This window comes from Nonomuraea sp. NPDC050547 (assembly GCF_044457345.1).
GTDB lineage: Bacteria > Actinomycetota > Actinomycetes > Streptosporangiales > Streptosporangiaceae > Nonomuraea.
Genome location: NZ_JBITGW010000004.1, coordinates 509550 through 621919 on the forward strand (window position 1 = coordinate 509550; position 112370 = coordinate 621919).

General features: G+C 70.0%; 106 protein-coding genes (2 of these 106 cut by a window edge). 67 read left to right on the forward strand and 39 right to left on the reverse strand.

What is annotated here, in order from left to right:
• Together ACIBHY_RS13130 and ACIBHY_RS13135 are read right to left on the reverse strand one after the other, a co-directional pair.
• A protein-coding gene (locus ACIBHY_RS13130; protein WP_397253741.1) for a roadblock/LC7 domain-containing protein crosses the window boundary here: on the reverse strand, window positions 1-356 show its 5' portion. 58 nt of this gene lie to the left of the window's left edge; 356 of the gene's 414 nt are visible here — the first part of the coding sequence; its start codon is at window positions 354-356; its stop codon lies beyond the left edge, outside the window.
• A 5-nt stretch (window positions 357-361) separates the two neighbouring features.
• The gene (locus ACIBHY_RS13135; protein ID WP_397306757.1) at window positions 362-3181 is read right to left on the reverse strand and encodes a nitrate- and nitrite sensing domain-containing protein; all 2820 of its coding nucleotides are present in this window, start codon (window positions 3179-3181) and stop codon (window positions 362-364) included.
• A gap of 344 nt (window positions 3182-3525) precedes the next feature.
• On the opposite strand from ACIBHY_RS13135, the gene ACIBHY_RS13140 reads away from it, so the two are divergent.
• The 6 genes from ACIBHY_RS13140 (at window position 3526) to ACIBHY_RS13165 (ending at window position 10579) form a co-directional block, all read left to right on the forward strand.
• Window positions 3526-4584: a glycine betaine/L-proline ABC transporter ATP-binding protein gene (locus ACIBHY_RS13140; protein ID WP_397095207.1), complete on the forward strand. Its 1059-nt coding sequence runs from the start codon at window positions 3526-3528 to the stop codon at window positions 4582-4584.
• Complete coding sequence (locus ACIBHY_RS13145; protein WP_397253517.1) at window positions 4581-6494, forward strand: ABC transporter permease; 1914 nt, start codon at window positions 4581-4583, stop codon at window positions 6492-6494. Before ACIBHY_RS13140 ends, ACIBHY_RS13145 begins: the two co-directional genes overlap by 4 nt.
• 65 nt (window positions 6495-6559) lie before the next feature.
• Window positions 6560-7471 carry an ABC transporter substrate-binding protein gene (locus tag ACIBHY_RS13150; RefSeq protein WP_397253519.1) on the forward strand — a complete coding sequence of 304 codons (912 nt, stop codon included), beginning with the start codon at window positions 6560-6562 and terminating at the stop codon, window positions 7469-7471.
• Between the two features lie 49 nt (window positions 7472-7520).
• Window positions 7521-8456, forward strand: a complete 936-nt coding sequence (locus ACIBHY_RS13155) for an ABC transporter substrate-binding protein (RefSeq protein WP_397253520.1) — start codon at window positions 7521-7523, stop codon at window positions 8454-8456.
• Entirely contained in the window at window positions 8453-10084 is a 1632-nt protein-coding gene (gene betA / locus ACIBHY_RS13160) for a choline dehydrogenase (RefSeq protein WP_397253522.1), read from the forward strand. The genes ACIBHY_RS13155 and betA overlap by 4 nt, the downstream gene beginning before the upstream one ends.
• Before the next feature lie 21 nt (window positions 10085-10105).
• A complete protein-coding gene (locus ACIBHY_RS13165) occupies window positions 10106-10579 on the forward strand; it encodes a nucleoside deaminase (RefSeq protein ID WP_397306758.1) in 474 nt (157 codons plus the stop codon).
• Between the two features lie 87 nt (window positions 10580-10666).
• Here the strand turns inward: ACIBHY_RS13165 and ACIBHY_RS13170 are convergent, their stop codons facing one another.
• Window positions 10667-11620 carry an SIS domain-containing protein gene (locus tag ACIBHY_RS13170; protein WP_397253526.1) on the reverse strand — a complete coding sequence of 318 codons (954 nt, stop codon included), beginning with the start codon at window positions 11618-11620 and terminating at the stop codon, window positions 10667-10669.
• Window positions 11617-12759 carry a hypothetical protein gene (locus ACIBHY_RS13175; protein WP_397306759.1) on the reverse strand — a complete coding sequence of 381 codons (1143 nt, stop codon included), beginning with the start codon at window positions 12757-12759 and terminating at the stop codon, window positions 11617-11619. The genes ACIBHY_RS13170 and ACIBHY_RS13175 overlap by 4 nt, the downstream gene beginning before the upstream one ends.
• A gap of 175 nt (window positions 12760-12934) precedes the next feature.
• Here ACIBHY_RS13175 and ACIBHY_RS13180 point away from each other — a divergent pair, with 175 nt between their 5' ends.
• The 4 genes from ACIBHY_RS13180 (at window position 12935) to ACIBHY_RS13195 (ending at window position 16722) form a co-directional block, all read left to right on the forward strand.
• A complete protein-coding gene (locus ACIBHY_RS13180) occupies window positions 12935-14065 on the forward strand; it encodes a spermidine/putrescine ABC transporter substrate-binding protein (protein ID WP_397253530.1) in 1131 nt (376 codons plus the stop codon).
• Window positions 14066-14137: 72 nt separating this feature from the next.
• Entirely contained in the window at window positions 14138-14923 is a 786-nt protein-coding gene (locus ACIBHY_RS13185) for an ABC transporter permease (protein ID WP_397306760.1), read from the forward strand.
• A complete protein-coding gene (locus tag ACIBHY_RS13190) occupies window positions 14916-15695 on the forward strand; it encodes an ABC transporter permease (RefSeq protein WP_397253534.1) in 780 nt (259 codons plus the stop codon). The genes ACIBHY_RS13185 and ACIBHY_RS13190 overlap by 8 nt, the downstream gene beginning before the upstream one ends.
• Window positions 15682-16722 carry an ABC transporter ATP-binding protein gene (locus ACIBHY_RS13195; RefSeq protein ID WP_397306761.1) on the forward strand — a complete coding sequence of 347 codons (1041 nt, stop codon included), beginning with the start codon at window positions 15682-15684 and terminating at the stop codon, window positions 16720-16722. The genes ACIBHY_RS13190 and ACIBHY_RS13195 overlap by 14 nt, the downstream gene beginning before the upstream one ends.
• On the opposite strand, the gene ACIBHY_RS13200 is transcribed toward ACIBHY_RS13195, so the two are convergent.
• The gene (locus ACIBHY_RS13200; protein WP_397095231.1) at window positions 16716-17351 is read right to left on the reverse strand and encodes a TetR/AcrR family transcriptional regulator; all 636 of its coding nucleotides are present in this window, start codon (window positions 17349-17351) and stop codon (window positions 16716-16718) included. The genes ACIBHY_RS13195 and ACIBHY_RS13200 overlap by 7 nt on opposite strands.
• A 91-nt stretch (window positions 17352-17442) precedes the next feature.
• Here ACIBHY_RS13200 and ACIBHY_RS13205 point away from each other — a divergent pair, with 91 nt between their 5' ends.
• The 6 genes from ACIBHY_RS13205 to ACIBHY_RS13230 all read left to right on the forward strand — a co-directional run bounded on the left by ACIBHY_RS13205 (window position 17443) and on the right by ACIBHY_RS13230 (window position 25505).
• Window positions 17443-18717 (forward strand): glycosyltransferase, encoded by a 1275-nt coding sequence (locus ACIBHY_RS13205; protein WP_397306762.1) that lies wholly within the window; start codon window positions 17443-17445, stop codon window positions 18715-18717.
• A 40-nt stretch (window positions 18718-18757) separates the two neighbouring features.
• Window positions 18758-20173 (forward strand): aminobutyraldehyde dehydrogenase, encoded by a 1416-nt coding sequence (locus tag ACIBHY_RS13210; RefSeq protein ID WP_397253743.1) that lies wholly within the window; start codon window positions 18758-18760, stop codon window positions 20171-20173.
• 293 nt (window positions 20174-20466) lie between these two features.
• Window positions 20467-24105: a nitrate- and nitrite sensing domain-containing protein gene (locus ACIBHY_RS13215; RefSeq protein ID WP_397306763.1), complete on the forward strand. Its 3639-nt coding sequence runs from the start codon at window positions 20467-20469 to the stop codon at window positions 24103-24105.
• Window positions 24102-24524, forward strand: coding sequence for a roadblock/LC7 domain-containing protein (locus ACIBHY_RS13220; RefSeq protein ID WP_157250067.1), 423 nt, complete (start codon window positions 24102-24104; stop codon window positions 24522-24524). Before ACIBHY_RS13215 ends, ACIBHY_RS13220 begins: the two co-directional genes overlap by 4 nt.
• 20 nt (window positions 24525-24544) lie before the next feature.
• Entirely contained in the window at window positions 24545-24949 is a 405-nt protein-coding gene (locus tag ACIBHY_RS13225; protein ID WP_214641576.1) for a DUF742 domain-containing protein, read from the forward strand.
• Entirely contained in the window at window positions 24930-25505 is a 576-nt protein-coding gene (locus ACIBHY_RS13230; protein WP_397253539.1) for a GTP-binding protein, read from the forward strand. Before ACIBHY_RS13225 ends, ACIBHY_RS13230 begins: the two co-directional genes overlap by 20 nt.
• A gap of 412 nt (window positions 25506-25917) precedes the next feature.
• Here the strand turns inward: ACIBHY_RS13230 and ACIBHY_RS13235 are convergent, their stop codons facing one another.
• Window positions 25918-26694 (reverse strand): ABC transporter ATP-binding protein, encoded by a 777-nt coding sequence (locus ACIBHY_RS13235; RefSeq protein ID WP_397253541.1) that lies wholly within the window; start codon window positions 26692-26694, stop codon window positions 25918-25920.
• 211 nt (window positions 26695-26905) lie between these two features.
• On the opposite strand from ACIBHY_RS13235, the gene ACIBHY_RS13240 reads away from it, so the two are divergent.
• Genes ACIBHY_RS13240 through ACIBHY_RS13265 form a run of 6 tightly spaced genes read left to right on the forward strand, consistent with a single transcriptional unit; the run spans window position 26906 to window position 31878 of the window.
• Entirely contained in the window at window positions 26906-27862 is a 957-nt protein-coding gene (locus ACIBHY_RS13240) for an ABC transporter substrate-binding protein (protein ID WP_397306764.1), read from the forward strand.
• Window positions 27859-28629 carry an ABC transporter permease gene (locus ACIBHY_RS13245; protein ID WP_397306765.1) on the forward strand — a complete coding sequence of 257 codons (771 nt, stop codon included), beginning with the start codon at window positions 27859-27861 and terminating at the stop codon, window positions 28627-28629. Before ACIBHY_RS13240 ends, ACIBHY_RS13245 begins: the two co-directional genes overlap by 4 nt.
• The gene (locus ACIBHY_RS13250) at window positions 28626-29390 is read left to right on the forward strand and encodes an ABC transporter permease (RefSeq protein ID WP_397306766.1); all 765 of its coding nucleotides are present in this window, start codon (window positions 28626-28628) and stop codon (window positions 29388-29390) included. Before ACIBHY_RS13245 ends, ACIBHY_RS13250 begins: the two co-directional genes overlap by 4 nt.
• Before the next feature lie 21 nt (window positions 29391-29411).
• Window positions 29412-30389 (forward strand): ABC transporter substrate-binding protein, encoded by a 978-nt coding sequence (locus ACIBHY_RS13255; RefSeq protein ID WP_397253548.1) that lies wholly within the window; start codon window positions 29412-29414, stop codon window positions 30387-30389.
• A complete protein-coding gene (locus tag ACIBHY_RS13260; protein WP_397306767.1) occupies window positions 30386-31132 on the forward strand; it encodes an ABC transporter permease in 747 nt (248 codons plus the stop codon). Before ACIBHY_RS13255 ends, ACIBHY_RS13260 begins: the two co-directional genes overlap by 4 nt.
• Complete coding sequence (locus ACIBHY_RS13265) at window positions 31117-31878, forward strand: ABC transporter permease (RefSeq protein WP_397306768.1); 762 nt, start codon at window positions 31117-31119, stop codon at window positions 31876-31878. Before ACIBHY_RS13260 ends, ACIBHY_RS13265 begins: the two co-directional genes overlap by 16 nt.
• Here ACIBHY_RS13265 and ACIBHY_RS13270 read toward each other — a convergent pair.
• Genes ACIBHY_RS13270 through ACIBHY_RS13290 form a run of 5 tightly spaced genes read right to left on the reverse strand, consistent with a single transcriptional unit; the run spans window position 31875 to window position 36276 of the window.
• Window positions 31875-32282: a pyridoxamine 5'-phosphate oxidase family protein gene (locus ACIBHY_RS13270; protein WP_397253553.1), complete on the reverse strand. Its 408-nt coding sequence runs from the start codon at window positions 32280-32282 to the stop codon at window positions 31875-31877. The two genes, ACIBHY_RS13265 and ACIBHY_RS13270, sit on opposite strands and share 4 nt — an antisense overlap.
• A complete protein-coding gene (locus ACIBHY_RS13275) occupies window positions 32272-33726 on the reverse strand; it encodes a dihydroorotase family protein (protein WP_397253555.1) in 1455 nt (484 codons plus the stop codon). The genes ACIBHY_RS13270 and ACIBHY_RS13275 overlap by 11 nt, the downstream gene beginning before the upstream one ends.
• Window positions 33723-34478 (reverse strand): ABC transporter permease, encoded by a 756-nt coding sequence (locus tag ACIBHY_RS13280; RefSeq protein ID WP_397306769.1) that lies wholly within the window; start codon window positions 34476-34478, stop codon window positions 33723-33725. The genes ACIBHY_RS13275 and ACIBHY_RS13280 overlap by 4 nt, the downstream gene beginning before the upstream one ends.
• The gene (locus ACIBHY_RS13285) at window positions 34475-35284 is read right to left on the reverse strand and encodes an ABC transporter permease (protein ID WP_397306770.1); all 810 of its coding nucleotides are present in this window, start codon (window positions 35282-35284) and stop codon (window positions 34475-34477) included. Before ACIBHY_RS13285 ends, ACIBHY_RS13280 begins: the two co-directional genes overlap by 4 nt.
• Entirely contained in the window at window positions 35281-36276 is a 996-nt protein-coding gene (locus tag ACIBHY_RS13290) for an ABC transporter substrate-binding protein (protein ID WP_379620330.1), read from the reverse strand. The genes ACIBHY_RS13285 and ACIBHY_RS13290 overlap by 4 nt, the downstream gene beginning before the upstream one ends.
• A 241-nt stretch (window positions 36277-36517) precedes the next feature.
• On the opposite strand from ACIBHY_RS13290, the gene ACIBHY_RS13295 reads away from it, so the two are divergent.
• From ACIBHY_RS13295 to ACIBHY_RS13315, 5 genes are all read left to right on the forward strand, one after another.
• Window positions 36518-37315, forward strand: a complete 798-nt coding sequence (locus tag ACIBHY_RS13295; RefSeq protein ID WP_397306771.1) for an SAM-dependent methyltransferase — start codon at window positions 36518-36520, stop codon at window positions 37313-37315.
• 23 nt (window positions 37316-37338) lie between these two features.
• Window positions 37339-37782, forward strand: a complete 444-nt coding sequence (locus ACIBHY_RS13300) for a DUF3598 family protein (protein WP_379620334.1) — start codon at window positions 37339-37341, stop codon at window positions 37780-37782.
• 128 nt (window positions 37783-37910) lie between these two features.
• Window positions 37911-38891 (forward strand): DUF1838 family protein, encoded by a 981-nt coding sequence (locus ACIBHY_RS13305; protein ID WP_397253564.1) that lies wholly within the window; start codon window positions 37911-37913, stop codon window positions 38889-38891.
• Between the two features lie 2 nt (window positions 38892-38893).
• Window positions 38894-40267 (forward strand): aldehyde dehydrogenase family protein, encoded by a 1374-nt coding sequence (locus ACIBHY_RS13310; protein ID WP_397306772.1) that lies wholly within the window; start codon window positions 38894-38896, stop codon window positions 40265-40267.
• On the forward strand, window positions 40264-41265 hold the full coding sequence (locus ACIBHY_RS13315) for a nitrilase-related carbon-nitrogen hydrolase (protein WP_397253567.1): 1002 nt from the start codon (window positions 40264-40266) through the stop codon (window positions 41263-41265). The genes ACIBHY_RS13310 and ACIBHY_RS13315 overlap by 4 nt, the downstream gene beginning before the upstream one ends.
• 43 nt (window positions 41266-41308) lie before the next feature.
• On the opposite strand, the gene ACIBHY_RS13320 is transcribed toward ACIBHY_RS13315, so the two are convergent.
• The 4 genes from ACIBHY_RS13320 to ACIBHY_RS13335 are packed head-to-tail and all read right to left on the reverse strand — an operon-like array spanning window position 41309 to window position 44946.
• Window positions 41309-42091: an ABC transporter permease gene (locus ACIBHY_RS13320; RefSeq protein ID WP_397253569.1), complete on the reverse strand. Its 783-nt coding sequence runs from the start codon at window positions 42089-42091 to the stop codon at window positions 41309-41311.
• Window positions 42088-42861 carry an ABC transporter permease gene (locus ACIBHY_RS13325; protein WP_397253571.1) on the reverse strand — a complete coding sequence of 258 codons (774 nt, stop codon included), beginning with the start codon at window positions 42859-42861 and terminating at the stop codon, window positions 42088-42090. Before ACIBHY_RS13325 ends, ACIBHY_RS13320 begins: the two co-directional genes overlap by 4 nt.
• Entirely contained in the window at window positions 42858-43841 is a 984-nt protein-coding gene (locus tag ACIBHY_RS13330) for an ABC transporter substrate-binding protein (protein WP_397253573.1), read from the reverse strand. The genes ACIBHY_RS13325 and ACIBHY_RS13330 overlap by 4 nt, the downstream gene beginning before the upstream one ends.
• 13 nt (window positions 43842-43854) lie before the next feature.
• Window positions 43855-44946, reverse strand: coding sequence for an ABC transporter substrate-binding protein (locus ACIBHY_RS13335; protein WP_397253575.1), 1092 nt, complete (start codon window positions 44944-44946; stop codon window positions 43855-43857).
• 350 nt (window positions 44947-45296) lie between these two features.
• Between ACIBHY_RS13335 and ACIBHY_RS13340 the strand changes: the two genes are divergently transcribed.
• The 14 genes from ACIBHY_RS13340 (at window position 45297) to ACIBHY_RS13405 (ending at window position 56866) form a co-directional block, all read left to right on the forward strand.
• Complete coding sequence (locus ACIBHY_RS13340; RefSeq protein WP_397306773.1) at window positions 45297-48038, forward strand: nitrate- and nitrite sensing domain-containing protein; 2742 nt, start codon at window positions 45297-45299, stop codon at window positions 48036-48038.
• Window positions 48035-48457, forward strand: coding sequence for a roadblock/LC7 domain-containing protein (locus tag ACIBHY_RS13345; protein ID WP_184965570.1), 423 nt, complete (start codon window positions 48035-48037; stop codon window positions 48455-48457). Before ACIBHY_RS13340 ends, ACIBHY_RS13345 begins: the two co-directional genes overlap by 4 nt.
• Window positions 48458-48494: 37 nt before the next feature.
• Window positions 48495-48896 (forward strand): DUF742 domain-containing protein, encoded by a 402-nt coding sequence (locus tag ACIBHY_RS13350; protein ID WP_376773507.1) that lies wholly within the window; start codon window positions 48495-48497, stop codon window positions 48894-48896.
• A complete protein-coding gene (locus ACIBHY_RS13355) occupies window positions 48877-49464 on the forward strand; it encodes a GTP-binding protein (protein ID WP_397253579.1) in 588 nt (195 codons plus the stop codon). The genes ACIBHY_RS13350 and ACIBHY_RS13355 overlap by 20 nt, the downstream gene beginning before the upstream one ends.
• A 58-nt stretch (window positions 49465-49522) precedes the next feature.
• Entirely contained in the window at window positions 49523-51088 is a 1566-nt protein-coding gene (gene ffh / locus ACIBHY_RS13360) for a signal recognition particle protein (protein ID WP_397306774.1), read from the forward strand.
• Between the two features lie 213 nt (window positions 51089-51301).
• Entirely contained in the window at window positions 51302-51769 is a 468-nt protein-coding gene (rpsP, locus tag ACIBHY_RS13365; RefSeq protein ID WP_397253582.1) for a 30S ribosomal protein S16, read from the forward strand.
• A 1-nt stretch (window position 51770) separates the two neighbouring features.
• Window positions 51771-52016 carry an RNA-binding protein gene (locus tag ACIBHY_RS13370; RefSeq protein WP_379620357.1) on the forward strand — a complete coding sequence of 82 codons (246 nt, stop codon included), beginning with the start codon at window positions 51771-51773 and terminating at the stop codon, window positions 52014-52016.
• An 85-nt stretch (window positions 52017-52101) separates the two neighbouring features.
• On the forward strand, window positions 52102-52605 hold the full coding sequence (gene rimM, locus ACIBHY_RS13375) for a ribosome maturation factor RimM (RefSeq protein WP_397306775.1): 504 nt from the start codon (window positions 52102-52104) through the stop codon (window positions 52603-52605).
• A gap of 4 nt (window positions 52606-52609) precedes the next feature.
• The gene (gene trmD / locus ACIBHY_RS13380) at window positions 52610-53374 is read left to right on the forward strand and encodes a tRNA (guanosine(37)-N1)-methyltransferase TrmD (protein WP_397253745.1); all 765 of its coding nucleotides are present in this window, start codon (window positions 52610-52612) and stop codon (window positions 53372-53374) included.
• A 479-nt stretch (window positions 53375-53853) separates the two neighbouring features.
• Window positions 53854-54216: a 50S ribosomal protein L19 gene (rplS, locus tag ACIBHY_RS13385; RefSeq protein ID WP_397253586.1), complete on the forward strand. Its 363-nt coding sequence runs from the start codon at window positions 53854-53856 to the stop codon at window positions 54214-54216.
• A 125-nt stretch (window positions 54217-54341) separates the two neighbouring features.
• Window positions 54342-55205 carry a signal peptidase I gene (lepB, locus tag ACIBHY_RS13390; protein ID WP_397253588.1) on the forward strand — a complete coding sequence of 288 codons (864 nt, stop codon included), beginning with the start codon at window positions 54342-54344 and terminating at the stop codon, window positions 55203-55205.
• On the forward strand, window positions 55205-55798 hold the full coding sequence (gene lepB, locus ACIBHY_RS13395) for a signal peptidase I (RefSeq protein WP_397253590.1): 594 nt from the start codon (window positions 55205-55207) through the stop codon (window positions 55796-55798). Before lepB (ACIBHY_RS13390) ends, lepB (ACIBHY_RS13395) begins: the two co-directional genes overlap by 1 nt.
• A gap of 51 nt (window positions 55799-55849) precedes the next feature.
• Window positions 55850-56518 carry a ribonuclease HII gene (locus ACIBHY_RS13400; protein WP_379633856.1) on the forward strand — a complete coding sequence of 223 codons (669 nt, stop codon included), beginning with the start codon at window positions 55850-55852 and terminating at the stop codon, window positions 56516-56518.
• A gap of 24 nt (window positions 56519-56542) precedes the next feature.
• Window positions 56543-56866 carry a DUF2469 domain-containing protein gene (locus ACIBHY_RS13405; protein WP_184965553.1) on the forward strand — a complete coding sequence of 108 codons (324 nt, stop codon included), beginning with the start codon at window positions 56543-56545 and terminating at the stop codon, window positions 56864-56866.
• Window positions 56867-57475: 609 nt separating this feature from the next.
• Here the strand turns inward: ACIBHY_RS13405 and dprA are convergent.
• The 6 genes from dprA to ACIBHY_RS13435 form a co-directional block, all read right to left on the reverse strand.
• Entirely contained in the window at window positions 57476-58795 is a 1320-nt protein-coding gene (gene dprA, locus ACIBHY_RS13410; RefSeq protein ID WP_397306776.1) for a DNA-processing protein DprA, read from the reverse strand.
• A 437-nt stretch (window positions 58796-59232) separates the two neighbouring features.
• The gene (locus tag ACIBHY_RS13415; RefSeq protein ID WP_397306777.1) at window positions 59233-60768 is read right to left on the reverse strand and encodes a YifB family Mg chelatase-like AAA ATPase; all 1536 of its coding nucleotides are present in this window, start codon (window positions 60766-60768) and stop codon (window positions 59233-59235) included.
• Window positions 60769-61122, reverse strand: a complete 354-nt coding sequence (locus ACIBHY_RS13420; protein ID WP_397306778.1) for a YraN family protein — start codon at window positions 61120-61122, stop codon at window positions 60769-60771.
• 320 nt (window positions 61123-61442) lie between these two features.
• Window positions 61443-62372 carry a tyrosine recombinase XerC gene (locus ACIBHY_RS13425; RefSeq protein WP_397306779.1) on the reverse strand — a complete coding sequence of 310 codons (930 nt, stop codon included), beginning with the start codon at window positions 62370-62372 and terminating at the stop codon, window positions 61443-61445.
• Window positions 62373-62405: 33 nt separating this feature from the next.
• Complete coding sequence (locus ACIBHY_RS13430) at window positions 62406-62870, reverse strand: murein hydrolase activator EnvC family protein (RefSeq protein WP_397253600.1); 465 nt, start codon at window positions 62868-62870, stop codon at window positions 62406-62408.
• Between the two features lie 380 nt (window positions 62871-63250).
• On the reverse strand, window positions 63251-64702 hold the full coding sequence (locus ACIBHY_RS13435; protein WP_397306780.1) for an MFS transporter: 1452 nt from the start codon (window positions 64700-64702) through the stop codon (window positions 63251-63253).
• A 103-nt stretch (window positions 64703-64805) separates the two neighbouring features.
• Between ACIBHY_RS13435 and ACIBHY_RS13440 the strand changes: the two genes are divergently transcribed.
• The 6 genes from ACIBHY_RS13440 (at window position 64806) to ACIBHY_RS13465 (ending at window position 70086) form a co-directional block, all read left to right on the forward strand.
• Complete coding sequence (locus ACIBHY_RS13440; protein ID WP_397253604.1) at window positions 64806-65405, forward strand: ArsR/SmtB family transcription factor; 600 nt, start codon at window positions 64806-64808, stop codon at window positions 65403-65405.
• 205 nt (window positions 65406-65610) lie between these two features.
• Entirely contained in the window at window positions 65611-66606 is a 996-nt protein-coding gene (gene rpsB, locus ACIBHY_RS13445) for a 30S ribosomal protein S2 (protein ID WP_397253606.1), read from the forward strand.
• Window positions 66607-66870: 264 nt separating this feature from the next.
• Complete coding sequence (gene tsf / locus ACIBHY_RS13450; RefSeq protein WP_397253608.1) at window positions 66871-67704, forward strand: translation elongation factor Ts; 834 nt, start codon at window positions 66871-66873, stop codon at window positions 67702-67704.
• 108 nt (window positions 67705-67812) lie between these two features.
• Window positions 67813-68511 (forward strand): UMP kinase, encoded by a 699-nt coding sequence (gene pyrH / locus ACIBHY_RS13455; protein WP_379620386.1) that lies wholly within the window; start codon window positions 67813-67815, stop codon window positions 68509-68511.
• A gap of 84 nt (window positions 68512-68595) precedes the next feature.
• Window positions 68596-69153 (forward strand): ribosome recycling factor, encoded by a 558-nt coding sequence (frr, locus tag ACIBHY_RS13460; protein ID WP_397253610.1) that lies wholly within the window; start codon window positions 68596-68598, stop codon window positions 69151-69153.
• A 93-nt stretch (window positions 69154-69246) separates the two neighbouring features.
• Entirely contained in the window at window positions 69247-70086 is an 840-nt protein-coding gene (locus ACIBHY_RS13465) for a phosphatidate cytidylyltransferase (RefSeq protein WP_397095304.1), read from the forward strand.
• On the opposite strand, the gene ACIBHY_RS13470 is transcribed toward ACIBHY_RS13465, so the two are convergent.
• Entirely contained in the window at window positions 70066-71097 is a 1032-nt protein-coding gene (locus tag ACIBHY_RS13470; RefSeq protein ID WP_397253612.1) for a suppressor of fused domain protein, read from the reverse strand. The two genes, ACIBHY_RS13465 and ACIBHY_RS13470, sit on opposite strands and share 21 nt — an antisense overlap.
• 111 nt (window positions 71098-71208) lie before the next feature.
• Here ACIBHY_RS13470 and rlmN point away from each other — a divergent pair, with 111 nt between their 5' ends.
• The gene (rlmN, locus tag ACIBHY_RS13475) at window positions 71209-72309 is read left to right on the forward strand and encodes a 23S rRNA (adenine(2503)-C(2))-methyltransferase RlmN (RefSeq protein ID WP_397253614.1); all 1101 of its coding nucleotides are present in this window, start codon (window positions 71209-71211) and stop codon (window positions 72307-72309) included.
• Between the two features lie 355 nt (window positions 72310-72664).
• On the opposite strand, the gene ACIBHY_RS13480 is transcribed toward rlmN, so the two are convergent.
• Together ACIBHY_RS13480 and ACIBHY_RS13485 are read right to left on the reverse strand one after the other, a co-directional pair.
• Entirely contained in the window at window positions 72665-73327 is a 663-nt protein-coding gene (locus ACIBHY_RS13480) for a hypothetical protein (RefSeq protein WP_397306781.1), read from the reverse strand.
• A 5-nt stretch (window positions 73328-73332) separates the two neighbouring features.
• Window positions 73333-74370 (reverse strand): ATP-binding cassette domain-containing protein, encoded by a 1038-nt coding sequence (locus tag ACIBHY_RS13485; RefSeq protein ID WP_397306782.1) that lies wholly within the window; start codon window positions 74368-74370, stop codon window positions 73333-73335.
• Between the two features lie 119 nt (window positions 74371-74489).
• On the opposite strand from ACIBHY_RS13485, the gene ACIBHY_RS13490 reads away from it, so the two are divergent.
• Window positions 74490-75011, forward strand: coding sequence for a DivIVA domain-containing protein (locus ACIBHY_RS13490; RefSeq protein WP_397253619.1), 522 nt, complete (start codon window positions 74490-74492; stop codon window positions 75009-75011).
• Window positions 75012-75166: 155 nt separating this feature from the next.
• On the opposite strand, the gene ACIBHY_RS13495 is transcribed toward ACIBHY_RS13490, so the two are convergent.
• Window positions 75167-75808, reverse strand: coding sequence for an HAD-IA family hydrolase (locus ACIBHY_RS13495; RefSeq protein ID WP_397306783.1), 642 nt, complete (start codon window positions 75806-75808; stop codon window positions 75167-75169).
• Between the two features lie 20 nt (window positions 75809-75828).
• Between ACIBHY_RS13495 and ACIBHY_RS13500 the strand changes: the two genes are divergently transcribed.
• Entirely contained in the window at window positions 75829-76323 is a 495-nt protein-coding gene (locus ACIBHY_RS13500; RefSeq protein WP_397253623.1) for a GNAT family N-acetyltransferase, read from the forward strand.
• On the opposite strand, the gene ACIBHY_RS13505 is transcribed toward ACIBHY_RS13500, so the two are convergent.
• The 5 genes from ACIBHY_RS13505 to iolC are packed head-to-tail and all read right to left on the reverse strand — an operon-like array spanning window position 76283 to window position 81826.
• A complete protein-coding gene (locus tag ACIBHY_RS13505; RefSeq protein WP_397253625.1) occupies window positions 76283-77293 on the reverse strand; it encodes an AI-2E family transporter in 1011 nt (336 codons plus the stop codon). The genes ACIBHY_RS13500 and ACIBHY_RS13505 overlap by 41 nt on opposite strands.
• A gap of 33 nt (window positions 77294-77326) precedes the next feature.
• The gene (gene iolD / locus ACIBHY_RS13510) at window positions 77327-79147 is read right to left on the reverse strand and encodes a 3D-(3,5/4)-trihydroxycyclohexane-1,2-dione acylhydrolase (decyclizing) (RefSeq protein ID WP_397306784.1); all 1821 of its coding nucleotides are present in this window, start codon (window positions 79145-79147) and stop codon (window positions 77327-77329) included.
• Window positions 79144-79995, reverse strand: a complete 852-nt coding sequence (iolB, locus tag ACIBHY_RS13515) for a 5-deoxy-glucuronate isomerase (RefSeq protein WP_397253629.1) — start codon at window positions 79993-79995, stop codon at window positions 79144-79146. Before iolB ends, iolD begins: the two co-directional genes overlap by 4 nt.
• A complete protein-coding gene (locus ACIBHY_RS13520) occupies window positions 79992-80897 on the reverse strand; it encodes a deoxyribose-phosphate aldolase (protein WP_397253631.1) in 906 nt (301 codons plus the stop codon). The genes iolB and ACIBHY_RS13520 overlap by 4 nt, the downstream gene beginning before the upstream one ends.
• Window positions 80894-81826: a 5-dehydro-2-deoxygluconokinase gene (gene iolC, locus ACIBHY_RS13525; protein ID WP_397253633.1), complete on the reverse strand. Its 933-nt coding sequence runs from the start codon at window positions 81824-81826 to the stop codon at window positions 80894-80896. Before iolC ends, ACIBHY_RS13520 begins: the two co-directional genes overlap by 4 nt.
• Window positions 81827-81952: 126 nt before the next feature.
• Here iolC and ACIBHY_RS13530 point away from each other — a divergent pair, with 126 nt between their 5' ends.
• The 8 genes from ACIBHY_RS13530 to ACIBHY_RS13565 are packed head-to-tail and all read left to right on the forward strand — an operon-like array spanning window position 81953 to window position 92042.
• Window positions 81953-83326 carry an extracellular solute-binding protein gene (locus tag ACIBHY_RS13530; RefSeq protein WP_397306785.1) on the forward strand — a complete coding sequence of 458 codons (1374 nt, stop codon included), beginning with the start codon at window positions 81953-81955 and terminating at the stop codon, window positions 83324-83326.
• Window positions 83301-84227, forward strand: coding sequence for a carbohydrate ABC transporter permease (locus tag ACIBHY_RS13535; RefSeq protein WP_379620417.1), 927 nt, complete (start codon window positions 83301-83303; stop codon window positions 84225-84227). The genes ACIBHY_RS13530 and ACIBHY_RS13535 overlap by 26 nt, the downstream gene beginning before the upstream one ends.
• On the forward strand, window positions 84224-85048 hold the full coding sequence (locus ACIBHY_RS13540; RefSeq protein ID WP_379620419.1) for a carbohydrate ABC transporter permease: 825 nt from the start codon (window positions 84224-84226) through the stop codon (window positions 85046-85048). The genes ACIBHY_RS13535 and ACIBHY_RS13540 overlap by 4 nt, the downstream gene beginning before the upstream one ends.
• On the forward strand, window positions 85048-86145 hold the full coding sequence (locus ACIBHY_RS13545; protein WP_397253637.1) for an ABC transporter ATP-binding protein: 1098 nt from the start codon (window positions 85048-85050) through the stop codon (window positions 86143-86145). The genes ACIBHY_RS13540 and ACIBHY_RS13545 overlap by 1 nt, the downstream gene beginning before the upstream one ends.
• Window positions 86142-87341 carry a CehA/McbA family metallohydrolase gene (locus tag ACIBHY_RS13550; protein ID WP_397306786.1) on the forward strand — a complete coding sequence of 400 codons (1200 nt, stop codon included), beginning with the start codon at window positions 86142-86144 and terminating at the stop codon, window positions 87339-87341. The genes ACIBHY_RS13545 and ACIBHY_RS13550 overlap by 4 nt, the downstream gene beginning before the upstream one ends.
• A gap of 16 nt (window positions 87342-87357) precedes the next feature.
• Window positions 87358-88257, forward strand: coding sequence for a sugar phosphate isomerase/epimerase family protein (locus ACIBHY_RS13555; RefSeq protein ID WP_397306787.1), 900 nt, complete (start codon window positions 87358-87360; stop codon window positions 88255-88257).
• 25 nt (window positions 88258-88282) lie between these two features.
• A complete protein-coding gene (locus ACIBHY_RS13560; RefSeq protein ID WP_397306788.1) occupies window positions 88283-89365 on the forward strand; it encodes a Gfo/Idh/MocA family protein in 1083 nt (360 codons plus the stop codon).
• Window positions 89355-92042, forward strand: coding sequence for an alpha-mannosidase (locus tag ACIBHY_RS13565; protein WP_397306789.1), 2688 nt, complete (start codon window positions 89355-89357; stop codon window positions 92040-92042). The genes ACIBHY_RS13560 and ACIBHY_RS13565 overlap by 11 nt, the downstream gene beginning before the upstream one ends.
• 50 nt (window positions 92043-92092) lie before the next feature.
• On the opposite strand, the gene ACIBHY_RS13570 is transcribed toward ACIBHY_RS13565, so the two are convergent.
• Together ACIBHY_RS13570 and ACIBHY_RS13575 are read right to left on the reverse strand one after the other, a co-directional pair.
• Window positions 92093-92953 (reverse strand): hypothetical protein, encoded by an 861-nt coding sequence (locus ACIBHY_RS13570; RefSeq protein WP_397306790.1) that lies wholly within the window; start codon window positions 92951-92953, stop codon window positions 92093-92095.
• A 56-nt stretch (window positions 92954-93009) separates the two neighbouring features.
• Complete coding sequence (locus ACIBHY_RS13575; protein ID WP_397095337.1) at window positions 93010-93504, reverse strand: Lrp/AsnC family transcriptional regulator; 495 nt, start codon at window positions 93502-93504, stop codon at window positions 93010-93012.
• Between the two features lie 203 nt (window positions 93505-93707).
• Here ACIBHY_RS13575 and ACIBHY_RS13580 point away from each other — a divergent pair, with 203 nt between their 5' ends.
• The 9 genes from ACIBHY_RS13580 (at window position 93708) to ACIBHY_RS13620 (ending at window position 104060) form a co-directional block, all read left to right on the forward strand.
• A complete protein-coding gene (locus ACIBHY_RS13580; protein WP_397253649.1) occupies window positions 93708-95141 on the forward strand; it encodes a gamma-aminobutyraldehyde dehydrogenase in 1434 nt (477 codons plus the stop codon).
• On the forward strand, window positions 95142-96200 hold the full coding sequence (locus ACIBHY_RS13585) for an ABC transporter ATP-binding protein (RefSeq protein ID WP_397253651.1): 1059 nt from the start codon (window positions 95142-95144) through the stop codon (window positions 96198-96200).
• Window positions 96201-96205: 5 nt separating this feature from the next.
• A complete protein-coding gene (locus ACIBHY_RS13590; protein ID WP_397253653.1) occupies window positions 96206-97435 on the forward strand; it encodes a PotD/PotF family extracellular solute-binding protein in 1230 nt (409 codons plus the stop codon).
• Between the two features lie 2 nt (window positions 97436-97437).
• The gene (locus tag ACIBHY_RS13595; RefSeq protein WP_184965500.1) at window positions 97438-98295 is read left to right on the forward strand and encodes an ABC transporter permease; all 858 of its coding nucleotides are present in this window, start codon (window positions 97438-97440) and stop codon (window positions 98293-98295) included.
• Window positions 98292-99080 carry an ABC transporter permease gene (locus tag ACIBHY_RS13600; RefSeq protein WP_397253656.1) on the forward strand — a complete coding sequence of 263 codons (789 nt, stop codon included), beginning with the start codon at window positions 98292-98294 and terminating at the stop codon, window positions 99078-99080. Before ACIBHY_RS13595 ends, ACIBHY_RS13600 begins: the two co-directional genes overlap by 4 nt.
• Window positions 99081-99240: 160 nt before the next feature.
• Window positions 99241-100635, forward strand: a complete 1395-nt coding sequence (locus ACIBHY_RS13605; RefSeq protein ID WP_397253658.1) for an NAD(P)/FAD-dependent oxidoreductase — start codon at window positions 99241-99243, stop codon at window positions 100633-100635.
• 52 nt (window positions 100636-100687) lie between these two features.
• On the forward strand, window positions 100688-101566 hold the full coding sequence (locus tag ACIBHY_RS13610; protein ID WP_379620449.1) for an alpha/beta hydrolase: 879 nt from the start codon (window positions 100688-100690) through the stop codon (window positions 101564-101566).
• Between the two features lie 147 nt (window positions 101567-101713).
• Window positions 101714-102628 carry a serine hydrolase gene (locus tag ACIBHY_RS13615; protein ID WP_397253662.1) on the forward strand — a complete coding sequence of 305 codons (915 nt, stop codon included), beginning with the start codon at window positions 101714-101716 and terminating at the stop codon, window positions 102626-102628.
• Between the two features lie 211 nt (window positions 102629-102839).
• Complete coding sequence (locus ACIBHY_RS13620; RefSeq protein WP_397306791.1) at window positions 102840-104060, forward strand: MFS transporter; 1221 nt, start codon at window positions 102840-102842, stop codon at window positions 104058-104060.
• Here ACIBHY_RS13620 and ACIBHY_RS13625 read toward each other — a convergent pair.
• From ACIBHY_RS13625 to ACIBHY_RS13655, 7 genes are all read right to left on the reverse strand, one after another.
• Window positions 104029-105525, reverse strand: a complete 1497-nt coding sequence (locus ACIBHY_RS13625) for an MFS transporter (RefSeq protein ID WP_397306792.1) — start codon at window positions 105523-105525, stop codon at window positions 104029-104031. The two genes, ACIBHY_RS13620 and ACIBHY_RS13625, sit on opposite strands and share 32 nt — an antisense overlap.
• 31 nt (window positions 105526-105556) lie before the next feature.
• Window positions 105557-108571 (reverse strand): BTAD domain-containing putative transcriptional regulator, encoded by a 3015-nt coding sequence (locus ACIBHY_RS13630; protein WP_397306793.1) that lies wholly within the window; start codon window positions 108569-108571, stop codon window positions 105557-105559.
• Window positions 108572-108578: 7 nt separating this feature from the next.
• A complete protein-coding gene (locus ACIBHY_RS13635) occupies window positions 108579-109331 on the reverse strand; it encodes an isocitrate lyase/phosphoenolpyruvate mutase family protein (RefSeq protein WP_397306794.1) in 753 nt (250 codons plus the stop codon).
• Entirely contained in the window at window positions 109328-110029 is a 702-nt protein-coding gene (locus tag ACIBHY_RS13640; protein ID WP_397306795.1) for a hypothetical protein, read from the reverse strand. Before ACIBHY_RS13640 ends, ACIBHY_RS13635 begins: the two co-directional genes overlap by 4 nt.
• A 115-nt stretch (window positions 110030-110144) precedes the next feature.
• Window positions 110145-110843, reverse strand: coding sequence for a DUF998 domain-containing protein (locus ACIBHY_RS13645; RefSeq protein ID WP_397253673.1), 699 nt, complete (start codon window positions 110841-110843; stop codon window positions 110145-110147).
• Window positions 110840-112045, reverse strand: a complete 1206-nt coding sequence (locus ACIBHY_RS13650) for a glycosyltransferase (RefSeq protein ID WP_397306796.1) — start codon at window positions 112043-112045, stop codon at window positions 110840-110842. Before ACIBHY_RS13650 ends, ACIBHY_RS13645 begins: the two co-directional genes overlap by 4 nt.
• Window position 112046: 1 nt before the next feature.
• A protein-coding gene (locus tag ACIBHY_RS13655; protein ID WP_397253677.1) for a DMT family transporter crosses the window boundary here: on the reverse strand, window positions 112047-112370 show its final stretch. Its footprint extends 492 nt past the window's final position; only the last 324 of its 816 coding nucleotides appear in the window; its start codon lies beyond the right edge, outside the window — the gene reads right to left on this strand; it ends in the stop codon at window positions 112047-112049.

Consider the following 112370-nt stretch of genomic DNA (forward strand, 5'->3'; position numbering starts at 1 on the left):
GCGCGCTCCACGAGGATGGTCATTTGATAGGCGACGAGGCCCATGTCGCAGTCGGGAGCGGCCAGCACGGCCAGGCTGGACCCGTCGCTGATCGACATCGCGAGCAGGAGCCCGTGCTCCATCTCGACCAGTGTCTGGTTGACGCCGCCGCCTTCGAACACGCGGGCCGCGCCCGCGGTGAGGCTGATCAGGCCCGCCGTGATGGCGGCCAGCTGGTCCGCGCGGTCCTGTGGGAAGCCTCGCGAGAACGCCATCGGCAGACCGTCGGCGGAGACGACCACCGCGTGGGCCACGCCGGGCACCTGTTCGACGAAGCCGGTGACCAGCCAGTTCACGTCCCTGGCCGCCTGGCTCAGATTTCTCATGGGTTCTCCTCAAGCTCTGAGCGCCCTTTGCGGACGCCCTGCTGGTAGCTGGAGAGCCTGCTTCGCAGCCTGTCTGGCTCGACCGGCGGCGGGGGCGGCGGTGGGGCCGCCGGTGTGGCAGAGCCCGGAACAAGGTTCGCTCTTGGCGTGCGTTTCGGCAATCCCGAAGAGGTCGTACCACCGTGTTCCGGCTCGCCGGTCGAGCGGGCGGCCTGCCAGGCGCTGTCGGCGGGCGACTGCCAGTCGGTGCGCTGGTCGGGGGTGGGGGAGGACTTGGTGAACCAGCTCGACTCGTTCTCGACCGCCGCGAAGATCGGCAGATACTCGTCGACCTTGGGGATGGGGCTGGTCATCTCGATCGACGGCGTGGCCGCGGAGAACCAGGAGCGCGGCTCGGACTCGGGCAGCGGCACGTCGAGCGACGGGTGCTGCGGCCTGGCGTCGTAGGAGGGCGGCCCCGAGTCGTAGGAGGGCGTGTGGGAGGGCGTGGCGTCGAAGGAGGGCGGTCCTCCGGCGGGCGGTCCCCCCGGCGGGCCTCCCGCGTGCGGCGTCGAGTGCGGTCCCGTGCCGTGCGATCGGGGCAGCAGTGAGCTGACGGGCGGGCCGCCCATGGGCGGGTTCCCCGCGGGCTGCGCGGATCCGCCCAGCGTTCCTCCGGCGAACGGCGAGGCCGCCGGGTCGAACGGCGAGGGTCCCGTGTCGAAGGGGGATCCGGTGTCGAAGGGCGAGGGCCCCGTGTCGAACGGCGGCGCGGCCGGAGCGTCGAAGGAGTCGAACGGCGCGCCGGTCGCGGCAGGGGCCACGTCGAAGGAGTCGAAGGCCTGCCCGCCCGGCTCCGGCACCTGCTCGGTCACCGCCGACAGCAGCGCCTCCGGTATCAGCACCATCGCGGTCAGCCCGCCGATGTCCTGGCGGCGCAACTGGACCCGGATGTTGTGCCGCAGCGCCAGCCGGCCGACCACGAACAGGCCCATCCGCCGCGACACCGACACGTCCACGACCGGCGGGTTGGCCAGCCGCCAGTTGGCCTGGGCCAGCTCTTCCGGGGTCATGCCGATGCCCTGGTCGGTGACCGACACCATGAGCCCGCCGCCGTCGATCCGGCTGCTGTTGATGATCACCTTGGTGTCGCGCGAGGAGAAGGAGACCGCGTTCTCCACCAGCTCGGCCAGCAGGTGCACCACGTCGCTGACGGCCTGCCCGGCGATCGCCGCGGCCGACTGCACCTGGATGCTGACCCGGTCGTAGCTCTCCACCTCGCCGAGCGCGGCCCGGACGATGTCCAGGAGCTCGACCGCCTCACTCCACTTGCGCGCCGCCTCCTGCCCGGCCAGGACCAGGAGGTTCTCGCTGTTGCGGCGCATGCGGGTGGCGAGGTGGTCGAGCTTGAAGAGGTCGCCGAGCCTGGTGTCGTCGCGTTCGCCGCGCTCCAGCCGTTCGATGAGGGTGAGCTGCCGTTCGACGAGCGTCTGCGACCTGCGGGAGAGGTTGACGAACATGGCGTTGACGTTGGAGCGCAGCCGCGCCTCGTCACCGGCCAGCCGTACGGCTTCGCGGTGCACCTCGTCGAAGGCGCGCGCGACCTCGCCGACCTCGTCCTTGGAGAAGATGCCGATGGGCGGGATCTCGACGTCGGCGCCGCCGTCGCGCGACTCGCGCAGCCGCTGGACGAACTCCGGCAGCCGCCGCCCGGCGATCTCCAGGGCCTCGCCGCGCAGCCTGCGCAGGGGCCGTACCAGAGAGCGGGCCACGCCCGTGGTGATCAGCAGGACGGCGATGAGCAGCGCGAGCACGGCGCCGGCGATGAGGTAGGCGCGCTGGCGTTCGGCGGAGGTGAGCTGCTCGCTGCGAGTCACGATGCCGGCGGACTGGCGGCGCTCCACGGCGCGCATGGAGTCGACCATCACGCTGGCCGCCTCGTACCACTCGCGGGCGTCGTCGCGCTTGGCCAGGTCGAGGCCCTTGAGCGGCTGGTTGTTGGCGGCCCGGCTGAGCACGAGTTCGCGCAGGAACAGCATGCGCTCGGTGCCGGCCGCGTTGACGTTCTCGTCGAAGACGCGCCGCTCGTCAGCGGTGGCCTCGGCGGTGAAGGCCCGGCGCTCGTTGGTCTCGCGGGCCTGCTCGCCGAAGACGGCCTTGAGCTGCTCCTGCTCGAAGCGGCCCGCCTGCAGCGCGATGGTGATCCACGCCTGCTGCCGGGAGACGGCCTCCTTGGCCCTGGCCAGTGCGACGAGCAGCTGCGACTGGCGGAACAGCTCGTCGTCGTCGGTGCCCTTGCTGAGTTCGTCGTGGACGGAGATCAGGTCGCTGATGACGGTCGTGTAGAGCTCGATGGACGGTCCGGGCAGCAGGTCGCCCTTGCTGGTCTGCTCGCGCAGCCCGGTCAGGTCGTCGAGCCTGGCGAGGGTGGCCTCCAGCTCGTCGGCGGTGCGGCCGGCGACCTCCCCCGACAGGTCCTCGGCGCTGGCCTTGACGGTGGAGGCGGCGCCGCTGGTCTCGCGGACCTGCTGGGTGAGCGTCTCGACGCCGTTGTCCGGGCGGCCTCTGGCGATGAACCAGGCGGCGACGGCGCGCTCGCGGGCCACCTGGTGGGTGAGCTCACTGATCTGGTCGGACAGGCGGGCGAGCTGGTTGGTGCGTTCGTAGTCGGAGGCGGCGCCGGTGGAGGCGAACATCTGCACGCCGCCGAGCAGGACGGCGGCGGCGGTGGGAATGAGGATCAACGAGACGAGCCGCGCCCGGACACGCCAATTGCGTAGCCGCCAGCCTCCCTCGTCGGCGGCTCTTGCCTGCCTTTCGCCTAACTGTGTGCTCACCGAACGCAACCTCTCGCCGCCCATATCGGCGTATATGGAAGGCCGTGCGGGCCCTTGGGAAATCCAGCAAGTGGGGGTAATTGGAACACATGCCGACTGTTGCGGCCAATCGAACATTACGCGCCAGAATTCGAGAGATGGGTCGCATGAGGCGAGAAGCTGGGGCTCCATCTTTCGGCCGGAAATAACCACGGAAGGTGGCGACTGTCCGCCTATAGGCGATTGTCCCGTTCCAAGGCAGTAACGCATGGGAAGCGCCCCGGTATCTGGACGGTCACGACGTTGTGATTTGCGCTATTCACCACATATGTTGGCCCCCGTCCTAGCTACCTACGGGAGGCAAAATGGGGCTTGCTCCCGAGAGCGCGGCCATCGAGGTCAAGGGTCTCTGGAAGATCTTCGGGTCCGCCGCCGAAAAGGTGCTGAACAGTGAAGACAAGCACCTCGAAGCCGCCCCCCTCCGTGAGAAGACCGGCTGCACGGCCGCCGTGCGGGACGTGAGCTTCACGGTACGGCCCGGCGAGGTCTTCGTCGTTATGGGCCTGTCCGGAAGTGGCAAATCCACACTGGTCCGCTGCCTGACCCGATTGATCGAGCCGAGCGCCGGCGAGATTTCCATCGGCGGCGAGGACATCGGCCGCGCGAGCCCCGCGCGCCTGCGCGAGATCCGCCGCCACCGCGTCAGCATGGTCTTCCAGCACTTCGGGCTGCTGCCCCACCGCCGCGTCATCGACAACGTCGCCTACGGCCTGGAGGTCCAGGGCGCCGCCAAGGCCGCCAGGCACGAGCGGGCCCGCGAGATCCTCTCCCTGGTCGGCCTCGACGGGCACGGCGACGCCTACCCCGACCAGCTCTCCGGCGGCATGCAGCAGCGCGTCGGCCTGGCCCGCGCCCTCGCCGTCGACCCCGAGGTCATGCTCTTCGACGAGCCGTTCAGCGCCCTGGACCCGCTCATCCGCCGCGACATGCAGGCCGAGGTGATCAGGCTCCACCGCGAGGTCGGCAAGACCATGGTCTTCATCACCCACGACCTGTCCGAGGCGCTCAAGCTCGGCGAGCGCATCGCCATCATGCGCTCCGGCTCGATCGTGCAGCTCGGCACCCCCGAGGACCTGGTCGGCGCGCCGGCCGACGACTACGTGGCCGACTTCGTCCGCGACGTGCCGCGCAGCCACGTGCTGACGCTGCGCTGGATCGCCCGGCCGCCCGAGCCGGGCGAGGCCCTGGACGGCCCCGCCCTGCCCGCCGCGACCGTGGTCAAGGACGCCATCGAGGTCTCCTCCGGCTCCGGCCACCCGATCCGGGTCATGGACGGCGACGAGCTCGTGGGCGTCGTGGACCGGGTGGACATGCTCTCCTTCCTGGCCGGGCACGAGACGCCGGCCGTACGGGCCGGGGCATGAGCGCGACCGCGGTCGGGACCCCGCCCCGCGTCAAACTGCCCAGGTGGGCCCTGCCGGCAGCGGCGGCGGTCGCGTTCGCGGTGGGCTATGTCGTCTTCCGCGGGGTGGGAACGCTCCCACACGATGACGAGGCGGGCACGTTCGTCGCGCTCACCGACGCGCGCGAATGGGTCGACGACAACAAGAACGCCAACCCGGTCTTCCTCTACTTCATCAACTACATCCGGCTGTTCATCGACGGCCTGTTCCAGGCCTTCGAGACCGTGCTGCACGCGCTCGGCTGGCCCGGCCTGCTCGGCGTGATGGGCGGCATCGGCTGGCTGGCGGGCGGCTGGCGGGTCGCGCTGCTGGGCGTGGCCGGGTTCGCCTCGTTCGGCGTGCTGGGCGTGTGGGAGCACAGCGTCGACACCCTCGCCCTGGTCGCCACGGCCGTCCTGCTGTCGCTGCTGGCCGGGCTGCCCCTGGGCGTGTGGGTGGGCCGCTCGCCGCGGTTGCGCCGGGCGATCACGCCGGTGCTCGACTACATGCAGATCATGCCGACGTTCGCGTACCTCGCGCCGATGGTGTTGTTCTTCCAGATCGGCGCGCCCGCGGGCGTCGCGGCCACGATCATCTACGCGATCCCGCCCGCGATCCGCATCACCGCGCTCGCGATCGAGCAGGTCTCGCCCACCGCCGTCGAGGCCTCCGCCTCGCTCGGCGCCACCCGCTGGCAGACCCTGTTCAAGGTACGGCTGCCGCTGGCCCGCTCCACCATGACCCTCGCGATCAACCAGACGATCATGATGGCCCTGTCCATGGTGGTCATCGCCAACCTAATCGCCGCCCCCGGCCTCGGCTCCGACATCATCAAGGGCCTGTCCAGGGAGAACGTCGGCATCATGCTCCCGGCCGGCCTCGCGATCGTGGTGATGGCCGTGGTGCTCGACCGCACCACGATGGCGGCCGCCCGGCAGCGGGCCCAGGCGGGACTGTCGCGGCTCAAGCTCGCCGTCGCCGCCGCGATCGCCGCCGTGGGCATCGGACTGGCGTACGCGCTGCCGCCGGAGTTCCCCAGCGCGCTGGAGTTGCAGATGGGCGGACCGGTGAACGAGGCGGTGCGCTGGGCCGAGCGCACCTGGTACCCGGTCACCGACGCGCTCAAGGAGTTCACCACCCGGCTGCTGCTGAACCCGCTCGACGGGGTGCTCACCACCGCCCCCTGGTGGCTGGTCGCCGCCGCCGTGCTCGCCTTCGCCTTCTGGGCCGCCGGGGTGCGCCCGGCGCTGACGGCGCTCGGCTGCCTGCTGGCGATCGCCCTGCTCGGGCTGTGGGAGCACAGCATGCAGACGCTGACCATGGTCTTCGTGGCGGTGACGGTCACGCTGGCGATCGGCCTGCTGCTGGGCATCGCCGCGGCCCGCTCCTCCCGCTTCTCGGCCGTCCAGCGCCCGCTGCTGGACGCCGCCCAGACGATGCCCTCGTTCGTCTACCTGCTTCCGGCGCTGGCGTTGTTCGGCGCGACCCGGTTCACCGCCATCTTCGCCTCGGTGATCTACGCGGTGCCGCCGGTGGTCCGGCTGGTGGAGGAAGGGTTGCGCGGGGTGCCGCCGACCGTGGTGGAGGCGGCGCTGTCGGCCGGGTCGACCCCCGGCCAGCTGCTGCGCAAGGTGCAGTTGCCGATGGCGCGCAAGTCCATCCTGCTCGCGGTCAACCAGGGCATCGTGATGACGCTGGCCATGGTGGTGCTCGGTGCCATGGTCGGGGGTGGCGCGCTCGGCTACGACGTCGTCTCGGGGTTCTCCCAGCGCACGGACTTCGGCATGGGCTTCGCCGCCGGAATCGCCATCGTGCTGCTGGGCATCATGCTCGACCGGATCACGCAGGGCGCCGACAGGCGTCCGTCCCCCCAAAAGAGGAAGCCGATATGAAGATTCGCCTGCTTGCAGGCCTTCTGACGCTTGGACTGGCCGTCGCGGGATGCGGCGGAGCCAAGGTGGAAGACAAGCCCAGCTCGGCCGCCGCGCCGTCGGGCTCGCAGAGCGCGGCGCCGGCCTCGGGCGGCGGCACCGTGAAGATCGCGATCAACCCGTGGGTGGGCTACGAGGCGAGCGCCAACGTGGTGGCCTACCTGCTGAAGAAAGAGCTCGGATACACGGTCGAACTGCCGGAGATCAAGGAGCAGCTCGCCTGGGAGGGCTTCGAGACCGGCGACGTCGACGTCATCATCGAGAACTGGGGCCACCCGGACCTCAAGAAGCAGTACATCGACGAGAAGAAGGTGGCCCAGGTCGCCGGCTCGACCGGCAACAAGGGCGTCATCGGCTGGTACATCCCCAAGTGGATGGTCGACAAGTACCCCGGCATCACCGACTTCAAGAACCTGAACAAGTACGCCGACCTGTTCAAGACCTCCGAGTCGGGGGACAAGGGCCAGCTGCTGTTCGGCGACCCGTCGTACGTGTCCAACGAGGACGCCCTGATCAAGAACCTCAAGCTCAACCTCAAGGTCGTCACCGGCGGCTCGGAGGCGGCCCTGATCAAGGGCGCCCAGCAGGCTCAGGAGCAGAAGAAGCCGCTGCTGTTCTACTTCTGGGACCCGCACTGGCTCTTCAGCAAGACGGAGCTGGCCAGGGTGAACCTGCCGCCGTACGCCGAGGGCTGCGACGCAGACCCCAAGAAGGTGGCCTGCGACTACGCCGAGATGGACCTCGACAAGATCGTCAGCACGAAGTTCGCCACATCCGGCGGCAAGGCCTATGACCTGGTCAAGAACTTCACGTGGACCAACGAGGACCAGAACGCCGTGGCCGACGACATGACCAACAACGGCATGTCGGGCGAGGACGCGGCCAAGAAGTGGGTCGAGGCCAACACCGCCAAGTGGCAGGCCTGGATTCCCAAGTGACCCCCGGCAGGCCGCGGCCCGTCGCGGGCCGCGGCCACGAGGACCTGTGATGCCAATCAAACCGATCGCGGGGCTGCTGGTCGCGGTCCTGCTGCTGTCCGCCTGCACCGGTGAGGAGCCCAAGGCCGCCCCCGGCACGCAGGGCACCGTGAAGATCGACATGCACGCCTGGGTCGGGTACGAGGCGACCGCGGGCGTGCTGGCCTATCTGCTGGAGCACGAGCTCGGCTACAAGGTGCAGACGCGAAAGATCACAGAGGACAAGTCGTGGCCCGATTTCGCCGCCGGCAAGGTGGACGTGATCGTCGAGAATTGGGGCCACCCCGCGGAGAAGAAGGAGTGGATCGAGGAGAAGAAGGCGGCAGTCCCCGCCGGTTTGACGGGGAACAAAGGGGTGATCGGATGGTATGTCCCTGAGTGGATGGTCAGGAGATATCCAGACATCACCAATTATAGAAATTTGAACAAGTACGCCGCGCTCTTCAAGACCAGCAAGTCTGGAAATGCCGGGCAGTTCTTGGCGGGCGATCCGACCTTCGTCACGAACGACGAGGCGATCATCCGCAACCTCGGCCTCAATTTCAAGGTCGTCTACTCCGGCAGCGAAGACGCGCTCATCAAGGCGGCCCAGCAGGCGACCGCGAAGAAGAAGCCGCTGCTGATGTATTTCTACGAACCCCAGTGGCTGTTCACCAAGATCAAACTCGTCAAGATCAACCTGCCGGCGTACGCGATCGGGTGCGACGCCGACACCGAGACGGTGGCCTGCGACTATCCGCCCTACCTCCTGGACAAGATCGTCAGCGCGGACTTCGCCCGCACCGGCGGCAAGGCCTACGAGCTGGTCCGCAACTTCAGCTGGACCAACGACCACCAGAACAAGGTCGCCAGCGACATGGTCAACGAGAAGATGAGCGCCGAGCAGGCCGCCAAGAAGTGGGTCGACGAGAACAAGATCGTGTGGAAGGACTGGATCCCCAGGTGAGCTACGACTTCGTCATCGTGGGAGGGGGGTCGGCGGGCTGCGCGCTCGCCAACCGGCTCAGCGCCGACCCCTCGGTCAGCGTGCTGGTGCTGGAGGCGGGCCGGCCCGACTACCCGTGGGACGTGTTCATCCACATGCCGGCGGCGCTCATGTTCCCCATCGGCAGCCGCTTCTACGACTGGAAGTACGAGTCCGAGCCCGAGCCGCACATGAACGACCGCCGCGTCTACCACGCCCGCGGCAAGGTGCTCGGCGGCTCCAGCAGCATCAACGGCATGATCTTCCAGCGCGGCAACCCGCTGGACTACGAGCGCTGGGCGGCCGACCCGGGCATGAAGTCCTGGGACTACGCCCACTGCCTGCCGTACTTCAAGAAGATGGAGAACTGCCTGGCCGACCCCGGCGGCGAGTGGCGCGGCGGCGACGGCCCGCTCAAGCTGGAGCGGGGCCGCGCGGAGGGGCCGCTGTTCGAGGCGTTCTTCACCGCGGTCCAGGAGGCCGGCCACCCGCTCACCGACGACGTGAACGGCTTCCGGCAGGAGGGTTTCGCCGCCTTCGACCGCAACCTCCACCGCGGCCGCCGCCTGAGCGCCGCCCGCGCCTACCTCCATCCGGTACGGCGCCGCCCCAACCTGACCGTCCGCACCCGGGCGTTCGTCGAGAAGGTCGTCTTCGAGGGCACCAGGGCGGTCGGCGTCATCTGCGACGGCGAGCGGATCGCGGCCAAGGAGGTCGTCCTCTGCGGCGGCGCGATCAACACCCCGCAGCTGCTCCAGGTCTCCGGCGTCGGCCCCGAGGCGGTGCTGGAGCAGGCCGGCGTGCCCGTCGTGCACGACCTGCCGGGCGTCGGCGAGCACCTGCAGGACCATCTGGAGGTCTACGTCCAGCACGCCTGCCTGAAGCCGGTCTCGATGCAGCCGTCGCTGGCCATGTGGCGCCGGCCGTTCATCGGCGCGAACTGGCTGTTCCTGCGCCGCGGGCCGGGTGCCACCAACCACTTCGAGGCCGGCGGCTTCATCCGCTCCAACGACGAGGTCGCCTACCCGAACCTGATGTTCCACTTCCTGCCGATCGCGGTCCGCTACGACGGCTCGGCCCCGGCCGGCGGGCACGGCTACCAGGTGCACATCGGCCCCATGTACTCCGACGCGCGCGGCTCGGTCCGCATCACCTCGCCGGACGTACGGGTCAAGCCGCAGCTGCGCTTCAACTACCTGTCCACCGACCAGGACCGCAGGGAGTGGGTGGAGGCGATCCGCCACGCCCGCGCCATCCTGGCCCAGCCCGCCTGGGAGGGGCTGAACGGCGGCGAGATCTCCCCGGGGCCCGAGGTCGAGACCGACGAGCAGATCCTCGACTGGGTGCGCAAGGACGGCGAGACCGCCCTGCACCCCTCGTGCACCGCCAGGATGGGCGTGGACGAGATGTCGGTCCTGGACCCGGAGACGATGCGGGTGCACGGGCTGGAGGGGCTGAGGGTGGTCGACGCCTCGGCCATGCCGTACGTGACGAACGGCAACATCTACGCGCCCGTCATGATGCTCGCCGAGAAGTCCGCCGACCTGATCCTCGGCAACACGCCGCTCGACCCGATCCCCACGCCCTTCTACCGCCACCAGAGCCGGTGACGCTGCGTAGCATGGGCCGACATGGATGACAGGGATCTGCGGCACCTGCGGCGCTGCGTGGAGCTGGCGGCGCTGGCGCTGGACAAGGGCGACCAGCCGTTCGGCTCCGTGCTGGTGTCCGGCGAGGGCGCGGTGCTGTTCGAGGACCACAACCACGTGGCGGGCGGCGACCACACCCGGCACCCGGAGTTCGAGATCGCCCGCTGGGCGGCGGTCAACCTGACGCCGGGGGAGCGGGCGGCGGCCACCGTGTACACCTCGGGGGAGCACTGCCCCATGTGCGCGGCCGCCCACGGCTGGGTCGGGCTCGGCCGCATCGTGTACGCCGCCTCGTCGGAGCAGCTGGGCGAGTGGCTCGGTGAGCTGGGGGTGCCCGCGCCGCCGGTCGCCACGCTGCCCATCCGCGCCGTGGTGCCGGGAGCCGTGGTCGACGGCCCCGCCCCCGCGCTGACCGCCGAGATCCGCGCGCTGCACCGCCGCTTCCACACGAGCTGATCTCCGGTACGGCACGCGCCGCAGTACCGGAGAAATGCACACCCGCAGAGCGGTCACGACCGTCGTGCGGTCAGGATCGTCGTGCGGTCAGGATGACCACCAGTGGGCGGCGACCAGTTCGGCGACCAGCGTCTCCGTCAGCAGCGCCACGTCAGGGTCGGAGTCGTGCGCGTAGCGGACGGACGCCGCCGCGCCCGGCAGGCCGGCGCCGACGGCGAGCACCGTGGAGCCGCGCTGCTCCACCCACTCCATCGCCTGCGCGTCGTAGGCGGAGCCGGGGAAGAGGATGGCGCGGTAGTCGAGGGTCTTGGTGAGGTACACGTCCACGTGGGACCAGTCGCCGGTCTCGCACGCGTCGGCCGGGCGGCGCGGCCCCTCGCGGAACATCAGCGCCGACTGCTCCGCCGACGACAGGTGCTCGGCGGGGGCGATCGTGTAGACGCCGTGCGGGCCGTCCAGGAGCTCGATGGCCCGCGGCAGCCACTCCTCGCGGCGGTCCAGCAGGTCCGCGGTGGCCTCGGCCGCCTGCCAGACCAGCCCGGCCACGCCGCGGTGGCCGCCGCTCAGCCGCGCCTCCAGGGCGAGCAGGAGCGCGAGCGTGTGCTGGAACGTACGGCAGGCCACCCCGCCCCGCTCCTCGCCCGCCAGCATGTCCACGACCGCGTCGGCGCCCTCGGCCACCGCCGAGCCGGGGTCGTTGGTGAGCGCGGCGACGAACGCCTGCCCGCCCCGGTAGCGGGCGACGGCGTCCAGGGTCTCCCTGCTGCCTCCGGTCGCCGAGATCGGCACCACGAGCGTGCCGCGCGCCGCCGGGAACGACGTCCGCGCGGAGGCGTACTCGGCCACCGCGTTCACCCCGGCCGCCCGCAGCCGTAGCGCCGCCACGCCCGCGGCGTAGCGGGAGCTGCCCATGCCCAGGAACACCACACGATCGACGTCGCCGGGGATCGCCGCGAACGGGTCCTCCGACAGCGACTCCGCCAGCTTGGCCAGGGACTCGGGCTTGGCTTCCAGGTCGGCCAGGAACAGCTCGGGGTTCACGCGGGGTCCTCTTTCTCGTCGTACCAGGTGTGCAGGACGCCCATCGGGGCGTAGCGCCAGCGGGGCAGGTGGCGGGCGGCGTAGATCAGCTCGCGGCACTCCTGCTCGACCTCGAACGGCCGGATCAGGGCGGGGTCGAGCAGGTCGCGGGCGCCGGTGTAGGCGGCCAGCATCTCGCGCCTGGCCCGCCGTACCCAGCCGGCGGCCTCGCCGGGCGGGACGCCGCGGCGCTTGATCGCCACCTGGGCGACGTGCTCCAGGCTCGTGGTCAGTTGCGCGAGGTCCCTGGCCGGCGGCTGGTACGGCGCCGCGTCGGCCACCGTGGGGTTGCCGTCGAAGTCGATGACCGCGTAGCCGTCGCGCCAGCGCAGGATCTGTCCCACGTGCAGGTCGCCGTGGATCCTGATCCGCGGCCCGGTCGCCGGGGCGGCGAGCGGGGCCAGTTCCGCGCGCATCCTGCCGGCTTGGGCGGCCAGCCACGCGCCGTCCGCCCCGCCGGTCACCGTCAGCGCCTCCTCCAAGGCGCCCAGCGCCCGCGTCAGCAGCCCGCCGCCGTCCTGGCCACCTCCCTGCCCGCCGCCGGGGCGACCGTCAGGGCCGCTGCCGGGGCCGGAGCCGTGGCAGGAGGGCGCGGGGAAGGAGGACAGCGCGGAGTGGAGGTTGGCGGCCAGGTGGCCGAGCGGCGTCGCGAAGGAGGTGTCGGCTGAACAGCAGGCGTCCACGCACCACTCCCAGCCGTCCCTGGCGTCCGGAAGGTAGCCCGTGACCAGGGCGAGCAGGAGCTCCGACTTGTCGTCGGAGCGTGTCAGGGCCGCGTAAGGAGGAGCTGTTTCGTTGAAGCCGGCGTCAACGAGGTGGGCGAAGATCTCGGGCGTCGGGTGGGGGAGCGGAACGGGCGGCGTGAGCCATTTGACGACCACCGATTCGGCCACCACGACCGAGTGGTTGGTCATGTCCACGTGCTCGCCGAAGCCGCGTTCAAGCGCCACCCCGGTGCCCTGATCAGCTTCGCCGTACGACAGAGTGGGCAGAGGCTGGAAGCGGCGCACGGCGAACGGCGCCGGCGGTTCCGACGCCAGCGCGGCGAGGAGCGCGGCGGTGAGGCCGTGATCCCGTTCGGTAAGGGGATTCTCACCCACAGAGAGCAACCGCTCCCATATTGAATCCGAGTTCAACAGGCAGACCAAACTTCCAGGTGGCAATGTCCGGAAAAGTCTTGCTCATGTTGATTTCTACTGCAACACTCCTCTCCTGGTCTGGCGTGCCTGGATGGTTGCGCGACCTCTTCCCCGAATTCCTGAAGGAGTAGCGACCGTGTTCCGTACCCGGTTCACCCGTCGTCTTCCGGCCGCCGTCGCGGTTGCCGGCCTCGCGCTCGCCGCCGCAGCGTGCGGCGGTGGTGAGTCGACCAGCACCGGAGCCCAGGCCGCGCCCAGCGCCAGTGCGGCCCAGCTCAACGCCAACGCCGACCTGTCCAAGCAGTCGCTCCAGGTCACGGTCTGGGACGGTTACACGCCCAAGGAGCTACCCGACAAGGTCAAGCAGGACCTCAAGATCTCCAACGTCAAGATCAATCTGCACGCCACCAACGAAGAGGCGATCACCAAGCTGACGGCCGGCGCCGACAGCGGCGGCATCGACGTGGCGTTCGTGTCCGGCCAGTACGCGCAGGCGCTGTGGGAGCAGGGGCTTCTGGAGCCGATCCACCCCGAGATGATCCCGAACCTGAGCAACCTCTACCCCGAGGCCACCCAGCTGTCCTACGACAAGGGCAACAAGTACTCCGTGCCCTACACCTGGGGCACCACGGGCATCTGCTACCGCTCCGACCTGGTGAAGGCCGAGCCCACGAGCTGGAACGACATCCTCAAGCCGCCGGCCTGGGCGCAGAAGAAGGTCACGATGATGACCACCGAGCGCTGGCTGGCCCTGCCCGCGCTGAAGGCGCTCGGCTACTCGGTCAACACCGACAAGGACGACGAGATCGCCAAGGCCAAGGAGCTCCTGACGGCCGCCAAGCCGCACCTGCTCCAGTACGACGACACCACCTTCGGCGACAAGCTCAAGTCCGGCGAGGCCGTGATGGTCGAGGCCTGGGACGGCTGGTGCCCGACCACCGACGCGAAGAAGAACATCAAGTTCGTGGTCCCGAAGGAGGGCAGCGACCTCTGGGTGGACACCATGGTGATCATGAAGTCCTCCAAGAACAAGGAGGCCGCGCACGCCCTGATCAACTACATCCTGGACCCGAAGATCCACGGCTGGGCCGCCGAGAACATCAACTACAAGGTTCCGAACAAGGCCGCCATGGACGCCGTGAAGGTGCCCGAGGGCTCGCTGCTGGGCATCAAGCCCGCCGAGCTGCTCAACGGCGAGTCCATTCGCGACCTGGGTGAGGCGTCCACCAAGTACACCCGCCTGTCGTCCGAGGTCACGGCGAAGTAGGCAGTGAAGAGCCAGACCAGGGCCCGGCCGGCGTCCTCCGCGAGGGGGCGCCGGCTAGCGGCCTTTTCCTTTTTGTCGCCGGGGCTGGTCTACCTGATCGTCCTGCTGCTGGTGCCGCTGGCGCTGGTGCTCAGCTTCACGGTCTTCAAGCGCGGCCGGTTCGGCGGCATCGTCTACGAGTTCACCACCGAGAACTTCTCCCGGCTGATCGACCCGCTCTACCTCGGCGTCCTGGGCAACTCGCTCAAGATCGCCGCGATCACCACGCTGATCGCGCTGCTGATCGGCTACCCGACGGCGTACTTCATCGCGCGACTGCCCCGTAACTGGAAGACGATCGCGCTGGTGGCGATCGTGCTGCCGTTCTGGACGAACTTCATCATCCGGGTCTACGCCTGGATCATGCTGCTCAGCGGCCCCGGCATCGTGAACTCGGTGCTCGGCACCCAGATGGAACTGCTCTACAAGGACGGCGCGGTCGTCGTCGGCCTGCTCTACTCCTACCTGCCGCTGATGGTGCTGCCGCTGTTCGCGACGATCGAGAAGCTCGACCCGCAGTTGCGCGAGGCCTCGGCGAACCTGGGCGCCTCCGCGTTCACGACCTTCCGCAAGGTGACGCTGCCGCTGACGGTGCCCGGCGTGCTGACCGGCTGCCTGTTCGTGTTCGTGCCGAGCTTCGGCAACTTCGTCATCCCGGAGATGCTGGGCGGCGGCAAGTCGATCATGGTGGGCAACCTGATCCGCACCGAGTTCCTCAAGGCGCGCGACTGGCCGTTCGGCTCGACGCTGGCCCTCGCGCTGATCGCGGTGCTCATCGTGCTGCTGATGATCCAGTCCTGGGCGGCCCGCCGTGCGTAGGGCCAGGCTGCTGCACGTCCCGTTCTGGGCGACGATCGTCTTCCTCTACCTGCCGATCGCCGTCCTTGTCGTCATGTCCTTCAACTCCGGCGAGTCCGCCTACACCTTCGAGGGTTTCAGCCTCAAGTGGTACGGCGAGCTGGCCGGCGACGAGCGCGTCATCAAGGGCCTGGTCAACACGCTGATCGTGGCGCTCGGCTCCACCGCGATCGCCACCGTGCTCGGCACCCTGCTGGCCGTCGGCCTGGCCCGCCACACGCGCTCCAAGCTCCTGGACGCGGTGGCCCTGATGCCGGCCGTCCTGCCCGACCTGGTGCTCGCGATCGGCCTGCTGCTGTTCTTCGTCACGATCCAGCAGTCGCTCGGCCTGCACTCGGTGATCCTCTCGCACGCGGTCTTCTCGATGGCGTTCGTGGCCGCGGTCGTGCGTACCCGCCTCAGCGGCGCGGACGTCTCGCTGGAGGAGGCCAGCCGCGACCTGGGCGCGGGCCCGGTGACCACGTTCATGAAGGTGACGTTGCCGCAGCTGGCGCCGGGCATCGTGGCCGGCGCGATGCTCGCGTTCACGCTCTCGCTCGACGAGTTCGTCATCGCCTTCTTCACGATCGGCAACGCCGACCCGACGTTGCCGATCGTCATCTACTCAATGATCCGATTCGGGGTGACCCCGGAGATCAACGCCCTGGCCTCGATCCTCCTGCTGGTGAGCTTCACCGCGGTGATCGCGGGGCAGCGGCTGACGAAGATCGGGGAATCACGTGCTCAAGATTGACGGCATCACGCGCCGGTTCGGCGAGGTCACCGCGCTCGACGGGGTCTCGCTGGAGATCGGCCAGGGCGAGTTCTTCGCGCTGCTCGGCCCCTCGGGCTGCGGCAAGACGACGCTCCTGCGCATCCTGGCCGGCTTCGAGACGCCCGACGGCGGCTCGGTCTCGCTCGACGGCGCCGACCTGCTCACGCTGGCGCCCAACAAGCGGCCGATCAACCTCATGTTCCAGTCCTACGCGCTGTTCCCGCACATGAGCGTCGCCAAGAACGTCGCCTACGGCCTGGAACGCGAGAAACTGCCCCGCGGCGAGGTCAAGAAGCGCGTCGGCGAGGTGCTGGAGACCGTCGGCCTGTCCGCCCAGGCGAACAGGAAGCCGCAGCAACTGTCCGGTGGCCAGCGCCAGCGCGTCGCCCTGGCCAGGGCCATCGTCAAGCGCCCCCGGCTGCTCCTGCTCGACGAGCCCCTGTCGGCACTGGACAAGAAGGTCCGCGCGGACATGCAACTGGAGCTCAAGCGGCTGCAGCACGAGGTCGGCATCACCTTCGTGGTCGTCACCCACGACCAGGAGGAGGCCATGTCGCTGGCCGACCGCATCGCGGTCTTCGACACCGGCCGCGTGCGCCAGGTGGACCGCCCCGTCGAGCTCTACGAGCGCCCCCGCTCCCGCTTCGTCGCCGACTTCGTCGGCGCCAACAACCTCTTCGCCGGTACGGCCGGCGCCGACGGCACCCTGCGCACCGAGAACTTCGGCACCCTGCGCGGCACGGCCGTCGAACAGGTGCCGGAAGGGGCGGCGGCGCTGCTGGCCGTACGGCCGGAGAAGCTGGAACTGACCGAGGACGGCCCGCTCAAGGGCAGCGTGCTGGACGTCAGCTTCTACGGCGGCGTCTCGCACATCTCCGTCGAGGTGCCCGGCCAGGCCAAGCCCGTGCTCGTGGCCGTGCAGGGCGCCAGCGCGGTGAAGCCCGGCGCCGAGGTCGGGCTGCAGTGGGGGGAGCGGGACGCGGTCCTGCTCCCGGCGGTTCAATGAGCGAGGTCGTTGCCGGTCGCCGCGCGCGCGTAGGAGAGGATCAGCTCCACCGCCTCCGCCGGGCCGATCACCGGGTGCCTGGCCGTGATGCGGTAGCCGTAGGCGTCCTCCAGGGCCACCAGGTTGCGCGAGATCGTCAGCGCGTCCGCGCTCAGCGTGAACACGCCGAGCGCGGCCCCGGTGTCCAGGATCGACTGGTACATCGACACCTGGCGGTCGTAGAGCGAGGTGAGCAGCACGCCGTACATCCGGTTGCGGCCGGCGGCCCCGCCGAGCTCGTTGAGCAGGCGCACGTCCGGGTCGAGCGGCCCTGTCGGCAACCCGGAGCGGATCGTCATGACCAGCTTCTCCACCGGGTCCATGACGGCGGCGATCTGCCGCAGGCGCTGCTCGTAGAAGCGCTCCATGCCCGCGTGCTGGGCCTCGACGAGCAGCTCGTTGAGGTCGGGGTAGTGGTAGAGCACGGCGCCGGAGGTCAGACCGGCCTCCTCGGCCACGTGCGAGAGCTGCACTCCGTCGACGCCATGCCGGATGATGGCTCGGCGCGCCGCCTCGATCAGATCGATCCGGCGATCCGTGCGACTCTTGCGCTGGGCCACGCCCACCCCCGATGCACCATGATTCAGCAAAGCCGTCACTATAGTGCCGCGAAGTTGACCTTTACGCTAGATCAGTATTTGAATTCCCGTTCAGATTGACGTTTCCCCCCGGAGTGACCACATGGCTCTCACCATCCTGTTCATGCCCGAGAGCGCGTACGGGCCGACGAACAACAGCATCGGCATCGGCGACATCCTGCGCCGCCGCGGACACCGGGTCGTCTTCGCGGCCGAGGCGTCGTGGAAGGGCAAGCTCGAAGCGCTCGGCTTCGAGGAGGACCTGGTCGACCTGGCTCCCCCGGCGGAGGACGCCGAGGAGCAGGACCCCGGCCAGTTCTGGAAGGACTTCATCCGCGAGACCGCGCCGGAGTACCGCAAGACCACGCTGGAGCAGCTCGCGACCGTCACCAAGCCGATCTGGGACTCCCTCATCGACGGTGTCAAGTACTGTGAGCCGCAGCTCAAGGCCATTATCGAGCGCGTGAACCCCGACGTCATCGTCGAGGACAACGTGATCACCTTCCCGGCGCTGCTGACCGCGGGCAAGAAGTTCGCGCGCATCGTGTCGTGCAACCCGCTGGAGGTGCGCGGCGAGAACATCGCGCCGGTCTTCTCCGGCCTGCCCGCCGACGACCGCGCCGGCTGGGACGCCTTCCGCGCCGAGTACGAGCGCACGCACCGCGAGATCTGGACCGCCTTCAACGCCTGGTGCGTGGAGCAGGGCACGAGCCCGCTGCCCGACCTCGACTTCATCCACGAGGGCGACCTGAACCTCTACGTGTATCCCGAGGTGCTCGACTACACCAACGCCCGCCCGCTGGGCCCGTCGTGGCACCGGCTCGACTCCTCCGTGCGTGAGACCGAGGAGGCCTTCGAGCTGCCCTTCCAGCGGGGCGAGGGCGCGCTGGTCTACTTCTCGCTGGGCTCGCTCGGCTCCTCCGACGTGGAGCTCATGCAACGGGTGATCGACGTGCTGGCCACCACCCGGCATCAGTTCATCGTCTCCAAGGGCCCGCTGCACGAGGAGATCAAGCTGGCCGACAACATGTACGGGGCGGAGTTCCTGCCCCAGACGAAGATCATCCCGCTCTGCGACCTGGTGATCACCCACGGCGGCAACAACACCACCGTCGAGGCCCTGCACTTCGGCAAGCCGATGATCCTTTTGCCGCTGTTCTGGGACCAGTACGACAACGCCCAGCGCGTGGACGAGCTCGGCTACGGCGTGCGGCTGTCGACCTACACCTTCACCGACGAGGAGCTGAAGGGCGCCCTGGAGCGCCTGCTCGGCGACACCGAGCTACGCGCCGAACTGGCCGCCACCGGCGAGGAGATCCGCGAGCGCGACGGCCTGCGCAAGGCCGCCGACCTCATCGAGCAGCTCGGCCTGAAGTAGTCCGCCGGTACGGCCCGCACCGCCGGGCCGTTACCGGGTCATCCAAGGAAAGAACCCCATGCGCCAACTGATCAACCCGGCCACCGGGCAGCCCTTCGCCGACCTTCCCGACACTCCGGTGGGGGAGGTGGCGGTAGCCGTACGCAAGGCCCGGCGGGCTTTCGAGGAGTGGTCGCAGACCACGCCGGCCGAACGGGCGCGGCTGCTGCTGCGCCTGGCCGACCTCGTGGAGGCCGACGCCGAGGAGCTGACCAGGCTGGAGGTCGAGGAGACGGGCAAGCCGGCCGCGGTCTTCCGCGACGGTGAGCTGCCGTTCGCCGTCGACAACCTGCGCTTCTTCGCCGGCGCCGCCCGCTCGCTGGACGGCACCGGCGCCGGTGTCCTGAGCTCCGGGTACACCTCGGTGCTGCTGCGCCGCCCCGTCGGGGTGGTCGGATCGATCGCGCCGTGGAACTTTCCGTTCATCATGGCCGTCTGGAAGGTGGGGCCTGCGGTCGCGGCTGGAAACGCGGTCGTCATCAAGCCCGCGCCGCAGACCCCTCGCTCCACGCTGCGGCTGGCGGAGCTGTTCGCGCGCGCCGGAGCGCCCGAGGGGCTCGTGCAGGTGGTGCTCGGCGACGGGGCCGTGGGCGAGGCGCTGGTGACCGACCCGGGCGTGGACATGGTCAGCGTGACCGGCTCCACCGAGACCGGCCGCGCGGTCATGACCGGCGCGGCGCGCACGCTCAAGCGAGTCCACCTGGAGCTCGGCGGCAAGGCCCCGGCTCTGGTGTTCGAGGACGCCGACCTGGAGGAGGCGGCGCGCGGCGTGGCCATGGGCGCCACCTACAACACCGGCCAGGACTGCACCGCCGCCACCCGCGTCTACGTCGCCAGGACGGTCTTCGACGACACGGTCGAGGCTCTGCGGGCGACCCTCGCCAAGATCACCGTAGGCGACCCCTGGGACGCGGCCACGGACATCGGCCCGCTGGTCTCGGCGGCCCATCGGGAGCGGGTGCACGGCTTCGTCGAGCGGGCGGGCGCTCAGGTGGTGCACGGCGGGGCGCCGATCGACGGACCCGGGTTCTACTACCCGCCGACGCTCGTCACCGGCGTGGCGCAGGACAGCGAAATCGTGCAAGGTGAACTTTTCGGTCCGGTTCTTGTGGTGCTTCCGTTCGATCACGAGGACGATGCGGTACGGCTGGCCAACGACACCCGCTACGGCCTGGCCTCATCGGTCTGGTCGCGGGACGTGGCGCGGGCCATGAGGGTGTCGCATCGCCTGGACGTGGGTGTGACCTGGGTAAACGACCATCTTCCGATCGCCAGCGAGGCCCCACACGGCGGCGTCAAGGGCAGCGGATTCGGCAAGGACATGAGCCAGGAGGCCGTTCAGGAGTACTCGGTGACCCGTCACCTGATGATCAAACACGCTGCCCCGGCCGAGCGGGACTCCTTCCGGCCGGCCTGAAAGCTGAAGGCGAAACCGACCGAAATGACACGTTTGGTCGCGTTTGATGGGAAATGCACGGTTGGCCGATCTGGTACGGGTGTGTTCCAATTACCCACGCCCGCGGAATCCCATGCGCCGCACGCGTGTCAGATTTTTCGAGCACGTAGCGCGAGAGGTAGCGAGAGTCAGTGAGGACGGAAAACCCCAGGCACGCGACGCCAGGGGAGTACACAGGCGGACGGTTCCGGCTGGCTAACTGGCGTGTGCGCTCTAGGTTGGTGGCCCTGATCCTCATCCCCACCATCGTTGGTGTGCTCCTCGCCGGTGTTCAGCTCGCCAACGCGATCGGCACCAGCGCCGAGTACCGGCGGCTCACCCAGGTGGCCGAGCTGGTCCAGCGCATCGGCGCGCTCTCCCACGAGATGGGCAAGGAGCGCGCGCTCACCGCCTGGTACATCGCCGACCAGCGGCGGCCCAGCCGGATGGCGCAACTGCGCACGCAGCGCGCCGTCGTGGACGGCGCCAAGACCAAGGTGCTCGACAGCACGGCCGCCATCGACGACGCGCACTCGCCGCGCGTGCGGCAGGAAGTCGAGAACATGCGCCGCTGGCTCACCGGCCTCGACGGGCTGCGCGAGTCGATCCTGGGCGACAGCGTGCCGCCCCGAGCCGCGATCCGGACCTACTCGACGATGATCGACGTCCTGGAGAACCTCCAGGACGAGCTCGGCCAGGTCGGCGACGACGACATCCTGCTCAAGGACGTGGCCGCACTCGGCGCCCTCCAGAGGGCCAAGGAAGAGGTCTCGCGCCAGCAGGTCATCCTGGTCGTCGCGCTGGTCGAGCGGAAGCTGGACTACGACGACCTGTCGGACTTCCTCGGCTCCTGGAACGCTCAGCAGGCCGAGCTGGCCACCTTCGAGCAGGAAGCCCAGGCCAAGTACGCCTCCTTGTACACCGACACCCTCAAGGGCCCGGCCATCGACCGCGCCGACGCCATGCGTCAGCGCGCCCTGGCCCAGCTGCGTGAGTACAAGGAGATCCGCGACCTCGACATCACCGCCACGCCGCGCCGCGAGCTGCTGTTCTGGTACGACAGCACCACGCTGACCGTCAACGCCATGCGCAAGGTGGAGGACTCCCTCGCCACGGCCGTCGTGACCAAGACCCGCGAGCTGAGCGACACCGAGCAGCGCAACGCCATCATCTCCGGCGCGCTCATCCTCGTGCTGCTGCTCCTCGTCCTGGTGATCACCACCCGCGTGGCCGGCTCGCTGGTCCGCCCGCTGCGCCGGCTGCGCGCCGAGGCGCTCCAGGTGGCCACGACCAGGCTGCCGGAGACCGTCCGCGTGCTGCGCGAGTCCGGCGACGGCGCCGCCACGCCAGAGGTCCCCTCCGTCGGCGTCAACACCCGAGACGAGATCGGGGAAGTGGCACGGGCCTTCGACGAGGTCCACCGCGAGGCGATCCGGCTGGCCGGCGACGAGGCCAAGCTGCGCGCCAACGTCAACTCCATGTTCGTCAACCTCTCGCGCCGCTCGCAGACGCTCGTCGAGCGCCAGCTGCAGCTCATCGAAGGCCTGGAGCAGGGCGAGGAGGACGAGAACCGGCTCGCCAACCTCTTCCGCCTCGACCACCTGGCCACCCGCATGCGCCGCAACAGCGAGAACCTCCTGGTCCTCGCCGGCCAGGAGGCCGCGCGCAAGTGGAGCGAGCCCGTCCCGCTGGTCGACATCGCCCGCGCCTCGCTGTCCGAGGTCGAGAACTACGAGCGGGTCCAGATCCAGATCCCGTCCGACATCCAGATCGTCGGCCCGGCCGTCACCGACGCCGTCCACCTGCTCGCCGAGCTGATCGAGAACGCGATCTCCTTCTCGCCGCGCGAGAGCCGGGTCAGCGTCACCAGCGCGCCCGCCGACGGCGGCTTCGTCGTCACCATCAGCGACCTGGGCATCGGCATGAGCGGCGACGAACTGGCCGAGGCCAACTGGCGCCTGGCCAACCCGCCCGTCGTGGACGTGTCCGTCTCCCGGCGCATGGGCCTGTTCGTGGTCGGCCGCCTGGCCCTGCGCCACGGCATCCGGGTCCAGCTGCGCATGCGGGAGACCGGCGGGCTCAGCGCGCTGGTCATGCTGCCCGACATGCTCGTCGCCGCCGCCAACGGCATGGTGCCGCAGCAGCGCGGGCAGTACGACAGCTTCACCACCTTCGACCCGGCCATGCTGGGCTCGCCGCCGTACGCCAACCCCGACACTCCCGAGGTACGCGCCCACGAGTCGCTGGCAGACACCCAGTGGCCGGGTTCGATGCCGGTGCCGGACACGGGCGGCTGGACACCGTACGGCGAGGAGCCGTCCCCATCCGGTCAGCCGCCTTACGCGGACGCGCCCGGCGACCAGGCGCCCGCCGCCTTCGGTGAGCAGCCGCCCTTCGGTGAGCAACAGCCTTTCGCCGACCAGCAGCCCTTCACCGACCAGCAGCCTTCGGCCGGCCAGCCCTTCGCCGGTCAGGCACCCTTCGCCGGCGAGTCGCCTTTCGCCGAGCAGTCGCCCGAGGCGAGCTGGCCGTCGTTCGCCGAGCAGCCGCCGCCGCTCGCGGCCGACCAGCGCTGGCCCTCCTTCGCGGAGGAGCCGCCGCCGCTTGAGGTCGATCAGCGGTGGCCGTCCTTCGGCGAAGAGTCGAACTGGCCGTCGGTCGCCTCCTCGACCCCCAACGGCAACGGCTCGGGCAACGGGCTGTTCACGCCCTACAACACCGACTACGCCTCGCAGGACCTCACCGGGCCGCTGCCCGTGGTCGACAGCTCGCCCATGGAGTCCGAGGGAGAGGACTTCCTGCCGATCTTCTCGTCGGTGGGCTCCGACTGGTTCCGCCGGCCCGAGCCCGACCCGCTGAAGGCCCAGGAGCCGCCCGCCGATCCCGAGCTGCCCGGTCCTTCGACCGGCGCGTTCGGACCGGTGGGACAGGGCGGGTACACCGGAGCTCCGGGTTCTGCCTCCGACGGCTTCAGCGGTCCGGGGACGGGCGCGTTCGGCGCCGTCGGCAACAGCCCCGCCTACGACTCCTTCGAGGCCGACTCGCCCCCGACCATGCCCCACCCGGTCATCTCGGCCGACGGACCTCCGCCGGTCTCCGGTTACGGCCAGGGCCCGGGTTACGGCCAGGGCGCGGGTCACGCCGGCCCCGGCGGTCACGCGGACTCCCAGGGCGGCTACGCGGGCGCCGGTCAGGGCGGCTCAGGCGGCCAGCCCGGCTACACGGGCCCCGGCGGTCCCTCCGGCGCGCATGGCTCGGACTACGCGGGCTCCCCTGGCTCGGACTACGCGGGCGCGGGCGTCCCTGGCACCGGCCACGGTGGCGCAGGTCACGGTGGCGCCGGTCAGGCGGGCCCCGGCGATGCGGGTTCCGGCTATGGCGGCCCCGGCAACGCGGGCTCAGGCTACGGAGGCTCCGGTCACGCGGGTTCTGGTCACGCGGGCCCCGGCTATGCGGGTGCGGGCTCCGGCCATGCGGGTCCTGGCGCGGGTGGTCCCGGCGCCGGTGGTCCGGGTGCCGGTGGGCCCGGTGCGGGTTCCGGTGGACCCGGTGCCGGCCCCGGTGCCGGTGGCGCGGGTGCGGACGGGTCCGGACAGGCGGGTGGCGTCGGCAAGTCCGGTCTGCCGCAGCGCCGGCCGGGACAGTCCGGCGCCGGTGCTTCCTGGACCTCCCCCGCCGACAGCGGTTTCCAGGCCGCGCAGGCCGCCGCCGAGCCCGCCAGGGGCGGCACCACCGCCTCCGGACTGCCGCGGCGCGTGCCCAAGGCCAACCTGGTGCCGGGCACGGCGGGCTCCGCCGAGCCCCCAATGACGTCACCGGCACCGCCGATCTCACCCGAGCGCCTGCGCAGCAGGCTCTCCAGCTTCCAGCAGGGTGTACGGCAGGGCCGTGAGGATCTGAAGGAGAAGGAATGAGAGAACTGAGCCAGGGAGCGCGTGGCATCAGCTGGCTGATCACCGATTTCGTCAACAACGTGCCCGGTGTCGCGCACACTGTTGTCGTGTCGTCGGACGGTCTGCCGCTGGCCTTCTCCGAGGGGTTCCCCAAGGACCGGGCCGACCAGCTCGCCGCGGTCGCCTCCGGTGTGATCAGCTTGACCCAGGGCGCGGCCCGCGTCTTCGAGGGCGGCATGGTCACCCAGACGGTGATCGAGATGCAGCGCGGCCTTTTGATGATCATGTCGATCAGTGATGGATCGTGTCTGGCGGTGCTCGCCTCGCCCGACTGCGACATGGGCCTGGTGGCCTACCAGATGACGCTCCTCGTCGAGCGGGCCGGTCAGGTGCTGACGCCCGCCGTACGGGCGGAGCTGCAGGCGGCCCGCCCCCGCTAGCCGGGCGGTGACAGGAGATCATGGTGTCAGGTCAGGGTTGGGCTGGTGATAGCACTCCGCCGCATCCGTCGGCGCCCCGTCCGCAGAAGCCGAGCTCTCTGGTGCGGCCTTATGCCGTGACCGGGGGGCGTACCGCTCCGCGGATGAAGTTCGCCATGGAGGCGCTGGTTTCCTCCGTGACGTCGGAATACCAAGATATTTCCCTCTTGAGTCCGGAGTATCAGGCGATCATCCAGCTGACACGAAATGTTCGGTCGGTTGCGGAGATCTCCGCCCTTTTACGGCAACCTCTCGGGGTGGTCCGGGTGCTGATCGCCGACATGGCGTCGGAAGGCCTGATCCGCGTGCACCAGCCTGCGCTGGACGCGGGGAAGCCGGACCTCAACTTGCTCGAAAGGGTACTCAGTGGACTTCGCAGGCTCTAGCGCCGGCCTCACCTCGACGAAGATCGTCGTGGCTGGAGGCTTCGGCGTGGGCAAGACGACGTTCGTGGGAGCGGTCTCTGAGATCCTGCCGCTCACCACGGAGGCCGTCATGACCGACGCGTCGGCCGGCGTCGACGACGTGTCGCTCACTCCCAACAAGACCACGACCACGGTGGCGATGGACTTCGGCCGGGTCTCACTGGACCGCGACCTGATCCTCTACCTGTTCGGGACTCCGGGTCAGCACCGGTTCTGGTTCATGTGGGACGACCTGGTACGCGGCGCCATCGGCGCGGTGGTCCTCGTGGACACGCGCCGCCTGGCCGACAGCTTCCCGGCCATCGACTACTTCGAAGAGGCCAAGCTGCCGTTCGTGGTCGGTGTGAACGGCTGGGACGGGGCCTTTTTGCACGATGAGCGGGAACTGCGCGAGGCGCTGACGGTCAGCGACGGCACCCCGATCGTCCGCCTCGACGCCCGCAACCGGGAGTCGGTCAAGTCGACCCTGATCACGCTGGTCGAACACGCCCTGACCCGCCAGATCGCCCCGGCCTGACCCCAGGAAAGTTGGCCGAGCGGACCAAGCCCGGCCAACCAACCAACCTGCCCCTGGCCCAGAACCCACCCCTGGCCCACAACCACCTCGGCACTCCTGGCCGAGAATCCACCAAAGGGCACTGGCTTGGACCCGCCCAGGCACGGCGTGAACCCGCGCCTGTCCCTGGCGAACGTCTCGCGGCCTCGCGCGTGGTGCCTGGGGCCCGTGCGGAGAGCCTCTGGGATGCGGGGGTTTCCCGCTCAGGGGGTGCACGCGCGCACGTCGCGGTGGCCGGCCACGGAGGCGGAGGAGCGTTCCCCTGGAAGGTCGCCCGCCACGTGCGGCGGGTGGGGGTGGGGCGGCTTGCCGTAACCCCAAAGCGCCTTAAGGCGGGGAGACCACGGCGAGCGCTTGAGGGCGGGAAGATAGTTCAGGCGGGGGTCTTGGAGTCGAGGCCGCGGACCAGACGCCCCACCTCGGCGCGAAGGTGGACGAAGTCGGGGTGTTCGCGGGTGGTGATCTGGTCGCGGGGGGACGGCAGGTCCACGGGCAGGTCGCCGACCACGTTGGCGGGGGCCTTGGACAGGACGACCACGCGGTCCCCGACGTACACGCTCTCGTCGATGTCGTGCGTGATGAGCACGATGGTCATCTGGTGGTGGCCGCGCACCTGCAGCACGAGGTCTTCGAGGTCCTCGCGGGTCTGGGCGTCGACGGAGCCGAAGGGCTCGTCCATGAGCATGAGCGTCGGACGGTAGGCGAGGGCGCGGGCGATGGCCACCCGCTGCTGCATGCCGCCGGACAGCTGGAACGGGTATTTCTTGCCCGCGTCCCCCAGCCCGACCGACTCCAGCGCCTCCTGCGCGGCGTCTCTGCGCGCCTTCTTGTCCATGTTCTTGCGGCGCAGCGGCAGGGCGACGTTGTCGGCCACGGACATCCACGGGAACAACGACCGGCTGTAGTCCTGGAAGACGACGGCCAGGTTGTCGGGTGTGTGGGTGACCAGCTGCCCGTCGACCTTGATCTCGCCGCCGGTGGGCGTGAGGAGGCCGGCGATGCTGCGCAGCAGTGTGGACTTGCCGGCGCCGGAGGGGCCGACGATGCACAGCAGTTCGCCGTCGGCGACGCTCAGGGAGAGGCCTTCGATGGCGTGGTGGGCGCTGGGGCCGCTGCCGTAGGTGTGGCTGAGGTTGGATATCTCGAGCAAGGTTGGGTTCCTTGAGGGGCGCGAGTGACCCTCTGACTCTAGCGGAGGCCCGAATTGTGAAGCCATAGCTGGCATTGACCAGAATTCACGTTGCTTTGTGCCTTTGAGTCCGGATTGGGGATTTCACTCGTCGAAAAGGTGTCAGAAAAGCCGCGCGTCATGAAATATCGTCTCTTGCGGCAGGCCCTCCCCACCCCCCGGAGCGCACACCATGAGACGTACGATCCCCGCCCTCCTGCTCGCCACCACCCTGGCGCTGACCGCGTGCGGCGGTGCCGAGCAGGCGTCCACCGGCGGGCTGGAGAAGCCCGTCATCAAGGTGGGCGCGCTGCCCATCCCCGACGCGGCCGCCCTCTACATCGCCCAGTCCAAGGGCTACTTCAAGGACGAGGGCCTCACCGTCGAGCCGATCACGATCCAGGGCGGCGCCGTCGCGCTGCCGCAGATCAAGAGCGGCGCCCTCGACATCTCCCACACCAACTACGTCTCCACGTTCCTCGCCGCGAGCAGGGGCGAGAAGGTGAAGGTGGTCGGCGACCTCTACGGCGCCGCCCCGAACACCTTCGACCTCATGGTCGCCAAGGACTCCCCGATCCGGGCGGTCGCCGATCTCAAGGGCAAGACCATCCTGGTCAACACCCTCAACAACATCGGCACGCTGGCCGTCACCTCGACGCTGAAGAGCGCGGGCGTGGCGCCGGGCGAGGTGAAGTTCGTCGAGAAGCCGTTCCCCGACATGGGCAACGCGCTGGCCGCCGGGCAGGCCGACGCCGCATGGCTGACCGAGCCGTTCATCACCGCCACGCAGGTCCAGCCGGGCCTGCGCGTCCTCGCCGACACCATGACGGGGCCGACGGCCGGCCTGCCGATCGCCGCCTGGATGGCCACCGGCGAGTGGGTCGCGAAGAACCCCAAGACGCTCGCCGCCTTCCAGCGCGCGATCGGCAAGGCGCAGAAGCTGGCCGCCGGTGACCGCAAGGCCGTCGAGGAGGTCATCCCCTCGTACTCGAAGATCGACAAGACGGCGGTCACGAAGATCACGCTGGGAAGCTTCCCGACCGACCTCGACGCGGCCAGGTTGCAACGGGTGGCCGACCTGATGCTGGAGTTCGGATATCTCAAGCAGCCCCTGGACGTCAAGACGCTCCTGGTCAGCACCGCCGGATGAGCGTGCGTGCCGTGCGGGGCGCGGCGGGCGTCGCCGCGTTCCTGCTCGTGGCCGAGCTGGTCGTGCGCTTCTGGCTGGCCGAGGGCGTGGTGTTCCCGCCGCCTTCGGCCGTGCTGATCGAGGCCGCGCTGCTCCTGGCCGACCCCGCGTTTCTGGGGGGCGTCGCCGCCACCCTGCTCAACTGGGCGCTCGGCCTGCTGGCCGCCGTCGCCGTCGCGGTGCCGGCGGGCGTGGCGCTCGGCGCGCTGCCCGCCGCCGAGCGGGCGACCCGCCCGCTGCTGGAGTTCATGCGTCCCATCCCGTCGGTGGCGATCATCCCGCTGGCGATCCTGCTCATCCCCGTGGACGTCGCGATGAAGGCCTCGGTGATCGTGTACGCCGCCGTGTGGCCCATCCTCATCAACACGCTGTACGGCATGCGCGAGGTCGACCCCCTGGCCAAGGATTCCCTGCGCAGCTTCGGCTTCGGCCCTATGGCGGTGCTGTGGCGGGTCAGCCTGCCCAGCGCCGCCCCGTTCGTGGCCACCGGCGTCCGCATCGCCGCCGGCGTGGCCCTCATTCTCGCGGTCAGCGCGGAACTGCTGGCCGGAGGCAGCTCCGGCATCGGCGTCTTCGTCATCCAGGCGGGCAGCGGCAACCGTACCGATCTCATGCTGGCCGCCACGCTCTGGGCGGGCGCGGCGGGCCTGATGGCCAACACGCTGCTGGAGGCGGGAGAGCGCCGCCTGTTCCGCTGGCACGAGGCGCGCAGGGGAGTGGCCGGGTGAGCGTGCTGAACAGGCTGTGGTTCGTGCCCGCTGTGCTGGTCGTGTGGGAGGCGCTCACGCGGCTGAAGGCCGACACCGACTTCCCGCCGCCGACCGCGATCGCGGGCCGGATGCGCGAGCTGTGGTTCTCCGGCCCGGCCGCCCGGTTGTTCCTGACCGACGAGGCGGTGGCCAACCTGCTGCCGAGCCTGGCCCGCATGTTCACCGGCTGGGTGCTGGCCGCCGCGGCCGGCGTGCTGGCGGGGGTGCTGATCGGCCGTTCGCGGGTGGCTCAGGACTACGCCGGGCCGCTGATCCAGTTCGGACGCTCGGTGCCGCCGCCGTTGCTGCTGCCCTTCTTCCTCGCGCTGCTGCAGGGCGGCCTGGCCACGCAGCTGGCCGGGATCGTCTTCGGCGTGATCTGGCCGGTGCTCCTGAACTCGATCGACGGCGCCCGCTCGGTCGAGGTCCTGCAGATCGAGACGGCCCGCGTGTTCGGGTTGTCCCGCGCCGAGCAGGTCCGCAGGGTCATCATCCCGGCGGCGGCGCCGAAGATCCTGGCCGGTCTGCGGTTGAGTCTTTCGCTGGCACTGATCATGATGGTGATCTCCGAGTTGTTCGGCGGCACCGACGGGATCGGGTATCAGCTGCTGCAGGCGCAGCGGGGGTTCGACACCCCGGGGGTCTGGGCCGCCATCGCGCTGCTCGGTCTGCTCGGTTACGGGGTGAACTCCCTGTTCGTCGTGATCGAGCGCCGCCTGCTCGGGTGGCAGGGGGCGTAAGCCGGAAGAGGTGGAACTTTCATGAAATTCTCCCGAGTGTCGCTGTTAACGGTCCTGGTGGCCGCGACGGCGCTGGCGGGATGCGGCTCGGGGACGGACGCGGCGGAGCCGGGCAAGACCGCCGCGGGCCAGGAGACGAGCGTGGTCAAGGCGATGGCGCTGCCGTTCCTCGACCAGGCCGGGCTGCACGTGGGTCTCGACAAGGGCGTCTTCAAGAGCGAGGGCCTTGACCTCACCGCGCAGTTCTTCACCGACAGCAAGGCGGGCAGCGTCGCCTTCAACAGCGGCGAGGTCGACCTGGGCTTCGCCAACTACGTGAGCCTGCTGCAGATCATCGACAACGGCGCCAAGCTGAAGATCATCTCTGAGGGGTCGGTCGGCAAGCCCGGTGTCCAGGCGGTCATGGTGCCGGAGTCCTCGCCGATCAAGACGGTCAAGGACCTGGAGGGCAAGAAGGTCGCCGTAGCGGTGCTGAAGAACGTCCAGCCGCTGATGCTCAACGCGGTCCTGCGCGACGCCGGCGCCGATCCGGCCAAGGTCGAGTACGTGCAGGTGCCGGTCCCGAACACGGTCGCCGCCGTCGAGGCGGGACAGGTGGACGCCGCCGCCTTCACCGAGCCGTTCACCAGCCAGGCCGCGGGCAAGGGCTTCCGCCTCGTCACCGACCTGGCCTCCGGCACCACGCAGAACTGGCCCACCGCCGGCTACTTCGTCAAGCAGGAGTGGATCGACGCCCACCCGAAGACCGCCGCCGCCCTGGGCAAGGCGCTCGGCAAGGCGCAGAGCCTGGCCGCCGACCGGGTCAGCGTCGAGAAGGTCCTGCAACTGCCCACCTACACCAAGATGGACGCCACGACCGCGGCGGCGATCAAGCTCGTCGACTTCCCGACCGCGCCCGACGCCGCCCGCCTCCAGCGCGTCATCGACCAGATGAAGGTCGAGGGCCTGCTCAAGAGCGACTTCAAGGCCGCCGACCTCATCTACACCCCGGGCGGTTGACCGGGTACCGCCGGCGCGGCGTCGTGGGCGTCGCGCTTCTGCTGGCCGGCCTGGAGGCGCTGGGCCGGGCGAGCGGGGGCACGCTGCCGCCCGCCGGGGACATCCTGGCCAGGGCGGCGGCGCTCGCCCTGGAACCCGGCTACCTGTCCCATCTGGCGGGCACCCTGTTCACCTGGGCCGGCGGCACGCTTCTGGCCACCGTCCTCGCGATCCCGGCCGGGCTGCTGCTCGGCACCCTGCCGGGCGTGGAGCGGGCGAGCAGGGCGGTGCTGGAGTTCCTCCGCCCGATGCCGGGCGTCGCGCTCTTCCCGCTGGTCGGCATGATGCTCGGCTCCGGCTCCACCACCCGGCTCGTGGTCGTCACCTACGTCGCGTTGTGGCCCGTCCTGTTCAACGCCGTGTACGGGCTGCGCGACGTCGAGCCGGTGGCCGTGGACACGCTGCGCGCCTTCGGCTTCGGCCGTACCGCGGTGCTGGTGCGGGTCTCGCTGCCGAGCGCGGCGCCGTTCATCGCCACCGGTGTACGGCTGGCGGCCGGCATCGCCCTGATCGCCACCATCGCCGGCGAGATCTTCATGGGCACCGGACAGGGGATCGGGGTGCACGTGGCCCAGTCGACGTTCGTCCCCGACGCCACGGTCGAGGTGCTGGCCGTCACCGTCTGGGCCGCCCTGCTCGGCCTGCTCGCCAACACCCTGCTGGTACGCGGCGAGCGCCGCCTGTTCTCATGGGCCCACCGGTGATCCGCTGGGCGGTGTTCGCCGCCTGCGCGCTGGCCTGGGAGGCGCTGTCGCGCTCGGCGGGCAACCGCTTCTTCCCGCCGCCCTCGCAGATCGCGGCCCGCATGTACGAGATGTGGTTCTCCGGCCCCTACATCCTCACCGACCAGGCGATCGAGCACTTCGCACCGAGCCTGGGCAGGCTGGCCGCCGGGCTCGCGGGCGCGGTGGTCGCCGGGGTGGTCCTGGGCTTCGTCCTGGGCCGGTCGGAGAAGGCGCGCGCCTACGCCGACCCGGTGCTGCAGCTCTTCCGCGCCGTCCCGCCCCCGCTGCTGGTGCCGGTCTTCATCGTGCTGCTGAGCGTCGGCACCCAGATGCAGCTGGCCACGATCGCCTTCGCCACGCTCTGGCCGATCCTGCTCAACACCGCCGACGGCGTCAAAGGCGTGGACCGGCAGCATCTGGAGACCGCCCAGGTCTTCCGCCTGACCGCCGTCCAGCGGCTGTGGCGGGTGCTCGTGCCGTCGGCGCTGCCGAAGGTGTTCGCCGGGCTGCGGCTGAGCATGTCCGTGGCGCTGATCCTCATGGTCTTCGCCGAGCTGATGCCCGGCTCGTCCAACGGCATCGGCTACCTGCTGCAGGACGCCTACGCGGTCGGCGACCTGCCCAGGATGTGGTCGGCGGTGGTGCTGATCGGGGTGCTCGGCTACGCGCTCAACGCGGTGTTGCTGGCCGTACAGCGCAGGGTGCTGGCCTGGCAGGGCGGCTAGAACGCGCGGCGGATCGGGGGCGCGTACCCGGCCGAGTCGATCCCCCACGAGGAGATCGAGGCGGGCAGCAGCTCAAGCCACTGCGGGCCGCCGCCGCGCACCACCTGCTCGCCGCCGCTGTCGTGGAGCTTGGCGGTGCCGCGCACGAGCAGGCCGCGCGGCACGCCGTCCTCGGTGTAGTCGTCCACGACGATCGCCAGTTCCGGGTTCTCGGCGGCGTTGTCGCGGTAGGCGCGCCGCTGCCCGCGGACGGGCAGGTCGCGCGCGCCGATCTCCAGCGACCGCCCGCCCTCCGACAGCCGGAACCGCACCGGCACCACGTGCGGCCGCCCGTCGGCGCCGGCGCTGGCCAGCCGGCCGATCGTGTGGTCACGCAGGTAGAGGAGCTCGCCTTCAGTGAACACCGGGCCTCACGAGATAGGAGCCGAGGGGACGGCCGATGATCTTACCCGCGTCCATGACGTGGTGTCCGCGCACGAACGTGTCGGTCACCCGGGCGGTCAGCTCGAAGCCCTCGAACGGCGTGTACTCCTGGGTGGACTCCGAGTCGGCCGCGTGCACCGTCCACGTCTGGTCCGGGTCCACCAGCGCCACGTCCGCGTCGTAGCCGGGCGCGATCGTGCCCTTGGACCGCAGGCCGTACCTGCGCGCGGGGTTCCACGAGGTGAGCGCGGCGATCCTCCCGTACGGCAGGCCGCGCCGCCGGCCCTCGGAGACGAGCCCCGGCAGCAGGTACTCCGCGCCGCCGAAGCCCGCCTTGGCCACGAACACGTCGTCCCGCGGCTCGCCGTACTTCAGTTCCTCGCGGCAGCAGGCGTGGTCGCTGACCACCCAGTCGACGGTGCCGTCGAGCACGTACTCCCACAGCGCCTCGACGTCCTCCTGGGGCCGGATCGGCGGGTTGACCTTGCCGCCCAGCCCTTCGGCGGTCTCGACGGAGGCCAGCAGGTGCCCGATGGTGACCTCGCGGCGGAAGTCGATGTGCGGGAAGGCGGCGGCCATGCGCACCGCGGCGTCCAGCGCCTTGCGCGAGGACAGGTGCAGCAGGTTGATGTTGGCCAGCCCGGTCTCGTGCGCCAGGTAGGAGGCGATGAAGACGGCCAGGCCCTCGGAGTGCGGCGGCCGCGAGGCGCTGTAGGCGGCCAGGCCGCTGAGCTCGCCGGCCTCCTCGACCAGCTTGGTGTAGGCGGTCATGATCTCGGCGGTCTCGCAGTGCAGCGACAGCGAGATCTCGCCGGCCAGGTCGGGGAAGCGTTCGCGGGCCGCCTGGACGCCGCGCATGACGAACTCGAAGTGGGCGTAGTCGTAGCGTTCGCCGTCGGGCAGCATGAGGAATCGGCTCTGGTCGTTGGAACGGCCGTGCAGGCCGTGCCCGCCGTAGAACATGAAGATCTTGAAGCTGGGCACGCCGTGCTTCTCGATCAGGTCGGGCAGTTCCGCGATGTGCGTGCTCGACATGGGCGCCAGGTGGAAGCCGTAGTCGATGTAGGCGCGTCCCTCGGCCCGGGAGAGCACCTCGGGGAAGAACTCGGCGTAGGGGCCGCCCCGGTTGAGGTAGTACTGGCCGGTGCGCATGTAGGTGAGCGCGGTGGTGACGCCGCCCTGGGCGGCCGCCCGGCTCTCGGTCGAGGCGTCCTCCTCCAGCGCGTTGTAGATGCCCCAGTGCTGGTGGGCGTCGACCACGCCGGGGAAGGCGAGCTTGCCGTTCCCCTCGATGACGTCGTCGCCGGGCGGCAGGCCGGGGGCGACCGCGGTGATGCGGCCGTCCGATATGGCGATGTCCGCCTCAACGGGTTCGTCACGCTCTTGGGTGACCACCCGCACGTTCCTGATCAGCAGGTCTGTCATGACCGCCTCCGGTTGTGGTGCCAGGCGAGGACGCGGCGCTCGCCCATGAGGAACAGGGAGTTGAGAAGGAAGCCCAGCACGCCGAGCATCACGACGCCGGCCCACAGGGCGGGCATGTCGGCATTGTTGGAGGCGAGGCTGAGCAGGTAGCCGATGCCCTCCGTGCTGCCCTTGAGCTCGGAGACGACCATGAGGATGAGCGCCAGTGAGACGCTCAGCCGCAGCCCCGCGAAGATCTTGGGGGAGGCGGCGGGCAGGATGATGCGCAGGATCCGCAGGTGGGCGGGGATGCCGAAGACGGTGGCCGTCTCGATCTGCATCCGCTCCACGTGGCGGGCGCCGTCGATGGAGTTCAGCAGGATCGGCCAGATGATGCCGAAGATGATCGTGGCCACCTGTACCTCGGTGCCCATGCTGAACAGCACCAGGAAGACCGGGAGCATCGCCGGCGGCGGCACCGCCCGGCCGAACTCCACGAGCGGGTCGATGTAGTCGGCCAGCCATTGCGTACGCCCCAGCGCCACGCCCAGCAGGACACCGACCAGCACCGCCACGCACCAGGCGCCGACCACCCTGGCCAGGCTCGGCCAGACGTGCCCGATCGCCTCTTCGGCGGCGAACATCTCATACAGCCGCACCACGATGCGCGAGGGCGCCGGGAAGTACGGGCTGGCGACCGCGACCGCGGCCAGTTCCCAGCCGACCAGGACGACGGGGATCAGCCAGAGCCGCTTGACGAGAGTCCTGATCATGCGCTCCGCCACCTGAACAGCCGCCGCTCGGCGCGCAGCAGCACCGCGTTGACCACCAGGCCGACCAGTCCGGCCCAGATCAGCGTCGCGATCACGTCGAGCATGGCCGACTCGCCGATGCCGGTGCTGGCCTCGATGAGGAACCTGCCCACGCCGCTGGCGCCGCCGACGAAGTACTCCACGCTGATGGCCAGGATGAGGGTGACCGAGGCGGCCAGCCGTACACCGGTGAAGATGAACGGCGCCGCGCTCGGCAGCGCCACTCGCCACACCACCGCGCCCGCGCCGAAGCCGAACGAGCGCAGGGTCTCGGCGGCGACCGGGTCGACGTCGCGCACGCCGTACAGGGTGTTGATGAGGATGGGCCAGGACGCGGCGTAGACGATCAGCGCGATCTTGGCGTTGATCTCGGGCGTGAAGAAGAACAGTGCCAGCGGGATCAGCGCGACCGACGGGATGGGCCGCAGGAACTCCACGATGGCGCGCGTGGTCTCCTCCACCACCGGCACCGTTCCGAGCAGCAGCCCGACCGGTACGGCCAGCAGCACCGCGAGCCCGAGCCCGAGGATCGCGGCGGTCAGGGTCGCGGCCAGGTCGCCGAGGAAGACGGGGTCGGCGGCCAGCGTGGCGAACCTGATCAGCGAGTCGGAGGCGTTCGGCAGCCAGGTGAACAGCCCGGCCCGGCTCGTGACCTCCCACAGAAGCAGAAAAGCCGCCACGCCGACGACGTGGCGGGTGATCTTCGCTAGGGGGACGCGGGCGAGCGGGTCGCGCTCGCGCCGCGTTCCGTCGATCGCTGCGGTCATCCCTGCGGATTGACGATCATCGTGCTCACGTCCATCTTCGCCTTCAGGAAGCCGTACTCGGCCATCAGGTCGGCGACGCGTTGGATGCGCTGGGCGTTCAGCGAGGTCGGGTAGTTGCCGAGGTTGATCGTCGCGGCCGTTTCCTTGGGGATCTTGGTGAACGTGGGCAGGATCGCGGTCACCGCGTCACGGTCGGTGGCGGCGATGTTCTGCGCCTTGGCCATCGCGCGCTGGAAGGCGGCCATGGTCTTGGGGTTCTCGCTGATCCACTTCTCGGTGGCGGCCCAGCCGGTGATGGGCAGGCTCTCGGTGGGGCCGGACATGGTGTCGATCAGCATGGTGGCGCCGAGCTTGCTCTCCGCCTCGCTGACGTACGGGTCGGTCATCCAGACCGCGTCCGCGTCGCCCTTCTCCAGCGACGACAGCCAGTTGGTGGTCGCGATCTCGACGTAGGTGACGTCCTTCTGCGGGTCGACGCCGTTGATCTTCAAGTGCGGGTTCATGGTGAGAACGCCGAGTCCCTTGAGCGCGTTGACGCCGATCTTCTTTCCCTTGAGGTCGGAGATTTTCTTGATCGGTGAATTCTTGGCGACCATCACGCCGAACGCGCCGCTGGCTCCCTGATAGGAGTCGGCGATGTACTTGAACTTCTCCGAACCGCCCTCCTGAATGGTCAGGATGGTGGCGTAGCTGCCAAGGACGACGTCCATCTGGCCGTTGCTGAGCTTGGGCAAGACGGCCTGCGGAGCCTGGATGGGCTCCTGCCTGACATCAAGTCCCTGCTCCTTGAAGAAGCCGCGTTCCATGGCGATGAACAGGGGCGCAGAGTCGGCTCCGGGGTACTGGCCGATGAGCAACGAGGTCTTCTCCAGACCCGACGCGTTGGCCGTACCCCCCGGTTTGCTTTCCGTCCCGGATCCAGAACACCCCGCAATCACCAGGGTTGTCGCCAGGCCGATCAGGGCGGTGCGCCCCAGGGCACGTAACCGCATGCCGTGTCTCCTTATGAACCAGGGGGTGTGAGCGACGATGACACGCACTGTAACGCACGAGAAGAGATTTAAAGGAGATATAGTGGATATGTCAGTTTTAGCCTTTTGACCGTCGGATTTAAATTATCCCGCGTACTTTGTCCGGTTTTATGGGTATTTATGTTGGTATGTCGTGTAGATGGCAGGGTGGCTTTCCGGATAGGCTCAGAGGGCGATCATAGGTTTGGGTGTAAGGGGTGTCGTGGCAGACGTCGATGGTGAGGCTCCCTACGGACTGAATCTGTCGGAGGCCAGCCCTGCTCGTGTGTACGACTACCTGCTCGGGGGCAAGGACAACTTCGGTGTCGACCGGGCCGAGGGTGAGCGCATCCGCGCGCTCATGCCCGGTGTCGAGATCGGGGTCCGCGCGCAACGCGCGGTGCTGGGCAGGGTCGTCAGATTTCTGGTCGGAGAGGTCGGTCTACGCCAGCTGATCGACATCGGCACCGGGTTACCGACAGCCGAAAACGTGCATCAGGTGGCTCACTCGGTCGATCCCGGGGTGCGTGTCGCCTACGTGGACAACGACCCTCATGTCCTGGTCCATGCCAGGGCCCTGCTGGCCAGGAACGTCAACACGCTGGCCGTACACGCCGACCTGCGCGAGCCCGCCGCCCTGCTGGGCGATCGCGAGCTGCTCGCGCACATCGACCTCAGGCGGCCGGTCGGCCTGATCCTCTGCGGGATCCTCCACCACGTCCAGGACGAGGAGGACCCGTGGCACCTCACGAAGGAGCTCGTCGCCGCCCTTCCCCCGGGCAGCTACGTGTTCATCCACCACCTCCTGAACAGGGGCGACGAGCAGAGCCGTTCGCTGCTGGAGGCCCGGAACACCCGATACCGCACCAAGGACGAGATCGCCCGCTTCTTCGCGGGTCTTGAAATGGTCGATCCCGGGCTGGTAGGGGTGCCTGACTGGCGTCCCGACCCCGATCAACCGTTCCAGGAGAGCCATCCGGTGCTGAAGCTGGCGGTCGCCGGTGTCGGCCGCAAACCATGACCAACCCTGCAAGAGGTGTTCCTATGGGTCTTCGTGATGACATGCCGCTGCTCGCCCGCCACGAGGGCGAGTGGGAGGGCACGTACACCCACCTTGACGCGGACGGCAACCTGATCGACCGCCACCGCTCCCACCTGACCTGCACCATCGTGGACGACAAGACCTACCACCAGGTCAACCGCTACACCTGGGACGACGGCAGGACCGAGGAGCTCCAGTTCCCCGGCACGTATCTGGGCAACGGGCGCTGCGGCTTCGACACCGAGCGCATCAAGGGCGAGTTCTGGGAGCTGGACGCGTCCACGATCTACCTGAGCTGGATCTACAAGGCGGCCGACGAGGACCTGCGGCTGTTCGAGCTGATCGTCCTCAGCGACGACGGCAAGAGCAAGAGCCGCGTGTGGCAGTGGGTCAAGGGCGGCGTCTGCGTCAAGCGCACGCTGATCGACGAGCGACGGGTGGCCTGACCCCCGCCCCGGCCGTCCGAACCGAGGGCGGCCGGGGGCTCTGCCCGGAGCCGACACCCGCGTTGACAGAGTCTCTCCGTTGATGATCGTATTTCCCCCGCTATCGCCGCCCCACCTCCGGAGACACGATGTTGAAGCGCCGTGGTCTGTCCTTCGCTATCGCCTTATCCGCCGTCATGCTGACCGGTCTCGCACCGGGAGCCGTGGCCGCCGACATCGACGACCCCTGGGCCCCGGGCCCCATCTACCGGACGGTCACCGACGACGCCGGACAGCTCCAGCTGCAGTCCATGGGCCGCCCCGACGGCCAGGACATGGTCTTCCGCATCTCCGGCTCGGTCTACGCCAACGTGGAGGGCAACGCCCTCGACCCCAAGATCCGCCACGGCCAGAAGCTGTTCAACCTCGAGGGCTACAACATCCGCCGGCTCTACCGCGTGCCCGGCACCACGCAGATCCACCAGCTCTCCCGCGAGATCGTCTTCTACACCAGCCCCACCAACCCGACGCAGATCCTCACCGAGTGGACCAACCCCGTCGACGGCAAGATCTACCCGGTCGTGCCGATCAACAACGACAGGGTGGCCTTCGGCCCGTTCAACGTCACCCCCTCCTACGTCGGCCCGCCCCTGCAGCAGCGGCACGAGGAAACGGCCTGGACCAGCGACATCCCGGTCAACACCAACTTCACCACCACGCTCGGCGAGAGTTTCGGCCTCAAGAACGGCCACTACAGCGCGATGGAGATGTTCGACTTCTACGTCGACGACCGGGAGCGCGCCGCACGCACCGTCGACGGCACCGTCCCCACCGGCGCCATGAAGACCAAGATCAGCTGGAGCCGTACCAGCCCGTGGGCGCCCTTCATGTGCCTGCCCGAGGCGAGCGTCCAGGGCCAGCTGACCTACCACGCCCGAAGCTGGGCGCTCAACTCCTACGCTGAGGTCGAGCCGTGGCTGCGTGCCAAGATCGACCTGCAGTACCCGCTCTACCAGGCCGCTCCCACCGATCCCGGCGCCAGCGAGAACTCCTGGTCGTCGTTCTACAACAAGCAACTGGGCCGGGGTGCCACCACCTGGGCCCAGTGGTGCACCACCAACGGAAGGTAACCATGACGCAGGTCAGGAACCCGCTCACCGGGGAAACCGACCGCCTGCTCGCACCACCGTCGCCCGCGCGGCTCACGGCCACGGCCGCCGAGCTGCGCGCGGCGGCGCCCGCCTGGCGCGAGGCGGACCGAGGGGCCGTGCTCAACCGCTTCGGGGCCGCGCTGGCCACCGACGACGAACTGCTCGCCGCGCTCGTGGCCGACACCGGCCGCACCGGCGAGTCGGTGCTGGAACGGCAGATCGTGGCGGGCATGATCGAGCGGTGGGTACGGCAGGCCCCCGCCCTTCTCGCCCCGCCCGAGGACGAGCCCGCCAGCCTGCCCGGCATCGTGGTCGGAGGTGAGGCGGTGCCGTACGAGCTGGTCGGGGTGATCAGCCCGTGGAACTTCCCGCTGCTGCTCGGCCTCATCGACGCGATCCCGGCGCTGGCCGCCGGATGCGCGGTGCTGGTCAAGCCCAGCGAGGTGACGCCCAGATTCATCGAGCCGCTCATGAGGCTGGTGCCGGAGGAACTGCCGCTGCGGGTGGTCGAGGGCGCGGGGGAGACCGGCGCCGCGCTGATCGACCTCGTCGACGCGGTCGTGTTCACCGGCAGCGTGCCCACCGGGCGCAAGGTCGGTGAGGCCGCGGCCAAGGCGTTCATCCCCGCCTTCCTGGAGCTCGGCGGCAAGGACCCGGCCATCGTGCTGGCCGGCAGCGACCTCGACCGGGCCGCCGCCGCCGTCCTGTGGGGCGGCACCGCCAACGCCGGGCAGGCCTGCCAGTCGATCGAGCGGGTCTACGTGGAGCGGGCCGTACACGCGGAGTTCCTCGCGCTGCTCGCCGACAAGGCGGCCAAAGTGATGCTGACCTGCGAGGGCGGCCCCATCGGCCCGATCATCGCGGCCGACCAGGCCGGCGTCATCGAACGCCACCTCGCCGACGCCGTCGAGCGCGGCGCGGTCGTGCACACCGGCGGCAGGATCGAGCACCACGGCGGCGGGCTGTGGTGCCGCCCGACCGTGGTGTCGGGCGTGAACCACTCGATGGCGCTCATGACCGAGGAGACGTTCGGGCCGATCCTGCCGGTGATGGCCGTGGACGACGCTGACGAGGCGGTGCGGCTGGCCAACGACGGCGCGTACGGGCTGTCCGGGGCGGTCTTCGCCGCGACCGAGCAGGACGCCCGCGCGCTCGCGCGGCGGCTGGAGGTGGGCGCGGTCAGCGTCAACGACGCCTCCCTGACGGCGCTGGTGCACGAAGGGGAGAAGAACTCCTTCAAGCTCTCCGGCCTCGGCGGCTCGCGCATGGGCAAGGTCTCGATCAACCGGTTCGTCCGCCGCCGCGCGCACCTGGTCAACCGCTCGGCCGCGGCCGACCCGTGGTGGCACCGGTGACCGCCTACCGGGCGCTGGCCCTGCAACTGGAGACCCGGGCGGTGACGGGGCTGGCCGACCCGCGTTCCGAGATCAGGGCGGCCATCGCCCGGGTGGACGCGGGCCTCGGCGGCTCCAAGGCCTGGATCGGTCCCGACCTGCGGTTGGTCGTCCTGCCCGAGTACGTGCTGACCGGCTTCCCCATCAGCGAGAGCGTCGCCGCCTGGCGGGACAAGGCGGCCCTGGCCCCCGACGGCGAGGAGTACAAGGAGCTGGCCGAGATCGCCGGCCGCCACGGCGTCTATCTGTGCGTCAACGCCTACGAGAGCGACGAGCACTTCCCCGAGTTGTTCTTCCAGGCCTGCGTGATCCTCTCCCCGCAGGGCGAGACGGTGCTGCGCTACCGCAGGCTCCACTCCATGTACTCGCCCAGCCCCTACGACGTGTGGGAGCGCTACCTCGGCGTCTACGGCATGGACGCGGTGCTGCCGGTGGCCAGGACCGAGATCGGCAACCTGGCCGCGCTGGCCTCGGAGGAGATCCTCTACCCGGAGCTGGCCAGATCGCTGGCGCTGCGCGGCGCCGAGGTCTTCTGCCATCCGACCTCGGAGGCCTCCGCTCCGGCGCTCACGCCCAAGGCGATCGGCCGCAGGGCGCGCGCCATCGAGAACATGGCCTATGTGGTCTCGGCCAACAGCGGCGGCCTGAGCGGCATCTCCATCCCCGGCGACTCCACCAACGGCGGCTCGGAGGTCCTCGACTTCGAGGGCCGCGTGCTGGCCGTCGCCGGGCCGGGGGAGTCGGTGATCGCCGCGGCCGAGCTCGACCTCGACGGGCTGCGCCGCTTCCGCACCCGCCCCGGCATGACCAACCTGCTCTCCCGCGTGAAACCGGCCCTGTGGGCCGAGGAGTACGCCCGCCACGACGTGGAGCGCCCCGACGGCCTGACCGGCGCCGAGCCCGGCCGCGCCTGGTTCGTCGCCCGCCAGAAAGAGATCATCGAGCGCCTGTACGGCTGACGCGCGGACGCCCCCTCCCCTCGGAAACCGGGAAGGGGGCGTCTCAGCGGGTACGGCTGGCCCGATGCCAGCCCAGCGTCATCCGCTCCACCCCGATGAACACGGCGTTGAGCAGGATCCCGAGGATGCCCAGCAGCACGATGCCCGCCCACATGGCCGGGATGTCGAACTCGCTCTGCGCCTCCAGCATGCGGTGCCCGATGCCCTCGCTGCTGCCGACCAGTTCCGAGACGACCATCATGATGAGCGCCAGCGAGACGCTCAGCCGCAGCCCGGCGAAGATCTTCGGCGCCGCCGCCGGCAGGATGATGCGGAACACCCGCTGCGTCCTGCTCAGCCGGAAGACGTCCCCGGTCTCCGTGTACTGCTTGTCGACGAAGCGCGCCCCGTCCGCGGCGTTGATCAGCACCGGCCAGACGACGCCGTAGACGATCGAGGCCAGCTGCATCGGCGTACCGATCTTGAACAGGATGAGGAAGATCGGTAGAAGCGTCGACGGCGGCACGGAGCGGCCGAAGTGGATCAGCGGGTCGGCCAGCGCCGACAGCCAGCGCGAGCGGCCCAGCAGGACGCCGAGCGCCACCCCCGCCGCCGCGGCCATGGCCCAGCCGGCCATGAGCCTGGCCAGGCTCGGGACCAGGTCGGCGATCGCCTCGTCGGTGAGGAAGACCCGCGACAGCGGCCCGGAGAACCACATCTCGTGCAGCCGGACCACGATGACGCTCGGTGGCGGGAAGTAGGTGGCCTTGGCCTGCCGCGTGCCCAGTTCCCAGGCCAGGACGGCGACGGGCAGCAGCCAGTACCACGCGAGCCTGCGTATGATCATGACGTCGATCCCTGGTGCCAGTGGAACAACCGGCGCTCACCGGCCATGAACAACGCGTTGGCCGTCAGGCCGATCAGGCCCGCCCAGATCGTTCCGGCCAGCATCCTGTCGATGCGGTTGGCGCCGCTGGCGAGGGAGAGGAAGTTACCGATCCCGCCGCCGCCACCGGCGATGAGCTCGACGCTCACCGCCACGATCAGCGTGACCGACAGGGCGATGCGGATTCCGGTCGCGATGAACGGCGCCGCGCTGGGCAGGCTGACCCGCAGCACGATCGACATGCCGCCGAACCCGAAGCTGCGCAGGGTCTGCTTGGCCTGCGGGTCGACGTCGCTCAGGCCGTACATCGTGTTGATGAGCAGCGGCCACGCGCAGGTGTAGACGATCAGCGCGATCTTGGCGTCCTGGCTCTCGGTGAACAGGAACATCGCCAGCGGGATCAGCGAGACCGAGGGGATGGGCCGCAGGAACTCCACCAGCGGGCGAACGGAGCGCTCGACGACGGGCACGGTGCCGAGCAGCAGCCCGGCGGGCACCGCGGTGGCGATCGCGATCACCAGGCCGATGAGACAGGCCAGCAGGGTGTTGCCGACCTGGGACAGGAACTCGCCCTCGAAGGCGATCGCGACCGTGGTGGCCAGCACGGTCGAGACGAGCGGGATGATCTCGGGGTCGATGACCCCGAGACGTCCCAGGGCCTCTACGAGAACGAGGAATCCCAGGACGCCGGCGGCGCCCAGGATTCCTCGTCTGTTGCGGAGAGTGCTCATTCGACCTTGGCGGGGATGAGTGTCGAGACGTCCATCTTCGCCTTGAGGTAGCCGTAGCCGTGGAGCAGGTCGGCCAGCTTCTGGAACGCGGCCATGTCCGGCTCCATGCCGAAGCTGCCGAGCTTCATCGCGGCGACGGCCGGCGCGGGGATCTGGGTGTAGGTCGGGACCACCTCGTTGATGGCGTTGCGGTCCTCACCGGCGATCTTCTGCGCCTTGGCCAGCGCGCGGTGGAAGGCCGCGGCCGTCTTCGGGTTGTCGGCCAGCCACTTCTCCGACACGCCCCAGCCGTCGATCGGGATGCCCGCGGTCGGGCCGCTGGTGGTGTCGATGATCTGGGTCGCGCCCTCCTTGATCGCGGCCGACAGGAACGGCTCCACCAGCCAGGCGGCGTCGACCTTCTTGGAGGCCAGGGCGCCGAGCTGGTCGGCGAACTGGATCGCCACGAACTTCACGTCCTCCGGCTTGAGACCGGCCGCCTGAAGGTGGGCGTTGGTGGTGGTCTGGCCGAGCGCCTTCAGCACGTTGACCGCGACGGTCTTGCCCTTGAGGTCGGCCGTCGCCTTGACCGGCGAGTCCTTGGGCACGACGACGCCCGCGATGCCGGGGGCGCCGGTCTGGACGTGCTGGAAGAGCTTGAGCTTGGCCGCGCCGGAGTCCTGGATGGCCATCAGCGAGACGTAGCTGGTGAGGAAGGCGTCCATGCTGCCGTTGAGGATCTTGGGCATGACCGCCTGCGGAGCCTGGATGATCTCCGTCTTGACGGTCAGGCCCTCCGCCTTGAAGAAGCCGCGCTTCTCGGCGATGTACAGCGGCGAGGAGGAGGGCACGGGCACCACGCCTACGGTGATCGTGCTCTTCTCCAGTCCGCCGGCGGGGGCCGAGCCCTGCGCCTTCGGCGTCTCCTTCTGCCCGCCGCCGCACGCGGCCAGGGCGAGAACGGTCGCGCAGGCGACGGTGACGACCCGCGTTAATCTCATGTTTTCGCTCCTGCTACTGCTCGGGTCCGTTGAAGACCATAGTGGGGACATCAATCTTGCTCTTCAGATAGCCGAACTCGTGCATGAGGTCGGCCACGCGCTGAATGCGCGTCGCGTTGAGCGAGGTCGGGAAGGTCCCCATGGCCATGGTCATGACCGCTTCCTTGGGGATCTGCGTGTACTTCGGGACCACCTCGGCCAGCGCGGAGCGGTCGGTCGCGGCCAGGCGCTGCGCCTTCTGGACGGCGCGCTGGAAGGCGGCGGCGGTCTTCGGGTGCTTGGCGACCCAGGCGTCGGTGCTGCCCCAGCCGTCGATCGGCAGCGACTCGGTGGGGCCGGTGTTGGTGTCGAGCAGCACGCGCGCGCCGCCCTGCTGCGCCGCCGACAGGAACGGCTCCACGAGCCAGGCGGCGTCCACGGTGCCGGTCTTCAGCGCGGCGATCTGCGCCTGGAAGTCGATCACGGTGAACTTGACGTCCTGCGGGCTGAGCTCGTTGATCTGCAGGTGGGCGCTGACCGAGAGCTCGCCGAGGTTCTTGAGCGAGTTGACGGCGATGGTCTTGCCCTTGAGTTCCTTGGCGCTCTGCAGCTTGGAGTCCTTCGGGACGACGACGGCGGCGATGCCGGGTGCGCCCTGGAGGGTATCGGACAGGATCTTGATCTTCTGACCACTGTCCTGAAGGTTTAGGAACGACACGTAACTGCCCTTGAAGATGTCCATGCTGCCGTTGGCGATCTTGGGCATGACCGCCTGTGGCGCCTGGATGACCTCCATCTTGACGTTGAGGCCCTCTTGCTTGAAGAAACCTCGCGCTTCGGCGATGTAAACCGGCGCGGACGACGGCACGGGGGAGACCCCGATGGTGATCGTCGTCTTCTCAAGGCCCCCACCTGCGGAGGAACCAGAGGGAGAGCCTGAGCCGCTGCTGCAGGCGGCAAGGGAAACGGCCACGACGAGCCCGATTACGGACACGCGGAGGGTAGGCCCGAAAGTCATGAGTCTCCTCGACGGGGTGGTGCAAGGGTTCCGCGAGCGTCCCGAGCGACTGGTGGGAGCCGTGCGAACAGGCGGAGATCGTACCGGAGCCCCGGTCGCAATTGCCATGAAATCATCCGATTTGTGTTGTCCGAAATATCGAAGGCTGAGCTGTATGTCCGAAATAATGACCTTTGAGGTGATAATGAAGATGTGATATGGCAGGGAGTGGGTGATTTGCAATGCTTGATGAGTTCGGTGAGACCGGAGTGTTGGCCTGAGTTAGGAGGATGTGCTCAAATAGCTCCTTGTTCCGAGGGTTGTCCCGTCTATCCCTCACCACCCCGTGGAACCCGCGAGGAAGTGCCAGTCACGTGAGGAAACGATCCGGCGCGAACCAGCGTGGCACGCAGAGTCCGGTGCCCACGCAGGCACACTCCAAAGCCGGTGGCGGTAGGTTCCGACTCCGCAACTGGCGCGTGCGATGGCGGCTCATCGCGCTCATCGCCGTCCCGACCGCCGTCGGTGTGTGGATCGGCGGCCTGCAGATCGTGGACTCCATCGGCCGGGCCAACGCCTATCAGCGTGTCCTGGAAAAGGCGGAATTGGGGGATTCCATCACGGAGCTCGTCCACGAGCTCGCCCTGGAACGTGACCGGGCCGTCCAGTACGTGGCCGTCGGCCGCCGCAAGCCCGCCGAAGCCGACTTACGCGGCACGTTCACCCCGGTCGACAAGGCCGTCACCGCCTTCAACCAGAAGGCCGCCGTCATCTCCGACGCGCACGGCGAGAGCGTGAGCCTCATGGTCCAGCAGATGCAGGGCCGCCTGGAGGAGATCGCCTTCGCCCGCGACACCGTCATCAAGTCGCAGCTGCCCGCGCTGCCCACGATGCGCAAGTACTCCCAGATCATCGACGCGCTCCAGAAGTTCCACGACGAGATCGGCCAGGGCGACGTCGACGAGACCCTGAGCAACAGCGTCCGCGCCTTCAGCGCCCTGACGCGCGCCAAGGACGCCGCCTCCCAGCAGCGCGGACTGCTGGCCGCCGCGGCCACGACCGGCGCCTTCCAGACCGGTGAGCAGGAAGCCTTCGGCGGCGCCCGCGCCCAGCAGGAGAGCGAGATCGCCGCCTTCCGGTCGACCGCCTCCATCGACGAACTGCAGTTCTACGAGGACACCGTCACCGGCGCCGACGTCGACCGCGCGGCGCTGTTCCGCCTGCGCGCGCTGTCGCAGGCGGCCGAGGGCAGCGCCATCGACCTCGACTCCCGGACCCGCGCGGACGCCGATCGCTGGTTCGAGTCGATCACCGGTGCCATCGACGCCATGCGCACCGTGGAGAAGCGGCTGTCGCAGTCGATCAACGTGCAGAGCCGCGGGCTGAAGGACTCCGCCCAGACCTCCGCGCTGTTCGCCGCGGTCGGCTCCGGCCTGCTGCTGATCCTGGTCCTGATCGTCACCACCCTGATGGCGCGCTCGCTGGTCAGCCCGCTGCGCCGGCTGCGCAGCGAGGCCCTGCACATCGCCGGCCAGCGCCTGCCGGACACCGTGCGCACCATGCGCGAGACCGTCGACGCCAGCACGCCCGAGGTGCCGCCCATCGGCGTCGTCTCCGAGGACGAGATCGGTGAAGTGGCCCGCGCCTTCGACGAGGTCCACCGCGAGGCGGTACGGCTGGCGGGCGAGGAGTCCAGGCTCCGAAGCAACGTCAACGCCATGTTCGTCAACCTCTCGCGCCGCTCCCAGACCCTCGTCGAGCGCCAGATCACCCTCATCGACGGCCTGGAGCAGGGCGAGCAGGACGAGAGCCGGCTGGCCAACCTGTTCAAGCTCGACCACCTCGCCACCCGCATGCGCCGCAACAGCGAGAACCTCCTGGTCCTCGCAGGCCAGGACCCGCCCCGCCGCTGGAGCCAGCCGGTCAAGCTGGTCGACGTCGCCCGCGCCTCCCTGTCGGAGGTCGAGAACTACGAGCGCGTCGTCCTCCAGGTGCCCGACGGCGTCTCCGTCGCCGGACAGGCCGTCAACGACGTCATCCACCTGCTGGCCGAGCTGGTCGAGAACGCCCTGTCGTTCTCCCCGCGCGAGACCCGCGTCACCGTCTCCGGCAGCCGCATCGACGGCGGCGGCGTCATGCTGTCGATCACCGACTCCGGCATCGGCATGACCGGCGAGGAACTCACCCAGGCCAACGACCGCCTCACCGACGCGCCCACGGTCGACGTCTCCGTCTCCCGGCGCATGGGCCTGTTCGTGGTCGCCCGCCTGGCCCACCGCCACGGCATCCGCGTGCAACTGCGCCCCCACGGCTCCGGCGGCCTGACCGCCATGGTCCTGCTGCCGGAGGCGTTGCTCGGCGCCCAGGCGGCCGCCATGGCCGGAGCCGGCTCCGGACCCGGCCCGGTCAGCGCGCCGCCACCGCACCCGCCCGCGGTCGAGCCGTTCAACGGCCAGCCCATGCAGTGGGGCCAGCAGATGCCCGGCGGCCACCCCTCCTTCCCGTCGAACCCGGCCAGTGGCTCGTGGCCGTCGATGCCCCAGTGGCCCTCCGAAGGCGGCGTCCCCGCCGGCGGCGGCGGGAACGGCGGCTGGCCCTCCGACCCGCGCGGCGGCGGCCCCGACACCTCGGACGTGTGGGTGCCCTCGCGCAACACCGGCGGTGGCGGCTGGGGGAACGAGCCCCCGCTGCCCAAACGCCAGCCGGCCCCTCCCTCGGAGGAGGTGTCCACCTGGTCCTTCAACCGCGAGCAGCAGCAACAACCGCAGCGCCCGCAGAACCGTTACGACTTCCCCGAGACCGAATCGGCCGCCACCGGGCCCATCCCGGCGGTGAACCAGGGCGACGAGTTCCTGCCGATCTTCGCCTCGGTGGAGTCGGCCTGGTTCGAGCACAACGACAACGGCGGCGGCAACTGGGGCTCGACCAAGGCCGACGCGGGCTGGAGCGCGGCGGAAGCCGTACGCGAGCCGGTGCGAGACGCGCCGACGGCGGCGGGACTGCCGAAGCGCGTCCCCAAGGCCAACCTGGTGCCGGGCTCGGCCGACACCGCCAGCGCGCCGAAGGGCGTGGCCCCGGTACGCAACGTCTCGCCCGACCGGGTACGCAGCCGGCTGAGCAGTTTCCAGCAGGGCTTCCGAGCAGCACGTGATGACATCAGCGAAGGCAGGGCGTATCCCCCTGGCTCGAAGCACGTTGATAGCAGGGAGGAGGGCGAATGAACGACCTGAGCCACGCGGCGCGCGGGGTCGACTGGCTGATCACTGATTTCGTCAGCACCGTTCCCGGGGTCGCCCATGCTGTTGTGGTCTCTTCCGACGGGTTACCGCTCGCGGCCTCCGCCGGCTTCCCGACGGACAGGGCCGACCAGCTGGCCGCGATCGCCTCCGGGCTGATCAGCCTCACCCAGGGCGCCGCCCGGGTCTTCGAGGGCGGGGTGGTCAACCAGACCATCGTGGAGATGGAACGCGGTCTCATGCTGATCATGTCGATCAGCGACGGCTCGTGCCTGGCGGTCCTGGCCGCCCCCGACTGCGACATGGGGCTGGTCGCCTACCAGATGACCCTGATGGTGGACCGTGCCGGGCAGGTGCTGACCCCCGCGGTACGCGCCGAACTGCGCGCCAGCCAGACCAGGTGATCAGCGTGAGCGACCATAGCTGCGAGGTGTACGCCTCGTGAACAGCCACCCTAGTTGGAACAGCGGCGGCGGCTGGGAACCCCCGCCGCCGCCCCACAACGACCCCGCCTCGCCGGTACGCCCGTACGCGGTGACGGGCGGGCGCACGGCGCCGCGGGTCAAGCTCGCCATGGAGGCCCTGGTGTCATCGGCCACGGCCGAACACCGGGAGTTCTCGCACATCACCCCCGAGTACCAGGCGATCTCCCAGCTGTGCCGTCAGGTGCGCTCGGTCGCCGAGGTCTCCGCGCTCCTGCGGATACCGCTCGGGGTGGTGCGGGTGCTGATCGCCGACATGGCGGCAGAAGGTCTGGTCCGCGTGCACCAGCCAGCGCTGGAAGCCGGAAGGCCGGACGTGTCTTTGCTCGAAAGGGTGCTCAGTGGACTTCGCAGGCTCTAGCCCCGGCCTCACCTCGACGAAGATCGTGGTGGCCGGAGGTTTCGGTGTCGGTAAGACGACGTTCGTCGGCGCGGTGTCGGAGATCATGCCGCTGACCACGGAGGCGGTCATGACAGACGCCTCAGCGGGGATCGACGACCTCGGGATGACACCACTGAAGTCCACGACGACCGTGGCCATGGACTTCGGCCGCGTGTCGCTGGACCGTGACCTCATCCTCTACCTGTTCGGCACGCCGGGTCAGCACCGGTTCTGGTTCATGTGGGACGACCTGGTGCGCGGTGCCATCGGCGCGGTCGTGCTGGTGGACACCCGGCGCCTGGCCGACAGCTTCCCGGCCATCGACTACTTCGAAGAGGCGCAGCTGCCGTTCGTCGTGGGCGTCAACGGCTGGGACGGCACGTACCCCCACAGCGACGGCGAGGTGCGCGACGCCCTCACGCTGGCGCCGCACATCCCGCTGGTGCGCCTGGACGCCCGGTCCAAGGACTCGGTCAAGAGCGCGCTCATCCACCTGGTCGAGCACGCCCTTACGGTACGCATGGCCGTGCCCGGCTGGAATGGCTGAAGGAGCGACTAGGCTGGGTCCAGACCACGCATAACCGCATCGAGGACTGGCCAACCACGTGTTCGAGACGCTTTCCGACCGGTTGACATCGGTCTTCTCCTCCCTCCGTTCCAAGGGTCGGCTGTCCGACGCCGACATCGACGCGACCACCCGCGAGATCCGCATCGCGCTGCTCGAGGCCGATGTCGCGCTGCCGGTGGTCAAGGCGTTCGTCGCCCAGGTCAAGGAGCGTGCCCGGGGCTCGGAGGTCTCCGGCGCGCTCAACCCGGCGCAGCAGGTCGTCAAGATCGTCAACGAGGAGCTCATCGCCATCCTCGGCGGCGAGACGCGCAGGCTCCGCTTCGCCAAGACGCCGCCGACCGTCATCATGCTGGCGGGTCTGCAGGGCGCGGGCAAGACGACGCTGGCCGGCAAGCTGGCCCGCTGGCTGCGCGAGCAGGGCCACGTGCCGCTGCTGGTCGCCGCGGACCTGCAGCGTCCCAACGCGGTCAACCAGCTCCAGGTCATGGGCGAGCGCGCGGGCGTCGTCACCTACGCGCCCGAGCCCGGCAACGGCGTCGGCGACCCGATCGAGGTCGCCAGGCAGTCGATCGAGGTCGCCCGCCAGAAGCAGCACGACGTGGTCCTCATCGACACCGCCGGCCGCCTGGGCATCGACCAGGAGATGATGAAGCAGGCCGCCGACATCCGCGACGCGGTCTCGCCCGACGAGGTCCTCTTCGTGGTCGACGCCATGATCGGCCAGGACGCGGTGACCACCGCGCAGGCGTTCATGGAGGGCGTCGGCTTCGACGGCGTGGTCCTGACCAAGCTCGACGGCGACGCCCGCGGCGGCGCGGCCCTCTCGGTGCGGCACATCACCGGCAAGCCGATCATGTTCGCCTCCACGGGCGAGAAGCTGGAAGACTTCGACGCCTTCCACCCCGACCGGATGGCCTCGCGCATCCTCGACATGGGTGACGTCCTCACCCTGATCGAGCAGGCGCAGAAGACGTTCGACGAGGAGCAGGCCGCCAAGATGGCGGGCAAGCTCACCTCGGGCGAGAACTTCACGCTCGAGGACTTCCTCGAGCAGATGATGATGGTCCAGAAGATGGGCCCCATCAAGAACCTGCTCGGCATGATGCCCGGCATGGGGCAGATGCGCGACCAGCTCGACTCCATCGACGACCGCGACCTCGACCGCATCGCCGCGATCATCCGCTCGATGACCCCGGGCGAGCGCAGCGACCCGAAGATCATCAACGGCTCCCGCCGGGCCCGCATCGCCGCCGGCTCCGGCGTGACGGTGACCGCGGTCAGCAACCTCATCACCCGCTTCTACGAAGCCCAGAAGATGATGAAGCGGATGGCCGGCGGCATGGGCATCCCCGGCATGCCGGGCGGCCGCAACAAGGCCGCCAAGCAGCAGAAGAAGAACAAGAAGGGCCGCAGGGTCAGCGGCGACCCGCGCAAGGCGGCGCTGGGCAAGCCCGCCGCGTCACCCGAGGACGACGCCGCGCCCCCCAAGAAGGGCGGCCTGCTGGGCAACCTCGGCGGCGGCCCCAAGCTCCCGCCCGGGATGCAGCTTCCGCCCGGTTTCGACCCGTCGAAGTTCCAGCTTCCCGGCGACGACAAGAAATAGCTCCCCGTGGGGTACGGCGCGCGCCGCCGTGCCCCACGTGCCGTGTCGCTGTCAGTACCCACGGTCTGGCACAATGGCATGTTGGAACATCGTGACCAGGCGGGTGCCCTCTCACCTCCCGCCGGCCGCGCCTGTCCCTCGAGCGGCCCGCCATCGTGCCCCACTCGATGGCAAACCGTTCACCCACGCTCGATTGCAGGAGAGACCACACCCGTGGCAGTCAAGATCAAGCTCAAGCGGCTCGGCATGATCCGCAACCCGCAGTACCGCATCGTCGTCGCCGACAGCCGCACCAAGCGTGACGGCCGGGCGATCGAGGAGATCGGCCTGTACCACCCGAAGGAAGACCCTTCGGTCATCCAGATCAACGCTGAGCGCGCCGCCTACTGGCTGGGTGTGGGCGCGCAGCCCACCGAGCCCGTGCTGAAGCTGCTCAAGCTCACCGGTGACTGGCAGAAGTTCAAGGGCGAGCCCGCGCCGGCTCCGCTGAAGGTGGCCGAGGTGCCCGCCGACCGTCACCTCGTCTACGAGGAGGCCGCCAAGGAGGCGCTGTCCGGTGGCGACACCGGCAGCACCGGCACCACGCCGAGGAAGTCCAAGAAGAAGGACGAGGCTCCGGCTCCGGCCGCCGAGGCTCCCGCCGAGACGCCGGCCGAGACCCCCACCGAGGGCGAGGGCTGACGTGCTCGAGGAGGCTCTCGAGCACCTCGTTAAGGGCATCGTCGAACATCCTGACGACGTCCGGGTCCGCGCACGCCGCATTCGCAGCGGGCGCGTTCTCGAGGTCCGGGTGCACCCCGACGACCTCGGTAAGGTCATCGGCCGCGGCGGCCGCACCGCTAAGGCGCTGCGCACCGTCGTGAACGCACTGGCTGACGGAAAGTACGTCCGGGTCGATCTGCTCGACCTGCACGAAACGGTCCGTTAGCCCGCTGGTTTCACGCGCCCTCATCGGTTCTCCGATGGGGGCGCTCGCGTTGGGGCGTGCCGTACATGGAGAGAAGGAAGAGATCGTGCAGCTGGTAGTGGGGCGGATCGGACGTCCGCATGGTGTCCGCGGCGAGGTCACCGTGGAGGTGCGCACCGACGAGCCCGAGCTGCGTTTCGCGCCCGGCACCGCGCTGGCCACCGACCCGGCCGCGCGCGGCCCGCTCGTGGTCGAGAGCCGCCGCTGGAACAAGAGCGTGCTGCTGCTGCGCTTCGAGGGCTTCACCGCGCGCGAGACGGCCGAGGAACTGCGCGGCACCATGCTCGTCATCGACTCCGCCGACGTGACGCCCTCCGACGACCCCGACGAGTTCCACGACCACCAGCTCGTCGGGCTCGCGGTCGTGACTGTCGGGGGAACGCCCGTCGGCGAGGTGACCGACGTGCTCCACCACGGCCAGGACCTCCTCGTCGTACGCCGCGGCGGCGGCCAGGACGACGCCCTGATCCCGTTCGTGAAGGCGCTGGTGCCCGAGGTCGACCTGGCCGGGGGCAAACTGGTCGTCGACCCGCCGGAGGGGCTGCTCTGACATGGTGCGCCTCGACATCGTCTCGATCTTCCCCGAGTACTTCGCCCCCCTCGACGTCTCCCTGATCGGCAAGGCCCGCGAGCGCGGCACCCTCGACGTCCGCCTCCACCAGCTGCGCGACTGGGCGCACGACGTGCACAAGACCGTCGACGACACCCCCTACGGCGGGGGTCCGGGCATGGTGATGAAGCCCGAGGTGTGGGGCGAGGCGATCGACACCGTGATCGGTGACGGCGCGCCCCGCATGATCGTGCCGACGCCGAGCGGGCGGCCGTTCACGCAGGAGCTGGCGCAGGAACTGGCGCGCGAGGAGTGGCTGCTGTTCTGCTGCGGGCGCTACGAGGGCATCGACTCCCGCGTCATGACCGAGTACGGCTCGCGCCTGCGCGTGGACGAGGTGAGCATCGGCGACTATGTGCTGGCCGGTGGCGAGGTCGCGGTGCTGGTGATGGTGGAGGCGATCGGCCGGCTGCTGCCCGGTGTGCTGGGCAACGCGTGCTCGGCGGTGGATGACTCGTTCGCTCCTGGTTCGATGCGGAACCTGCTGGAAGGGCCCGTTTACACCAAGCCGCCGGTTTGGCGGGGGCACGAGGTGCCTGGCGTGTTGCTGAGCGGGCACCACGGGAAGGTCGCCAGGTGGCGTCGGGACCAGGCGCTGCGCCGTACCGTCGCGAACCGGCCGGAACTGGCGGCGGACCTGGACCCGGAAACGCTCGACAAGCACGACCGCGCACTACTCGAAGAACTCCACACCCCGAAATCCCCCTGACGCCGCTCGCCACCCCTTCACAGCCGTGCGGGCCGAGCGCCCGTTTAGCCTGACGCGCTTGCCATCGTGCGGGCACAGCCCCCTGACGCCGTCCTCGCCCGACCGCCCCGCCATCGCCCCGCCACCGTGCGGGCGGCGCCTCCGGCGGCCTTCGGCTCTGAGGGCCTATGCCATCCTGCGGGCGTGAGGCCCTTGACGCCCCTTGCGATGACGCCCTCCGCACCAACGGCGCTCGCCGCTGTGCCGGCGGAGCGGTCCAAAAGGCCGGCGCTCCCGAGGTCGTCGCCGTCCCTCCTGGTGGGCTTCGTTTCGCTTCACGCGCGAACATGTGGCAAACTGAATCGCTGCCAACCCGTCACGTGGTTGGTTCGCCGTGCCCGGGGGACGCCCGGGTTCATCATGGAAGCAGGCGTGTCCGCCGCGAGCCGCGGCCGGGTGGACCTCCGCGTGCTCGCGAAGACTTTGAGGTAACAGCTCTCATGCACACGAAGATCCAGGAGCTCGACAAAGCGACCCTGCGCAGCGACGTGCCGGACTTCCGTCCCGGTGACACGCTCGAGGTTCACGTACGAGTCGTCGAAGGCAACCGGTCGCGTATCCAGGTCTTCAAGGGCTTCGTGCTGCGCCGCCAGGGCGCCGGCGCCCGCGAGACCTTCACCGTCCGCAAGGTGAGCTACAGCGTGGGCGTCGAGCGCACCTTCCCGGTGCACAGCCCGGTCATCGAGAAGATCGTGCTGGTCACCCGCGGTGACGTCCGCCGCGCCAAGCTCTACTACATGCGTGACCTGCGCGGCAAGGCCGCCCGCATCCGCGAGAAGCGTGAGAACGCGCCCGCCAAGTAAGGCGCGACCCAAAAGCCCGGTACCGCTTGGCCGTACCGGGCTTTTCTTTATATGGAGCGACTCGCGGGCGGGTGTACCGTCGGTCGAGGCTTGTCGAGCCCATGCATCATCTAGGCTCGTCAGCGATGACTAGCGAGAGCCAGGAGAACGGCGCAGCGCGCCGCCCTGTCAAGGACGAGGTGGACGTGGTCGCCGAAGAGACTCAGAAGGCCAAGGACCCCAAAAAGAAGGACAAGAAAGGGTCGTTCTGGAAGGAACTTCCCGTCCTGGTCGTCGTGGCCCTCGTACTAGCCTTGATCATCAAGACGTTCGTGATCCAGGCGTTCTACATTCCGTCTGAGTCGATGGAGAACACCCTGCTGAAGAACGACAGGGTGCTGGTGAACAAGCTGGTCTACCACACGCGTGACATCGAGCGCGGTGACGTCGTGGTCTTCTCCGGGGTCGACTCCTGGGACGGCGAGTTCGTGATGGAGGAGCCGTCGAACCCGATCGCGGCCTTCTTCCGCTGGGTGGGCACGGCCTTCGGCGTGGTCCCCGGTGAGAAGGACTACATCAAGCGGGTCATCGGCGTCGGCGGCGACAAGGTGAAGTGCTGCGACTCCAAGGGCCGCATCTCGGTCAACGGCGTGGCGATCGACGAGGAAAGCTACCTCTATCCGGGCAATGTGCCGTCGCGGGAGCCGTTCGAGATCACGGTGCCCGAAGGGCGCCTGTGGGTGATGGGCGACCACCGCGTGGTCTCGCTCGACTCGCGGGCCCACCAGGGCGATCCGGGTGGCGGTTCGATCCCGGAGAGCCAGGTCATCGGGCGGGCGTTCGTCATCGTCTGGCCTTTCTCGCGGGCGGCGACGCTGCCGATCCCCGACACGTTCGCGCAGCCCGCGCTGCAGGCCATGGCCGGGGGGCTGCCGCTGGTCGCCGGGTTCGCGTTCGCGGTGCCGCTGGTGCTGGTGCGTCGGCGGTGGGTGCTGAGGAGGAAGCGCTGATGGCCGTCACGAAGAAGGCGGAGCCCGCCGAGAAGAAGAAAAAGGGCGGATTCCGCGAGACGGTACTCCTGCTGGTGCTGGGCGTCGGCATCGCGCTGCTGCTGCAGGCGTTCGTGGTCGGCTCCTTCTACATTCCGTCGGAGTCGATGGAGAACACGCTTCAGATCAACGACCGGGTGTTCGTCAACAAGCTCGCCGGGAAGCCGGAGCGGGGCGACATCGTGGTCTTCAAGGGCTGGGACGGACAGGACACCATCAAGCGCGTCATCGGCGTCGGCGGCGACAAGGTGGCGTGCTGCGACGCCAAGCGCCGGGTCACGGTCAACGGTGTCGCGCTCGAAGAGAAGTCCTACCTGTTCCCGGACGACGAGCCGTCGGGCGAGGACTTCAAGTACACCGTCCCGGCGGGCAAGCTGTTCCTCATGGGCGACCACCGGTCGATGTCGCAGGACTCGCGTGACCACGTCAAGCAGGAGGGCGCCGCCGGGTGGATCTCCGAGGAGGACGTGGTCGGCAAGGCGTTCGTGCGCTACTGGCCGCTGGGCCGGGGCGAGATCTTCCAGAAACCGGAGTCCTTCGACAAGGTGAAGTAGGCGCCGTTCCGGTCGCGGTTTGCGGCTATTGGGGCGTACGCTGCGTCTGTCATGACAGTTGCGTTCCGCCCCCGACCGAGCGTTGTCCGGCGAGATTCCGGGCTTTACGCGTACGAGAGAGCGCTGGCCCGCCGCGGTCTCACCCCGATCGCCGGGGTGGACGAGGCCGGTCGCGGCGCCTGTGCCGGGCCTCTGGTGGTCGCGGCGGTGATCCTTCGCAAGGAGATTCCGGGTCTGGGGGACTCGAAACTCCTGACAGCGGCCACACGCGAGCGCCTCTACACCTTGGTCACCAAGAGCGCCGACGTCGGGGTTGTCGTCATCCCGCCGCAGGAGATCGACGCGCGCGGGCTGCACCGGTGCAACGTGGCGGGAATGCGGCGGGCGGTGGCGCAGTTGACGACAGACCCGGAATACATCCTGACCGACGGCTTTCCCGTGCCGGGCCTGCCGGCGCCGTCGCTGGCGGTATGGAAGGGGGACCAGGTCGCCGCATGCGTGGCGGCGGCCTCCATCGTGGCGAAAGTGACGCGAGACCGGATGATGGTCTCGCTGGACACGGAGTTTCCCGCCTACGGTTTCGCCGAGCACAAGGGGTACACGACCGCTCGGCACCGGCGGGCACTGGAAGCTCACGGTCCGTGCTCGCATCACCGGTTCTCCTTCGTCACTGTGGCAAGGGAGATGGGTGACAATGAAATGGGGGCCGGGGTTGCCTGACCTCGGAACTACAGGAGGGACGCGATGAGCGCAGAAGATCTCGAAAAGTACGAAACCGAGATGGAGCTGCAGCTTTACCGCGAGTACCGGGATGTCGTGGGCCTGTTCACCTACGTCGTGGAGACGGAGCGGCGCTTCTACCTGACGAACTCGGTGGATCTCGACGTGAAGACGGCGGGGAACGGCGATGTGTTCTTCGACGTGAAGATGCAGGATGCGTGGGTTTGGGACATGTACCGGCCCGCACGGTTTGTTAAGAACGTACGGGTGGTGACGTTCAAGGATGTGAACGTCGAAGAACTGGCCAAGGCCGACCTCGAGATGCCCAAGGAGGGCTTCTCCAAGTAGGGGTGCCGGCTCACCGGGTTGGCCTCTGGAGTCCATCACGACACCGGGGGCCTCTCGTATGCTGCTCAACGTCCCTTTGCCGGTGCCCATGGCCTCGCCTCCCATCGGCCTGCTCCCGCGCCTCATCACCTTGACCCGCCCGCGCTCGTTCGGGGCTGCCACGTCACCGGTTGCCACGCCTCCCACAGGCTCCGCCTCTGCGCCGGACGGCCTCCCCTGTAGCCCCGATCCCATGCCCTTGGCCCCTTCCGACACGGATGCTGTGCCGCCTTCCCGTCACCGCGCGCCAGAGGCCGACCTCAGCGGTCCGGCCTCGCCGGGAGGGATCTCGATCCCGGCGGCGGAGGCCGGGCACGTCGCGGCCCGCGGCCGAGCCGAGCGTCACGGTCAGCCGGATGGAATCGTGTGGTGCTGTGCTCCTCGGACCTCGCGCGGTGCGGTCTTCCCGGTCACTGTGCCAAGGCTGCCCACAGCGGTCGGGTGCCGGTGGCGCTTCTCGGCGGTCACCGGGCAGGAAGGCGATCGCCGTATCTCCTCTGGCGGCCTGGTGTCATGTGTGCTCCCGGTTGGTGGTTGGCAGGGGTGGGGCCTCTGGGCTCTGAGACGGGGTCAGGGGCGGGAGAAGGCGCCGGGTTTGAGGCGCCAGCCCTTTGGGGTGCGCAGGACGTAGCCGGCGGCGGCCAGGCTGCCGAGGGCGCTGAGGGTCGTGGAGAGGTCTGTGCCCGCGGCTACCGCGATGGTGGCGGTCCCCGCACCGCCTCTGCCGGGCACGGCGTCCAGGACGCTCCTGGCCGTCTCTGAGAGCGCGTCGTGGGGCACCACGGGGCCGCGCTGGGTCGGGGCCAGGTCGTCGCCGATCATGCCGACCAGGTCGATGAGTTCCGCCGGAGTGGTCACGCAGACGGCCTTGCGGTCGCGGAGCAGGCGGTGGCAGCCCGCGGACATCTCCGATGTGACCGGACCCGGGACCACGGCCAGGTGGCGCGACAGGGTCAGCGCGTGGGCCGCGGTGTTCGCCGCGCCGCTGCGCAGAGCCGCCTCCACCACGAGGGTTCCCCGGGAGAGGGCGGCTATCAGGCGGTTCCTGATCAGGAAGCGGGCGCGGGTCGGGTGAACGCCGGGCGGGCATTCGCTGATGACCGCGCCGTCTGCCCTGATCTCCGTGAACAGGTCGTGATGACCGCTCGGGTAGGAGATGTCCACGCCGCAGGCCAGGATGGCGATCGTGGTGCCACCGGCGGCCAGCGTCCCCCGGTGCGCGGCGCCGTCGATGCCAAGGGCGCCGCCTGAGACGACTGTCCAGCCGGACTCGGCCATGCCCGCCGCGAACTCCGCCGCCACATGAGTTCCGTACGGCGTCGCCGCCCGTGCGCCCACGATGGACACCGAACGCAGGCAGGAGTAGCGGAGGTCGGCCGTGCCGTTCACCCACAGGCCGAGGGGGCGGCTGGTGCCGAGTTGGTCGAGCTGGGTGGGCCATTCGGGGGTGCCGGGGATGATCAGCCGGGCACCCGCCTTCTCACCTGCCGCCAGATCCGCTTCCGGGTCGGCCGCCTCCAGCCGCGCCTGCCACGCCCGCAGCCGCCGTCTGAGCCTGGCTTCCTGCGCGTCCGACGTTGTCGCGTCCCGTGTGGCCGCACGGTCGCCATTGGCTGCTCGGCCGTTGGGGCGTTGGTCTCCCTTGTGGTCCTCACCAGCGTTGGCGCTTTGGCGCTCAAGCTCGGGTGTCGGGGGCAGCGCGAAGTCGCCCTCGGTCGTGAGCTGGACCCACTCCCCGAGGTAGGCGTGGGGCGGGTCTCCGGCCTGGAGGACGCGTCCGGTCAGGACGTCCTGGGGTCCCGCAGGGCTGGGAGTGCCCTGGTAGCGGGCCGGCCTCTGCTGCGCGGTGGGGTGTTGCGAGTCGCCGAGACAGGTGGTCTGGGAGAGCAAGGCCAGGGACGCCGCTTGGGAGGGTCCTGCCTGGTGAGGAGCGATTGCGGATGGGGATTGGCAAGGGCAAGCCCGTCCCTCGCAACTGGCCTGGCAGGAGAGGGCTTGGAGAGGAACAACCTGGAGGGGTGCGGTCTGAGTCTTGAAGAGGTGTGGGTCCATCAGGGATGTGGCGTTGGGGGCGATGGCCGGGGATGCGGTCCGGCAAGACGTGGCAGGAGAGCTGACCTGCGGTGGCGTGGTCGACGACTCAGGGTGGGGCGCGGTCGGGGTTGTTGTGAGGAGGGCGGGGGTGCCTGAGGAGTTGGCGTGGGCGTGGATCAGGCGGAGGGTTTCCACGGCGCCGAACTGGGCCACCAGGCGGCCCATGAGCTTGTCTCCGGCGTCCGCGGCTCGCATGAGGGCCACGCGGGCCAGGAGGTCGTCGTCCTGGGGCATCAGCCCACCCCCAGCCACAGGGCCAGCGCTGTCGAGACTTCTTCCACCTCGGGACGGTCCTTTCCCGCCAGGTCCGTGAGGGTCCAGGCGACTCGGATGATGCGGTCCAGGCCTCGTGTGCTCAACGTGCCGGAGTCGAGGCTGGCCGACAGGGGCTTCATGGCGTCGTTCGTGGGGCGGAAGTCGGTGTGGAGGGCTGTGGACGGGACTTCGGCGTTGGTGCGCCATGGGGTGCGGGACAGGCGTTCGGCGGCCTGGTCTCTGGCCGCCTTCACCCGGGCGGCGACTACTTCGCTGGACTCGACGAAGTGGCGGTCGGCCATCAGTTCTCTGCGGGAGGAGCGCGCCACGGTGACCTTCATGTCGATGCGGTCCAGCAGCGGGCCGGAGAGTTTGCCCAGGTAGCGGCGTTTGACGACGGGGGTGCAGCGGCAGGTGTGGTCGCCTTCCTGCGGCTGTGAGCATGGGCAGGGGTTGGCGGCGAGGATCAGCATGAAGCGGGCCGGGAAGGTCACCGAACCCGCCGCCCGCGAGACGGTTGCGTAGCCGGATTCCAGGGGCTGGCGTAGTGAGTCCAGGACGTATCGCTGGAACTCCGGCGCCTCGTCCATGAACAGGACGCCCCGGTGGGCAAGGGACGCGGCGCCCGGACGGATGATCGTGCTGCCGCCGCCGACTATGGCCGCCGGCGTCGCCGTGTGGTGCGGGCTGACGAACGGCGGCCTGCTCATCATGGGGCTGTCGGGAGGCAGGACTCCGGCTACCGAGTGGATGGCGGTCACCTCCAGGGCGTGGTCCAGTTGCAGATCGGGCAGGAGGGTGGGCAGGCGTTCGGCCAGGAGGGTCTTGCCGGTGCCGGGCGGGCCGAGGAGCCAGAGGTTGTGGCCGCCCGCCGCGCACACTTCCAGGGCTCGCCTGCCCAGTGGCTGGCCTACGACGTCGGCGAGGTCGACGCTGGGCCGTACCTGGGAGATCGTGGGGGTCAGCGGGGTTTCTGGGAGTTCCGGTTCGGGTGGGCCGTCGCCTCTGCGTAGCCATTCGGCCAGCTGGCGGAGGTCGCGGACCGGGACCACCTTCACGTTGGGGACGAGGCTGGCCTCGGCGGCGTTCGCGGTGGGGACCACGACCGTTATGTCGCCCTCCTTCGCGGTGCTCAGGACGGACGGGAGGATGCCGCGGACGGGACGGAGGCGGCCGTCCAGGCCCAGTTCGCCGAGGAAGGAGAACGACGCCAGGCGTTCGGCGGGGACCACTCCGGCCGCGCCCAGAATGGCCACCGCGATCGCCAGGTCGAACTGGCTGCCTCGTTTGGGGAGGCTCGCGGGGAAGAGGCTGACCGTGATGCGGGCGTCCGGCCATGGGTAATTGCTGTTGACCATCGCGGAACGCACCCGCTCGCGGGCCTCGCTCAGGGCGGTGTCGGGCAGGCCGATCAGGGAGATGCCGGCCAGGCCATTGCCCACGTCGGCCTCAACCTCCACCGTTCGGCCGGTGACGCCGATGAGGGCGACGCTTCTGGTGCGGGCCACGGCCATTCAGATCGCCCCCCGGATGTGGCGCATCGAGAAGTCGCCGGCGAAGCGTTCCAGGGCGATGACGTCCACGCGGACGGTTTCGTAGCCGCACCGCTGGGCGGCCAGCCACTTCGCGGCGAGCATGCGGAGGCGGGAGAGCTTCATGGGGCTCACCGACTCCAGGGCGGTGCCGTGGGAGCGAGTGGAGCGGGTCTTGACCTCGACCACCACGAGGGTTGGGCCGTCTCGGGCGATGATGTCGATCTCGCCGTGGCGGCAGCGCCAGTTGCGCTCGATGATCTCCATGCCCTCGGACTGCAGGTATGTGACGGCTAGCTGCTCGCCTTGCCTGCCGAGGTCTTGTTTCGCGGACATGTCGATGACTGTCGCGCAGACGGGATCTCGGGAAATCGCCGAACGGGGTTCTGGGGACGGTCGGGGGCGCCGTGAGTGGGGTGTGGATAACTCCCGCCGGGTAACGCGCGTGCGGCTGAGAGCGTCGCACTCGGTGCGGGGTGCGGGGTGCGGGGTGCGGGGTGCGGGGTGCGGGGTGCGGGGTGCGGGGTGCGGGGTGCGGGGTGCGGGGTGCGGGGTGCGGGGTGCGGGGCTTTGGCACAGCGCTCGGGAGGGGTGCCTTGTTGGGGGCAGCGCCAACGGGGGCCGGGTGGAGGGGGGTCAGGGCGGCTCGGTGGGGGTTATGCGCGGGGGTGGGCTTGGCGGTAGGCGGCTCGGAGGCGGTCTATGGAGACGTGGGTGTAGATCTGGGTGGTGTTCAGGGAGGAGTGGCCCAGGAGTTCTTGGACGCTGCGCAGGTCGGCGCCGCCTTCCAGGAGGTGGGTGGCGGCGCTGTGGCGTAGGCCGTGGGGGCTCAGGTCTGGGGCGCCCTCTACCTGGCGCAGGCGGGTGTGGACGATGCGGCGGACGGTGCCGGGGTCGATGCGTCCGCCTCTTGTGCCCAGGAAGAGGGCGTTGGCGGACTTGGGGGTGCTCCACAGGGGGCGGGCGTTGACGGACCACAGGTCGACGGCTCGCAGGGCGGGGAGGCCGAACGGGACGGTGCGTTCTTTGCGGCCTTTGCCGACCACTCGGATGACGTGGCGGGTGCGGTCCATGTCGTCCACGTCCAGGGAGCACAGTTCGCTCACACGGATGCCGGTGGCGTAGAGGAGTTCGAGGATCGCCTGGTCGCGCAGGGATTTGGGAGTGGTCTCGTCCGTCGGGGTCAGGGCGGCTTGGGCCTGCGGCTGGTCCAGTACGGCGGGCAGCGTTCTCGGCGCCTTGGCGCTGCCCAGCAGGAGGCCCGGGTCGGTGGGGATCCGGCCTTGGCGGTGGCAGAACGCGGTGAAAGTCCTGGCACACGCGGTACGGCGGGCCAGCGTCGCCCGGGACAGCCCTTCGGCGTGCTGGGCGGCCAGCCAGTGCCGGAGCGTGGCTATGTTCAGGCCGGTCAGCCACGTTTCGCCGGTGTCCTGGTCTCTCAGGTGGTGCAGGAGTGAGGTCACGTCCGAGACGTAGGCGCGGATGGTGTGGGGGGACAGGTCGCGCTCCAGCCTGAGGTGGCGTTCGAACGCGGTGATGATCTCCGCCGCCTCGTCGTCGGGCTGGCTGGGTGCTCCGGTCGGCATGGTCTTACTCTGCCCCGATCTGAGCCTCTTCGCTCATGGCCAGTGCGGGAGAAGACGGACCAGGCCGGTGCCGGTCAGGAGGAGGGGGTCCAGGTAGCGGCGTTCGCGCAGGAGGCCCCAGTGGAGGCAGTGCTGCCGGCAGTGGGGCGGGTCGAGGCTCTGGAGGGTGCCAATCGGGGCGCCGGTGGTCACGTGCTGGCCTGTGCGCACCGATGGGAGGACGGGGAGGTACGTGGTGCGCAGGCCGTTGGGGTGGTGGACGGTGACCACGCCGCGACCGGCCAATTGGTCGGCGTAGCCGATGGTGCCTGGGCCCGCGGCGTGTACGGCGGTGCCCGGGTCGGCCGCCAGGTCGACGCCGCGGTGGCCGGACAGCCATGGGGCCGGGGGCGGGGCGAAGCGGCGTACCACCCCGTGGTCGGTCAGGGGCCACTGCCAGGTCACCGCTTCGGGGGAGGGGGCCAGGGCCAGGAGGAGGGCGAGTGAGGCGCGAATCATGGCGGCCAGGATGGGGGAGCGGCCCCGGCCCGCGAGGGGGCGAACGGGGTTCTGTGGACAAACCCCATCCGGTCAGCGGGCCTGTGGACAGCAACCCCACCCCGAACCCGGGCTGCGCCCGAACAGGCGCGGGGAGCCGGGCTGCGCCCGGAGCGGCGCGGGGAGCCGGGTTGCGGCCGGAGTGGCGCGGGGAGGCGGGCTGCGCCCGGAGTGGCGCGGGGAGGCGGGCTGCGCCCGGAGTGGCGCGGGGAGCCGGGCTGCGCCCGGAGTGGCGCGGGGAGCCGGGCTGCGCCCGGAGTGGCGCGGGGAGGCGGGCCGCGGCCGGGCCAGCGCAAGGAGGCGGGCCGCGGCCGGGCCAGCGCAAGGAGGCGGGCCGTGGTCTACATCAGTGAGCGCATCTTGACCAGGGTGAGCTCGTAGATGGCCTGTCCCATCGTCTGATCGACGCGCCCAGGCGGCACATGACCGCGCCGGCCGTACCCGGAAGAGCCGTACCCGGAAGAGCTGTACCTGGAAGAGCCGTACCCGGGAGAGCCGTAGCCGGAAGACGGGCGCGGCCACATGGACGCCCGCAGCGGCGCCGCAGTCTCCCCAGACGGAGGCCGGGCGGAGTCCAGTTCGGACCCCCGCAACGGCGAAGCCCAGATCCAGATGGCGCTCAGCGCGATCCCCGCCGCGCACACGAGGATGACCGTCCGCAGCCCCACCACCTCGGCCAGTACGCCACCCACGAGCCCGCCCACCGCCAGCACTCCCTGCACGGCGAACGTGAACGTGGCGTTGACCCGTCCCCGCAGCTCGGCCGGGGCTTCACGCAGTTGCACCGCCCCCATGCAGGTGGCGAACGTCACGACCAGCATCCCGGTGGCCACCCCGCTGACGGCCATGGCGAGGATCTTCCACCACATCGGCCCGCCGATCAGCCCGACCGTCAGGAAGTCGACGGGGAACAGGACCACGGACCACTTGAGCAGCCGGTTCGTCCCGGTACGCCGGTTCAGGCGGGCGGTCAGCCAGGCCCCGAGAAGCCCTCCGGCCCCGGACAGCGCCACGAGCACGCCGATCAGGCCCTTGGGGATGGCCAGAACGTTGACCAGGTAGAGCATGGAGACGGCCGTGTAGGCCATGGCGAAGAAGTTGATGGTCACGCCGGCCCCCAGCAGGGCGCGCAGTGAGGGGTTCGAGAGGCAGGCGCGCAGGCCTTCGCCGACGTCGCGCAGCATGCCGCGTGAGGCCGCTGGGTTGTGTGACTCGGGGGTGCGGATGCGGCCCATCAGCAGGGCGGACAGCAGAAACGACACCCCCTCCACCAGTACGGCCAGCGGCGCCGTCAGCACCTGCACCAGCAAGCCGCCGAGCCCCGGCCCGGCCACGGAGGCGACCGAGTACGACGCCTGCAGGCCGGCCATGGCCTCGGTGCGCTGGCCGGCTGGTACGACGGTGGCCAGGTGGGGGAAGTTGGCGGCGCGGAAGACGACCCCGGCGGCGCCGATGACGAACGCGACGGCCACCAGCAGCGGCACGCTCAGCGCCCCGAGCAGCCACGCGGCGGGTACGGCCAGCGCCGCCGCCGCGGCGACCAGCTCGCAGCCGATCATCAGCGGACGGTGCCTGCGCAGGCGGTCGGAGACGGCCCCGGCCTGCAGCCCGAACAGCAGCGCGGGAGCGAAGGCGGCGGCCGTGAGCAGGCCCATCTGCGACGGGCTCGCGGCGAGCAGCGTGATGCCGGTGAGCGGCACCGCCAGCTTGGACACCTCGGTCCCGGCGACCGAGATCGTCCGGGAGGCCCAGAGAAGGCGGTAGTCGGGCCTGCGGCGCAAGGGGACGGTCATGAGCTCCTCCAAAGACTGTGAAGGAAACCCTTCACAACTATGAAGATAATCCTTCATAACTGTGAAAGCAATCCTTCAGATCTGATCCGGGTACGGTTTGCACATGACCGACGTGCTCAGTGACCCCAAGGTGATGCGCGCGCTGGCCCACCCCGCCCGCCTGGAGATGCTGAACCGGCTGCAGGTCGAGGGACCCTCGACGGCCACCGAGATCGCGGAGTTCGCCGGAGTCACCCCGAGCGCCGCCAGCTACCACCTGCGCATGCTGGCGAAATACGGCTTCGTGGAGGACGCCCCGCCCCGCGCCGACGGCAGGGAGCGCGTGTGGCGCTCGACCGGCCAGGGGCTGAGCGTGTCCACGGAACCCGACGACGCGCCGGAACTGCGCGCCGCCAAGGAACTGCTGATCCACACCGTCTACGACGAGGCCCACGCCGACCTGAAGCGGTCGATGGGCCAGGTGGACCGCGAGCCGCGGGAGTGGCGGGCGGGATCGACCTGGCGGCGGAAGTTCCTGCACATCGGGCCGGAGGAGATGCGCCGCCTGGGCGAGCAGATGGATGCGCTCCTGGCGCCCTATCAGGCGGGGTCGAGGGAGGACGCGCCGGGCGACGCGCGTACCGTGGTCGTGCAGTACTCCATCTACCTGCGCCCCGAGCGTCCGGTGCCCGGATTGCCCACGGAGGACCACGACGCCGTCTGACCCGTGAGGTCAGCGCGGGAGGTAGACTTTCCGATGGCCTGTCACTGACGGGCCGACTTCGCATGCCTCACCGCGAGCCGATCCCTCGGTCCGGGCCGCAAGGTTCCGGCAGGAGTGGCTCAGAGGCATCAGGGCGGCAGTACCCGACTGCCGCGACACAACCGAGAATCGCGCCGCACGGCGCGCCGACCTGGAGGACCAGCACATGGCCCCCGTCGTCACCATGCGACAGCTGCTCGAGAGCGGCGTTCACTTCGGACACCAGACTCGTCGCTGGAACCCGAAGATGAAGCGCTTCATCTTCACCGAGCGCAACGGCATCTACATCATCGACCTGCAGAAGTCGCTGGCGTTCATCGACCGCGCCTATGACTTCGTCAAGGAGACCGTCGCCCACGGCGGCACGGTGCTGTTCATCGGCACCAAGAAGCAGGCCCAGGAGGCCATCGCCGAGCAGGCCGCCCGCGTCGGCATGCCGTATGTCAACCAGCGCTGGCTGGGCGGCATGCTCACCAACTTCTCCACCGTGCACAAGAGGCTTCAGCGTCTGAAGGAGCTCGAGGAGCTCGACTTCGACAACGTCGCCGCGTCGGGGCTCACCAAGAAGGAGCTCCTCATGCGCCGCCGCGAGAAGGAGAAGCTGGAGCGCACGCTCGGCGGTATCCGTGACATGGGCCGCGTGCCCAGCGCGGTGTGGATCGTCGACACCAAGAAGGAGCACATCGCGATCTCGGAGGCCAAGAAGCTCGGCATCCCGGTCGTCGCGATCCTCGACACCAACTGCGACCCCGACGAGGTCGACTACCCGATCCCGGGCAACGACGACGCCATCCGCGCCGTCGGCCTGCTGACCCGCGTCGTCGCCGACGGTGTCGCCGCCGGTCTGATGGCCCGCTCCGGCGCCGCTCGCGGCGACGAGAAGCCGGCCGCCGCCGAGCCGCTGGCCGAGTGGGAGCGCGAGCTCATCGAGCAGGGCGCCGCCGCCGAAGCCGCCACTGAGGTCGCCGCCGAGGCCGCTCCCGAGGCTGCCGAGGAGGCTGTCGCCGAGGTCGCTCCCGCGGCCGCCGACGAGGTCGCTGTCGAGGACGCCGACGTCGCCGCCGAGGCTGTGGCCGAGGACGAGGCCGAGGTCGTCGCCGAGGCTGAGGCCGCTCCCGCCGAGGCCGAGGCCGGCGTCGAGGACGAGACCGAGAAGGCCTGAAGGTCCCGCACGAGCGGGCCCGCCGCCTGACGACCCGAACTCGGGGTCGTGGGGGCGGCGGGCCCGCGAAAGCGGTCCCGGCCCGCGCGAGCGGCGCCGGAGGTCTGCGCGCAAGGCAAAGATCCAAGGCTCCCGGTACGGCTCCCGCGGGTCGTGCCGACCAGCCGGCGGCGACAGCCGTACCGGCACAGAAGGCTTGAAGGGTGGGCTGCCGGATCCCGGCGCCCACCCGATCCACGACGAAGATCCCACGAGGAAAAAGCAATGGCTTCCGTGAACATGGCCGACGTCAAGCGGCTTCGCGAGCTCACCGCCGCCGGCATGATGGACTGCAAGAAGGCGCTCGAGGAGGCCGAGGGCGACTTCGACCGCGCCGTTGAGATCCTGCGCCTCAAGGGCGCCAAGGACGTCGGCAAGCGCGAGTCCCGCACCGCCTCCAACGGCCTGGTCGCGCTCAAGCAGGACGGCGACAGCGCCGCGGCGCTGCTCGAGCTCAACTGCGAGACCGACTTCGTGGCCAAGGCCGAGCGCTTCCAGGAGCTCGCGGCCGAGGTCGTCGACCACATCCTGGCCACCCGCCCGGCCGACGTGCCGGCGCTGCTCACCTCCGAGTACAACGGCAAGAGCGTCCAGAACCACCTCGACGACGCCAACGTCGCGCTCGGCGAGAAGATCGAGATCCGCCGCTTCGCGGTGCTCGAGGGCGGTTACGTCGGCGCGTACATGCACAAGACCGACCCGCAGCTCCCGCCGGCGGTCGGCGTGCTCGTGCAGCTCGACAAGCCCAACGCCGACGTCGCCAAGGACATCGCCCAGCACGCCGCGGCGATGGCGCCGAAGTACCTCAAGGCCGAGGACGTCCCCGCCGACGTCATCGAGAAGGAGCGCGCGCTCTTCGAGGAGATGACGCGCGACGAGGGCAAGCCCGAGGCCGCGATCTCCAAGATCGTCGACGGTCGCGTCAACGGCTGGTACAAGGACTTCACGCTGCTGCAGCAGGCGTTCGTGAAGGACAACAAGAAGTCCATCGCCAAGTACGCCGCCGAGAACGGCGTCGAGGTGCTCGGCTTCGTTCGCTTCAAGGTGGGTCAGGCTTAGGCTTAGTCAAGCCCTCAGCCCCACATCAGAACCACCTACCGAGGAGGCCGCCGCGTGCAGGAGAACCAGGAGCCAGCTACGTCGGCGGCTTCTTCGTATCGAAGGGTCATGCTGAAGCTGTCGGGCGAGGCGTTCGCCGGCGGCGAGGAGATGGGCATCGACCCGGTCGTCGTCGGCCATCTGGCCGACTCGATCGCCGAGGCGGTGCGCGAGGGCGTGCAGGTCGCCGTGGTTGTCGGCGGCGGAAACATGTTCCGCGGCGCCACCCTGTCGCAGGGCGGAATGGACCGTGCCCGCGCCGACTACATGGGCATGCTCGGCACGGTCATCAACTGCCTCGCCCTGCAGGACTTCCTGGAGAAGCGCGGCGTCGAGACCCGCGTGCAGACCGCGATCACGATGCAGCAGGTGGCCGAGCCGTTCCTGCCGCGCCGCGCGATCAGGCACCTGGAGAAGGGCCGCGTGGTCATCTTCGGCGCCGGGCTCGGCACCCCGTACTTCTCCACCGACACGTGCGCGGCGCAGCGCGCGCTGGAGATCGGCGCCGAGGCGCTGCTGAAGGGCACGCAGGTGGACGGGGTCTACGACTCCGACCCGCGGAAGAACCCGGACGCCGTGCGGTTCGACCACCTGGACTACGCAGAGGTCCTGGTCCGCGATCTGACGGTCATGGACCAGACCGCGATCAGTCTGTGCAAGGAGAACGACCTGCCCATCGTGGTCTTCGACCTGATGGGTGAGGGCAACATCCTGCGGGCGGTCCGCGGTGAGAAGATCGGCACGCTGGTGAGTCCGGCAGGCAAGTAGACGGGAGCCCACCCTACGGACGGGCGACCAAGGCAGCAGGGAGCCCACCCTACGGACGGGCGACCAAAACAGCAGGGAGCCGCTGTGATCGACGAAACCCTCCTCGAAGCCGAGGAAAAGATGGACAAGGCTGTCTCGGTCGCGAAGGAGGACTTCGCGAGTATCCGCACGGGCCGAGTCACGCCGTCGATGTTCAACAAGATCAACGCCGACTACTACGGTTCGCCGACTCCGATCCAGCAGTTGGCCTCGTTCCACGTGCCCGAGGCCCGCATGGTCATCCTCCAGCCCTTCGACAAGGGCTCGATGGCCGCGATCGAGAAGGCGATCCGCGACTCCGACCTGGGCGTCAACCCGAGCAACGACGGCCAGGTGATCCGCGTGAACTTCCCCGAGCTGTCGGAGGAGCGCCGCAAGGAGTACATCAAGGTCGCGCGCAACAAGGGCGAGCACGCCAAGGTGTCGGTGCGCAACATCCGCCGCTCCGCCAAGGAGACCCTTGACAAGATGATCAAGGATGGCGACGCGGGCGAGGACGAGGTGCGCCGCGCCGAGAAGGAGCTCGACGACATCACCCAGAAGCACGTCGCCAAGATCGACGAGCTGCTCAAGCACAAGGAAGCCGAGCTGCTCGAGGTCTAGGCTCCAGTACGGCAAGCCGTGGTGCCCCCATCCCCGCGCGGGGCTGGGGGCATTCCAGGGTGATCGGCAAGAAATCCCGGCTTGGGAGAGTCTGTGGAAGAAAGTACGGCTGGCACCAGCCCGAGCGGCGGCAGCCGTACCGGAAGGAACCTGCCCGCGGCGATCGCGGTCGGCGCCGCGCTGGGCGCGTCGGTCATCGTCTCGATCTACACCATCAAGGAGATCTTCCTCCTCGTGGTGGTGGCGGCGGTCGGCGTCGGTGTGATGGAGCTGGTCAAGGCGTTCGGCACGCGGGGCATCGTGGTGCCGTTGGCTCCGGCGCTGGTGGGCACGGCGGGCATGCTGGCCGGGGCGTACTGGGGCGGCGCGGTCTCGCTGGTGGGCACGTTCGCGGTGTTCGTGTTCGTGATGCTGATCTGGCGGATGTTCAGCTCGGGCACCGACGGGTACGTGCGTGACGCCACCGCCTCGGTGTTCACCCTGGTCTATCCGGCGCTGCTGGCGGGGTTCATCGGGCTGCTGCTGTCGCCGCAGGACGGCGCGGACCGGGTGCTGATCTTCATCGCGGTGACCGTGGCCAGCGACATCGGCGGATATTTCGCCGGGGTGCTGTTCGGCCGGCACAAGATGTCGATCATCAGCCCGAAGAAGACCTGGGAGGGTTTCGCCGGATCGGTGCTCGCCTGCGTGGGCGTCGGGGCGTGGCTGGTCATCTGGCGCATGGACGGCGAGTTCTGGCAGGGCGCGCTGATCGGGGTGCTGGCGGCGGCGCTGGCCACGATCGGCGACCTGATCGAGTCGATGATCAAGCGCGACCTCGGCATCAAGGACCTCGGCACGATCCTGCCCGGCCACGGCGGGCTCATGGACCGGCTCGACTCGCTGGTCACGACACTGGTGCCGATCTGGCTGCTACTGGCGCTGTTCTTCTAAGGCCGCGGTGGTGACGGGCACCAGCCACAGCCACCGTACGGCCTCACCTCCGAACGCGAACCCCGACATGTCGGGGAAGTCCGGCGGATCGGCCAGCATGAGCACGCCCGAGTAGTCGGCCCCGAGGGGGAACGTGGACGGCTCGTGGTACCACTGCGCGGTGTGCCCGTGCCCGAGCCAGGTGACCGAATGCCACGGGTACTGCGCCAGCCAGACCAGCACCAGCGCCACCTCCCGAGGATCCTGGCGGGTGGCGACGGCCAGTTCGATCCGCGAGTACGCGCGCGGCCGGTCGATCCACTGCTCGACCGTCGGCATGCGCTGGCAGCTCATCCCGACCGTGGACAGCACGGTGAACTCGCGCTCGCCGAACGGAGGCCGCTCGGTGATGCCGACCGTCGGCAGGCGCTCGCCGCTGGCGTCCCAGTAGCGGTCGGCGGGGCCGAGGGTGCGGTCGAGATGGCCCATCACGAACTGCTGGAACGCCGGCCACGAGCCCTCGCGGTGCCGCCAGCGCCAGTAGGAGCGGGCGTTGGAGATGCGGGGCAGCAGTCCTTCGAGCGCCTCCGGCAGCGACCAGGCGAACGGGGTCTCGCCTATGGCGTCGCGGGCGTACCCGGGCATGCCCCTGGACATGTCGGCCCAGCCGGGGATGACGGCCAGCAGGTCGTCGTTCTCGTAGACGGCGACGCCGTCCCCCTCCTCGAACCACAGGGCGCTGAGCTGGCCGAGCGGCCGGCGACCGCCGGGATGGACGGTGTTGGCGTGGGGCATGACGGGCGGCAGGCCCGCGTTGATGCGGCTCAGGTCGACCGCGCCGGGCGCTTTGCGGTGGTTGGCCAGCCAGACGGCGCCGTGGACCGTGCCATCCGGCGCGCACAGGTAGGCGACCGAAGCGTCCTCGTCCCGCTCGATCACCAGGGTGCGGCTCCCGTAGGGGTTGCCGGCCACGAGGACGACCTCGGCCTGGGTGTGCTCACCCGGCTGCTCACCCGCCCGATAAATCGCCATACGAGATGACTGTAGATCGCAGCCCGATCACAGGCGAGAGGCCGTAGGAATGACAAACGCGGGCGAGACGTTCACTACCCTGGTCGGTAACCGTCGAGATGAGGCAGGAACGTGTCCCAGCAGCCAGGCCAGCTCACCTTCGTAGCGCCCCGCCGGGCCAAGCCCGCGCGGCACCTGGCGGACCTCACGATGGCCGAGCGCCGCGCCGCCGTGGCCGAACTCGGTGAGAAGCCGTTCCGCGCCGACCAGCTCTCGCGCCACTACTTCACGCACCTGACCACCGACGTCGAGGCGATGACCGACCTGCCCGCCCCGGCCAGGGAGAAGCTGTCGGCGCTGCTGCCCCCGCTGCTGACCTCGGTCCGCGAGCTCACCACCGACCAGGGCACCACCCGCAAGATGTTGTGGCGGCTGTTCGACGGCGCGCTGGTCGAGTCGGTGCTCATGCGCTACCCCGACCGCGCCACGATCTGCGTGTCCTCCCAGGCCGGATGCGGCATGAACTGCCCCTTCTGCGCCACCGGCCAGGCCGGCCTGACCCGCAACATGTCCACCGCGGAGATCGTCGAACAGGTCGTCGCCGGCGCCCGCACCATGGCCTCCGGCGACGTGCCCGGCGGCCCCGGCCGGATCAACAACGTCGTCTTCATGGGCATGGGCGAACCGCTGGCCAACTACAAGCAGGTCATCGGCGCCGTCCGCCGCATGGTCGAACCCGCCCCCGACGGCCTCGGCATCTCCGCGCGCGGCGTGACGGTCTCGACCGTCGGCCTCGTCCCGGCGATCGGCAAGCTCGCCGACGAGGGACTGCCGGTGACGCTCGCACTGTCGCTGCACGCGCCCGACGACGAACTGCGCGACACGCTGGTGCCGATCAACACACGCTGGAAGGTCGCCGAGGTCCTGGACGCCGCGTGGGCGTACGCGGCCAAGACCAAGCGCCGGGTGTCGATCGAGTACGCGCTGATCAAGGACATCAACGACCACGAGTGGCGGGCGGACCTGCTGGGCAAGCTGGTCAAGAACAAGCTGGTGCACGTCAACCTGATCCCGCTCAACCCGACGCCGGGCTCCAAATGGACCGCCTCACGGCCGGAGGACGAGCGCGCGTTCGTGCGCCGCCTGCAGTTCCACGGCGTGCCGGTCACCGTCCGCGACACCCGCGGCCGCGAAATCGACGGCGCGTGCGGCCAACTCGCCGCCGCCGAGTAACCCCGCCGTCTCCACTCAAGATCTCCAGGCCGCGTCTCTTCCTTCAGGGCCCGCTTCATTCTCAAGGGCCCGTCTCTTTCTCAAGGGCCCGTCTTTTTCTTCAGGGCCCGCCGTCTCTTCTCCAGGTTGCGCCGTCGCGGTGGCCCTGCGCCTTCTCTTGTCACGCCGCTCTTCCGTGACGGCTCCGCCTTCACGCCCCCCATCCGTTACGGCTCCGCCACCCCCACGCCACCCGCCGCCGTGCCTGGGCGCCGATCGGGGGGATCGCTTCTCACGTCGGACGTGGTCCCCGCCGCAACGGCCCCGTCGACCCGCGGAGGGTGAAGCGGTGACCGGTTAGGGGGCGTGGAGTTCGTCAGGGGCGGGAGCGGCGTAGCCAGGCGTACCAGGCGAGGCCGGCCACGCACCACGCCAGCGAGATGGCGCCCAGTACCGGGAGGTCCGACGGTAGGGCACCCGATCCTGCCGACTTCAGCCACGCCGTGACCGGGACCGTCAGCCAGTAGGCCGGGGTGATGCTGATCAGCAGCATGGCCAGGTAGCCGAAGAGCAGGGCCATGATGGACAGCGCGGGGGAGGGCAGGATCACCCGGCTCGTCAGTGCGCCCAGGACCAGCCCGGCCAGCACCGCCAGCACGTGCAGGACCGTCACGGCGAACAGCACGTCGGTCGTCGGGCCGGACTCCAGTCCCATCAGCAGGCCGCAGGCCAGGGCCAGCGTGGCGAACACCGTGTTCACCGCCAAGGCCGCCAGGAGGCCGCCGGTCAGTTCGCGGGTGCGCGTTCCGGCTGTGGTGGCGGAGATGGCGCGTTGATCGTCGGGCTCGGTGTCGAGCAGGGAACGGGTGGCCCAGGCGAGCACCGGGATGATCAGTACCGCCGAGTCGGCCAACGCGGCGGCCTCGGAGCCGATCGGCGCTCGGTTGGCGTAGATGATCGCCAGCAACACCAGGATCGGGATGAGCGCCTGGTAGACCCGATGCGACTGGACATAGGCGGATATCCGGAACCTGGTCAACGCGATCATTGTGCCGCCTCCGTGGCCTCGTAGCCCTCCGCGCGCATCCGCGCCAGAAACGACCCCACCTCGCCATCGGGCACCCGCACCTCCACCACCACACCGCCCTCCGACCCACCAAGCCGCCCGGCCTCCGCCGGACGATCGACTCCCACCGCACCGACGTCCACGCCAGACGCCAGGACCGCGGCGGATGCGGACAAAACCGCCTGGTCAGAGGAAGCCGCCGGTACGGACGCCGCCCCTCGACTGGACGTGGCCGTCGAGCGAACGAGATCCGGCGCGTGGTCCGACTTGTGGTGCTGCCCGGTGCCCGGTGCGTGGTCCGGGGCGAGATCGGGTGTCTGGTCGGGCACGTGGCCACGTGTGTGGCCCGGAACGAGGTCGGGCCTGTGGCCCGGAACCAGGTCAGGCGCGTGGTTCGAGGTGAGGTGGGGTTCGTGGTCTGGGGTGGGTTCTTGCAGGATGCCGTCGGTCAGTGTCCAGTGGCGGAGGGATGGGAGGTCGTGGAGGCCCGCCTCGTGGTCGCCGGCCACCACGATGGTGCCTCGGGCGGCCAGCTCGGTCACGATCGCGGGCAGGGCTTCGCGGGTGTCGGTGTCCAGGCCGGCGAAGGGTTCGTCGAGGAGGAGCAGGCCCGGTTGGCACATGAGCGCCTGGATGAGGGCGACCTTGTGGGCGCTGCCCTTGGACAGTTCGCGGAGCGGGAGCCGTACGAGATGGGTGAGGTTGAGGCGGTCGGCCCACGGACGCCAGGTGGCGCCGCCTCGGATGCGGGCCATGTGGTCCAGGTAGGCGGACACGGTGAAGGGTTGCGCTGTGGGGAGGTGGTCGGGGGCGTAGCCGACTGTTCTGGGGCGGGCCGATATTTTGCCGCTTGTGGGGTGGGTCAGGCCGGCCAGCAGACGGAGCAAGGTGGACTTGCCGGCGCCGTTCGCGCCGGTCAGCTCGATGACGTCGCCGGGGTTCAGGACGGTATCCGCGTTCCTGATCACGTCGGGGGCCCGCCGCCGGTAGCGGAAAGAGACGTTGGACAGGTCCATAGTGATCCAACGGTAATGGAGTGGGTCGCATTCTCCGGATAAAGAGCCCCACAATATAGGCACCCCTCGGCACATCTCAGGAGGACCGTCGCTTGAACCGCTTTCCGCGCGTCATGGGTATGCGTTCAGGCTATGACCCCATCGACGTGGACTCGCTCATCAGCCGCATCGAGGCCACGCTCGGCCGGGGCGGGCGCGAGCTGGTGCCGGTGACCGCCGATGAGGTGCGCCGGGCCACCTTCCGCGCCCGGCGCGGCGGCTACAACGAGACGGCGGTGGATTTCGCGCTGGAGGCGTTCGTCGTGGCGCTGGAGACGCGTGCGAAGACGCCGGTGTCGCTGGCGATGACCGAGCCGACCGGTGAGATGCTGCGCGAGGAGTGGTTCGAGACGCAGGCGGCGCGGGTCGAGCGGGTGGCGTTTCGGTCGGGCCGGATGGGGACCGGGTACAACGAGGACGAGATCGACGCCTTCCTGGACCGCATCGTGGCCACGCTGCGCGGCACCACCGACAACCCGCTGACCGGGCAGGCCGTGCGGGACGCCAAGTTCGCCACCGTGCTGGTCCGCCCCGGCTACCTGATCGCGGACGTCGACTCGTTCCTCGCGGGCATCGCCGACGTCCTGGACCAGCGCTACTGAAGCAGCGCCGGATCAGCGCCGCCAGCGAAGCGCCGGTGGTGACGCGCGCTGGTGGTGAAGCACCGGTGGTGGTGACGCGCTGGTCGTGGGGCGTCGGTGGCGCGACGACAGTGGCGCGGCCGCTACTGAAGTGCCGCCACCGGCCCCAGCGGCCGCTACTGAAGGGCGGCCAGCAGGCGGTGGAGGTCGGGCTGGACGGTCTGGACGATCGACGGGTCGGCGGGGGTCTCGGCCAGGCGGTTGATCCAGATCCGGCGCAGGCCGAGCGCGTGTGCCGGGACCATGTCGTGGACGTAGCCCTGCGCCACGTGCACCCACTCCGACGGCTCATGTGAGGAACGGAAACGTTCGAAGTGGCCCGGAGACGGCTTGTAGCCTCCGGCGTCCTCGGCGGTGACGACCGCGTCGAAGGGTACGGGCAGCCGCCGCTGCGTCAGGCCGATGAGGTCGCGGTCGCAGTTGGTGAGCAGGGCCAGGCGCCATCCGGCCGAGCGCAGCGCGCCCAGTTCCTCACCGACCTCGGGGAAGACGGGCCAGTAGGGGAGGGTGCGGGCGAGCACGCCCGCGTTGTCGGCGCCCAGGTCCAGGCCCTCGGAGGCGCAGGCCCGGCGGAGGGTCTCGGCCATCACCTCGCGGTAGAGCATCGTCGGCGTCTCGGTCTGGACGGCAAGCTCGTGCCGGTTGTAGGCGTCGAGGAGGCGGCCGCCGTACCCGGGGAAGATCAGTTCCGCGCTGGTGGCGATCCCGTGACGCCAGTCCACCAGGGTCCCGAAGCAGTCGAATGTCACCCATCGCATGAGATCTCATAATGGGCCCTATGCCATTCACCGTGCGACCCATCGTCCCCGGCGATCTGGAACAGGTTGTCGAGATCTTGACCGCGAGCTGGGGCGACACCCACGTCATCGCGCTGACCTGGGGCGAGATGATCGACGCGAGTACGTTGCCCGGCTTCGTCGCGGTCGCCGACGACGACAGGATCGCCGGGCTGATCACCTACACCGAGCGCGACGGCAGCGTGGAGATCGTCACGATCGACGCCGTCGTCAAGGGCGCCGGGGTCGGTACGGCCCTGCTGGACGCGGTCCGCGAGGTGGCGCAGCGGCGTGGCATGCGCCGCCTGACGCTGATCACCACCAACGACAACACCAGGGCGCTGGCCTTCTACCAGCGTTACGGCTTCGACCTGGTCGCGCTGCGCCGCGACGCGATCACCCGTACCCGTGAGCTCAAGCCGAGCATCCCGGAGCTGTCGGAGGACGGCATCCCGATCAGGCATGAGCTGGAGCTCGAGCTGCCTCTCGATTCCTGATCAACGCCACGATCACCGAGGCCACCGGCGCGGCCAGGAACGCGCCGGTGATCCCGGCGACCACGCTGCCCACGGCGATCGCCAGCAGGATGACCGCGCCGGGCAGGTCCAGCGCCCTCCCGTAGATCTGCGGCGCCAGCACGTGGCCCTCCACCTGCTGGACCAGGATCGTGACGCCGACCACGATCAGCGCCACCAGCCAGCCCTTGGCCACGAACGCCACCACGGCGGCGAACAACCCGGCCATGAACGCCCCCACCACCGGCAGGAACGCCCCCACGAACGTCAGTACGGCCAGCGGCAGCGCGATCGGCACGCCCAGGATCCACAGCGCGACCCCGATGAAGAAGCCGTCCACGAGCCCGACCATCGCGATGCCCCGGATGTAGCGTCCGATGACGCCGAAGACGACGTCGCCCGCCTCGCGCAGGTGCGGCCTGGCCTTGACCGGCGCCAGGTCGGTCAGCCAGGCGAACAGCCGGTCACCGCCGTGGACGAAGTAGATGGCCAGGATGAGCGCCAGCACCGCGCCGATCACGATCTCACCGGCGGTGCGGACCCCGGCGATCGCTCCGGTGGCGATGGAGCGGGACTGCTCGGTCAGGTACGCCTGGACCTGCTTCGACATCTCCGACAGCCGGGTGTCGTCGAGCCCGAGCGAGCGGGCGAAGTTGTGCAGGTCGTCCAGGGCCTTGCCGAGGCTGGCCCGCAGCTGCCCGAGCCCGTCGACGGTGGCGGGGACGAGGAGCCAGAAGAAGACTCCGCCGATCACCAGCGCGCCCAGGCAGACCACGGTCGTGGCCAGAGCCCGGTTCAGTCCTTTGCCCCGCAGCCAGGTGAACGGCGGCAGGAGCAGGGCCGTGATGAACACCCCGATGATCACCGAGATGGCGACGGTCCTGACGAACCAGACGCAGTAGAGGATCACCGCGATCAGCGCGATCCATCCGAGCACCCGCCATGGCTTCATGATCAGGGCGTTCCCCTGGGCGGCGCCGCGTAATCAGTGCTGGGAGCGCTTGGCCTCCTCGTAGGCGGCGCGGGCGGGGCTGCCGACCTCGGCGACCGGCACGTCCCACCAGGCCTCGGAGGAGGGAGCGTCCACGTGCGGGTCGGCCTTCACGTAGATCACGGTGGTCTCGTCGGCCGCTCGCGCGCTCCCCAGGGCCTTGCGCAGGTCGTCGCCGGTCTCGGCGCGGATCACGCGCGCGCCCAGGCTGGCGGCGTTGGCGGCCAGGTCGACCGGCAGCGGACCGCCGTCGTAGCGGCCCGAGCCCCGGTAGCGGTAGGCGGTGCCGAGGCGTTCGGCGCCCACGCTCTCCGACAGCCGGCCGATCGAGGCGAAGCCGGAGTTGTCGACCAGCACCACGATCAGCTTGACGCCCTCGGCGACCGCCGTGACCAGTTCCTGGGCCATCATCAGGTAGGAGCCGTCGCCGACCAGCACGAACACCTCGCGCTCCGGCACGGCCAGCTTGACGCCGAGCCCGCCGGCGATCTCGTAGCCCATGCAGGAGTAGCCGTACTCGACGTGGTAGGAGCCGGGGCCGCTCGGGCGCCACAGCTTGTGCAGGTCGCCCGGCATCGAACCGGCCGCGCACACCACCACGCCGTCCTCGCCGGCCGCGGCGTTGACCGCGCCGATGATGGCGGGCTGGGGCAGCGGTGTGCCGTCCAGCGCGTGCGCGGCCTCGACCTGGGCGTCCCAGGCGCGGGTCAGCTCGGCCGTCATGGTGCGGTAGACGCCGGCCGTACCCCAGCCGTCGAGGGCCTGGGCGAGGTCGGCCAGGCCCTCGCGGGCGTCGGCCACCAGTTGCAGGCCCGACAGCTTGGCCGCGTCGAAGGAGGTGATGTTGAGGTTGACGACCTGCGCGTCCTGGTCGAACAGCGAGCGCGAGGCGGTGGTGAAGTCGCTGTAGCGGGTTCCGACGCCGATGATCAGGTCGGCCTCGCGGGCGAGCGCGTTGGCCGCCGTCGTGCCCGTCGCGCCGACCGCGCCGGCCGCCAGCGGGTGCCCGTACGGCAGGGCGCCCTTGCCGGCCTGCGTCTCGGCGACCGGCACGCCGTACCGCTCGGCGAAGGCGCGCAGTTCCTCCGTCGCCTCGCTGTAGATCACCCCGCCGCCGGCGACGATGAGCGGCCGGGCCGAGCGCCTGATCAGCTCGGCGGCGCGGGCGAGCGCGGCGGGTTCCGGCCGCGGCCGGCCGATGTGCCACACCCGGCGCCCGAACAGCTCCTCCGGCCACTCCCACGCCTCCGCCTGCACGTCCTGCGGCAGCGCCAGCGTCACCGCGCCGGTCTCGGCCGGGTCGGTGAGCACCCGCATCGCCGCGAGCAACGCGGACGGAAGCTGCTCGGGCCGGTTGATCCGGTCCCAGTAGCGCGAGACCGGCTTGAAGGCGTCGTTGACCGACAGGTCGTAGGAGCGCGGATCCTCCAGCTCCTGCAGCACCGGATTGGCCACGCGGGTGGCGAACACGTCACCGGGCAGCAACAGCACCGGCAGCCGGTTGATCGTCGCGCCCGCCGCGCCGGTGATCATGTTGGTGGCGCCGGGACCGACCGAGGTGGTGCAGGCGAGCGTCCGCAGCCGGTTGCTCGCCCGCGCGTAGCCCGCCGCCGCGTGCACCATGGCCTGCTCGTTCCTGCTCAGCAGGTACGGCAGCGCCGCATCCGTGGCCAGCGCCTGCCCGAGCCCCGCCACGTTCCCGTGCCCGAAGATCCCGAAGATCCCGCCGAACATCCGGTGCTCGGCGCCGTCGCGCTCGGTGCGCTGAGCGGCGAGGAAGCGCAGGGTCGCCTGGGCGACGGTCAGCCGGATCATGAGGTCCTCCCGAACGGCAGACGAGGGTCGACCTCCTGACCGTCCCACGTGTCGCGGATCCAGGTGTGGCGCGGGTCGTCGCAGAAGGCCATGGAACGCTCACCGGACGGCCCGGCGAGCACGTTGAGGTAGTAGAGGTCGTAGCCGGGGGCGGCCATCGACGGCCCGTGGTAGCCGTAGGGGACGAGCACCACGTCGCCGGGTGCGACCTCGGCCAGGGTGTCGATGTGACCGCGTTCCGAGGTGTAGACGCGCTGGTAGCCGGGCCCGCCCTCGAAGTAGTAGATCTCCTCCAGCACCGCCTCGCCCGGGTTGGGGGTGTCGTGCTTGTGGGGCGGGTAGGACGACCAGTTGCCGCCCGGCGTGAGCACCTCGACGGCCACGAGCTTGTCGCAGTCGAAGGCGGCGGGGGAGCAGAAGTTGTTGATCTGCCTGCTGGCCACGCCCGCGCCCCTGATCTCGACCGGGACCCGGTCGGCCGGGACGTGGCGCGGCTCCAGCCGCCGGGTGGCGCGCGCGGCGGGCAGGGCGATGCGGCCGCTGCCGCGCAGGATCACCTCGGTGTGGATCGGCAGGTACGCGAAGTCGCTGGGCCCGGCGAAGACCGACGGGCGGCCGGCCAGGTGGAAGGTGGTGGTGCCGCCTTCGACCGGGGCGGCGAAGGTGACCGTGCAGGAGCCGGACAGCGGCAGGACGAGCATCTCCTCCTCTCCGGTCTCGAAGGCCACCGGGGCGTCGTCGGTCAGGTCGGCCACGCGCAGGGCCGAGTAGGTCCAGCCGGCCAGCTCGGGGGTGATCTCCACCGACCACGGGGCCGAGGCGGCCTTGCCGTACGGGATGTGGGTCATCGTGAGGCCTCCCTGACCAGGGACGCGGCGCCGTCCACGGCGGCGGCGACGTCGTCGTCAGGAGGGTAGAGCAGCGCACGTCCCACGACGAGGCCCCGCACGCCCGGCAGTTCCAGGGCGCGGCCCCAGTCGGCGAAGGCGGCGTCGATGTCCGGCGGGTCGCCGCCGAGCAGGAGGGCGGGCAGCGTGGTGGCGGCCATGACCCGTTCCATCTCGGGGATCGCCGGGATCTTCAGCCAGGTGTAAGCGGAGGTCGCGCCGAGCGCCTGGCCCACGCTGATGGCCCTGATGACCGCCTCGGGCGACAGGTCGTTGCGTACGGGGCCGCCGTTGGCCCGGCTGGACCAGAACGGCTCGACCATCGCCACGAGGCGCCGCTTGGCCAGGTCGGTGACGGCGTGCGCGCACGACTCCAGCGTGGCGACGGTGCCGTGGTCGGCCGGGTCGATGCGGCACAGCATCTTGCCGCCGTCCAGGCGCATGGCGTCGATGGCGGCGGCGTCGAAGCCGGTGAACCTGTCGTCCAGCTCGAAGACGGCGCCCTGGATGCCGGCGCGGTTCATGGAGCCGAAGGCCAGCTTGCCCTCCAGCGCGCCGAGCAGCAGCAGGTCCTCCAGCACGTCGGGGGCGGCCAGGATGCCGTGCACGCCCGGCCGTTGCAGCGCGAGTTGCAGGCGGTCGAGCAGGTCGGGGCGGCTGGCCATGGCGTACGGCCGGTCGCGCACGCCGAGCGAGCCGCGGGCGGGGTGATCGGCGGCGATGATCATCAGCCGCTCGCCGTCGCCGGGCAGTCCGCGCCGCTGCCGCCTGGCCGCCGCGTGCGCGATCTCCTCAGGCCGGGTCGCCCGGATCCTGGTGAGCCGCTCGTAGCGGTCGGCCCTGGTGAGCGTCAGATCTGTCATGCGCGGCCTTCCATCAGCTGGGTCACCTCGTCGGTGGTGGGCATGGCGTCGGCGCAGGCCAGCCGGGCGGCGACGAAGGCGCCGGCGGCGTTGGCGAAGCGGATCGTGCGCTCCAGCGGCCAGCCGCGCAGCAGGCCTAGGCAGATCGCGCCGCCGAAGGCGTCACCGGCGCCGATGCCGTTGACGACCTCGACCGCGACCGGTTCGGCCAGCGCCGTCTCGGTACGGCTGCGCGCGAAGACCCCCTTGGGCCCCATCTTCACGATCGCCACCTTCACCCCCGCGTCGAGCAGCGCCTGCGCGGCGGCCTCCGGGTCGCGGGTGCCGACGGCCACCTCAACTTCGTCCAGGTTGCCCACGGCGACATCGGCCAGCGGGAGCACCTGGCGGACCGCCTCCTCGGCGGGTCCCTTCCACAGAGTGGGCCGGTAGTCGAGGTCGAAGACGGTCCAGCCGGCGTCGCCGCGGGCGGCCAGGGCGGCGGCGTGCGCGGCCCGGCTGGGCTCCATGCTCAGCCCGGTGGCGCTGAACCAGAAGACCTTGGCGGCCCTGATCGCGTCGAGGTCGAGGGACTCGGGCGTGATGCGCAGGTCCGGCGGGTGCTCACCTCGGTAGAAGTAGATCGGGAAGTGGTCGGGCGGGAAGATCTCGCAGAAGGTCACGGGGGTGGGCGCCTCGGCGAAGGTCGTGACGTGGCGGTTGTCGACGCCGAAACCCGCGATGGCCGAGCGCACGTAGTCGCCGAACGGGTCGGCGCCCACCGCGGTGATCACCGCGGAGCTCAGGCCGTGGCGCGCGGCCGCGACGGCCACGTTGGTCGGGCTGCCGCCGAGGAACTTGCCGAAGCTTTCGACCTGGGCCAGTCCGACGCCTGTCTGCAGCGGATAGACGTCGACGCCGCAGCGGCCGATCGTGATCAGATCGAACAAGCTACCTCCCGGGACTCGGACCTAGCATGGCATATTGTCATGACATTCTGATGTCCGCTATGTTGCAAATTACGTCCTGCCCGAAACCCGCATATACCCCCTTTTAGGACGTTCTGGAGGGTTCGCATGAGATTGCGAAAAATCTCGGCTGTCGCCGTCCTGGCCCTGTCGGCCGCCGCCTGCGGCCAGTCGTCCGGCGGCGGCGGTGACACCATCGAGCTGACGATCACCCAGAACGCGATCGCCGGCGGCAAGAACGCCAAGGGCGCCGAGTACATCGCGAAGTGGGTCATTCCCCAGTTCGAGGCGGCCCAGAAGGCGAAAGGGAAGGACGTCAAGGTCAAGTTCATCCCGAGTGGGGTCGACGACGAGCAGTACAAGACCAAGCTCTCCCTGGACCTGAAGTCCGGCAAGGGGGCGGACGTCTTCGACATCGACGGCATCTGGATGGGCGAGTTCGCCGAGGCCGGCTACATCAAGCCGCTGGCCGAGGTGGCGGGCCCCGAGGCGGAGTCCTGGGAGGGCTGGAGCCAGATCCCCGAAGCGGTCCAGGGCCTGGCCACCTTCGGCGGCAAGAAGCACGCGCTGCCCGTCGGCACCGACGGCCGCGTCCTCTACTTCAACAAGACGCTCATGACCAAGGCGGGCCTGCCCGCCGACTGGCAGCCGAAGAGCTGGCAGGAGATCCTCGACGCCGGCGCCAAGCTCAAGTCCGCGGGCGTGCCCGTGCCGATCCAGATCAACGCCGGCACCGCGATGGGCGAGGCCACTTCCATGCAGGGCGTGCTCCCGCTGCTGGCCGGCGCCGGCGGCGAGGTGCAGAAGGACGGCAAGTGGACCGGCGCCGCCCAGCCGCTCAAGGACGCGCTCGGCCTCTACCAGAAGATCTACTCGCAGGGCCTGGGCGACCCCAAGCTCCAGCAGGAGGCCAAGGGCCGCGACAAGTCCTTCGCCCAGTTCGCCGAAGGCAAGATCGGCATCCTGATGGAGGGCGACTACTTCTGGCGCGGTGTCGTCAACCCCACCGACGGCGTGGCCAAGATGGCCGACCGCGACCAGACCGTCGGCTACGCGAAGATCCCCGCGATGGAGGCCGGCAAGGGCCTGCGCGGCCAGGACTTCGTCAGCATGTCCGGCGGCGCGCTGCGCACGCTCAACCCCAACAGCAAGCACCCCAAGGAAGCCTTCGAACTGCTCGCCTTCACGCTCTCCGCCGAGGGACTGAAGGAGGAGACCAAGAACGGCAACGTGCGCATCACCCCGCGCACCGACGTCAACAAGGAGATCCTGACCGGCGACCCGCTGCTGGCCTACATCTCCGAGGAAGTGCTCCCGCTGACCGCCTACCGGCCGCCGGTCGCGCTCTACCCGCAGGTCTCCACGGCCCTGCAGGAGGCCACGGCCGCCGTGGTGAGCGGGAAGACGCCGGACGAGGCCGCCGCGGAGTACCAGAAGAAGCTCGAAGGAATAGCCGGTGGCGCTGGCAACATCGCCTCCTGAGGCCCCGGCGCCCCCGGACAGGAAGACCTACAGCTCTGACGCGGCCGGTCTCGGCCGCGTCAGAGCGTCGGTCTTCGCCGCGCCCGCGCTCCTGCTCATCGCGGTCTTCCTGGTCTTTCCCGCGCTCTGGGTGCTCTACCTCAGCATCACCAACTACCGCCTCAGCGGGGTGCAGGCCCGCGACCCGCAGGTCGTCGGCCTCGACAACTTCTTCAACGCGCTGGCCAGCGGCAAGTTCTGGAACTCGACCTGGCTGACCGTGGAGTTCGTGCTCGGCTCCGCGGTCATCGGGCAGGTCGTGCTCGGCTTCACCATCGCGTGGCTGATGCGCGACCGGACCGGCCCGCTCAAGCGCCTGGTCGAGGGCCTGGTCATCCTCGCCTGGATCCTGCCCAGCGCCGTGGTGTCGTTCCTGTGGGTGGCGCTGCTCGACCGCGACGGCGGCACGCTGAACCTGCTGCTCGGCATCCCCGGCTTCGCCTGGCTGCTCGACTACCCGATGTTGTCGATCATCATCTTCAACACCTGGCGCGGCACCGCGTTCTCGATGATGTTGTACGGCGCCGCCCTCGGCAACGTGCCGCCCTCGCACCTGGAGAGCGCCCGCCTGGCCGGAGCCTCCGGCTGGCAGCAGTTGCGCGACGTCGTCTTCCCGCACATCCGCGGCCACATCCTGACCAACCTGCTGCTGATCAGCCTGTGGACGTTCAACGACTTCACCCCGTTCATGCTCACCGCCGGAGGGCCGGACGGGAAGACCGAGATCCTCGCCGTCTACGTCTACAAGGAGGCCCTGATCGGCGGGAACCTCGGCGTCGGCGCGGCCATCTCCGCGATCATCCTGCTGATCAACCTCGTGGTCGCCGTGTTCTACCTGCGGCTGCTCAGGAGGAAGTCATGAGCCCGCGGCGCGTACTCGGCCGGATCGGCTTCTACACGCTGATCGCCGTGGTGCTGGCCTTCTTCAGCGTGCCGCTGCTGTGGCTGGCCACGGCCCCGTTCACCAGCGACCCGACCTACGAGGTGTCGCTGCCCGACTTCACGCTCGCCAACTTCCGGGCGATCCTGGAGCATCCGTACGCGCTCGGGTCGCTCTACAACTCGCTGATCCTGGCCGTCGGCACCGCGTTGCTGGTCGTGGTGTTCGCGGCGCTGGCCGCGTACGCGCTGAGCCGGGTGCGCATCCCCGGCCGCGACGGGCTCCTCTACGCGCTCCTGCTGCTGTCGTCGATCATCACCGGCACCGCGGCGATGGTGCCGATCTACCAGCTCGCGGTCGAGCTGAACCTCATCGACACCCACCTCGGCGTCATCCTCATCCTCACCGGCGGCCTGCTGCCCGCGGCGATCTTCATGCTCAAGGACTTCATGGACACCACGCCCAAGTCCTACGAGGAGTCGGCGCGCGTCTTCGGCGCCTCGCCGCTGCAGATCGTGCGGCACGTGGTGGTCCCGCTGGTACGGCCGGGGCTGGCGACCATCGCCGTGTGGGCGATCGCCAACGTGTGGGGCAACTTCCTCATGCCGTACCTGCTGTTCAGCAGTGACCCGGAGAACCAGCCGGCCGCGGTGATCATCTATACGCTCTACACCGAGGGCGGCCAGGCCAACCTGCAGTTGCTGTCGACCTTCGGCCTCCTCTACTCGGTGCCGGTGGTGCTCATGTACCTGTTCGTCAGCAAGAAGTACGGCTTCCGCTTCCACGGAGGGATCAAGCGCTGATGTCGGCCATCGAACTGCGCGGCCTCACCAAGGTCTACCCCGGCGGCGTCCGAGCGCTCGACGCCCTCGACCTGGTCATCCCCGACGGCGAGTTCTTCGCCCTGCTGGGCCCGTCCGGCTGCGGCAAGACCACGCTGCTGCGCACCATCGCCGGGCTGGAGACCGCCACCTCGGGCTCGGTCGTCCTCGGCGAGCGCGACGTGACCAACATCCAGCCGGGCGCCCGCGACCTGGCGATGGTCTTCCAGGACTACGCGCTCTTCCCGCACATGGACGTCACCGACAACATCGCCTACCCGCTGCGCATCAAGAAGGTCGCCAAGGCCGCGCGCGGCGACAAGGCCCGCGAGGTCGGCGAACGGCTGGGCCTGGCCCAGCTCATGGACCGGCGCCCCGGCCAGCTGTCCGGCGGCCAGCAGCAGCGCGTGGCGCTGGCCCGCGTGATGGCCACGCAGGCGCGGGCGTTCCTGTTCGACGAGCCGCTGTCGAACCTCGACGCGCGGCTACGGCTTGAGGCGCGCACGTTCCTCAAGCGGCTGCAGCGCGAACTCGGCGTCACCACCGTCTTCGTCACCCACGACCAGGCCGAGGCCCTGGCGATGGCCGACCGGATGGCGGTCATGGAGGCCGGGCACATCCGCCAGGTCGGCACACCGGCCGAGGTGTTCCAGCGGCCGGCCAACACCTTCGTCGCCTCCTTCATCGGCTCCACGCCGATGAACCTGCTTGACGCCGTCGTAAGGGGCGACAGTCTGGAGGTGTCCGGATGCAAGGTGGCCGTCCCCGAGTCGGCCACCGGCCTGCTCACCGACGGGGAGAAGATCGTGTACGGCGTGCGTCCCGAGTACATGTCCTACTCCGCCGAGCCCGCGGAGGGCGCGCTGGGCGGGAAGGTGTCGATCGTGGAGAACCTGGGAGCGTCCCACCTGGTGACGCTTGAGGTCGGGGCGGCCTCGGTGCAGGCGGTGGTGCCGGAGGGCCGCGAGCCCGTGCCCGGCGACGACGGCTACGCGCTGCCCCGGGCCGACCGCGCGCTGGCCTACCGCGACGGCGACCTGGTCGCCGCCGGACGCGGGGGTATGGAGGCCGGAGCGTGAGCGTGATCCGAGGACACTGGTCGCTGGACGACCGGCTGGAGCGCATTCTGCGCGAGGTGCCGTTCGAGGTGCCGGAGGGGGCGCGGTCGGTGACCGTGCGGCTGTCCTACGACCGCGCCCTGGGCGTGATCGACCTCGGCTGCGGCGGGCCGTCGGGCTTTCGCGGCTGGTCGGGCGGCGCCCGTGACGCGTACACGATCACGACCGAGTGGGCGACGCCCGGTTACCTGCCCGAAGCCTCGGGAGCCGGGCTGGAGGCGGGGCTCTGGCAGGTGTGGCTCCGCCTGCACCGCATCCCGCCTGAGGGCCTGGACTACACGCTGGAGATCGAGACCTCACCCCAGATCCCGAAATTTCCGGACACTCCAGAGCCGGAGCTCGGCGCCCGCCCCCCTCGGCGCGACATTCCGGATATTTCTGGAATGCGGTGGTACGCGGGTGACTTCCACGCCCACACCGTCCACAGCGACGGCACCCTGACCATCCCCGAACTGGCCGAGCTGGCCGCCTCCCGCGGCCTGGACTTCCTGGCCGTCACCGACCACAACACCGTCAGCCACCACCCCTGGCTGGCCAAGACCGACCGGGGCATCACACTCATCCCCGGCCAGGAGGTCACCACCGACCGCGGCCACGCCAACGTCTTCGGCGACGTCGGCTGGGTCGACTTCCGCGAGCCCGCCGACTCCTGGGCCGAGCACGCGCGCGAACGCGGCGGCCTGATGTCGGTCAACCATCCGCTCGGCGGCGACTGCGCCTGGCTGCTGCCCGTCGAGCGGCGCCCGCGGGTGGCCGAGGTGTGGAGCTCCGGCTGGTGGGATCGCCGCTGGGGCGCGCCGCTGGCGTGGGCCGACGCCTGGCGTGACGACGTGATCGCGATCGGCGGCAGCGACTTCCACCGTCACGGCGGCGACGGCCCGCCCGGCGCGCCCACCACGTGGGTGCTGGCCGAGGACCCGAGCCTGATCCTCGACGCCGTGGCCGCCGGGCGCACCGCCGTCTCGGCGGGACCGGACGCGCCCCTTCTGCTGCGGCTCGGCGACGAACTGCTCGCGCTCGGCGCCGACGGCCTGGTCCTGGTCCGCCCCGACGGGCGCCGCCAGGTGATCAGGGGCGAGCGCGTGCTGCTCCCCGGTACGGCCGGTCAGCACCGCCTGGAGACCTACGAGAACGAAGTGATGGCTCTATGTGCGTGACAGGAGAGAGGCACTCATGCGCGTGACACGGATCGCCAACGCCCCCGTGAGCTTCGGGGTGTTCGAGCTGAGCGACGGGCCCGCGCCCCTGAGCGCCGACGCGATGGTCTCGGCTCTGTCCGAGGCCGGATACCAGGGCATCGACCTGGGGCCGATCGGGTTTCTCGGGACCGGCGAGGAGTTCGCCCGGAGGTTGTCGGCGGCCGGGTTCCTGCTGGCCGGTGGGTGGGCGGACCTGCCCTATGGAGACGCCGCCGGGTTCGCCGCCGGGCTGCCCGCGCTGGACGCCACGCTCGACGTGTTCGACGCGGCGCCGCCGTACGGGGAAGGCTTCGCGCCGCGACCGACGCTCGGCGAGTCCGGATCGCCCGCGCGCTTCGCCCGGCCCGGCGGGAACGCGCCCGGGCTGGAGGCGGACGAGTGGGCCGGGTACGCCAAGCGCGTGCAGGAGGCGGTCGACCGCTGCCGGGCCCGGGGCTACGAGCCGGTCTTCCACCACCACCTCGGCACCAACGTGGAGACGACCGACGAGATCGAACGCCTGCTGGAGCTCACCGACGCCCAGCTCTGCCTCGACACCGGGCACCTGCTGCTGGCCGGTGGCGACCCGGTCAAGGCGCTGCGCGACTGGCGCGGCCGGATCGGGCAGGTGCACGTCAAGGACGGCGATCCGGCCATCCTGGCCGAAGCGCTGGACGACGGCGCCGACCTGCGGGAGATCATGGGCCGCGGCGGGTTCAGCGCGCTGGGCCGCGGCGTCCTCGACCTGCCCGGCGTCGTGCGGGCGCTGGACGAGATCGGCTACCGGGGCTGGATCGTCGTCGAGCAGGACACCCTGCCGGGCCGCCGCCCGATCGCCGACGTCATCGCCGACCAGGCCGCGAACCTGGCCATGCTGAAGGACCTGGGGCTGTGAGCCCGAGGGGGAGGGGGAGCCGACGATGAGCACGAGGCTCGCACTGGTGGGGTGCGGGGCGGTCACCCAGGCCGTCTACGTGCCGCTGTTGTCGAGGCGGCGGGAGTTGTTCGAGGTCACGGCGGTCTGCGACCTGTCGCGGACGCTCGCCGACGCGGTCGGCGACCGGCTCGGGGTGACGCGCCGTTACACCTCGCTGGCCGGCATGCTGGCAGAAGGCGGGTTCGACGCCGTCGTCATGCTCGCCTCCGGCTCCCACGGCGAGCCGGTACGGCAGGCGCTCGCCGCCGGATACGCCGTGTTGTGCGAGAAGCCGCTGGCGCTGACCGAGGCCGAGGTCGCGGCGCTGCCCGAGGGCAGGCTGATGGTCGGCTACATGAAGCAGTACGACCCGGCGGTGCGCAGGGCCGAGGAGATCCTGGCGGAACTGGGCGGGCCGGGCGTGATCCGCTCGGTCGAGGTGACCGTGCTGCACCCGAGCGGGGAGTCGCAGCTGGCCTTCGCCAACCTGGCCCAGGCGCGGGACGTGGACGTCGCGCCGCTGCGGGCCGCCGAGAACGCGATCCTGGACCGGGCGCTGGGCGAACGGGCCACGGCGGAGCTGCGGTCGGTCTACAGCGTGGCGCTGGGCTCGATCTGCCATGACCTGTCGCTGCTGCGGCGTTTCACCGGCGCGCCGGTCGCCGTGGATCACGTGGAGCACTGGGGCGGTTCGCCCGGCTCAATCGAGATTTCTGGGCCTTTGCCGGTTGCCGGGCGATATTCCATTCGATGGCATTACCTGGAGGACTATCCGGCCTACCGGGAGACCGTCGCCATCCACCACACCAAGGGCACGCTGGAGCTGGCCTTCCCCGCCCCGTACCTGATGAACGCGCCCACCGTGCTGACCGTCGTCTCCGGGGCCGAGAGCCGCAACGAGTACCGGGACGTGACCGAGGCGTTCGAGACACAGCTGCTGGCCTTCCACGCGTTCGTGACCTCCGGCAAGCCGCCGCTCACCGACGCCGCCGGGGCGCTGGAGGACATCGTCACCGCCCAGCGGATCGCGGCACGCTACGCCGTACAGCATGACCTTGCCCTGGGGGGAGAAGCCCGTGAGCGTTGAGATCGTTCTGGTTCCGCACACGCACTGGGACCGGGAGTGGTACGAGCCGTTCCAGCGCTTCCGGCTGCGGCTGGTGGCGCTGCTCGACGAAGTGATCGAGACCATGGAACGCGAGCCCGGCTACCACTTCACCCTCGACGGGCAACTGGCCTGCGTGGACGACTACCTGGAGGTACGCCCGGAGAACCGCGAGCGCCTGGCAGCGCTGGTGCGCTCCGGGCGGCTGGCCGTGGGGCCGTGGCAGATCTTGCTGGACGAGTTCCTGTGCTCGGGCGAGAACATCGTGCGCAACCTGGAGCTCGGGCTCTCCCGCGCCGACAAGCTCGGCGGGGCGATGGAGGTCGGCTACCTGCCGGACATGTTCGGGCACGCCGCCCAGATGCCGCAGATCCTTCGGCGGGCGGGGCTGGAGCACGCCTGCGTCTACCGTGGTGTGCCGTCGAAGGTGGTCACCGACGCCTTCGCCTGGGTCGCGCCCGACGGAAGCGCCGTCCGCACGCAGTACCTGCCCGAAGGCGGCTACGGCAACGGCGTCGACCTGATCCACGGCGCCGGGAAGCTGGAGGAGCGCGCGGCCGCCTTCGCCCGGCGGATGCGCCCGTGGCACGGACCCGAGGGCCCGCTGCTGGCCATGTACGGCACCGACCATTCCGCCCCGGTCGCCGGGCTGCCGGAGCTGGTCGCGTCCATGGGCTCCCGCATGGACACCTTGTCCGGATACATCGAGGCGTTCGACCCGTCCGCCCACGGCCTGCCCCGCGTCGAAGGCGAGCTGCGCTCGCACGCCCGCGCCAACATCCTGCCCGGCGTCATCTCCGTGCGCGCCCACGTCAAGCAGGCCATGGGCCGCGCCGAACGCATGGTCGAGCGCTACGCGGAACCGCTGGCCGCCCTGTGGGGCGAGGACTGGCCGGGCCGCTTCCTCGACATGGCCTGGTGGCGCCTGGTCGACGCCAGCGGCCACGACTCCGTCACCGGCTGCGGCGTCGACGAGACCGCCCAGCAGGTCGCCGCCCGCATCGCCGAAGCCGAACACCTCGGGCAGGCCGTGCGCGACATGGTCACCAGCCGCCTGTCCGCGGCCGTCCCGTCCGACGGCGTCCTCGTCATCAACCCCACTCCCACGGTACGGCGCGGCGTCGTCCTGACCCAGGTCGCCGGCCAGGACCCGCTCGCCGGACCCGACGGCCCCCTCCACACCCAGACCCTCGAATACGAGCCCACCCTGCTGCTCGACGAGGAGATGGACCCCGAGCTGGCCTTCTCCTTCATCCACGGCCCCGAGCTCTACGGCCAGCACATCACCGGCTGGAACGTCGAGGACGGCGTCCTGACCTTCACCGTCGCCCGGAACAGCGACGAGACCTTCGACACCGCCGACATCGCCGCCGCGGCCGCCGGGGTCACCCGGGTCCGCATCCTGGCCGAGCCCCGCCGTACCGTGGCCGCGCTGGTCGAGGTCCCCGCGCTGGGCCACACCAGCCTGCGTCCCGTCCCCTGGGAGCCCGGCCTGACCCCGGCGGGCGGCATCGCGCCGGCCCGCGCGGAGGGGCAGGTTCTGGACAACGGCCTGCTCCGGGTCGAGGTGGCCGGCGACGGCACCCTCACCCTGACCGGTCCCGACGGTGTGACCGTCACCGGCGCCGGACGTGTCGTGGACGGCGGCGACGCCGGAGACACCTACAACTACGCGCCGCCGGCCGGTGACCGCCTGGTGTCGGAGCCGGTCGTGGTCGAGGTCTCCCCGGTGTGGTCGGGGCCGCTGGTGGCCGCCTTCGACATCCGCCGCACGTACCTGTGGCCCGCCACCGAGTCCGAACCCATGACCGGCGCCGACCACGCTCGCGTCCCCCAGCTCGCCGCCCCCGACCCCGGCCGCGGTATCACCACGGTCGAAACGGTCGTGGAGACGCGAGTCGAACTGCGGGCCGGTGAGCCGTTCGTCCGGCTGCGCGTGGAGTTCGACAACCGGGTCAACGACCACCGGGTCCGCCTGCACGTCCCGTTGCCGGTCGCGGCGACCTCGTCGTACGCGGAGGGTCAGTTCGCCGTCGTCGAACGCGGCCTCAGCCCGGAAGGCGGCTGCGGCGAAACCCCGCTGCCCACCTACCCCGCCTCCGGCTGGGTCGCCGCGGGCGGTGTGGCCGCCCTGCTGGAGCACGTCACCGAGTACGAGCTCACCGGCCAGGAACTCGCCCTCACCCTGCTGCGCTCGGTCGGCTTCCTGTCCCGCAACCGCAACGCCCTGCGCCCGGAACCCGCCGGCCCCCAGATCCCCACCCCGGCGGCCCAGTCCCGCGGGCTTCGCTCGGTGAGCTTGGCGCTGATGCCGTACAGCGGGGACTGGAGCGAGATCCCCGCCGCGGCCGAAACCTTCCGCCACGACCTGCTGGCCGTCGCCGGCACCGGCACCGGCGACCTGCCCGAGCCCCAGAGCGGCCTGTCGATCACCGGCCCAGGCGTGGTGATGACCTCGCTGCGTCGCCGCGACGACTGGAAGGAACTCCGCATCGTCAACTACGCGGCTGCGGATACCACGGCCACCATCAAGGGATCCTTCACCGAAGCCCGCCAAGCCGACCTCCGCGGCCGCCCCGGCGACGAACTGCCCACCACCCCAGGCCACCTCAACCTCCCCCTCGGCCCTTGGGAGATCGCCACGGTCCAGTTCCGCTGACCAAACAGCGCAGCACCGCCCCTTCGGTTAGGGGCGGTGCTGCTGGACGGTCAGGAGGTGAAGAGCTCGTCGGTTGCGGTGACGGAAACGGCGCGTTCGAGCCAGCCAGTGAGGGTGTCGAAGTCAGTGCACGTCTGGATGCGGGCGCGCTGCTCATCGGTGACAGGGATACCTCGGGCGTGCAGCACGAGGACTATCGCCTCTGCTCTGTCTTCGGCTCTGCCTTCCGCGCGCAGACTCCGGGCATACTCGCCCTGGTACAGGAATGACGTGGTCGCCATGAGCCGCTCCATTTCCTTCTGCGCGTCACCGGTCAAGGCGACGGTCACGTATTCAGCATAGCGAGCCGCCTCAGACGGGTCGATGCTGTTCAGGGCTGTGGTGAGGGTGGCCAGGATGGTCTGGATCTCCGGGTCCTGCCCGTGGGTGATGGCCGAGATGGCGGCCAGGCCGATGTTGCCCACCGCCGTGGCGACATCGGTGATGACGGGGGTGTTGCCGGGGCCGATCACCAAGGGGATGAGGGTCAGCCCGGGGTGTCCGGTGTGGATGGCCTTGGACGCCCAGCGGGCGGTGGTCTCGCTGGGGCAGATGACGATGAGACAGGCGGGGCAGTTGTACCGGGCCCGCATGTTGGCGATGTACGCCAGCCACGTCTCGTGCTTGACGGGGTCGCAGGCGAGCTGCACTTCGGTGATGACCGCGAGCCGGTCTTCGTCGGTCCCATAGAGGACGGCGCCGTCCGCGCGGTACTCGGCGGGAACGCACTCCGACAGCGAGCAGGTCACCACTTGGCCGCTGTCGGCGGGGATGCGGAGGCTGTCACCGAACAGGGACTCCAGCATGTGGGCGGTATGCCCGGGGTCGAGGGTGGCGATACCCACCAAGCCCTCGTGAAGGGGTGTATCCATGGGGTAAAGCTACGGTCAGGGTTTGATTAGCTACGCTGTGTATCCAAAATGTCCCCTTACCTGGTACCCCAGGAGTACGTCTGCTTGCGGAGCTTCAGGTAAACGAAGGACTCGGTGGCGCGGACCGCGGGGATGGCGCGGATCTTGCTGAGGATCTCCAGCAGGTGGGAGTCGCCCTCGCAGACCACCTCGACGATCACGTCGAAACTGCCCGCCGTCAGCACCACGTAGTCGATCTCGTCGATCGCGGAAAGCTCGTCGGCCACGAGCTCCAGGTCGCCTTCGCAGTTGACGCCGATCATGGCCTGGCGCGGGAAGCCGAGCGTCAGCGGGTCCGTGACCGCGACGATCTGCATCACCCCCGCGTCCTGCAGTCGCTGCACGCGCTGACGGACCGCGGCCTCCGAAAGTCCGACCGCCTTGCCGATCGCGGCGTACGGCATCCGCCCGTCATTCTGCAGCTGCTCGATGATCTGCTTCGACAAATCGTCGAGCACGACCGGCCCGGAAGCGGCCTCGTTGCTTCGGCGTACGCGAGGCGGGGTCGTCATCGCGGGGAATCCTCCTACCAGTCCGGCGTTACGGGCGCATTCCCGCTAGCTTGCCGTCCTGGTGCGACATGCTGTCAGTTCTCCCCGTCCTGTCAAGCGAATTCGTAGCAATTCGGTATCCTTTGCTTCGGAATCCCTTGTCTAGATGCGGTTACTCTGTCAGAGTCGCGGCATCTCAGCCACGTTCACCAGGAGGTCACACGTTGACCAGCCGTCTGCAGAACTTCATCAACAATGAGTTCGTGGACGCCAAGAGCGGCCGATTCTCCGATGTCATCGATCCTTGTACCGGCGAAGCCTATCTTCAGGCTCCGATCTCCGGTCCAGAGGATGTCGATGCCGCCTACGCCGCCGCGGCTGCCGCGTTCGAGTCGTGGGGTCAGACCACGCCGGGAGAGCGGGCCAATCTCCTGCTCAAGGTCGCCGAGGCGATCGAGGCGAGGGCCGATGAGATCAACGAGGCTGAGTGCCTCAACACCGGCAAGCCCCGCGCCCGCATGGCCGAGGACGAGACTCCGGTCGCGGCCGACCACTTCCGGTTCTTCGCCGGTGCGGCCAGGACCCTTGAGGGCCCGACGGCCGGTGAGTTCCTCGCCGAGCACACAAGCGTCATCCGGCACGAGCCGATCGGCGTCATCGGCCAGGTCACGCCCTGGAACTACCCGATGATGATGGCGGTCTGGAAGATCGCCCCGGCGCTGGCCGCCGGAAACACCATCGTGCTCAAGCCGTCGGACACGACGCCCGTGTCCACCGTCAAACTCGCCGAGATCATCGGCAGCGTCCTGCCGCCCGGCGTCTTCAACGTCGTCACCGGCGACCGCGAGACCGGCGCGCTGGTCGTGGGCCACCCGACCGCCGCCATGGTGGCGATCACCGGCTCGGTCGGCGCGGGCATGGCGGTCGCCAAGACCGCCGCCGACGACCTCAAGCGGGTTCACCTGGAGCTGGGCGGCAAGGCCCCGGTCGTGGTCTTCGAGGACGTCAAGGACCTCAAGACCGCCGCCGAGTCCATCGCCACCGCCGGGCTCTACAACGCCGGCCAGGACTGCACCGCCGCCTGCCGCGTGCTGGTCCACGAGAGCGTGCACGACGAGTTCGTGTCCGCCCTCACCGCGGCCGCCGCCGGTACGGTCACCGGCGACCTGTCCAACGAGGACGCCCTGTACGGCCCGCTGAACAACGAGAACCAGCTGACCAGGGTCCAGGGCTTCATCGAGCGGGCCCCGTCGCACGCCAAGGTCCTGACCGGCGGCCACCGCGTGGGCGACAAGGGCTACTTCTTCGCTCCGACCATCGTCGACGGCCTCAAGCAGGACGACGAGATGGTGCAGAACGAGGTGTTCGGCCCGGTCATCACGGTCCAGACGTTCACCGACGAGGCGGACGCGCTGGCCAAGGCCAACGACGTGCGCTACGGCCTGTCGGGCTCCGTCTGGACCTCCGACCACGGCCGCGCGATGCGGATGTCGAACAGGCTCGAGTTCGGCGTGGTGTGGGTCAACACGCACATCCCGTTCGTGAGCGAGATGCCGCACGGCGGCTTCAAGCACTCCGGCTACGGCAAGGACCTGTCGGTCTTCGGTCTTCACGACTACACGCGCGTCAAGCACGTCATGCACTACATCGGAGACTAGATGCACGCGATCCAGCTCGATGACGTCGTCAAGGAATACCAGTCGCACGGCGAGGTCGTCCAGGCTGTGAAGGGCGTCACGCTGGAGATCGCCGAGGGGGAGTTCTTCTCCCTCCTCGGCCCCTCCGGTTGCGGCAAGACCACGACCATGCGCATGATCGCGGGCTTCGAGGAGCCCTCGAAGGGCGTGGTCAAGCTGCTCGGGAAGGACGTCACCAACGTCCCGCCCAACAAGCGCGATGTGAACATGGTCTTCCAGTCCTACGCGCTGTTCCCGCACATGAACGTGTGGGACAACGTGGCCTTCGGGCTCAAGCAGAAGGGCGTCGCCCAGGCCGAGATCCGGCAGCGGGTGACCGAGATGCTGGAGATCGTCGACCTGACCGGCCGCGAGAAGCGCCGCCCGAGGGAGATGTCCGGCGGCCAGCAGCAGCGCGTGGCGCTGGCCAGGGCATTGGTCAACCGCCCGCGCGCGCTCCTGCTCGACGAACCGCTCGGCGCCCTCGACCTGAAGCTGCGCCAGGCCATGCAGATCGAACTCAAGCGCATCCAGCGCGAGGTCGGCATCACCTTCGTCTACGTCACGCACGACCAGAACGAGGCGCTGACGATGAGCGACCGCATCGCCGTCATGAACGACGGCCTGGTGGAACAGCTCGCCGGCCCGCGTGAGATCTATGAGCGCCCGGCGACGCAGTTCGTCGCCGGCTTCATCGGCACGTCCAACCTTCTCGCCGGTACGGCTGCCGCCGGCGTGCTGCCCATCGGCGGTGGCCGGGTCCTGGTTCCTGGCCAGGACGGCGACGTTTCGGTCACCGTACGCCCGGAGAAGATCACCATCGACACCGCTGAGCCGAACGGCCAGGTCAGCGCGGTGCCGGGCACGGTCGCCGAAGTGGTCTACCTCGGCACCTACAACAGTTACGCCGTGGCCCTCGCCGACGGGGCCGAGGTCACGGTATTCCAGCAGAACGCGCACGACTCCACTACCACGGCCGAGCGGGGTGACTCGGTCTGGCTGTCGTGGCAGCCGCAGCACTCATATGTGATTGGAAGTTGAAGGCCATGGACCCCGTGAACAAGATCGCCCTTCTGCGTGGGATGACGCAGACCCGCACCCGGCGTGAGGCGTTGCGGCTCGCCGGGCTGTCGGCCACCGGACTGATGCTGGCCGCCTGCGGTGTGCAGGGTCAGAAGCAGGCCCCGGCCAAGCCGGACGCGGTCCAGGAGTATTGGGCCAAGCAGAAGAAGACCGGCAAGGTCGTCTTCGCCAACTGGCCCGAGTACATGCCCGAGGACAAGAAGCCGCTGGAGGAGTTCAAGAAGGCGACCGGTATCTCTTACGAGTACAAAGAGGTCATCGACGAGAACGCCTCCTTCTTCGGCAAGGTCGACCCCGTGCTCAGGGCGGGCCAGTCTCTCGGCTACGACATCGTGGTCATGACGAACGGAATCCAGCTCCAGCACATGATCGAGCTGGGCTACGTGGTCCAGCTGGACCAGTCGAAGCTGCCGAACTTCAACGCCAACGCGGGCGCCAAGTACAAGGACCGCGCCTACGACCCGGGCAACGTCTACACCGTGCCCTACACCTCGGGCATCACGGGGATCGCGTACAACACCAAGTACATCAAGGACGACATCACCAGCATCAACGCGTTGTTCGATCCCAAGTACAAGGGCCGCGTCGGGATGATGCGCGACGCCCAGGAGATCGGCAACTTCGGCATGTTCGCGCTGGGCATCGACCCGGAGAAGTCGACGCAGGCCGACTGGGAGAAGGCCGGCGCCAAGCTCAAGGAGCAGCGCGACGCCGGGCTGGTGCGCAAGTACTACGACCAGGACTACATCGACGCCGTCTCCAAGGGTGACGTGTGGCTGACGATGGCCTGGTCGGGCGATGTGTTCCAGCGCCAGCTCGCGGGTGAGCCGGTCAAGTTCGTGGTGCCGGGGGAGGGCGGCACGATCTGGACCGACAACATGCTCATTCCCAAGGGCGCGGCCAACCCGATCGACGCGATCACGCTGATGGACTGGTTCTACAAGCCGGAGATCGCCGCCGAGCTGGAGGAGTTCATCCAGTTCGTCACCCCGGTCCCCGCGGCGCACGACATCCTCAAGGCGAAGGTGGGGACGCTGCAGGGCAAGGAGAAGACGGATCTGGAGACGCTGGTCAACAGCCCGCTGATCTTCCCGACCGAGGGTGACTACTCCAAGCTGCGCGGCTACACCCAGCTCACCACCAAGACCGAGCAGGTGTTCAACCGCATCTTCCAGACCGTCACCCAGGCCTAGGCATGAAAGGCCGGCTTACCCCCTACCTGCTCGCACTGCCGAGCTGGCTATGGCTAGGGATCTTCCTGGTGGTGCCGCTGGCGGCGATGGCCTCGGTCTCGACGACCACCGGCAACAACATCGACGGCTTCGTCCAGACCTTCGCCTTCTCCAACTACACCGACGCCCTGAGCCGCTACAGCACCCAGCTGGCCCGCTCGTTCGCCTACGGGGCCATGGCCACCGTGGCGATGCTGGTGATCGGCTACCCGGTGGCGTACTTCATCGCCTTCAAGGGCGGTGCGCGCAAGTCCACCTACCTGTTCCTGCTCCTGCTGCCGTTCTTCGTCTCGTTCGTGCTGCGCACGATCTCGTGGGGCTTCCTGCTGGCCGACGACGGCATCCTGCTCGGCACGCTGAAGGGCTGGGGGCTGCTGCCCGCCGGTTTCCACGTGCTGGCCACGACCTTCTCGGTGGTGGCGGGGCTGACGTACAACTGGCTGCCGTTCATGATCCTGCCGATCTACGTCGCGCTGGAGCGCGTGGATCCGCGCGTGATCGAGGCGGCCCAGGACCTGTACGCGACCCGCCTGGCCGCCTTCCGCAGGGTGGTGCTGCCGCTGTCGCTGCCCGGTGTGTTCGCCGGGGTGCTGATGACGTTCGTGCCCGCCACGGCCGACCCGGTCAACGCCCAGATCCTCGGCGGCACCTCGAACACGATGATCGGCAACGTCATCCAGACCGAGTACCTGACGAACCTGGCCTACCCGTCGGCGTCGGCGCTGTCGTTCACGCTGATGGCGGTGCTGCTGGTGGGCATCTTCATCTACGCCAAGGCCCTGGGCACGGAGAACGTTCTGGAAGCGGCGGCCAACCGATGAGAAGGAACCGTCTGGGCGACCGCCTCCTGCACGCCTACACCTGGCTGATCATCGTCTGGCTGTCCGCGCCGATCGCCGTGATGATCCTCTTCGGGTTCAACGACAAGAAGAGCAAGTCCAACACCAGCTGGCAGGGCTTCACGCTGCGCTGGTACCAGGAGCTCTTCTCGATCTCCGACCTGTCCACCGCCCTGATCAACTCGCTGGTGATCGCGGTCGCCAGCACTCTGGTGACGGCGGTCATCGGCACGATGCTGGGCCTCGCGCTCGGCCGCTTCCGGTTCCGGGGCAAGGGCATCACCAACTTCCTGGTCTTCGTCGCGATCTCGACGCCGGAGCTGGTCATGGGCTCGTCGCTGCTGTCGCTGTTCGTCTCGGCGAACATGCCGCGCGACTCCGTCACGATCATCATCGCGCACGTGCTGTTCTCGCTGTCGTTCGTGACGGTGACCGTACGGGCCAGGGTGGTCACGCTCGACCCCTCGCTGGAGGAGGCGGCCAGGGACCTCGGCGCCACGCCGTGGGGCACCTTCCGGCAGGTGACGCTGCCGGCGATCATGCCGGGTGTCGCGGCCGGGGCGATGCTGGCCTTCGCGCTGTCGGTCGACGACTACGTGGTGACGAGCTTCGTCAACGGCTCCACCATCACGTTCCCGCTGTGGATCGTCGGGTCGGTGAAGACCGGCATTCCGCCGCAGGTTAACGTCATGGGTACGCTGATCTTCGGTGTCGGTGTGCTGATCGCCGTGGCCAACTTCGTCTCGGCTCGGCGGCGCCGTACCTGAGAAATCCGACCTTCCCCCCGCCGGTCGGCGGGGGGTTTGGCATACGACGACAAAGAACAGGGAGGCGAGATCGGATTTCGGCGGGGGGAACCCGTGCGTGATCACTCATAAGATCCCGCAATTTCGTATTTCACACTAACTTCGTAGGGAAGTGGGATTTGTGGATCCGCTGAAGGCGCTTGCTGATGCGGAGCGCAAGCCGTACTGGCTGGACAGTCCGGCCAGACCTGAGCCGCAACCGCGGCTCTTCGGACAGACGACCGCCGACCTCGTCGTCGTCGGCGGGGGCTTTTCGGGGTTGTGGACCGCCCTGATGGCCAAGGAGCGCGACCCCTCCCAGGACGTCGTCCTGCTGGAAGGCCGCAGGATCGGCTGGGCGGCCACCGGCCGCAACGGCGGGTTCTGCATGGCGACCCTCACACACGGGCTCGCCAACGGGCTGGAGCGCTGGCCCGAGGACATCGAGCGGCTCGAGAACATGGGCGTGGAGAACCTCGACGAGATCGAGGCGACCCTGCGCCGCTACGACATCGACTGCTCGTTCGAACGCACCGGCGAACTGCACGTGGCCACCGAGCCGTGGCAGCTGGACGACCTCAACGAGCACCTGGACCTGATCTCCGACCTCGGGCTCGACTACGTGCCCCTGGACCAGCAGCAGGTACGGGCCGAGGTCGACTCGCCCACCTACCTGGGCGGGCTGTGGGAGCGCAGCGGCTGCGCCATGCTCGACCCGGCCAAGCTGGCCTTCGGGCTGCGCGCGGCCTGCCTCAAGCTCGGCGTCAGGATCTACGAGCGCTCGCCGGTCCGGGCCCTCGACGACGACGGCGTCACCATCACGTTGCGCACCCCGCACGGCAGCGCCGCCGCGCCCAAGGTCGCGCTCGGCACCGGCGTCTTCCCGCCGCTGCTGCGCCGGCTCAAGCACTTCGTCGTACCGGTCTACGACTACGCGCTCATGACCGAGCCCATGTCGCCCGGCCAGCTCGCCTCGGTGGGCTGGGCGAACCGGCAGGGCGTCGGCGACTCGGCCAACCAGTTCCACTACTACCGGCTGAGCGACGACAACCGCATCCTGTGGGGCGGCTACGACGCCGTGTACTACAACGGCGGCCACCTCAAGCCCGAGTACGACCAGCGCGACGAGACGTTCGTCAAGCTGGCCGGGCACTTCTACGACACCTTCCCGCAGCTGTCGGGCCTGCGCTTCACCCACCGGTGGGGCGGCGTCATCGACACCTGCAGCCGCTTCTCCGCCTTCTTCGGCCAGGCCCACGGCGGCCGGCTGGCCTACGCCGTCGGCTACACCGGCATGGGCGTGGGCGCCACCCGCTTCGGCGCGAACGTCATGCTCGACCTGCTGTCGGGCGAGCGTACCGAGCGGACAGAGCTGCGGATGGTCAAGGAGAAGCCGTTCCCGTTCCCGCCGGAGCCGGTCCGGTCGGGGGTGATCCAGTTCACCCGGTGGTCGATCGCCCGCGCCGACCTCCACCAGGGCAAGCGCAACCTGTGGCTGCGCACGCTCGACAAGATGGGCCTGGGCTTCGACTCCTGAGTCCCGCGCGCGGCCGTGGACACCCGGGCCCACGGCCGCCCAGACTTGGGGCATGAGAGTGGAGTTCTCCGCCGACGGGATCGTGCTGGCCGGCGACCTGCGGGTCCCCCCGGGCTCCGGGGTACGGCCGGCCGTCGTGCTGACCGGCCCCTTCACCGGGGTGCGCGAGCAGGTGACCGGGCTTTACGCCGAGCGGCTGGCCGCCGAGGGGTTCGTCACGCTGGCCTTCGACCACCGGTGCTGGGGGGAGTCGGGAGGCGAGCCCCGGCGGCATGAGGACGTGCAGGGCAAGCTGCATGACCTGCGGGCGGCGGTGTCGTTGCTGCGGTCGCGGCCGGAGGTGGATCCGGAGCGGATCGCGGCGGTGGGCATCTGTCTTGGCGGCGGATATGCCCTGAAATTTGCTGCTTTTGATCCCAGGGTTAAGGCTTTTGCCGGGGTCGCGGGGGCGTACAACAATCCGTACGCGATGCGGACAGGGATGGACTACCAGGGCGCGTTGGACGGGTTCACCGGCGTGCTGGAGCGTCAGGACCTCGGTGGCGCGGTCGAGTACGTGCCCGCCGTCTCCGCGGACGGGGAGGCGGCGATGCCGGGCGACGAGCCTTTCGCCTACTACGGGACCTCCCGCGGGGCGGCCGCCTCCTGGAAGAACGAGGTGACCAGGGCGAGCATCCGCGAGCTGATCACCATGGACAACATGATGGGCGCCGACTTCCTGTCCCCGAAACCGGCGCTGATCGTGCACGGGGTGATCGACCGCTTCTGCTCGCCCGAAGGGGCCGAGGAGGTCTACCGGCGGCTGGACGAGCCCAAGAAGCTGGTCTGGCTGGATGCCAAGGAGCACGTGGACCTGTACGACCGCGAGCCGTACGTGGGACAGGCGGTGGCCGAGGTGGCGGCCTTCCTCCGCGAACACCTCGCCGCCTGACGAAGCCCCTGCCCGCCCGGTATTTGGGGTGGTAGGTGCCCTTTCCCGGATATCGGGGCGTGTGACCTGTTGAGGTGGTGGGCAGAGATCATCCTGTAATGGGAAGATCGCCACCCCCGGGGCGAGGTCGTGTTCCGGGGGGCGGGCATGCGTGCTGCGTGGCGATGGGCTTTCGTCGGCGGGGTCGTCGCGGGCGTGGCGGGATGCGGCGGCGGGGGTGCGGTGGTGCCGTTCGCGCCGCATGTGCACGTGGCCAACCCCGCCTGTGTACTGAAATATCCGGATCTGGTGGGTGGGGTGGCGGCGCGAGGGCGGCTTCAGCGGGATCTCGACCGGTATCTGACCCGGCAGCCTGGGCGGATCGTCTACAGCGCGCACGAGCTGGTCAGCGGGCTGCGGCTGTCGTACCGGGAGCACGAGAGCGGCATGATCACCGCCAGCGGCAGCAAGGTGGACATCCTGACCGCGCTGATGCTGCGGCGGGGGCGGCTCAGCTCCGCGGAGAGCGATCTGGCGGCCCGGATGATCCGGGAGAGCGACAACCACGCCGCCGACGCGCTGTGGTGGCGGGTCGGCGCGGGATACGGGATGGGGAACTTCTACCGGCGGATGGGGCTGCGGGAGACCACCCCGGGCCCCAGCCGGTACTGGGGCGGGACCAACACCAGCCCGGCCGACCGCATCCGGCTGCTGCGGCTGCTGGTCAAGGGGGGTGCGGGACTGTCGGCCGCCCATCGGGCGCACATCCTCGGACTGATGAGCCGGGTGCAGGCCGACCAGGCCTGGGGGGTCAGCGCCGCCGCGCGGCCCGGGGACCGGGTGGCGTTGAAGAACGGGTGGACTCCCCGGCCCTTCGTGCACAACACCTGGGCGGTCACCAGCTACGGCCGGATCCATGGGCCCGGACGTGACCTGTTGCTGGCCGTACAGACGGACCTGCAGCCGGGCGAGGGCCGGGGCATCCAGGCCATCGAGGGGCTCGCGAGGCTGATCGGCCGGCGCCTCGACGCCCTGTCACCCCGCCTCACCCGCACCTGCCCCGCCGTCCCGGCCATCGCGTGACAACCAGGCAGTTCCCGGCGACGGCGTGAGAGGGCGCTGTGGGTGTGTCCAAGGGCACCCGTCGAGGGGCAATAAAGGGGGACCAACCGGCGTTATAGGTCACTGTTAGACCGCTCGGCGGCCGACTGAACCACGTCGGTATCACCCCGGTCGAAGCCCACCACGACGGTGCGCTCCCGGGAGGCTCCGTCATGACCTGGACGGAGACCAGATGAGGTCCTACCTGAACGTGCTGGCCACCCCCGGCGCCTGGCGGTTCCTGGTGCCCGCGCTGGTGGCTCGCCTGCCGTACGCGATGCTGCAGATGGGTGTGCTGCTGCTCGTGCAGTGGTCCACCGGCTCCTACGGCGCCGCCGGGATGGCCGCCGCGGCCGCCGCGGTGTCGCAGGCGCTGGTGGGGCCGCAGACCGGCCGGCTCGCCGACCGCTACGGCCAGCGCAGGGTGCTGCTGCCGCAGATCGCCGTCCACGGGCTGGCGCTCGGGGCGCTGCTCGCGCTGGCTTCCGCGCAGGCGGCGGTGCCGTTCCTCGTGCTCACCGCGGCGCTGGCGGGAGCGTCGGTGCCGCAGGTGGGGGCCATGGTCAGGGCGCGCTGGGCGCACCGGCTGGGTGGTTCGGGGAAGCTGAACACGGCCTTCGCGGTCGAGTCGATCACCGATGAGCTGACCTTCACGCTCGCCCCCGTCCTGCTGGTGGGGTTGTCCACGGGGTTCTCGCCGGTCGTGGCGCTGCTCGGCGCGCTGGTGCTGATCGTGGCCGGGACCGTCGTGTTCGCGAGCGTGCGGACCGCGCTGCCGGAGCCGATGCCGGTCCGGGTGCGGGCCACCGGCGGGGTGCTGCGGCTGCGCGGCGTCGCGCCGCTGGCGCTCGCCTTTCTCGCGATGGGCTCCGTCTTCGGCTCGCTGCAGGTCGGCATCACGTCGCTGACGGCCGCGCTGGGCGAGCCCGCGCTGGCCGGGCCGATCTACGGGACGTTCTCCGCCGCGAGCGTGATGGGCGGGCTGCTCTACGGCGCCGTCCGCTGGAAGGTCGCCGCGCGCGCCCGGCTGGTGGTCGGCCTGGCGCTGCTGGCCGTCGCGACCACCGCGCTGACGTTCGCGGGCTCCATCCCCATGACGTACGGCGCCGCCGCACTCGCCGGCCTGGTGATCGCCCCCGTGGTGATCACCGGCTACACGATCATCGACGACCTGGTCCCGGCGGACGTGCGTACCGAGTCGTTCACCTGGCTCAACGGCGCCATCGGCCTCGGCATCGCGACCGGCGCCTCGGTGGCCGGTCAGCTGGTCGACCAGGCCGGCCCCGCCCTCGCCTTCGTGGTGCCGCCCCTGACCACGGGCCTGGCCGCCCTCCTGGTCCTGGTACGGCTGCGCAGCCTCCGCCCCCATCCGGAGCCCGCGCTCACCGGTGGGCAGGTTCTTCAGCGTCGGTGATGACCTTGGGCACCCCGCGCAGCCCGGCCAGCGCGAGCCCCGCGACGACCACCAGGATGGCGGCGGTGACCACCGAGGTCGTCTGCATCCCGGCCACGAACGCGCGCTCCGCCGCGCTGATCAGCTCGCCGGCCCGCTCGGCGGGCAACGTGCTCGCCAGGTTGATCGCGTCGGTGATCGACTCGCGGGCTGCCGGGTCCGGATAGGTCATGTTGGCGCGGTAGGTGCTGGTCAGGACCGTGCCGAGAACGGCGATGCCGAGCGCGCCGCCGAGCTCGAAGGCCGTCTCGGAGATGGCCGCCGCGGCCCCGGCGCGCTGCTTGGGCGCGGTGGCCAGCACGTTGTCGTTGTTCACGGTGAACGTGAGCCCGATCCCGATGCCGCCGATGACCATGGGGACCAGCAGGTAGAAGTAGTTCAGTTCGGTGCCGAGCGTGGCGTACCAGGCGAAGGACACGGCGTTCATGGCCAGCCCGAGCGCGACCACGCCGTTGCGGCCCAAGACCCGGATGAGCGGCGCGGCCACGATGCCGCCGACGGCGCCGGACAGGCCGCCGGGCAGACCGGCCAGGCCCGCCTGGAGCGGCGACCAGCCGACGACGAGCTGCAGGTACCACGCGAACATGAGCGACATCGCCATCATCGTGAAGATGGCCAGCAGGTTCGTGCCGATGGAGGCGCTGAAGGCGCGCTTGGCGAACAGCCGCACGTCGATGAGCGGATGGGCCAGCCGCGTCTGGCGCCGTGCGAACACCACGAGCGCCGCCGCCCCGAGCACGCCGGCCGCGAGGACGTCAGGGGCGCCGAGGCTGTTGTGCGCGGCCTCCTTCACCGCGTAGATGACGGCGACCACGCCGGCGAAGGACAGCACGACGCTCAGCGCGTCGATCCGGCCCGCGTCCGGATTGCGTGACTCCGGCAGCACGAGGTAGCCGCCGACGAGGACGACGGCCATGATCGGCAGGTTGATCAGGAAGACCGATCCCCACCAGAAGTGGTCGAGCAGGACGCCGCCCACGACCGGCCCGATGGCGAACCCGGCCGCGCTCATCGAGCTCCAGATGCCGATCGCGGTGGTGCGCTCGCCGGGCTCGGTGAAGACGTTGCGGATGATCGACAGGGTGGACGGCATGATCGTGGCCGCCGCGACGCCGAGCAGGGCCCTGGCCGCGATGAGCAGTTCGGCGCTGGGGGCGTACGCGGTGACGACGGAGGCGGCGCTGAACGCGACGGCGCCGATGAGGAGCAGCCGCTTGCGTCCGATCCGGTCGCCGAGGTTGCCCATGGCGATGAGCAGGCCGGCGAGCGCGAAGCCGTACATGTCGCCGATCCACAGCAACTGCGTCGAGGAGGCGCCGAGGTCGGCGACCAGCCTCGGCAAGGCGAGGTGGAGGACGGTCAGGTCGAGGGAGAGGAGGAGCGTGGCGAGGCAGGCGATCGCCAGGCAGGCCCATTTGCTGCGCATGCCGCCCACAGTGGGCGGCGGCGCTGACCGGTCACTGACCGGTGGCTGACGGTTTCTCCGCGAGCTCCAGCGCCTCGCGCGGCGTGAGCGTGCGCAGCAGCTTCGCGGTCTCGCCGTCGCCGCGCGCCTCGGCGGTCGCCGCCAGGCCGTCGATCGCCGGCCGTGACAGTTGCTTGAACGTGCGCTGCGCCTCGCCCAGCGCGGCGGTGAAGCGGTCCCACGCCGCGTCCGTGTCGCCGGCGGCCAGGTCGAGCCGGCCCAGCGCGAGGTGGATGCGGGCCCGCGTGTCCACGACGGCGTACCAGCCTTCAGGGCATTCGGCCAGCGCCTGCTCCAGGTAGGCGCGGGCCTCCGCGGTCCGCCCGCGCCGCGCGGCCACCTCGCCCAGCCCGAAGTGCGCCCACGCCAGCGTGTCCGGCGCGCCGATCCTGCGGGCCTGCTCAGCGGCGCGCAGGTAGCCCGCCTGCGCCTCGTCCAGATCGCCGAGGCACAGGACGCTGTCGGTGCGGCGGCACAGGTTCTCGGCGGCGTCGGCGCTCGCGCCCAGCTCCTGCGACAGCGCCATCGCCCGGTCGGCCAGCGCGATCGCGCCCGCGTAGTCGCGGCGTTCGAAGCGCAGGTCCTGGAGCCCGCCCAGCGCCAGCATGCAGCCCCAGCGTTCGCCGATGGCGGTGAAGTCCGCCAGCGCCAGCTCGAACCGCTCCGCGGCCTCGTCCAGCTGGTCGTAGGCGTGGTGGACGAAGGCGGTGCCCAGCGACGTCAGCGCCCGCGTCCACGGCGAGAGCGGCATCCCGGGCGGCGGCGCCACGTCCGCCGGCCGGTAGCCCACCGGCGGCCCGGTGAACAGCGGCATCAGCATGGTCAGGAACTCCAGCCGGAACGGCAGCCGGTACTCGCCCATCCCGGCCGCGAGCAGTTCGCGGCGGCGCGCCAGGTCGGCGGAGGCGCGGCCGTCGGCCGAGGCGGTCAGCACACACGTCGCGTACTCCTCCGCCAGCCCCTCGGGCGGCCTCTCGCCCATCTCGCCGAGCACCAGGTTGGCGAGCTGCGCGCTGACCACCCGGTGCCCGCGCATCCACCAGTAGCAGGCCATCCGGGAGACCAGCCGCAGCGCCAGCTCGATCTGTCCCGTCTCGCCCGCCCAGCGGATCGCCGCGTGCAGGTCGTCGCTCTCCTCGTCCAGGCGCGCCAGCCACGGCAACTGGTCGCGTGTACGCAGCCGGGCGTCGGCCTCGGTCGCCAGCTCCAGGCAGTAGGCGGCGTGCGCGGCCAGCGTGGCGTCCACCTCGTCCGCCTCGGCCAGCCGCTCGGCGCCGTAGGCACGGATCGTCTCCAGCATGCGGAAGCGGCCGCCGACCAGCTCGACCAGCGACTTCTCCGCCAGCGAGGTCAGCACGTCCTCGGTGCCGGGGCCGCCGCCGGACACCCGCTCCGCCGCCTCCACCCGGCCGCCGCCCACGAACACCGTCAGCCTGCGCGCCAGCCGCTGCTCGCCGGCGTCGAGCAGGTCCCAGCTCCAGTCGACGACCGCGCGCAGCGTCTGGTGCCTGGGCAACGCGGTACGGCTGCCGCGGGTCAGCAGCCGGAAGCGGTCGCCGAGCCGTTCCGCCACGTCGGCCAGCGTCAGCGTGCGCAGCCGGGCCGCGGCCAGCTCGATGGCCAGCGGCAGGCCGTCGAGCGCCCGGCAGATCCCCACGATCAGCTCCAGGTCCGCTCCCTCCACGGCGAAGTCCTGGCGTACGGCCGCCGCCCGATCGGTGAACAACCGCACCGCCGGATAGTCCAGCGGGTCCGGCACCCCGGGCGGCGGCAGGCGCAGCGGCGGCACGGGCAGGAGCGACTCGCCGGTGATCGCGAGCGCCTCCCGGCTCGTGGCCAGCACCCGCAGCGCGGGGCAGACGGCCAGCAGCTCGTCGGCCAGCTCGGCCGCGGCGGCCACCAGGTGCTCGCAGTTGTCCAGGACGAGCAGCAGCTTCCTGTCGGCCAGCGCCGCCACCAGCCGCTCGCGGGGCGCCGGCGCGGGGCGGCCGGGCCCGGCGACCGGCGCGTCCCTGATGCCCAGCGCCGCCAGCACCGCGTGCACCAGGCCGGTGGCGTCGGCCACCGGGGCCAGCTCCACGAAGCAGACGTCGCCGGGGATACGCTCGGCCGCCTCGGCGGCCAGCCGCGTCTTGCCCGCGCCGCCGGGGCCGATCAGCGTCACCAGCCTGGCCGAGTCGAGCAGAGTGCCCAGCCGCTCCAGGTCGTCGGCCCGGCCGACGAAGCTCGTGAGTTGCGAGCGCAGGCCGAGCCTGGTCACGCCCTCCGCCGCGCCGCCCAGGGCCGGGTCGGCGCGCAGGACCGCCAGGTGCGCCGCGGTCATCTCTGCGCCCGGCTCCACGCCGAGTTCCTCGTCGAGGATGCGGCGGCCCTCCTCGTAGGCGGTCAGCGCCTCGGCCTGGCGGCCGCTGCCGTACAGGGCGCGCATGAGCTGGGCGCGCAGCCGTTCGCGCAGCGGGTGGGCGGAGATGAGCTGGCGCAGCTCGGCGACCAGGTCGCGGTGGCGGCCGAGCGCCAGGTCGGCCTGGACGCGGTCCTCCACGGCCGCCAGGCGCAGCTCCTCCAGCCGGGTCGCGGCCGCCTCCGCCAGCGGGGCGTCGCTCAGCGGAGCTCCGTGCCACAGGTCAAGGGCCTCGCGGAGCACGGCGGCGGCGGCGCGGGCGTCACCCGAGCCGAGCGCCTGCCTGCCGTCGGCGGCCAGCTTCTCGAACCGGTGCGCGTCCACCTGCGACGGGTCGGCCGCCAGGCGGTACCCGGCCGGATGGAACTCCACCAGGTCCTTGCCCAGCGCCCTGCGCAGCCGCGACACCTGCGACTGCAGGGCGTTGGAGATGCCTTCCGGGGGGCTGGCGCCGTACAGGTCGTCGACGAGCTGCTCCGCGGGGACGATGCGCCCGGCCCGCAAGGCGAGGAGGACGAGCAGCGCCCGCACCCGCGGGCCGCCGAGCACGACCTCCCGCCCGTCCTCGGCCTGGACCTTGGTCGGGCCAAGGATCTCGAAGCGCATGCCTCGATTATCGGGGTCGCGGGAGCATCGCGGCGATCTGCTCGTAGGTCGGCATCGCCCGCCCCTCATCTCCCAGTACGGCCAGCATCCCGCGCAACGACGCCCGGTACAGCAGCGAACCCGTGCTGACCCGCGCCACCCCCGCCTCGGCCAGCGCCTCCATCGGCGGACCGTAGAGCACGTTGACCGGCCGGCTCGTGCTCCTGACGATCTCCGCGATCCGCGCCGGGTCCGTCAGCCCGGGGACGAAGACACCGTCGGCCCGCTCGTACGCCTCGACCCGCTCGATGGCGTCGTCGCCGGTCCTGAGCCAGTGCGCGTCGGTACGGGCGTTGACGAACACGCCGTGGCCGAGTGCCGCCTCGATGATCTCCTGGTGGTGCGCGGTGTCCCTGAGCGTGCCGTCGGGCCGTCCGTCCTCCAGGTTGACGCCCGCCACCCCGGCCCGTCCCAGCTCCGCGACCAGCGCGGCCACCTCGGCGGGGTCGTCGCTGAACCCGCCCTCGATGTCCACGGTCACCAGCACGCCGAGCCCGGCCATGGCCTTGGCCAGCGCGATCGTCTCGTGCTTCGTGGCCCCGGCGGCGTCCGGCTTGCCGTGCACCGCCGCGACGCCCAGGCTCGTCGTCCCGATCGCCGGGTACCCCTCCGCGGCCAGCGCGGACGCCGACCCGTAGTCCCAGGCGTTCGGCAGCAGCAACGGCTGTCCCGGCACGTGCAGGCGCCCGAACACCTCGCCCGCCGTTTCGTTCGCTGTCATGAGCGCTTCCCTTCGAGGTAGCCGGCGGCGATGGCCAGGGCGTGGCCGGCGGCCGGGCAGGGGCGGACGCCGTGGCCGAACGTGAGGTGCGGGGTGCGCCCGCGGGACGGGTCGAAGCGGTCGGGGTCGGGGAAGACGTCGGGGTCGCGGTTGACGGCCACCAGGTCGATCTCCACTCCGGCCCGGCGGGTGAGCTTCAGCGGCGGGTCGTGGCGGAGCGTCTCGTGCAGCAGGTCCTCGACCGGCGTGACGCCGTCGTCGTGGGCCAGCGCGTTCGCGATGAGGGCGGCGGTGGAGGCGTGCGCCTGCAGCAGCACGGTGATCATCGGAATGCCGAGCGGCAGCAGCTCCCGGACCGCGGCATCGGCCTCGGGGCTCGTCTCCCCGCTGAGGTAGCCGCTCGCGGCCGCGGCCACCGCCGCTACCTGGCCGACCCCGAAACTCCTGGCCGCCACCTCGTCGGCCGGTACGCCGGCGAGCGCCCTGGCCCGCACCCGCAGCTCGGCCGGATCGAACGCGGCCAGCAACTCGACGACGGCCCGGCGGCGCTCCGCGTGCACGGGGCCGGAGGCGAAGCGCGACACCTGCGCCCGCAGCCACGCGAGCGTGCCGGGCGCGCCGTCCTGCGGGACCGGGGGCGGCACGACGCCGCTGTCTTCCAGTACGGCCGCGGCCTGCGCGTATCGGGTGATGAGCATGTTCCGAGCCTAGGTCCGATTCGCTTCGACGCCCGTCGAAGGGTCCCGGAGGACAAACACCCCCATGACCAGGGGGAGAGGCAGTCGCCTCCCCGTGGTCAAGGGGGTATTTGCGCTAGGCGGCCAGGTGTTCCGTACGCCCGGTTCCCGGCACCGGGTCGGAGGCGTTGTCGGGCGCGGTGCCCGGGACGGCGTCCGGTGTGGGGATGGCGGCGGTGGACGGGTGGCGGTGTTCCCGGAGCGCGGCGATGGCCATCATGACCAGGAGCGCGATCTCGGCCAGGACGAGCGCCCGCTCCAGCAGCCCGTAGTAGGCGCCGCCGTTGATCAGCGGGGACAGGAACGAGGCGGGATGCGTCGCCAGGTAGACCACCAGCGTGATCGCCGAGGTCACCGCCAGGGCCCGCACCGCGTTCCAGCGGGGCAGCGCGCCGCGGGCGCGGGCCAGCATCCAGCCGGCCACCGGCAGCGTGGTGAAGACGACGGCCGCGGACCAGCGGTGGATCTCCCCGGCCATCGACTTGACCGCGACCCCGGCGGGGTCGGTGGGGAAGACGGCGCTGAGCATGAGGCCGGCGGCGCCGGCCAGCAGGAGGACCCGGGTGGCCGCGGTGCGCGCGGGCTCACGTACCGCGAGGCCGTACGCCAGGAAGACGCAGGTGGCGGCGAGCCCGAGCATGCCGGCCACGACCGGCACCAGCCCGCCGGAGACCAGCGCGTAGTCACTGAGGAGAGGCTGCTCGGGCAGCGCGAGCTGGGCGTAGCCCAGCGAGAACACAGCAACCAGCGCACCGGCGACGGCACCCCAGATCATCGCGCCACCTCATCATAGATCTGCTCGAACCGGGCCAGGGAGTTCTGGTGGTCGTGGGTGAGGGCGAGCTCGCGGCTGGCCTTGCCCATGCGCTCGCGCAGCGCGTCGTCGGTGAGCAGCGTCGTCAGGTGCTTGGCGAGCGTGATGACGTCGCGGGGCGGGAACAGGAAGCCGTTCTCGTCGACGAGGTGCGGCAGCGCCATCGCGTCGGCGACGACCACGGGCAGCCCGCTGGCCATGGCCTCCAGCGTCGCGATGCTCTGCAGTTCGGCGATGCTCGGCATGGCGAAGGCGTCGGCGGCGGCGAAGGCCTGCGGCATCTGCTCGTCGGGCACGAACCCGAGCATGAACACCCGGTCGGCCACCCCGATCCGCTTGGCCAGCTGCTCCAGCACCTCGCGCTGGTTGCCGCGGCCGACGAAGGCGAGCTGCGCGTCGGTCTCGTTCAGCACGTACGGCAGCGCCCGCACGAGGTCGTCGAGCCGCTTCTCCTCGTCGAGGCGGCCCACGAACAGCACGGTGTTGCGGTCGGGCAGCCCGAACATCTTGCGCGCCCACTGCTTGGGCTCGGTGTGCGGGTGGAAGCGGGTCAGGTCGATGCCGCACGAGACCGGCTCGACCTCGCCGGCGAAGCCCTGGTCGGCCAGCAGCTTGGCGGCCAGCGGCGTGGGCGTGGTGACCCGCTGGGCGCGGTTGAAGATGCGGCGGAAGTCACGCCAGGCCAGCTGCCCGGCCTTGGCCCGCAGCCGCGCGGGTACGTGCCCGAACTGGAAGAGGTTGTCGGGCATGAAGTGGTTGGTCGCCACGACCGGCACCCCGCGGCGGCGGGCGGCGTTGATGGCCGCCCGGCCGACCACGAAGTGGCCCTGGGAGTGCAGCACGTCCGGGTCGATGGCCTCGACGAGCCGGTCGAGCCGGGTCGGGACCGTCACCCGCATGGTGGGGTGGACCAGCAGCGGCGCCGAGCGGAGCCGGTGCACGATGACCCCGTCGACCACGTCCGCCTTGGCCGGGCCCTCGTCCGACTGGCAGATCACGTGGACCTCGTTGCCGCGCTCCGCCAGGCCGGTGGCCAGGCGGTAGGTGAAGACCGCGGTGCCGTTCACGTCGGGGGGATACGTGTCGGTGGAGATCAGGATCCGTCGGGGACGGTCGGCTACGGGGTGAAGCTCGGGAGTGCGCGTCGGCAGGGGCATGGCCATGTCAGGCGGACCTTTCCAAGGGGGTGGTGCGGGCAAGTGCCACGGTTCCGGCCGCGGTGAGCGCGGCGGCGGCGATGGGGGCAACGCCGGTGGGCAGAGGTTCGCCGAGCAGCAGGGCGCCGAAGGCCACCGCGGTGAGCGGGTCGGCGATCTGCAGCGAGGCGAAGGAGACGCCGAAGTGGCCTACGGCGTAGGCGCGCTGCAGGAGCATCAGGGCGAGCAGCGCGGGGACGGGCAGAGCGAGCAGGTACCACCAGTTCCAGCCCTGTTCTCCGAAGGTGTCGGCGAGCACCCTCATGAGGGTGGCCGTGGCACCGTAGAGAAC

What these genes read in the sequence shown, in the direction of transcription:
- ACIBHY_RS13335 (WP_397253575.1), bottom strand. Translation starts at nt 44,946, where the DNA reads ATGGCAATTGCGACCGGGGCTCCGGTACGATCTCCGCCTGTTCGCACG.
- ACIBHY_RS13505 (WP_397253625.1), bottom strand. Translation starts at nt 77,293, where the DNA reads ATGAAGCCATGGCGGGTGCTCGGATGGATCGCGCTGATCGCGGTGATC.
- ACIBHY_RS13345 (WP_184965570.1), top strand. Translation starts at nt 48,035, where the DNA reads ATGAACGACCTGAGCCACGCGGCGCGCGGGGTCGACTGGCTGATCACT.
- ACIBHY_RS13635 (WP_397306794.1), bottom strand. Translation starts at nt 109,331, where the DNA reads ATGACAGCGAACGAAACGGCGGGCGAGGTGTTCGGGCGCCTGCACGTG.
- ACIBHY_RS13615 (WP_397253662.1), top strand. Translation starts at nt 101,714, where the DNA reads ATGCGTGCTGCGTGGCGATGGGCTTTCGTCGGCGGGGTCGTCGCGGGC.
- ACIBHY_RS13265 (WP_397306768.1), top strand. Translation starts at nt 31,117, where the DNA reads ATGGGCCCACCGGTGATCCGCTGGGCGGTGTTCGCCGCCTGCGCGCTG.
- ACIBHY_RS13545 (WP_397253637.1), top strand. Translation starts at nt 85,048, where the DNA reads ATGTCGGCCATCGAACTGCGCGGCCTCACCAAGGTCTACCCCGGCGGC.
- ACIBHY_RS13530 (WP_397306785.1), top strand. Translation starts at nt 81,953, where the DNA reads ATGAGATTGCGAAAAATCTCGGCTGTCGCCGTCCTGGCCCTGTCGGCC.
- ACIBHY_RS13305 (WP_397253564.1), top strand. Translation starts at nt 37,911, where the DNA reads ATGTTGAAGCGCCGTGGTCTGTCCTTCGCTATCGCCTTATCCGCCGTC.
- ACIBHY_RS13420 (WP_397306778.1), bottom strand. Translation starts at nt 61,122, where the DNA reads ATGTCCGCGAAACAAGACCTCGGCAGGCAAGGCGAGCAGCTAGCCGTC.
- ACIBHY_RS13500 (WP_397253623.1), top strand. Translation starts at nt 75,829, where the DNA reads ATGCCATTCACCGTGCGACCCATCGTCCCCGGCGATCTGGAACAGGTT.
- ACIBHY_RS13490 (WP_397253619.1), top strand. Translation starts at nt 74,490, where the DNA reads ATGCGTTCAGGCTATGACCCCATCGACGTGGACTCGCTCATCAGCCGC.
- ACIBHY_RS13165 (WP_397306758.1), top strand. Translation starts at nt 10,106, where the DNA reads ATGGATGACAGGGATCTGCGGCACCTGCGGCGCTGCGTGGAGCTGGCG.
- ACIBHY_RS13240 (WP_397306764.1), top strand. Translation starts at nt 26,906, where the DNA reads ATGAGACGTACGATCCCCGCCCTCCTGCTCGCCACCACCCTGGCGCTG.
- ACIBHY_RS13405 (WP_184965553.1), top strand. Translation starts at nt 56,543, where the DNA reads ATGAGCGCAGAAGATCTCGAAAAGTACGAAACCGAGATGGAGCTGCAG.
- ACIBHY_RS13430 (WP_397253600.1), bottom strand. Translation starts at nt 62,870, where the DNA reads ATGATTCGCGCCTCACTCGCCCTCCTCCTGGCCCTGGCCCCCTCCCCC.
- ACIBHY_RS13280 (WP_397306769.1), bottom strand. Translation starts at nt 34,478, where the DNA reads ATGATCAGGACTCTCGTCAAGCGGCTCTGGCTGATCCCCGTCGTCCTG.
- ACIBHY_RS13325 (WP_397253571.1), bottom strand. Translation starts at nt 42,861, where the DNA reads ATGAGCACTCTCCGCAACAGACGAGGAATCCTGGGCGCCGCCGGCGTC.
- ACIBHY_RS13555 (WP_397306787.1), top strand. Translation starts at nt 87,358, where the DNA reads ATGCGCGTGACACGGATCGCCAACGCCCCCGTGAGCTTCGGGGTGTTC.
- ACIBHY_RS13400 (WP_379633856.1), top strand. Translation starts at nt 55,850, where the DNA reads ATGACAGTTGCGTTCCGCCCCCGACCGAGCGTTGTCCGGCGAGATTCC.
- ACIBHY_RS13205 (WP_397306762.1), top strand. Translation starts at nt 17,443, where the DNA reads ATGGCTCTCACCATCCTGTTCATGCCCGAGAGCGCGTACGGGCCGACG.
- ACIBHY_RS13520 (WP_397253631.1), bottom strand. Translation starts at nt 80,897, where the DNA reads ATGACAGATCTGACGCTCACCAGGGCCGACCGCTACGAGCGGCTCACC.
- ACIBHY_RS13225 (WP_214641576.1), top strand. Translation starts at nt 24,545, where the DNA reads ATGGTGTCAGGTCAGGGTTGGGCTGGTGATAGCACTCCGCCGCATCCG.
- ACIBHY_RS13630 (WP_397306793.1), bottom strand. Translation starts at nt 108,571, where the DNA reads ATGCGCTTCGAGATCCTTGGCCCGACCAAGGTCCAGGCCGAGGACGGG.
- ACIBHY_RS13285 (WP_397306770.1), bottom strand. Translation starts at nt 35,284, where the DNA reads ATGACCGCAGCGATCGACGGAACGCGGCGCGAGCGCGACCCGCTCGCC.
- ACIBHY_RS13590 (WP_397253653.1), top strand. Translation starts at nt 96,206, where the DNA reads ATGGACCCCGTGAACAAGATCGCCCTTCTGCGTGGGATGACGCAGACC.
- ACIBHY_RS13145 (WP_397253517.1), top strand. Translation starts at nt 4,581, where the DNA reads ATGAGCGCGACCGCGGTCGGGACCCCGCCCCGCGTCAAACTGCCCAGG.
- ACIBHY_RS13255 (WP_397253548.1), top strand. Translation starts at nt 29,412, where the DNA reads ATGAAATTCTCCCGAGTGTCGCTGTTAACGGTCCTGGTGGCCGCGACG.
- ACIBHY_RS13620 (WP_397306791.1), top strand. Translation starts at nt 102,840, where the DNA reads ATGAGGTCCTACCTGAACGTGCTGGCCACCCCCGGCGCCTGGCGGTTC.
- ACIBHY_RS13155 (WP_397253520.1), top strand. Translation starts at nt 7,521, where the DNA reads ATGCCAATCAAACCGATCGCGGGGCTGCTGGTCGCGGTCCTGCTGCTG.
- ACIBHY_RS13560 (WP_397306788.1), top strand. Translation starts at nt 88,283, where the DNA reads ATGAGCACGAGGCTCGCACTGGTGGGGTGCGGGGCGGTCACCCAGGCC.
- iolB (WP_397253629.1), bottom strand. Translation starts at nt 79,995, where the DNA reads ATGACCCACATCCCGTACGGCAAGGCCGCCTCGGCCCCGTGGTCGGTG.
- rpsB (WP_397253606.1), top strand. Translation starts at nt 65,611, where the DNA reads ATGGCCCCCGTCGTCACCATGCGACAGCTGCTCGAGAGCGGCGTTCAC.
- ACIBHY_RS13570 (WP_397306790.1), bottom strand. Translation starts at nt 92,953, where the DNA reads ATGGATACACCCCTTCACGAGGGCTTGGTGGGTATCGCCACCCTCGAC.
- lepB (WP_397253588.1), top strand. Translation starts at nt 54,342, where the DNA reads ATGACTAGCGAGAGCCAGGAGAACGGCGCAGCGCGCCGCCCTGTCAAG.
- ACIBHY_RS13485 (WP_397306782.1), bottom strand. Translation starts at nt 74,370, where the DNA reads ATGGACCTGTCCAACGTCTCTTTCCGCTACCGGCGGCGGGCCCCCGAC.
- ACIBHY_RS13290 (WP_379620330.1), bottom strand. Translation starts at nt 36,276, where the DNA reads ATGCGGTTACGTGCCCTGGGGCGCACCGCCCTGATCGGCCTGGCGACA.
- ACIBHY_RS13425 (WP_397306779.1), bottom strand. Translation starts at nt 62,372, where the DNA reads ATGCCGACCGGAGCACCCAGCCAGCCCGACGACGAGGCGGCGGAGATC.
- ACIBHY_RS13300 (WP_379620334.1), top strand. Translation starts at nt 37,339, where the DNA reads ATGGGTCTTCGTGATGACATGCCGCTGCTCGCCCGCCACGAGGGCGAG.
- ACIBHY_RS13595 (WP_184965500.1), top strand. Translation starts at nt 97,438, where the DNA reads ATGAAAGGCCGGCTTACCCCCTACCTGCTCGCACTGCCGAGCTGGCTA.
- ACIBHY_RS13140 (WP_397095207.1), top strand. Translation starts at nt 3,526, where the DNA reads ATGGGGCTTGCTCCCGAGAGCGCGGCCATCGAGGTCAAGGGTCTCTGG.
- ACIBHY_RS13320 (WP_397253569.1), bottom strand. Translation starts at nt 42,091, where the DNA reads ATGATCATACGCAGGCTCGCGTGGTACTGGCTGCTGCCCGTCGCCGTC.
- ACIBHY_RS13435 (WP_397306780.1), bottom strand. Translation starts at nt 64,702, where the DNA reads ATGACCGTCCCCTTGCGCCGCAGGCCCGACTACCGCCTTCTCTGGGCC.
- iolD (WP_397306784.1), bottom strand. Translation starts at nt 79,147, where the DNA reads ATGATCCGGCTGACCGTCGCCCAGGCGACCCTGCGCTTCCTCGCCGCT.
- ACIBHY_RS13645 (WP_397253673.1), bottom strand. Translation starts at nt 110,843, where the DNA reads ATGATCTGGGGTGCCGTCGCCGGTGCGCTGGTTGCTGTGTTCTCGCTG.
- ACIBHY_RS13440 (WP_397253604.1), top strand. Translation starts at nt 64,806, where the DNA reads ATGACCGACGTGCTCAGTGACCCCAAGGTGATGCGCGCGCTGGCCCAC.
- ACIBHY_RS13650 (WP_397306796.1), bottom strand. Translation starts at nt 112,045, where the DNA reads ATGGCCATGCCCCTGCCGACGCGCACTCCCGAGCTTCACCCCGTAGCC.
- ACIBHY_RS13600 (WP_397253656.1), top strand. Translation starts at nt 98,292, where the DNA reads ATGAGAAGGAACCGTCTGGGCGACCGCCTCCTGCACGCCTACACCTGG.
- ACIBHY_RS13495 (WP_397306783.1), bottom strand. Translation starts at nt 75,808, where the DNA reads ATGCGATGGGTGACATTCGACTGCTTCGGGACCCTGGTGGACTGGCGT.
- lepB (WP_397253590.1), top strand. Translation starts at nt 55,205, where the DNA reads ATGGCCGTCACGAAGAAGGCGGAGCCCGCCGAGAAGAAGAAAAAGGGC.
- ACIBHY_RS13415 (WP_397306777.1), bottom strand. Translation starts at nt 60,768, where the DNA reads ATGGCCGTGGCCCGCACCAGAAGCGTCGCCCTCATCGGCGTCACCGGC.
- ACIBHY_RS13610 (WP_379620449.1), top strand. Translation starts at nt 100,688, where the DNA reads ATGAGAGTGGAGTTCTCCGCCGACGGGATCGTGCTGGCCGGCGACCTG.
- ACIBHY_RS13220 (WP_157250067.1), top strand. Translation starts at nt 24,102, where the DNA reads ATGAGAGAACTGAGCCAGGGAGCGCGTGGCATCAGCTGGCTGATCACC.
- ACIBHY_RS13470 (WP_397253612.1), bottom strand. Translation starts at nt 71,097, where the DNA reads ATGGCGATTTATCGGGCGGGTGAGCAGCCGGGTGAGCACACCCAGGCC.
- ACIBHY_RS13330 (WP_397253573.1), bottom strand. Translation starts at nt 43,841, where the DNA reads ATGAGATTAACGCGGGTCGTCACCGTCGCCTGCGCGACCGTTCTCGCC.
- ACIBHY_RS13640 (WP_397306795.1), bottom strand. Translation starts at nt 110,029, where the DNA reads ATGCTCATCACCCGATACGCGCAGGCCGCGGCCGTACTGGAAGACAGC.
- ACIBHY_RS13575 (WP_397095337.1), bottom strand. Translation starts at nt 93,504, where the DNA reads ATGACGACCCCGCCTCGCGTACGCCGAAGCAACGAGGCCGCTTCCGGG.
- ACIBHY_RS13245 (WP_397306765.1), top strand. Translation starts at nt 27,859, where the DNA reads ATGAGCGTGCGTGCCGTGCGGGGCGCGGCGGGCGTCGCCGCGTTCCTG.
- ACIBHY_RS13540 (WP_379620419.1), top strand. Translation starts at nt 84,224, where the DNA reads ATGAGCCCGCGGCGCGTACTCGGCCGGATCGGCTTCTACACGCTGATC.
- ACIBHY_RS13275 (WP_397253555.1), bottom strand. Translation starts at nt 33,726, where the DNA reads ATGACAGACCTGCTGATCAGGAACGTGCGGGTGGTCACCCAAGAGCGT.
- ACIBHY_RS13310 (WP_397306772.1), top strand. Translation starts at nt 38,894, where the DNA reads ATGACGCAGGTCAGGAACCCGCTCACCGGGGAAACCGACCGCCTGCTC.
- tsf (WP_397253608.1), top strand. Translation starts at nt 66,871, where the DNA reads ATGGCTTCCGTGAACATGGCCGACGTCAAGCGGCTTCGCGAGCTCACC.
- pyrH (WP_379620386.1), top strand. Translation starts at nt 67,813, where the DNA reads ATGCTGAAGCTGTCGGGCGAGGCGTTCGCCGGCGGCGAGGAGATGGGC.
- ACIBHY_RS13585 (WP_397253651.1), top strand. Translation starts at nt 95,142, where the DNA reads ATGCACGCGATCCAGCTCGATGACGTCGTCAAGGAATACCAGTCGCAC.
- rplS (WP_397253586.1), top strand. Translation starts at nt 53,854, where the DNA reads ATGCACACGAAGATCCAGGAGCTCGACAAAGCGACCCTGCGCAGCGAC.
- ACIBHY_RS13625 (WP_397306792.1), bottom strand. Translation starts at nt 105,525, where the DNA reads ATGCGCAGCAAATGGGCCTGCCTGGCGATCGCCTGCCTCGCCACGCTC.